This window comes from Flavobacterium humi, assembly GCF_004745595.1.
Taxonomy (GTDB): Bacteria; Bacteroidota; Bacteroidia; order Flavobacteriales; family Flavobacteriaceae; genus Flavobacterium; species Flavobacterium humi.
In genome coordinates, this window is sequence record NZ_SRLH01000009.1 from 57,672 (window position 1) to 173,014 (window position 115,343).

The following is a 115,343-nucleotide window of genomic DNA, read 5'->3' on the forward strand; positions in this document are numbered from 1 at the left end:
TTATTTTTTTGACCGCTCTTTTGCCATCGGTGGAAACTTCCAACAAATAGGTTCCGGGGTTTAGGTCCGAGACGATGATTTTTTGGTAATTCCCTTTGGGGAAACGCTTGACAATCCTTCCCGGCAAGTCGTACAGGATTAAGGCCGCTTCTTCTTCCATCTCCAGGAAAAGAATGTCTTTTGCAGGGTTGGGATACAGTGTAAAAAAGATTTTATCAAAACCATCCACGCCTAATGATCTCTCATGGATGACCCCTACCGCCTGCAAATCGAAACCTCCGGAATCAAAAGGCGTGGGGAACGAATCGTTAATGGCATTCCCCTGGCTGTCATAGGTTGCATATTGCGGATCGATACTGCCCACCACATCGATGATTTTGATATGGGTGATGCTATTTTTATTCAATAATGGGCTATCGGGTATTTCGCTTATATCAAAAGGAGTCCCGTATGTACCGTCATATTTCCCGCCCAGGTTATTAAGATAGGCCGCCTGCGGTGTCCCGAAAGTCCCTATCTGGCTGCTGCTTTGTGTTTGGCTGTACGTGGGGAAACCGAAATAATGGACGCCATCTGAACTTACTTGTACAATCCCCAATTCCAGGTATCCTGTATTCCCGTTTTCGAAAACTGCAAAATCAAACCCTGGCCCATCCGTTACCGGAAGAAGGAAAGTGGCCACTGCTTCTCCCCTGTCGCCCAGGCTGACAACAGCTCCCGTAGGAAAGCCTGCAGCATTGGCAGGCAATCCCGTGGAAGCATAGCCAAGCGACGGATCAGAGATTTTCTTATACCCCCTGGTTACCTCGATTCCCGTCGCCCAGCTTACAAAAGAAACATCTGTCTTATGGATTGCCGTAGTGCCCAATTGTCCCGCTGCCGGCGGAAATGACTGCGAATAACCTTCCATCAAAAGCAAGAAACTGGCTGCAAACAATACCTTTTTTTTCATTACAATAGTTATTTAACCACGAGTTTTGTGGTTTGTTTTTGGCCTTCAAAACTCAATTCCACTACATATATTCCTTTGGACAGATCGGAAACATCGATCCCCGAAGGCGAATACGCTTCATTTTTCACTGTTTTCCCAATAAGGTCATACATTTTTACGTGGATGTTTTTATCCGATTTGAGGTAAAAAACACTAGCTGCAGGATTTGGATACACCGAAATACCGATTGCCGCTGCAGGCTGGTTTGCGCCCAACGCACTCTTTTTCGACTCATAAAAATGATTCGGGATATCGCCTACGCCATGGGTTGCGATAAAAGTACCGCCAATGGTATACATATGGGCAAATCCGCTGCCGCCAAAACCATTGGCATCCGCCACATAAATGGTATTGTCAATAATGTTCCATCCGTAAATACCCAGGAATCCCTGGTCGGGTGTATTCAAAAAAACCGATGCAGGCAAACTGGTATCCTGGACACTCATTTTATAAATACCGGAGCCCAATGTGTAATACAAGTCATTATTGTGCATCAGTAAATGTTTCGGGTGCTGGTTATTGACAAAAGGCAACTGGCTGGCAATGCTATTGTTGGCCAGGTTTATTTTGACCAATGCACCGCTGGTTTCCGATCCGCTCCAATCCGGCATTCCGCCGCAAAGCACGTAGAGGTAGTCGTCTTTGATTACCATCGAATTCGGAATGTCCCCTACAGGGATTGTAGTGACATTTTCGGTAACGATATCTACTACAGACAGCGTAGTGCCGTAACCGTAACCGCCCTGGTTGGCCACATACAGCTTGCCTCCGGCTGCTTCAATATGTTCCACGCCTTCGGGCATCGGGATGGTATCTTCCACCTGATAGGTATCCAAATTGACCACCGCCAGGTAATCATCCGTAGTTACCGTCCCATCTCCCCAGCAGGTCACATACCCTTTATTCTGGTAAAAAGCGATATACCTCGGATTGATCAACCCCGTCGCAATAGACGCCACAGCGGTAAGCGTTTCCGTATTGACTACCTTTATGGCATTGGAATAGTTTAAAACGATAAAAGCGTTATTACCGTGAAAACCCATGCTCTGGGCCACATCACCCAGCGGGGCATTGTTATTGGCCGCAGCGAAAATATTATTGGCAACCTCATGGTCTTTGTCGATAAAACTGACGGAGGCAGAATTGCTTCCCATATTTCCTTCATTTAAAACAAAAACGCCATCCAGGTAAGATTGGGAAAAGCCAAGAGAGCAGATGCATGCGAATGCAATCGATAAAATGTAATTTTTTTTCATTGTGCAAATTGATTTATAAAAATGCCCCGGTAACCAAACAACCGGAGCGGTTAGTACGATTTAATTGTTGGAATAAAAGCCGTTAGGCCCTTTGTTTACAGTTATTGTCTTGAGTACGGTTCCTGATGTCGAATAGACCGTCACCACACCGTCCTGCGTGAAACCATTAGCATCCCCCGAGTAGATTTTCCCATCAATGACCCCGAAACCGTAAAAAGTGGAAAAACTGTTGTCCGTTACCGTGAACAGAGGCGTTTCCGTGAAAGCTGCTGCATTCAAGCCCATTGAATACACCCCGTTCCCTTTGGTATAATAAATGCTATTCCCTTCAATATCCATATTGCGGGCATCCTTGAGTGTTTCAGAGGTGATGGAAACAGCGGTATCGGTAGTGGCATTGATTTTAAACAATTTGCTTCTGTTTGCATTGCCACACAGCACATACACCGATCCGTTTTTCTCTTCTATCGAATTCACGCCTTCTTCCACGGTTATGGTAGCGGAAACCGTATTGGTGGCAGGATTGATTACCGTAATTTCGTTCCCGGAACCGTAAGCGCCGTTCATTACATATAATTTCCCGTTGGCTGCGATGATTTTTTCTACTGTTTTATGGATCGCGACAGAAGCAAGATATGCGTAGGTATTGGCATCATATACCGTAACAGCTTGGGAAACGGCATTGGTAACATATAATTTCCCGTTTAAGGGAACACTATATCGGGGCTGTTCCAGGTGAGCAGTTATCGTGACAAGATTTTTAAAAGAATGCCGGTCTACCACTTCGATTTCATTCGAATTATTCACTACAATAAAAGCATTGTCTCCTGAAAAACTCATCGATTGAGCCACATCGCCCAGCACTTTAGGAATGTTTACAAGCCCGAATATATTGTTCTGGAAAGTGGCCAGGTCGTTTGAAACAAAAGACACGGAAGCATTGGGCGTCCCGAAATTCCCTTCATTCAAAATAAACACGCCCTTATCGTAAGCACCTAACGGGGTTTCCTTTTCCGTGAGGTCGTCACTGCTACAGGACACTAAAAACAATACGCTTGTAAAAAGCCCTACACAAAGATTTTTCAATTTCATGGTTCTAATAGTTAAGATGTAAGTAAACGGTTATATTCCGGCCCGGCATGGTCCGCTGGTCGAGGCATTCGTATTTTTCATTCCAGAGGTTCAATACCTTAAAACCCAGGAGCCATATGTTCTTTTTGCTGAAATTATAGTCAGCCCCTATATTGGAAATGTTGTAATCGCCGATGTTGTATTTGGGATTATTATCTGAAGTGGTAAATACTTCCCCGGTAAACAAGAGCTGGTAATACGCCGATAGCCTTTTATACGAATACGAAGCGGCTCCGGTCATTTTATGGTACGGCACATAAAACAGCTGCTTATGGCTTTTTTCATCCAAAGAAACCGTGTAGGAATACGTTCCGTTGCAACGGAAAGAATGGTTGTTGATTTTCCGTTGCCATTGCAATAAGGCTTCTGCTCCATAAACCGATACTTTGTCTGTGTTTACCGGTGACCAGTTCCCGGAATTAGTAGGCAGCCAACGGATCATGTCCTTAATTTTCATACCGAATCCTGTTGCTGTCATTTGGATATTTTTATAGGAGAATTGATGGCTTATTTCGGCTTGATAAGCGCTTTCCGGTTTTAAGTCAGGGTTTCCGCTGCCCACCCAATACAGGTCGTTAAAAGTCGGGATCCTGTAATTCCGGGAGATATTCCATTGTAACTGGTACCATTTGACAAAAACCATACGGGAGCCGGCCGCAAACAGAAGCGGGCTTTTATAATCGCTAGATGCTTCTTCCCTGGCACTGATTTCGGCATCCCATCGATTGGTAATACGATATTGCAACAACAGGCTGGCTCCGGAAACTTCCCTCATTTTCTTTTGGATGCCGGAACCCAAACCGCTATTCCTGCTATAATCCAGGATGGCATTTATTTTTATTTTTGAGGTTGGAAGGTACAGCAAATCATATTTCCCGATATAACTCTTCACGCCACCCGAAGAAAATCCTTCCCTGTTTATATCTTCAAAATAACGGTAATGCTCTGTAATGTGAGCCAGTTTTACATTGGAAACAAACTTGCCCAAAAAGCTCGTCCAGGCCAATAGGTTCCTGGTATTGAAATCCTGGTATTTTGTTTTTGTGGCATTCGGGGAAGTCAGGGAAAAATGCCGCTCTCCATCAAAAACCTGACTGTAAAACTTAAGGGTGTTTTTGGCATTGATTTTATATCCTGCAGCAAGATCGACGGTATTGTTGTAGTATTGGCCGTTCGTATTCCTTTCTTCTTTCCCGATAAATTTATAATCATTATCGGAACTGTTTTTGGTAAAACCGCCATTTACGCTCCATTTATTGCTGGCTGCCGTAATTTTATATGTAGCACTCGACGTATTGAAATCCCCGTAATACAACTGCAGGTCATTGTTGAATGATTTTGTGAATTTCAGGTCGTTGTTCAGGTGTATGGTCCCGCCAATGGCACCGCTCCCGTAAACCACGCTCCCGCCTCCGGCTTTGATGGCTATGGAATTGAAGCTCCTGGCGGATACCGTATTGAAATCGGTTTGGCCCAAAAGCTGCGAATTGATGTTGATCCCATTCCAGATAACGGCCGTCTGGCTGCTGGTCGTCCCTCTGAAAGAAGGAGAAGAAACCATCCCCAACCCGTGTTCCTTCATGTAAATCCCGGTCGTATATTCCAGCAAAGCGGTTAACGAATGGGCATTGCGCCTGATGACGGAATCCTGCAGTTTCAAAAGGGTTTGGGAAATGGTAAAATCACGAAGCTGGGTATCGGAAACTACAACTTCTTCAAGTTGCCCGATAGCAGTATGTTGCGCCAAAACACATGGGCACAACCATAAGAAGCACAATAATAATAGCTTTTTTGCTGTCATAATTCCTGAACCTTTTTTCCCGAAAGTCCGATATTCGTTACGAAAAAAGGCAGGTCTCCTGGCTTGCGTCTTGTTGTTGGCCTTCCCATTCCTTTTCAGGACAGTGGCATTGTAGATAACAACAAGCTGAATAGCTTACAGTTGCGGGTACAGCTTAGGTTTTGAACCTAATTCCCTTTTAATGTGATTTTTAAAATTCAAATCACAACCTTAATTCGGGGGCAAATATAGCTTATTTTTTATTTTAAAACATACTAAATAAAAAAAACAGCCGAATATTCTTTCAAAAACAACACGAAGCATCGACCGTCTTAAAACTAAAATCCCGCCCTGATTTGCATCGGGACGGGATCTTCAATCAACTAAATTATTCTAGAACAAAAAATTAAATCCGATTTTAAAATTCCTGCCCCTACTGCTAAAACCTCTGGTTTCAACAAAATCCTTGTTCAGGATATTATCTGCAGCAGCAAAAATATTCAGCCTGTTTTTAATCAGGTCGTAACGGATATTGGCATTTACCAATTGGTAATCTTTTAGTGTTTCGCTCATCAGTACAGGATCGAATGTTGGCGGAAGGTATACGGTATATTCAAAAGCGCGGTCCGCTACGAACTGGTACGCCACATTGAATCCTAAACGCTCTGTCGCCTGTACATCTACCGAAGCATTTGCTTTGTGCTTAGGGTTTAAGATCCTGGATTGCCTTGCCAGTTCGGTAAAGGTATAATTGGCATTGAACCTGATATTCTTGTTCCATTGGTAAGAAAGAGTGGTTTCGACACCTTTGGCATTATTGATTCCGTTTACATTAAAGTATTTATAGGTCATCAAATCAAAACCGATCGCATCTTTCTCTTCCCTGTGGAAGGCAACTGCTGAAAGCGTCAATTTCCCGGACAATAAACCAGCTTCGAAACCTACTTCGGCAGTAGCGTCTTTTTCCGGCGAAAGCTCCAGGTCTCCGTATGGGGAATACAATTGGTACAAACTTGGGGAAACGAATGCCGTGCTGTAAGAAGCCAATACTTTTACCGGAAGGTTCTCCAATTTATAGGACGGGTTCACGTTGTACACCAAATTATTGCCATAACGGCTGTGCAGGTTATAGCGGGCACCTGCATTCAGGTTCAATCCGAAACGGGACGTAAAAACAGCCGTTACATAAGGATCGATCATATTGAATTTAGCCAATTCTTTTTCGATATTGCCATATTGGCTTTCGTTGGACATCTCGTGGAACTGGAACTGGGCACCTGTTACAATAAAAACATCCGGCGTAACCTGGAATTTATTGAAAGCATCGGTGTTGACGCTTCTTGATTTGTAATTGGTCATAGACCCGTAACTGAAGAAATCCCTGCTGATGACATTCGCCGCCGAATGCATTACAAATTCTCCTTTGTTGTATTTGTATTTTGGCGAAAACCCAACCCTGTATTGCTCTGAAAGCAGGTAATTTTCTAAATCATCGGAGAAAGAACCGGCATCGAAATCATTTTTGGTACGATCGTAATTTGCAGAAAAATCCAAAGCCAGTTTCTTGGTCGCCTGCACCCCGAATTTTACCATGGCATTGACCCTTGAGAAATTATCCGGCTCGAAATGGTCTCCCTTTGCTTCGGAAATACCCGTAGATTCGGTACTGTTTAAGGTAGCAAGGTAATTGAATTTGTCAATCGTTCCGTTTACCCCAAACCCCTGGTTGAATTCCTGAGGCTCGTAATTATTGGTTTTTTCGGTAGTTTCCATGCTGCCCATGTTCATGTAGGCATTTCCCGCGATGTTTTTCTTACCGGCTTTTTTAAGTGTGATGTTGATAACTCCTGTGGCTGCTCCTGTTCCGTATAAAGTACTGGAAGCGCCTTTCATCACTTCGATGCTTTCAATCTGGTCTGCAGGAAGCAAACGCAAATCATAGGAAAGGTTGATTCCGGAAGCATCGGTTACCGGAACCCCGTCAATAAGGATTAAAACCTGGTGGTTCCTTCCGCCCCTAAGATAAACCCCAAGGTCTTTCCCGTTACGGCTTTGGTTCCCGTTAATTTCCACTCCGGCCACTGTGCTCAAAATTGAAGCTACGGACTGGCCTTTTCTTTTTTGGAGTTCTTCCGCAGTAATCTTTACAATTACTTTCCCTGATTTTTCTTTTGGCAGGGCGAATTTCGAATCGGAAACCACTACCTGGTCAAGTTTGTTGATCGAATCGTTTTCCTGTGCCAATGCACCAATCGATGCCAAAATAAAAGCACCTACAACAGTAATTTTTCTGTTCATTTTAAATAAAAACATTTTTAATACTAAAAATGGGAGAAAAGCATAGAATTTACCCATACCCAAACCTTTTTTCCCGAAAGTTTGATACTCTGATTGCTTGGGCAGGTCTCCTGGCTTGCGTCTTGTTGTTCACCTTCCCATCCCGTCTTATAACGGGACAGTGGTTTGTAGATAACAACAAGCTTGATAGCTTACAGTTGCGGGTACAGCTTAGGTTTTGATCCTAATTCCCTTTTAATGTGTTTTTGCGAAAAGCAAAGTCACAACCTCAATGCGGTTGCAAATATACGTGCATAATTATTAATTATGCAAAATCCATGTTCATTTAGATTTTTATTTTAAAAAAAAGACAGCAGTTCATTACTTTACTTATATAAATCGTAAGTATTTTCTGCGAAATAGCAAAGAAAAAGAGCAAAGAGCAAAGAAAGCTTGATAGTGAAAAAGGCATTTCACTGATGTAATTCCTATCAATCTTTCCAAGTTATCCACTTCGCCCTTTTGTTTTTTACACAAAAAATCAAGGAAGTATTTTGCGCGTTGGCAGAAAGGGAGGGAACCAAAAAAATGAGGAGGCACGACGAATGGCCTGGTTCCCGATAGGAAAATCCTTCCGTAGATTTTAAGTAAAAAATAATCAGGCTTGATCTTTGGTACTTTGTATCAAGACAAAGTACAAGAAAAGAAAGACAAAAGAAAGATAAAACCAGGAGGTTCCTCCTAACGTCGGAATGACAAGATTATAAATAATTTGCTCCACCTCTCACATTACTTATTACACCGATGTAATTGCTTACTTCACTGATGTAATTAAATATTTCGTGATGTAATTGCTCATTTCACTGATGTAACTGTCTATTTCATTGATGTAATTGTTCATTTCATTGATGTAATCGAATATTTCGTGATGTAATTGCTCATTTCACTGATGTAATTACCTATTACGCTGATGTAAATGCCTACTTCGCTGATGTAATTGCTCATTTCACTGATGTAAGAGCCTGTTTTATTGATGTAATTGAATATTTTGTAATGTATTTACACTTTTCACTGATGTAAATGCCTACTTCGCTGATGTAATTGAATATTTCGTGATGTAATTGCTCATTTAACTGATGTAATTACCTATTACGCTGATGTAAATGCTTACTTCGCTGATGTAATTGTCTGTTTCATGATGTAATTACCTATTACGCTGATGTAAACGACTGGCTACTGCTCACTGTGACTGTCTACTGCCTTCTGGGACTTCTTGCCTCTCAATTAACCTCAACCCTAATTACCTGCCCGAAATCGACTTTATTGGTAAAGGCTTCTGCAAGGGGCAGATTGGTAATCTTGCACAATAGGCTGCGGATAACTCCGGCGTGGGTTACGATAACAATAGGTTGGGATCGATTTTGTAATTCGGTTTCGATAAAATCAAGCACCCTGGCATGCAAATCAACGAATGATTCGCCATTGGGAACAGGGACATTTACGAAATCTTCCATCCATGGATTCAATTCTTCGGGCGCAATAAGATCCCATTTTTGCAGTTCCCAGTCCCCGAAATGCATTTCCATCAAACGGGCATCGGTACTATAATTGGAACCAGACAAATAATCGGCTAATAAAGTACAACGTTGCAATGGGCTCGAATAGTAGACTGCATTGGAGGGAAGCTGCGCTTTTATATCGGCAAACAACTGGCGGTAGTCTTCGCGCAGCCCAACATCGGACTGGCCATAGCAGATGCCTTTTTCGCAAACGGTTTCGGTATGGCGTACTAGATAAATTTCCATAAAGCAATAACTGACAGGTAAAAAACCACTTCGCATACTTGTTGCACAGCCCCAAGGCAATCGCCTGTATACCCACCGATCCATTTCTGGAAATAACGGGCCAGGAAAAACCGGAAGCAGAAAACCGGAAGCAAAACCAGTAGCAATTGCCATTGAAAATAGGACAAAACCACCAAAGGCAACAAACCGAAGAAGCCTGCTCCCAATACTTCGGCCCTGGTGTGGCTTTGCGCAATGGGCTTGCTCTTGCTGGTAGCGTCTTCCCGGGCATATTCGTGTGTGAAAACTATTGAAATGGCGGCCATCCGGCTGATCGAATGCGCGGCAACCAATACTAAAAAAACTATAAGGTATTTGTCCAGGCCTGGGATTCCGGTGTGGTTTAAAAGTGTGCTAACCACTATCCATTTTACGGTTAGAAGCAATACTACTCCAATGGCTCCATAGGCTCCGATGGCACTGTCTTTCATAATTACTAAGATTTTTTCCTTCGTCCAGCCTCCGCCGAAACCATCGCAGACATCGGCAAAACCATCTTCATGAAAAGCTCCGGTAACCAGTATGGAAGCAATGATAGAAAACACAACGGCAATTTCCGGTGTCATCAGGTAATTGAAAATACAATAAGTTATAAATGCCACACTTCCTACAATCCAACCAATTAAGGGGAAATAGCGGGAAGCCTTATTGAGGTAATCCGGATCATGGTTGATATTTTTCGGGCATGGGATCCGTGTGTAAAACATCAGGGCGGTAAAAAATATGTGCAGTTCTTTTTTCATTTTCTTTTTATTTGTTGCTGACTCCGGCGCTTTCAAAACTTGCCATTTCATTTAAGAATACCAGTGCTGATTGTATGATAGGAAACACGACGGCACAGCCTGTACCTTCCCCCAAACGCAAATCCAGCTGCAGGATCGCTTTGGCACCAAGGTAATCCAATAGTTTTTGATGGGCTTGTTCTGCTGAACAATGACTGAATACCGCATTGTTTTTCAGGTCTGGGTTTTTCATGAATGCGATCAGATATGCCACGGTAGCGATAAATCCGTCAATAAGGATCAGCATTTGGTTGTGGTGTGCTTCAAGCATTCCGGCTGCCATCTGTATGATTTCAAATCCTCCGAAATACGCCAGTTTGCTGTCCAGGTCATCGCCTCCTTTATAATCGTTGATGGCTTTTCGTAAAATCTCCCTTTTGAATTGTAGTTTTTCATCGTTGACACCTGTGCCTTTTCCGACACAATCCTCAATCGGGAAACCGCACAAAACGCTCATCAGGACCGAAGCCGTTGATGTATTGCCGATGCCCATTTCTCCAAATCCGACACAATTGCTTCCGGTTTTGGCAATGCCTGCCACAATTTGAGTTCCTTTAGCAAAACAAAACCCGAGCTGGCTTTTGCTCATGGCCGGCCCGCTTAAAAACGATTGGGTACCTTTGTCGGTCTTGGCCGAAATCAGTTTGGCGTTGGGAGGGAAATCGTAATTCACCCCTGCATCCACAATAGAAAGGCGGATACCGTTTTGCTTGCAGAAAACATTAATGGCGGCACCTCCTTCAAGGAAATTAGTAACCATTTGCCGGGTCACATCTTGCGGATAGGCACTCACCCCGTGTTGCGCAATGCCATGGTCGGCGGCAAACACAACAATATTAGGTTGTGAGATATGCGGTTCTGTGGTTTGGAACAATACCCCGATCTGTTTTGCCAATGTTTCCAAAACACCTAAAGAACCGGTCGGTTTGGTTTTGTGGTCGATTTTATATTGGAGCGTTTCCTTTATTTTCGTTTCTTTTGAAGTAGTATCTTGCGATATCAGGTCCTGTTCCAAAGAATTGCTTTCCGAAATCCCGTCAATAACAGCCACTGATGGTTTGGCGGCTTTCTGTTTCCAATTCAGCTGCTGCAGCATGGGTTGGTTGTCATAATCGGAAGCCGGTTTCCCGATGCAGAAATACCCCAAAGGCTCTATATGTTCCGGTAAGCCCAGTAATTTTTTGAAGTCGAAATAATTCAAAATCGAAACCCATCCCATGGAATATCCTTGCTCGGTAAGGGACAACCAGATATTCTGGGCCGCGCAAACCGCACTGAATTTGATCGATTCATTGCTTCCTACGGTTCCGATGGTAAAATTATTCAGTACGGAACGGTCGTAACAAATGACCAGCCCTACAGGTGCTTCTTCGATGGCTTCGAGTTTCAGGTTTTGGTATTGCTCTTTTTGCTGCGGGTTGTCTGTCTGGCCGGCTGCTTTCCTGTCGTAATCGATGAATAATTCCTTGACTGCTTTTTTCACGGCATCCGACTGTATCAGGTAATACCTTGTAGCATCGGTGAGCCCTACCGACGGAGCCAAATGCCCTGCCTGAAGTGCTTTTTCGATAACGGCGTCCGGAACGGCATCTTTTGTAAAATGGCGTGTATCCCTGCGGGATTGTAATATGGTATCGAGGTAGCTCATGTGTTTTCTCTTAAAAGATTAATCGGTATCTTTCCAAACTATGAAACAATAATCGTTATATGTCTTGACGGTAAATTCCGGGATTTCAAGGGCCGATGAAAACAGCGGGCAATTGATGACCAACGTATGGAATTCACCATTCTCCCCGCAAGGGTCGATTTGCTTTTCTTCCAGTTCCAAAGCCAATGCTTTCGTCATTATCTTCCCCAGGTAGGATTCGCCCATTTGCGTATTACAGGACACAATCATGGTTTCGATCCCGCTTTCGATCATTTGGTTGACCAATGCGATGCGGTCCTGTTGCCATAAAGGCAAAACGGCCTCCAGCGAAGCGGCTGCACATACTTTATCTTCCCAATCTTTATGCGCTTGCAGGTCAATATCCCCAAAAACCGCGGCTTGCAGGCCGAAATTCGTTTTGAGTTTTTGTAAAGTGCTGATAAAATGCGTTTCATAATCCGTCCATGTGGCAGGAACGGCTTCCAGCGGCAATTGCATTTTTTGCGCCTGCTGCTCAAGGATGGCCAATGGCAAGCCGTGCGACCGGGATATTTTCCCGTTCTCGTTCATCATATTGAGCAGTACTTTTGGGCTGTGGCCTTGTTCAATGGCCTTCATCATGGCATAACAGGAATCTTTGCCTCCGCTCCAGGATGTTACAAAATCCATGTAGTTAACTTTTAATGGTTACTGGAATCCCGGAAACCATGAGCACGACCTTGTCTGCTTTTTTGGCCAGGTACTGGTTCATCCATCCCTGGAGTTCGGTAAATTTACGGCCGATATGTGTTTGCGCGTGGACGCCCATCCCTATTTCATTGGTAATGATGATAATGGTTGTGTTTTCCTGAAGGGCGACGGCCTCAAATTCAGCTTTGGCTTGTTCCAGGGATAATTCGACATCATTTGCGGTATCTACGAAAAAATTGGTCAGCCAAAGCGTCACACAATCAATAATGGCGGTTTTTCCTGAAAAATCAATTTCACTGATATGCTTCTCTTTTTCAATATTGATCCATCTGGCATCCCTTTCCTGCTGGTGCCGGTCAATCCTTTGCTGGAAATCTCCATCCCATTTCCGGGCTGTTGCCACATACATTGGAGTTTGCGAAAGCTCCATCGCTATATTTTGAGCATAACTGCTTTTGCCGGAGCGCTCTCCTCCTGTTACTAAATAAATCATTCTTTTTAAATATTAATAAGGGCAATGCCTGCATCCGTTTTGGCAGCAAAACCCTCTTTTTAAATGGTACCATGGTTTGAAAACATAGTTTCCGTTTTCTATATAATAATCAATCCCTTCGAGAAGATTTGTGGTTTCCGGAAGGTCTTTGGCTTTATTTCCAGGAGCCGTTTGGGGCGAAATCCCTGCCACATATTCGTCAATTTTAGCAGCACAGGCGCTTTTGAAACAAACCGGGCAAAGGCAATCAATCACATCTGAAGGACTGAAAATAGGCGGAAAACCATTGCACCAGCATTGTATCCCGGCCGGAGTATCGCCACAGTCAAATGCTATCCCGCATGTGGAGCAGTTTTTAACTTTTATAACATTCATTGGGTAAAGATAGTAGTATTTCTCCTTTTTAGGAAGCGATAAAATCAGGTAAGAAATTTTCTAAAAATTCTGCTACCTTTGTTCCTGTTGAAAATAATACACATGAAAACCTTCTTTTATAAAATTATCCTTTGCACTTTTTTTGTTGCTTTTGCCGGTTGCAGGAAAAACGAAAAAACAGGGCAGGCAGCCATTACAAAACAAAATACCATCGAATATGCCAGCGGATTATCCTTGTATGAGTACGATGGTTACACGGTTGTAAAAGTGAGCAATGCCTGGCCCAATGCGGAAAAGGATTTTACGTATGTCCTAAAAGAAAAAAACGGCATTGTCCCGGACAGCTTGTCAAAATACACTTCCATTGCGGTTCCTTTAGAATCTGTCGTGGTCACTTCAACTACAAACATCCCTTTTCTGGAAATGCTGGGCGTGGAAAACAAACTGACCGGATTTCCGCATACCGATTATATTTCTTCGGAAAAAACCCGCCGACTGATTGATAAAGGATTGGTTAAAAATGTGGGGCAGAACGAAAAACTCAACATGGAGCAATTGATTGATATTGCACCGGAACTGATCATCACTTTTGGGGTAGACAACAACAACCCGATGATTGACAATTTGCAGAAAAGCGGGCTAAAAGTAATGATCCAGGCCGATTGGATGGAACAATCTCCTCTTGGGAAGGCAGAATGGATCAAACTCTACGGAGCACTTTTCGGTAAGGAAAAAGAAGCCAAAACGCTTTTTGACGGCATTGTGAAAAATTATAAAGACGCTCTTTTATCGGTTAAGGATTCCAAAGCTGAAACGACCGTCCTTTACGGATCGATGTACCAGGACCAATGGTTCGTGGCCAAAGGAAACAGCTGGGTTGCCCAATTCCTGCGGGATGCCAAGTCCGATTATCTTTGGAAAGAAGTAGAAGGAACGGGCAGTTTAGGCTTGTCTTTTGAAGACATCCTGGACAAAGCCAAAAACGCCGGATGCTGGATAGCGGCCGGGACCTACCAATCATTGGCCGAATTGGAAAAAACCAATCCCCATTACAATCAGTTTGATGCTTTCAAAAATAAAAACGTCTATACTTTCGAATCAAAACTCGGAGCTACCGGAGGAACGGTTTATTATGAGTTGGGGCCGAGCCGTCCGGATTTGGTACTGAAAGACTACATCAAGATCTTCCACCCTGAATTATTGCCCGGTTACACCTTAACTTTTGCCCAAAAACTAAACTAAATTGCCCAATAACACTAGAAATAAGGCCCTTTTCCTGATGCTTTCTTTAGGCACCCTGCTGTTGTTTTTTACCAATATCAGCTTGGGTTCCGTAACCATTCCGTTTAAGGAGGTTTTCCACAGCCTGACGGGAGGCGAAGTATCCAAACAGGCTTGGGAATATATTATCGTCAATTACAGGCTGCCGAAAGCCATTACCGCGATTTTGGCCGGAATGGGGCTTTCCATCAGCGGATTACTGATGCAAACGTTGTTCCGTAACCCTTTGGCCGGTCCTTATGTCCTGGGGTTGAGTTCCGGGTCGAGTTTAGGGGTTGCCTTTGTCATTTTAGGTTCTTCGTTTTTACCTCCAATCCTGAATTCCGTATTATTGTCTTCTTACGGTATCGTGCTTGCCTCCACCCTGGGCAGTTTTTTTGTCCTGCTAATGGTCCTGATCGTTTCACAACGGCTAAAGGATACTATGGCCATCCTTATCGTAGGTTTGATGTTCGGAAGTTTTACCAGTGCCATCGTAGGAGTGTTGACCTATTTTAGTTCGGCTGAGCAATTACAGAAATTTACCTTTTGGTCGTTAGGGAATTTAGGCAACCTATCCTGGACATCCATTGTGGTATTAACCATTGCCGTAAGTTTGGGCTTAACCATGGGTATATTCAGCATCAAACCTTTAAATGCTTTGCTTTTAGGGGAAAATTATGCCAAAAGCCTGGGTATAAATTATAAGAAATCCCGTTTTGTCATCATTTTTGCCACCAGCATCCTGGCAGGAAGCATCACAGCCTTTGCAGGCCCTATCGCTTTTGTAGGACTGGCGGTTCCGCATATGGCAAAATTATTGTTCCAGACCAGCAACCATTTCATTTTATATTGGAGCACGCTCCTTATCGGGGCTTCCATCATGCTGCTTTGCGATGTTATTTCCCAAATGCCGGGAACCAGTGTTACGCTGCCCATAAATGCGATAACTTCGATTATTGGCGCTCCGGTGGTGATTTGGCTTTTAATCCGAAAACGAAATTACAGCTAATATGGCCCAACCGAAAAACATCGTATCCACTTCCGGCCTGTCCATTGGTTACAAAACCAAAAAAACGGCTGTGGCTATTGCCGAGAACCTTACGTTCCAGTTCGGGGAAAGCAAACTCATCACCTTAATTGGAGCCAACGGGATTGGTAAATCGACGCTTTTGCGGACATTGACCGGACTGCAGAAACCGCTTTCAGGAGACGTCTTCCTCAATGGGAAAAACATCCAGGAATATTCAGCATCGGATTTGGCCCAAAACCTTAGTATGGTTTTAACCGAAAAATTACCGCCAAGCAATTTATCTGTTTTTGAACTCGTCGCTTTGGGAAGGCAACCGTATACGAATTGGATAGGAAAATTGGCTCCTTTGGATATCGAAAAAATCATCCGTGCCATCCAACTTACCGAAATTGAACATCTCGCCGAAAAAAAACACCACGAAATAAGTGACGGGCAATTGCAAAAAGTCTTAATCGCAAGGGCTTTGGCACAAGACACACCACTTATCATACTTGACGAACCGACAACGCACCTGGATTTGCTGCATAAAGTCTCCTTGTTCAAATTACTTAAGAAGCTAACGGAAGAAACCGGGAAATGCATTCTTTTTTCCACGCATGATATTGACCTTGCCATCCAGTTAAGTGATGAAATGGTGGTCATGACCCAAGGAAAAGTTGTCCAGGGACAGCCTTGTAATTTGATTGAGCAGGGTGTTTTCAATTCTTTATTCCAGGATGAAAATATTGTTTTTGACAGCCAGAAAGGGAAATTCCTTTTTAAATAATTAGTATTTATTTTACATTTTTGTGGGATTAAAGCTTTATTTTTATACTTCAAAATCCTTTTTTATGAAACTACTCATCACCACAATACTACTGGCAGCGGGGCTTACCGCCCAGTCACAGCTAAAACCTGTCCTTTATTCGGATGGCAATCAAAAACTGGAAGGCTTATTGGCCACTCCCGCAAAGGCCAATGCTCAAAAAGCCGGTGTCCTGGTCCTGCCGGCCTGGATGGGAATTGAAAACAATGCCAGGGAAAATGCTGCCAATCTTGCCAAACTGGGTTACATTGCCTTTGTGGCCGATATTTACGGAGTGGATAAAAGGCCTGCCAATACTAAAGAAGCAGGGCAAATAGCCGGTTATTTCAAAACCAATTACGCCGAATATCAAAAAAGGATACAACTGGCGTTGGACCAATTGATCAAAGCTGGTGCCAATCCTGATAAAATTGCCATTATCGGTTATTGTTTCGGAGGTAGCGGAGCCATTGAAGCCGCCCGTGCCAACTTTAAGGTAAACGGGGTCGTATCCTTCCATGGTGGTTTGGGCCGCGATGCTTCCCGTGCCATTGAACCGATAAAACCAAAAGTACTGGTCCTTCACGGAGCTGATGATTTTTATATTTCAGAAGCAGAAATCAAGGCTTTCCAGGACGAAATGCGGACAGCAAAAGCAGATTGGCAAATGAATTATTATGCAGATGCTGTCCATGCTTTTACCCATAAAGATGCCGGAAACGATAAAAGCAAAGGAGCGGCCTATAACGAAAAAGCGGCCAAACGTTCCTGGCAGGCCATGCTGGATTTTTTTAACGAGATTTTCGGGTAATTACAAAAACCAGGGGAATTTGCGGTTTATTTTTTCAATAAGCCACCAGGAAACTAGTGCCAGGAGGCTAATCAGGACATATTTGAGCACTATATATTCAAATGTTTTTTGAGGCAGGAATTCGTACACGAGCCTGATGCAATACGGATGGCAAAGATAAACACCAAGAGACAGAGTAGTATTGAATTGCAGGGTTGTCATGGCTTTCGATTCATTGACGATGCTGAATAAAACCATGCAAAAAGGGATCAGCAGCAGTAAAAAATCCAATGCTTTCACGTGGATCGAATAATAAAAATACGTTTCCGCGAGCAATCCGATACAAAGCGGGAAAAACAGCCCATTCAACCTGGCGGCGGTAGTTTTCCATTGTTCGTATAAAACCCCGATCAGCATGCACGGGAAAGCAAAAAACAGGAAGTTCCGGGTGGTTCCCATATACTGATAGATATCAGTCCATATCTTGTACGGTTTCAATACTTCCGACTGGACCAGGATTTGGAAGCCATAACCGAAAAACAACAATCCTACAATCAGCAGCCCTTTCGTCCTTAGACTCCAATTCCGGGTAACATACAACAGCCCCACCGCTAAAACGGTAGCGAAAAGATACCACAAATGCCAGTATCCGAAAACAAGTTTCAAGACAGCGTCAGATAACGGAAACCTTCCCAAACGGTAAAAACGGATCAAGTCCGGCAGGTACAATAGCTGCCACACCAGATAAAGGAACAGAATCCGTTTGGCATATTTGGCCAGGTATATGGTATCATCGAGCTTATTCCGCAGGAAATACCCCGAAATGATAAAGAATGTGGGCACCGCAATACGGGTAATGCCGTTGGCGATTTCGTAGGAAAGGATACCGCGGATGCCTTCTAATTTAACAACGGGAAAGATATGCAATGCAATAACCAGAAAGGCCATCAGGATTTTCAAAACATCGATATTGCTGTTTCTGGCTGACATATAGTTGTAAAAGGTAAGGCAAGATAAGCAAAAGATTTATTTCAGCCCAATTTGCCTTCTTGCTTCCCCAACCACAAAAGCGACCGAGTTGGCGATATTGTAACTTCTGATCAGCGGGGACATGGGAATGGTCAGGTGGTTTTCGAACAAAGCCAATACCTCAGCTCCCAAACCTACACTTTCTTTTCCGAAAACCAGCCAGTCACCCTCTTCAAACTGCACATCATAATACGATTTGACAGCGTGGGAACTCATCAGGAAAACTCTTGATTTATCTGGGATTTGTTCCATCCATTGGGTTACATTCTGGTATTGATGCCAATCCAGGTGTACCCAATAATCCAATCCGGACCTCTTGAGGTTTTTGTCGTTGATTTCAAATCCAAACGGATGGATCAGATGGAGCCTGTTTCCGGTTCCTACGCACAAACGGCCGATATTTCCGGTATTATTAGGAATTTCCGGTTCTACTAAAACGATATTAAGCATATGATAATGTGGTAATGTTATTCGGGTATTTCAAAATGAGGCACTTCCAAAACTTCTCCGGCCTTCAAGTGGTGCAATGCTATGCTCCCTATACGGATCCTCACCAGCCGCAAAGTGGGAAATCCTACGGCAGCAGTCATCTTCCTGACCTGGCGGAATTTGCCTTCGGTTAGGGTAACGGACACCCAGCTCGTAGGCCCGTGGCGCTCGTCCCGGATCTTTCTTCCTTCCCCGATACTTGCCGGCAATTGGGTTATGATTTCAGATTCGCAGGGCTTGGTGGTGTAGCGGATGCCTTTGAAACCGATTTCGACTCCTTTTTTCAGGGTTTCAACAGCTTGTGGGGTGATGATCCCATCTACTTGGGCCAGGTATTCTTTTTCGATGGTTTTACTGCGGATGATCTCGCTCATCATGCCATCGGTGGTAAGGAGCAGCAATCCTTCCGAATCCTCATCGAGCCGCCCTATGGCCATGGTTCCTTCGGGAAAATCATACAGCTCTCCCAATTTCTTTTTAGGGCGCTTCTTTTCATAAACGAACTGGCTTAAATAGCCGTGAGGCTTGTGGAGGATAAAATGATGATGGGGTTTCATGGGGTAAAAATACGAATTCTTTCTTGTACTTTTTTCTTGCTTTTCTTTTTAAGGGCGAAGTGGGTGGCTTGGAAAGACTGTGCTTACAATCCTTGTCATTCCGACGTTAGGAGGAACCTCCGCAAGTATTTCTTTCTTGTACTTTTTTCTTACTTTTCTTTTGTCTTGACACAAACCGAAGCATGAGGTTCAGTGAACACCGATGAAAATAAATGTACGGTGAACTAAAAGAAACAAAAGGTCAAGCTTGATTTTCTTTTGTCTTGACACAAAAGAAACAAAAAGTCAAGCCTGCACATCATAATCCTGAAAACTACCGCGTCATTGCGCTCCACGTCCCGAACCGCTCGTCGTTCCTCCTCGACTATGCGGAACGCTGCCGCTTCATGACTTGTTGTTTTCTACGAATTATGCTGTGAGGGCGAAGTGGAGGGCGTGGTAAGATAGATATGGATAGATCACGAAATATTCGACTACATCAACCAAATAAAGAATTACATCAGCGAAGTAAGCATTTACATCAGTGAAATGAGCAATTACATCACGAAATATTCGATTACATCAACGAAATAAAGAATTACATCAGTGAAATGAGCAATTACATCAGTGAAATGAACAATTACATCACGAAAAATGCTCTTACATCAATGTAATAAGTAATGTGAGAGGTAACGTAAATTATTTATAATCTTGTCATTCCGACGAAGGAGGAATCTCAACTTACAAAGGTTCCTCCTTCGTCGGAATGACAAAGAGGACGTGGTAAGATTGGTTTTTAATTAGCGAATTAACTAATAATCAAATTCGCTAATCACACACCATCTTATTGTATTTATTGCGGTATTCGATTGGGGTCAGGCCGGTGATTTTTTTGAATGTGGTCCGGAAGGCTTTGGTATCGGTATATCCGACATCAAACATGACTTCGTTGATGTTCTTGCGGCTGGTTTCAAAACTGCGCTTGGCTGCTTCGACCTTGACCCGCTGGATGTATTCCAGGATGGAATTGTTGGTGGCCAGCTTGAACCTTCTCTCGAAACTACGGCGGCCTACGGCAGCTATTTCGGCTAATTCTTCGACGGTCATTTTCTCTTCTATGTTATTCTCAATATGCTCCTGGATTTTTTTGACGGCCTCATCCTGGTGCTCTTTTTGGCCTTTGAACATGGCAAAAGCGGACTGGCTGTTGCGGTCAATATCGATGGCAAAATATTTGGAGGCCAGGATTGCTGTTTCCCGGTCTGTGTATTTTTCGACAAGATGCAAGAGCAGGTTCCAATAGGAATTGGCACCACCGCTGGAATAAATACGGCTTTCTTCAGTAACGATGCTGCCATCCTGAACGATTACCTCGGGGAACATTTCCCGAAACTCGTTGGTAAAGCCCCAGTGTGTAGAGCATTTTTTGCCGTTGAGCAAACCGGTGGATGCCAGCAAAAAAGCCCCGACGCAAAGCGAAGCTACTTCTGTCCCTTTCTGGTATTGGTTAACGATCCAAGGCACAAAACCCGTATTGGCATTTACGGCCTGGGCCATATCCCCGAACAAGGCCGGGATAAAAATCAGGTCTGTCGCATCGGCCTGGTCCAAAAGCAAATCCGGGCGGACGGAATATTTGCCATCATTGAGACGGACTTCGTCTTTTAGCCCGACCAACTGTACGTTAAACAAGGGTTTCCTTCCCGAGACCGCCAGGAACTGATTGACGGCTGTGAAGCAATATTGTGGGTCGGCGATGGCTTGCATGACCGCATTTTCAGGAACAAGGATGGCTACGTTTTTCATCGGTTTGAACAAAATATAAGTGTAAAGTTACACTAAAAGAGATGGGGGCCAAAGGATAAATGCACATTTTCGGCATGACCCGGAACCTTTATAGGGCTGTTTTACAACCGGGCAACAATAAAAAGTCTATAAAAAAATACTTACACTTTAGAAAAAATACGTAATTTACATCGTAATTAATTGTTTCCAGACTAATTAGCAGATCCGATGACTGATCAAAAGACTATCGACAAACTAAAACTGCCCAACGTTTTTATTCTTTTGCTAATAATAATACTTTCCTGTGCCCTTCTGATTTTCATCAATTATTTTACCATTAAAATACTTTCGGCCAGCAGGGCTTATGTAAATGGAGAATCTTTCTATTCGAAAGGACAGAAAGACGGTGCCCGGCATTTGATTACGTATCTCTACACGCAGGACGAAAAACAATGGGAATCCTTTAAGGAAGAACTGAAAGTGCCACAGGGAGACGGGGCGGCACGGATGGCACTGCTGAACAATGAGGATACAGCCGTTATAAAAAAAGGGTTCCGGGCCGGAAGGAATAACGAAAAAGACCTGGATGAGCTGATCTGGCTGTTCCAGAATTTCAAATCTGTTCCGTTTTTGGCCAAAGCCATCAATGAATGGAAAATGGGCGATGATTTGATTAACCAATTATCGGTAATAGGCAACCAGGTCCACCAGACTGTCAGTACTTCCAACCTGAAACTGGAAGACCGGCTGAAAATCCACCTTCAAATTAGCGACCTGAGCGAGCGGCTGACCATAAACGAACGGAATTTCCTCAATACCCTTGGTGACGGCACCCGGAAAATAAAAGATTACCTGATTTATACCAATATTTTTTTCATCCTGATTATCATTAGCAGCGTCGGGACGTATTATTCCATGATGGTATACCGGCTGGTGAATTCGAAGATTGAAGTGGAAGTCAAAAACGAGAACCTTATTATCGCCAACCGGGAACTTGACAAATTCGTGTACAGTGCCTCGCATGATTTACGTTCTCCTATCACTTCTTTGAAAGGGCTTATAGAAATTGCCCAAATGGAAGAAGACCTTAACGAAATCAAGGTTTACCTGGCCCTGATGTACCAAAGCCTTAGCAAACAGGACCAGTTTATCAGCGACATTATAGATTATTCCAAAAACAAGCGGAAAGAGGTCGTAATAGAACCTGTAAGCCTGAAAAACCTCATCGAAGAATCGATCGAACAACTCCAGCACATTAAAAACGCTAACAAAATCAATATAGACAAGGAGATCTTGACCGACGCCATTTACAGCGATAACCTGAGGTTGAAAATCACGATCAACAACTTATTGTCAAATGCCATCAAATATGCCGATGAAGGCAAACAGGAAATGTGCATCCGCATCAAGACGTACAGTTCCGGGGGAAACCATATCATAGAAATAGCGGACAACGGCATCGGGATCAAAGACGAATTCCAGAGCCATGTTTTTGAAATGTTTTTCGTGACCAACAACAACAAAGGTTCCGGATTGGGGCTTTATATTGTAAAAGAAGCTATTGAGAACATCAATGGGACGATCGAAGTACATTCGGAAAGCAACATAGGAAGCACATTTACAGTAACTATACCCAAACGATATGAGACCTGATTATACTTTTTTACTTATTGATGACAACGCTATTGATCAGCTTGTAACGAAACAATTACTAAAAAAGGTATTGGACATACCTGAGGTAAATATTGCCAATAACGGCCGGGAAGCGATTGAATGGCTTATCGATCATGGAAAAGACCCGGATCATTCCCTGATTATCCTCCTGGATATCCAAATGCCGGAAATGAATGGGCTGGAATTCCTTCAAAAATACGAATCGCTGTCGGAGGAATTAAAAAACGGCAACCAGATTTTCATGCTTACTTCTTCCATGGATGCGGATGACATCAGGCGCGTCAAAAGCAACAAATATGTTACCGGCTTCCTGAACAAACCTTTCCCGGTAAATGACTTTGGGAAAATGATCTATTCCGAATAATAAACGTTTTTTTTTACGATTGTCGCAAATCACCTCCTGTTTGTCGTTTTGATGCATCATCGGTTTTGAAGGACTGCTGTACTTTTACACTATCAATTAAAACGAATAATAACGTATAATCAAAACACAATGACAACAACAGAAAAAACACCTATTACCGTAGTGGCGACCATAAACGCTACCGTAGAAAAAGTCTGGACTTTTTGGACAAGCCCGCAGCACATTACACAATGGAACAATGCTTCCGATGACTGGCACACGCCAAAAGCCGAAAACGATTTGCGCAAAGGCGGTAATTTCAGTACCCGGATGGAAGCCAAAGACGGTAGTTTCGGTTTTGATTTTGAAGGCGTATACACAGACATAAAACTCAATGAGCTGATCGCCTATACTATGGGTGATGGCCGGAAAGTGCACATCCTGTTTGAATCCGATGGTAATCGCACCACTGTTACCGAAACTTTTGAAGCAGAAGACACCAACCCGGTAGAAATGCAGCGTGGCGGATGGCAGGCGATTCTTGACAACTTCAAAAAATATACAGAAAACAATTAAAAACAACCTTTAAATTATACCTTATGAAATCACAGATTTTTATCAACCTTCCGGTACAAGACCTTCCTAAAGCGATGGATTTTTATACCAAAATAGGATTCAAAAACAATCCTCAGTTTACAGATGAAACCGCTGCCTGCATGGTCATCAGCGATGAGATTTTCGTCATGCTGCTCACCTACCCGAAATTTAAGGAATTCATCAAAAAAGAAATCCCTGACGCTACCAAAACTACTGAAGTCATCAATTCATTAGCGGTAGAAAGCGTTGCCAAAGTAAACGAAATAGCCGATATAGCCATTAATGCCGGCGGTTCGGAACCAAGTGAACCCAAAGATTACGGTTTTATGCAACAGCGAAGTTTCTCGGACCTTGACGGGCACCATTGGGAAATCTTTTTTATGGATATGAGCAAATTTCCGCAACAATAATCCTGTAAGCCATGAAAAATCCAATATATCCATGTCTTTGGTTTGATGGACAGGCCAAGGAAGCCGCCAGCTTTTACTGTTCGGTTTTTACCGATTCGAAAATTACCGACGAAAACCCTATGGTAACCACTTTTGAAGTAAAAGGGCAAAAATTCATGTGCCTTAACGGCGGGCCGATGTTCCGGTTTAACGAAGCTGTTTCTTTTGTGATCGATTGCGAAACACAGGAAGAAATAGATTACTACTGGAACAAACTGACCGAGGGTGGCGAAGAAAGCCAATGCGGCTGGCTGAAGGACAAATTTGGCGTTTCCTGGCAGGTAGTCCCTGTTGTTTTAGCGCAGCTGCTGAGCAATCCCGAAAAATCGCAACGGGTTGTGCAAGCCTTTATGAAAATGAAGAAATTTGATATCGAAACCTTATTGAATGCCTAGATTTTTTTTACACAAAAAATAACCCATGTCCGTGATTAATGCTTATTTGACCTTCAACGGTGACTGCCGCAAAGCCATGCTTTTTTACCAGAAATGCCTGGGAGGCGAGCTTTTTTTCCAGACTGTAGGGAAATCACCGCTATCGGAAAAGATGCCCCAAGAGATGAAAGAAGCCATTTTGCATGCCACACTTACCAAAGACGGTTTTGTTATTATGGCAACTGATATGGTTAGTTCCGGCGGACTCATAAAAGGCAATGCCATTTCCCTGGTGCTCAATTGCCGCAGCGAGGGAGAAATAAGGGAACAATATGCCAAACTTTCCCAAAACGGCCAGCAAACCCATCCGTTGGAAAAAACATTCTGGGGTGCTTTGTTTGGCGGCCTTACGGATCAGTTTGGGAATCAGTGGCTGCTGCAATACCAATTGCAGGAAGCATCATAAAAAAAATCCGCTGTAAAAAGCGGATTTTTTTATGGTTGTCATTGCCCTCCATAAACAGGCTTGCCTTTGTATTGCAGCACATACCCTTTCCAGGCCATAAGTTTGTACTCTTCAAAAGCCCAATTGCCTTCGCTTGTTTTGGATAAAAAGACGCTTTTGTCCTGATCCGGTAAAAAAAGTTCCGCTGTTTCCGTATCCTTCGAAAATAATACATATGCCTGTGGCCCGGCCGAAGCCATGCCGTCTTTCAGCGGATGCAAAACCGTAGCGATTGTTTTTACCGGCAGGCATTTTTTTTCCAGTGCCGAATACACAAACCCAAACCCAACCGGGCAGTCAGGCGTTCCTTTGCAATCTGTTTTGGTTAATGGCATAGCTTTGCTGAATTGTAACGTTTTGGTTTCCTTGAACCGTGTGCCGTCCGGAGTCATTTCGCCATATCCTTCCAATAATTGATTTTCCCCGGCCAAAAAAGCAACCTGGCGTGTACTTTCGGTTCCTTCCGATTGAAAAGTATAGTCGGCTATCAGGGTATCTCCTTTTAAAAAACCCTTAAAAGTCCCGGTATTGCTGTCCTTTTCATACAAATCATACTTCAGGAAGCCTTTTATACCATTGAGGGTATCTGTAACCCGCAAGAGGATTGTTCCGTAATCTCCTTCAAAAGCAAAACAACCAATGCTTAAGGCTGTACTTGTTTTTTCCTGTCCGGGTTGAGTTGGAAGCGGTTCTTCTTTCTTTTTACAACTCAAAACCCCCAATAATACAAAAGCGAGCAGCAGTGTTTTTTTCATAATGATGCGTATTAATTAATCAATTTTTTTAAAAACGAGCAACAACCCGGAAGGATTCGAAAGCCACAACCGATTGTTCTTTATTTCATAACCCGTGGCACTTTGAAGCGCTTTTAGGAACTCCCCTTCCTTATTCTTAGGTCCGCAGGCCATACGGGTAGTGGTAACATTGGTAAACCTTAACGTGTTTTTTTCATAAAACAAACGGCCATTCATCTGATTGCAGCCGGCGAAACCTATGAAAGTATTGGTCTGCGAATTGATTTCGATGATAGGTAGTTCCTTGCCAAAATCAGCAAGTGTTACTTTTTGCCCGTTTAATTGCTCCAGCGCCCAGATATCATACAGGCGGTAATCGGTAAGATAAGCACCGCATCCTTTGAGGATTGTAGCGTCTTTGTCTGTTTTGCGTTTTATTTCAATTGTTACGGCATAAGGAGATGCGGCTCCGGACATGGAATTTACGCATTCGGCCTGCTCAATCTGTATTTGGATATCGATATTCTCGGTATGCGCCCGGTACATTTTCACATTGGCATCCATTGCTTTGACCGGCGCAACAGAAGGTGCAGTAACGCTTTCAAACCCGGAAAGCAGCGATTCGAACCGTATGGCATCTTCCGAAATGCTGATATTCCAAAAAGGTTCGTTTCCGTTTCCTTTAAAATAAGGCATCCGCTCTTCCTGGATAGTTTCCGGCGGAGGCGGTGCCTGAACAGTTTTGCAGGCTGTAACGGCAAAAAGCCATGCTGTGAGGAAAATTATTTTTTTCATAAGCGGTATTTTATCAATAGCATGTCTTGCAAAACACATACCAATTGAACGTTTTTTATGGAAATGATAATTTGGAAGCCAGGATTATATACGGTTTATGGACATGATGGAGGAAAACATTTTTATCATTGGAAGGGAATTGCTTTTGGTACGCTTCATCCACAGGCAAAACAATCATGGCGCCGGTACGTACGTAATTCGCGGTAGGTGCATAATCCGGGACTTTCAGGTCTTTGAGGTATTTGGCCACGAGCTTGGAAGTCATCTTCCCGAGGAACTTTTCATAATTGCGCTGTGCTTTTCGGGAAGGATTGTCCATCCGGCTGAAAGCATAACCCAACGCTACATTCCTGGGGAATTTTTCTTTCCGAATGGCTTTTTTAGCGTCTTTGAACGGATTGGTAACGTTAAAATCATTTAGCGTCTGAACCGAAAAAGGGGTTTCCGGCACCCAATCTAAAGGATTCACCACATTATACGCCCAACCGTTTTGTGTCAGGGCTTCATATTCATAGGCAAAATAAAGGTTCCCAGGTTTAGGGCCTGCGCTGCAATAGGTCTTGAACCGGATATCTTCGGGCAGAAGGTGCTGGCGTTGCAATTGATACAAATAAGCCGTGAGCAAATAAGCAATCCCGCCACCCTGGCTGTGCCCCATGATCAGAAAGTCTTTGGTATTGTTTTGATACAGTTGTTCTATTTTCGGGACAATTTCCCTGGCAAGGAAAGCCATACCAACCAGCCAGCCCACGTGTACGGCGGCTTCGGGGTTTTCTGCCAACTGGTAGTTAAAAGTAGTATTTTTATCCAACTGCAGCGTGCCTTTTGCAGGAACCATGGCTGCATAAAAATTTTCCAGCCAGCTCTCTGCGCTCCGGGTTGTTCCCCGAAGGCTTATGACCGCTGTACCTTTATCATCCGTCCATAAATCCCAGGAATTCTCAAGGCCGATATTCCCTGACTGATAGAGCATCCGGTGGGTTTTGGGTTTTTCAAAATCACTGGCATATGCACTATCCCTGACACTGCAAATCGAAATACGCATCATTTCGAGGTATTCTTCTTTGTCAAACCCTGGCCGCAACTGGGCATAACCCGCAAAGGAAAAGACCAGGAACAGTATCAGGAACAGTCTTCTTGCCATACTGCTGTTATTTTATTTTTTTGAAACGCATCATCGGTACGTCATCCATCATAAGGTTTAATTTATGATCGCTATCGATGGTGAACTTGTTTATTTTTTCCATCGTTTTCAGGAAAACCTGCTCGCCGCCACCTTCACAATAGCGCATCGTCATGGCGCCGGGCTGTGCAATTTCTATGGCATTCCCATTGATGGTAAATGTAGTGCCGTACCCGTTGCAGCCGGTCGTACCGTTAATTGTCTTTCCGTTTTCCACGAAAGTGATCTGTGGCTTATTGTCGGGGAACAAGCCTTCAAAAGCGATTCTTGGCCCTGAAATATATTCGAGTTCCCAGGTTGCATATAAATCTTTAGTGACAGCCGTTTTCGAAGCCGTACAGCCATTAATCATACTGAATATAAAAACAGATAACAGCAACAGATACTTTTTCATAGAAATTTAGGTTTTAGAATGAGACAAACGAACTTGAATCCCAAAGTTACTCAAAATATACATTAAAAACTTTCGCTGCATACTATTTTTCTGACATCTATTTAACATCTTCGCCATAAGGAGTTACAAAAAAACAGTGTAATTTTACGGCAAAACAAAAACAATGAGCCGAATACATCTTTTCGAATTTGAAGACATGAACTGGTTTCCTGCCTTTTTACGAAACTATATTACCGATTTCCTTCAATTCCTGTCCAACAAGACCAATATGTTCCAAAAAGGCATCCCTATTATTGAAAAAGGCCTTGACAAAACCGGCACCAGCCTTATTGTAGACCTGGCTTCGGGCGGCGGCGGCGGCATGCTCCGGATTAATGAGGAACTCAGTAAAACCAACAGGATTTTCAAAATACTGCTTACCGATTATTATCCGAACCTGGCGGCTTTTGAGTATACCAAAAAAAAGTCTTCCAATTTCTATTCTATCGATACGCCGGTCGATGCCAGGAATGTCCCGGAAAACCTAAAAGGATTACGGACGCAATTTTTATCTTTCCACCATTTTAACCCAACCGATGCACAGCAAATCTTGCAGAATGCGGTAAACGCCAAAAGCGGGATCGCTATTTTTGAAGCACAGGAAAGAAGTGCCGCCAGTATCGTGTCAATGCTTTTTTCTCCCATAACTGTTTTTATTATGACACCGTTTATCAGGCCGTTCCGTTTGGGGAGGATCGTTTTCACCTACCTCATCCCTATTGTACCGCTCGTGGTGTTATGGGATGGATTGGTTTCTTCATTACGCACTTATTCTGTTGCGGAAATGAAAGCCTTGGTAGCCAAACTGGACAATGCAGATGGCTTTGAATGGGAAATCGAAAGGGTAAAATCCGGGCCGGCATACATTTTATACCTTTTGGGTTATCCGAAGCCTGTCAATTAAATATCTTTTTCCCGGAACTTATTTCTTTCAAAACAACGCTTGATTTTATTTTTTTTGCCCTAAATTCACATCGTAAAAAACGGCACAACGGCAAACAAAACCTATGGATCAAACCCTTTGGATAAAAATACAGGAATTCGATTTTGACCATCCTATAAGCGAATATGGATTTACAACACGGCTTGCAAAAGAAAATTATTGGACAGATGATTTTACCCTGAAAGCCATCCTCGAATACAAGAAATTCATGTACTTGGCAGGGACATCGGATTTTATGGTATCTCCTTCGGAAATCATTGACATTGTATGGCATCAGCATTTGATCTTTACGCAATCTTATGCTGATTTTTGCAAGTTGATTGGCAAAAACATCCAACATATCCCATCCACACACAACAAGGAAGATTTTGAAAAATTCAAGCAGGCAAAAGAACGTACCAAATCCCTTTACATTGTGGCCTTTGGACAGCAACCGATAGCTTTTTGGGAATATTCGGGCATGTATGAATCATTGCATCTGGAAAAATCAAAATTTAAAATCCGATCCTTTATCCTTTTTGGTGTTTTGGTTTTTTCCATCCTGACCTGGCCTTTTTATTTGCTGCTCAAACCTGTGTATATCCAAATTGGCAATCCAGATTTCATACGAAGTTATCTTTTTGGTGGCGCCTTACTACTTTTAGGATTGGAATGGTACAACCGATTTTACTTCAGGAGCATTATGGAAGGTTTTGAGCCTTTTAGTTTTATCCATCATTTGGAACCAATGGAACTGGTTTACCTGAAAACACAAAACCCTTCCGCTATCATCCACGGAAATGTAAACCAGCTTTTGGAGGAAAAGGCTATAATCCTAAACGATAAAAAAGCCCTGCAACCAAACCTGGCAAACAATAGTACAAGCAAGGAACGTTTTGCTATCATGGAAGTCCTGCAGGACATGGGCGGTTCTTTTTATCCTACCCTGCTAAAAAGAGTAATTTCCAAACCGGTTTTCAGTAATATCCCCAATGCTATGGATGCCTTCAAAAAATATTGGATAAAGTCGAGAGCCTTCGGAAAATTGTTTTACCTGAATTTTTCAGTTCTTTCACTATTGTTATTATTTGGCTTGACCCGGTTGGCAACGGGCATCATAAGAAGCAAACCGGTTACGGAATTGATTGTTTTGTTGGTCATGCTGTTTGTTTTTATACTTTTTTTCCTCTGGCGGCTATGCAAACAAATCTGTACCGATACCATTCCAAAGTTTTATAAGACTAAAATAGCCTCTGTTTCCAGCCCTGTGAAACCATTGGATTGGCAATGGAATTATTTCCTTATGGGAACCGCCATCTTCTCCGAATCTTTCATACCCTTGGTACGCTATACAGACGGGAATAGCAGTTCATCGGGCAGTTGCGGAACCTCTTGTGGATCCTCATGCAGTTCAGGTTGTGGAAGTTCTTGCAGCAGTTGCGGAGGCTGTGGAGGAGATTAAAAGCCAGCCAACAAGATCCTTAAAAACCAGTTTTTCTTTTTATCTTAGCCTAAACAATAAACAAATCGGCACGTTGGATAGTAAAAACCCGAATACTTGGTGGGGCCCACCCAAAAAGTTTTCTACCGAATACGAAGAAAGGAAAATAAGCTGGCTCGAGCTTTTTTATGACCTGGTGTATGTGATTGCCATTTCAAAGATAACGCACCTGCTTGCCTCCCATCTTACTCCTTCCGGATTGCTTGATTATATTTACTTTTTCTCCATGATTTTCTGGGGATGGGTCAATGGCAGCCTGCACCACGACTTGCATGGTTCTTCCGGTTTACGGACTATGCTCATGACGCTTTGGCAAATGATGATAGTCGCGGCCCTGATTGTCACGATAAGCAGCAACCCCGGGCATTTGCTCTTCAACGCTACCATAGCGGTCATGGCCTTGCAGCTGTACATCACCTATTTGTGGTGGAGCGTCGGGATTTATGACAAGGAGCACCGGAAATTAAACAAACCGTATACTTTTTTTTACCTGGCTTCGCTGGCGCTGATGTTCCTGACGCTTTTCCTGGAGCAGCCTTACATACGGATTGTTTTTTATATCACACTAATCCTCAACTTCATACCGCCATTCATTGTGTATAGGGTCCTTAGGAGGCGATCTGTGGATTTCAGCCTTTCCGGCAGTATGACCGAAAGATTGGGCTTGTTTACCATTATCATTTTCGGCGAAGTCGTTTTAGGGGTTATCAATGGTATCGGCGAACTCAATCAATTGGATTTCAATATCATCCTTCATTTTGCCCTTTCCATCCTGATTGTTTTCTCTTTATGGTGGATTTTCTTTACACTTATCTCTGACAAACCCTGCAAAAAAGGATTCCAAAACAGCAGCCTGATGCAGATTTTCTATATTCCTACTTTAATGGCTTTAGGTGGTATCGGAGTGGCATTTGGTGGTTTATTCAAAAGCGCTTTGCATGAAGGGGAAGAACCTGCGCACCTGATGAAAATCATCTTCAGCCTGGCCATCGGCATTTTCCTGCTGGGCATTAACATCCTGCTGCATTATTTGGAATATCCGCCGCATTACAAGGCCTTCAAAAAAAGGATCCGGCAAATCATTTTCATAACCATATTGCTCCTTTTTTCTGCTGTGGCAGCCACAAACCTCAGTCTTTTGGCTTTTTTGAGCACCATATGGATGCTGTTGATTTTCCTGATTATCGCCATTAATTACAGATGGTATACCATAGAAGGAAATCCGGGATCAAAACAACAGCAATCTTAATTTTACCATTCAACATAACAAAAAACATATGGCACGAAACATATCGACACTACACATCAAGGCATCTGCAGAAAACGTTTGGGAAGCTTTAACAAAACCCGAATGGGTCAGGCAATGGCAGTACGGCAGCGATTTGATTACAGATTGGAAAGCCGGCAGCGAGATCCGGTTCAGGAATCAGTGGGAAGACAAAATCTTCGAACAATGGGGCAGGATAATTGAGGTACAACCCTATTCCCTACTCCGGTACAGCCTGTTTTTCCCAAGGCCAGGCCTGGAAGACAAACCGGAGAATTATTTCACTATGAGTTATGTCCTCACGGAAGAAAACAAAGGAACCCTATTGGAAATCATTAAGGAAGACCATCGCCCTGAAGCTGTTCAGGAAGAACCGCAGGGTGAGGAAAATCCAGTCCTGAAAGGCTTGAAGGATCTGATCGAATCTCAATTATCTTAAAAACCAACTGACATAGGGTTGTCACTCCCGCTATTTTTCTTTGTAATCAAAAAAACATGGAAAAACTAGATTTGACAAAAGTGCACAAAACCTATTATAGCGCTAAAAGCAAACCCGAATTGATGTATAGTAAAGAAGCCCGGTTTTTATCGATAACAGGCAAAGGCGATCCTTCCCAACCTGAATATGCCGCTAAAATCCAGGCTTTGTATGCTGTTGCGTATGCCGTAAAGTTCCAAAACAAAGCTATAGGGCAGGATTTTGTAGTGCCCAAACTAGAAGGGTTATGGAGTTTTGACCTAAACAAGTATACTTCCTTCCCCATAGCAGAAATCCCTCTGCAGGTACCGCGGAGCGAATGGTCTTACCGGATGCTCATCATGATGCCGGATTATGTCACGGCACAACAGATTACCCAGGCCGTAGAAAGTGTCCTGGAGAAAAAACAGTTGCTACTGGCAAAGGAAACAGGACTTTTTACCATGGCCGAAGGAAAATCTGTCCAGGTACTGCATACGGGGCCTTTCGCCAACGAACCGGAAACATTGCAAAAAATCCTGGAATTCACAAAAGCCCATAACTTACAGCAAAACGGGCCGCACCACGAAATTTACCTTTCGGATTTTAGGAAAACGCCCCCGGAGAAACTCAGGACCATACTCCGGGAACCGGTCAAATAAGCCTTAACGTAAAACCAGTCAAACCTGATTCCTGCAAATCAGGTTTTCTTTTTATATTAGCAGCTTCAAAACATACTTGTAGTACCGAGTCAAATCAATATGAAGAACAAATCCCCTTTCCCGGCTTTTTTGGAACAGCCTTATCCTTATTATTATGAAGGGAAAAAACTAGTTCAGATCATGGGGATGATTTTTTCCATTGCATTGCTTTTCAACTACTTGCTACAGCCTTTTGATGTCAATGTATCGGAACAGAAAATGGATTATTTCTGGGTATGCTTCATACACTCGGTGAATCCGTTGCTGGTATTGCTGTGCCTTTCTTTCTTGTATAATTTATTCCCGAAAATAACAGACCATTGGAAAATCCGAAAAGAAGTTGTTTTTATTCTGCTGCTGGTGGTTTTTACAGGGATTTCACAGTTCCTGATTCGGGAGATCATCTATAAAAACCCTTTAAACTGGTCTTGGCACTATTTTAGGGAAGAAGTCCTGAACGCCTTCATTGCCGGCCTTTTCCTGGGCCCCATAGTCATATTGATCAATGGAAACAGGCAGCAAGCCAAAAACCAGCTCAAGGCAAGCCATATTTCAGAGTTGCTGGCCGATACAAAAGAAACGCATCCCAATACTACCCTGTTGATTGAAACCGAAGTAAAGTCTGAAAAATTCACTTTCGACAGCAATACTTTTGTGTATGCCAAAGCAGAAGGCAACTATACCGATATTTACCTTAAAAAAGAGCAAGGCGTCCAAAAACTCACCAAACGGATCTCGCTTAAGAACCTCGAAGCCCAATTGCAGCAGTTCCCGTATATCATCAAAACACACCGGTCCATTTTAATCAATAAGGATTACATCGAAAATGTATCCGGAAATGCCCAGGGCTATAAAGTAACCTTACAGGATTGCCCCGATACAATCCCTGTTTCCCGGAATTACATTCAATCTTTCGATTCGGAAACAGCCTCGCGGTAAAAAAACGCTTTGTCATTCGTCCCAAAACCTTGTCGTTCCTACCAAAACCTTGTTATCCGTACCATAATCCCGCCATTCGAAACAAGTAGTTGCAGGCTTGCTTTTTTGCCCCCACATTTGCAAAAAAAATTTAGAAACTATGCGTAGATATGATTTAGACTGGCTTAGGGTAATCGTTTTCGGGTTACTTATTTTTTACCACGTGGGAATGTTTTTTGTGGCTCCGGACTGGGAGTGGCATATCAAGAATAACATTACATATGAATGGATCAAGTATCCGATGAAATTCTTAAACCAATGGCGTTTGCCTATCCTTTTTGTGATCTCGGGAATGGGGACTTCGTATGCGCTTGCCAAAAGAAGCGGGGCACAATTCGCGTTTGAGAGAACGAAACGGCTCCTTATCCCGCTTGTTTTTGGGATGCTGGTCATCGTACCGCCTCAAGTGTACATCGAAAAACTCTCCAAAGGGCTCATCAAAGGAAGCTATTTCGATTTCTGGCCTTCCCAGGCATTTATCGGCAAATACCCCCAAGGGAACCTCAGCTGGCACCACTTATGGTTCTTACCATACCTGCTCCTGTTTTCTTTGGTCCTAATCCCTGTTTTCCTTTACCTTCGGAAACATCCTAACCATTGGCTTTTGAAAGCCACTGCCAGAATGTGCCAAACCAGGCTGGGCCTTTATTGGTTTGTATTGCCGCTATACTTAATCGAGGCTTTTATCGAACCTTTTTTCGAAGTGACACATGCCCTTGTCGGGGACTGGTTTGCCATTATCAATTACATTACATTGTTTTTTATCGGGTTTTTGCTTATTTCGGTTAAAGATGTTTTCTGGAGCGCGGTAGAAAAAAACAGGAGCTTGTATTTAAAATCCGGAATCGTTGGGTTTACTCTTTTCCTACTCATTACCAGCTTATACGAAGACGGTTATGTAAGGCATTTTACCGAAGCCCTGATTACCGTTGCTACTTTCTGGTCCTGGATCCTGACGCTTTTCGGGTATGCTTCCAAACACCTCAACAAACCAAGCCGTACCCTGGCCTACTGCAACCGGGCTGTGTACCCTTTTTACATCCTGCACCAAACCGTTACGGTAGTACTGGCCTATTTTATAAAAAACATGCCTTGGTCGTTTTTCTGCAAATTCTCCTTGTTGTCTTTGGGCACATTCTTCATTTCCTGGTTTATATATGAATTCCTGATCAGGCGATGGAAGGCAGTACGGCCGTTTTTTGGGTTGCAGTAGGGGAAAGAGAAAAGAGTCAAGAAGAAAGAAATATGTTTGCAGAGGTTCCTCCTGCGTCGGAATGACAAACGTTGTAGTAAAAGATTGTGCATAAACTAAGGCTATCCGCAATCTTGTCATTCCGACGCAGGAGGAATCTTTATAATCTTTCAGAGCTATTTAATTTATTGTAGGAAAAATCTTTACTATATATTGGATTTTAATGGCACTTATTATGTACTTTAGCATAAGTATGGCATACTACATCCATACTAGATCCATACTACATCCTGCACTCTAAGCCGGAGTAAGGCAGAAGGAAGCAAGGAGCAAATAGGGATTTAAGAAGAATACGAACCAAAAGGACAAACTATGGCAAAACTGAAAGGGATGCTGCAATTTACGGGTAATCTCGATGGGATTTCCTTTTATGAAATGGACGGTAAAATCATTGTCCGTAAAACGAGTGGGTTTACCGGAAGTGCAATCAAAACGCAGGATAATTATGTACGGACAAGAGAAAATGCTACTGAATTTGGCCACTGCACTATTGTAGGAAAACAATTGCGCCAGGCACTTGCGCTTTATATAAAGAAATGCAAAACACCCGATGTGCACAGCCGGCTGGTTGGGGTATTATCAAAAATCATGAAATGCGACAAGGTTTCAGAGCGTGGCAAACGGACTGTGGCTTTAGGCCTTGGTACTCCCGAAGGGAAACAGCTATTGAACGGGTTTGAATGCAATCCGGGCGTACCACTGCATCATATGGTTGCTACGCCTTACCATGTCCTGATGGCGGAAGGCAAGATTGTTTTTGACCCTTTTGCTCCTGAAGCAGTAATTTTTCCTGTTGCTGCCACGCACCTCTGCTTACAGTTTTTGATATTGCGCTGTGATTTTGAAAACGGAATCTTTACGCTGGGCGAAGGGGAAAAAGTTGTTGTTTCAAAAGGAAACACTTTACCTGGTTTAGAGCTCGTAGCCTCTAATCCTGAAGGAAACGGGATGGTGATAGGATTGGTATTTGGTGAGTTCCGGCAACAGATAAATGGGGAAATTTATGCGTTGGAAGGGTGTGGGTTGAAAGTCGTTGGTGTGGGGTGATTATGCTGCGTGATCTTGTCATTCCGACGAAAGAGGAACCTTTATAATCAACCCTAATTATTCCAAAGAAAATAGCAACAAAGAGTATCGATATGTTTGTGGAGATTCCTCCTGCGTCGGAATGACAAGATTATGGATAACTTTAGTTTTTGCACAATCTTTTACCACAACGTTTGTCATTCCGACGAAAGAGGGCACGAGCATATCGAACTGACGAAGTAATCGCTTTAATTTTTCTACGTAATCCTAAATTATTCAGAAGAAAATAAAAGGAAGAAATGATTTGCGGAGGTTCCTCCTACGTCGGAATGACAAGATTATGGATAACTTTAGTTTTTGCACAATCTTTTACCACAACGTTTGTCATTCAGACCTAGGAGAAATTTCTAAACCCTAACCTTTTTATTTAGAAGCAAAGGCAAAAAAATTTGCGGAAATCCCTCCTGCGTCAGGATGACAAGACTGCGTAATGTTTGTCATTCCAACGAAATACATCCCAATCTTTCCAAGTCATTCATTCCGCCCTTTTGTTTTTTACGCAAAAAATCAAGGAAGCATTTGCGCGCCGGCAGAAGGGAGGGAACCAAAAAAGCGAGGAAGCATGACGAGCGGCCTGGTTCCCGATAGGCAAATCCTTCCGTAGATTTTAAGTAAAAAACAAACAGGCTTGATTTTTTGTTACTTTTTTATCAAGAAAAAAGTAAGTAGAAAATAGAGGAAAAACACAAAACAAAACACAAAACATTTTTCCCTACATTTACACTATATAACAAATACCAGCACGATGTCACAAATCATTATCGTATTAGCCGCATTTATCATTGCCTTATTCCTCGGGATTTATTTGGGGAAACTTCTTTTTTCGGCGCAATCCAAATCAGCGCAATCAGGACTTGAGGAGCGCATCAACGGCCTTTTGGAACAAATAGGGCAATACAAGGAGCAAGCGCTTTCGGAACGCCAGAACTTCGAAAAGCAGTTACAGCAATCCAATACCGAGAAGGAAAACATCCGTAGCGAAAAAGAAGCCCTGGCCATCCAGCTGTCCAAAAGGGAGACTGACTTTGAGAACCTTTGGGAACGCAACAAAGAACAAAAAGAAGAGGTAAACCAGCTGCAGGAGAAATTCACCAAGGAATTCGAAAACCTGGCCAACAAGATACTGGAGGAAAAGACCAGCAAATTTACAGAACAGAACAGGGAAAACCTGAAAAACATCCTCTCGCCCCTGCAGGATAAAATCCAGTTATTCGAAAAGAAAGTGGAAGATACCCATAAGGAAAGCATTGATTACCATGCCGCCCTGCGCCAGCAGATCCTTGGTTTACGCGAGATGAACGAACAGATGAGCAAGGAAACCCTGAACCTGACCAAAGCCCTTAAAGGCGACAGCAAAATGCAAGGCAATTGGGGAGAACTCATCCTGGAGCGTGTATTGGAGAAATCCGGCCTGGAAAAAGGACGCGAATATGAAGTACAGCAAAGTTTCGTTACCGAAGAAGGGTCACGGGTCATGCCCGATGTGGTAATCAACCTCCCGGACGGAAAGAAAATGGTGGTCGATTCGAAAGTATCGCTAACCGCTTACGAGCGCTTTATCAATGAAGAGGATGAGGATGTGAAAACTTCTTTCCTAAAGGAACATGTCAACTCCATCAAGCGCCACGTAGAACAACTGGGCAACAAGAACTACCATGACCTGTACCAGATAGAAAGCCCGGATTTCGTACTGTTGTTCATTCCTATGGAACCCGCTTTTGCCCTGGCCTTAAATGAGGACAACACCCTGTATAACAAAGCTTTTGAAAAGAATATCGTCATTGTGACCCCTTCTACCCTTCTGGCAACGCTGCGCACCATTGACAGCATGTGGGCCAACCAGAAGCAGCAGGAAAATGCCTTTGAAATTGCCCGCCAGGCCGGAGCTTTATACGATAAGTTTGAAGGTTTTGTTTCCGATTTAGTGAAGATCGGCAAGAAGATGGATGAAGCCAAAGTAGAATACCAGGGCGCCATGAACAAGCTTGTAGACGGAAAAGGAAACCTGATAACGAGCGTGGAAAAACTGAAGAAGATGGGTGCCAAAGCCAAAAAATCATTGCCGGACAATATCATTAACAGGGCGGAAACCAGTGAAACAGAAACACTAAACTAAGGGACATATGCTACGAAAGATCCTCTTCATTACCATTATTACCTTTATCCTGGCCGTTGCAGGCTATTTTACCGTATTGTATTATGCTACATACAGCGAAGGCGACCGGACCGGCGAACTCATCAAGTTCAGCAGTAAGGGCTATGTGTTCAAAACATTTGAAGGAGAAATTTCCCAGGGTATTTCGGGAGCGCAGATCTTCCGTTTTTCGGTATTGGATAGTGATGCTGAAGTTATTTCGGACCTAAAAAAATACCAGGGGCAATATGTCAAGATCACCTATATCGAGCGCTACAGGACTTTCCCGTGGTGGGGCGATACGCGGTATTATGTGACGCATGTACAACAGGAAAAATCACCTCATTTTGCCCGATAACTATGGAAACAACATTCAAAACCGTACAATCTTCCAAAGTCACGATTTCCGAACTGATGCTGCCTTCGCATTCGAACTTCAGCGGAAAGATCCATGGTGGCTATATCCTGTCCCTGATGGACCAGATCGCTTTTGCAAGTGCTTCCAAATTCTCGGGGAATTATTGCGTGACCGCTTCAGTGGATACTGTTGATTTCCTGAATCCGATAGAAGTTGGGGAACTGGTTACCATGAAGGCTTCCGTGAATTATGTGGGGAGAAGCTCCATGATTGTTGGCATCCGGGTAGAATCCGAACACATCCAGACCGGAAAGGTAAAACATTGCAATTCGAGTTATTTTACGATGGTAGCCAAAGACAGTGACGGAAAAAATGCTTCGGTACCCGGCCTTATCCTGTCTCATTATGATGAGGTACGTCGTTTTTACAACTGCCTTAAGATGATTGCCGTGCGAAAAGACAAAAAAGACCATGAGGAAGCTTTTGATTATAAATCGGAAGAAGCGCTGTCAAACCTCTCCAATTATAATGTCCGGGTGGAGATTTGTTAAATATTTAACCTTAAATTTAAATATAGTTAACTAAATACACTCTATTATAGTTTTTTTCTTATTTTTGAGTTCCCCAATTTAAAAATATGAAAAAAAATTACGCATTATTAGTTACATTTCTGCTTGCAGCCCTTATTTTTCAATCCTGTTCAAAAGACAGTGAATATGAGGAAGTTGAAACATCGCCTGTCTCCGTAGATTTAACAAAGGTCCCTTACCAGAAATTATCCGATTACCATTTTTTTACTGGTCCGATGAAAGACCAGAAACCCGCTATGGACGTAGTCCCTTTTGAGCCTGCCAGTTCCTTATTTGCCGATTATGCCCATAAGAAGCGTTTTGTATGGATGCCCAAAGGAACCAAGGCCACTTATGTGAGCGACGACAATATTTTCAATTTCCCGGTAGGTTCCGCACTGATTAAGACCTTCTATTACAATAACGTACAACCCGGAAATGTCACAAAAATCATTGAGACACGTCTTTTGGTACGAAAATCAACTGGATGGAAAGCCTTCAGCTACATCTGGAACAACGAACAAACAGAAGCTACCCTGGAAACTACCGACAATGGGGTTTTTGTCCCTGTTACCTGGGTGGAAAACGGCGTTACAAAGAGCATCAATTACAAAACCCCTTCCCAGACAGAGTGCCTTACCTGCCATAAAATCAACCCGACCCATACAGCTGGTGGAGAAATTACCATTCCAATTGGTGTGAAACCCCAGAACCTGAATACCATGTATAACTATAGCGGTACGTCTAAAAACCAGATCTCCATGTGGAAAACAGCCGGTTACCTGGGTGATGATGTGCCTGCTACGATACACTCTACAGTCAATTGGGAAGACACCAGCAAATCATTGGAACTCAGAGCCCGCTCCTATATAGACATCAACTGCGCCCATTGCCACCGGGAAGGCGGCCACTGCGATTATGTGGCGATGCGCTTTAACTTCAGCAATACCGACCTTAGTACCTTTGGGGTGTGCATGACCCCTTTATTTGCTATAGACAACGGGCCTTTCGTCATTAATGGAGGCGATGCCAACCGATCTGAAATGGTCATCAGGGTAAGTTCGACAGAAGGTGCCGTCATGATGCCTATTATAGGAAGAAGCATTGCACATGATGAAGGTGTGCAACTTATTAAAGACTGGATTAACTCATTACCCGCAAATTGTCATTAACCGAAACAACTAACAAAAAACAGACTATGAAAAAAATTACTTTATTGGTTATTTTATGCTTTGGAGCCCATGTGTCCAACGCACAAAATACATGTGCTACGGCACTTCCTGTTTCCGTCGGTACTTTTACCGTAGGAACAATTGACGGCTCCCCGCCTCCTACTTTATGTGCCGGGACAGGGAATGCAACGATGGGAGAATGGTATACCTATACTCCTTCACAAAACTATACCGTAACGGTTACTACGGATTTGGTCATCAATACCGGGAAAGATACCCGTTTTCATGTATATACCGGAAACTGTGGTGCATTGACCTGTTTTACAGGGGATGACGACAGCGGTATCATTGGTACCAATAGTTACCTATCTGTAGCGACCTTTAATGTTACGGCAGGAACAACCTATTATATTGCCTTTGACAACAGATGGAGCGCCAGCGGTTTTGACTGCCAGCTGATTGAACAACCTTTTGTAGCACCGCTGATCAGTTTTACAAGCCAGTCTATTGCATCGAGTTCAACTATTTGCAACGTTGCGGATATGAACGGGGATTTCCTGGATGATATCGTAACGGTACAAGCCAATCAAATGACCGTATTGACCCAACAGGCAGCCGGAGGTTTTACCTCAACCGTTTATCCTTTGCCGGGATTGACCACCACTCCAAGCTGGAGTATTGCCGCGGGTGATTTCGACAAGAACGGTTATAACGACCTGGTTTTCGGGGGCGGCAGCAGGTTAACTATGGTAAAAGCAAATGCTACCGGAACCGGTTATACGGAAGTGCCGTATCCGCAAGGTATTTTTACGCAAAGAACTAACTTCATCGACATCAACAATGACGGGCACCTGGATTTATTTGCCTGCCATGATGTGGCGCAAAGTTATTCTTATAAAAATGACGGTGCAGGGAATTTAGTCTTTGACACTACCTTTTTCCCAACATTAGCCGTTGGAGGAAACTACGCTTCTATCTGGTCTGATTATGACAACGACGGAGATATGGACATGTATTTGGCCAAATGCCGCGGAGGAGCACCGGTGGGAGATCCGCAAAGAATCAATCTTCTGTACCGAAACAACAGAATAGGGACTTTGCCATCCAACACCTATACGGAAGTAGGAGCGTCTGCCGGAGTAAACGACGGTGCGCAATCCTGGTCTACCGCTATTGAGGATTTTGACAATGACGGCGATATGGATTTTCTACTTTCCAACATTTCAGACACAAATAAGTTATATAAAAATAACGGAGACGGTACCTTTACCGACATTTATGCTTCTACCGGCATTGATCCTCAGGTAGGTTCCTGGGAATTGCAGTCCGGGGATTTCAACAATGACGGCTGGATTGATTTCCTTTGGCAAAACAGCAAACAAATGTACCTTAATAACGGTAACATGACTTTTACAGGAGTTGCCCTGCCGTTCAGCGAAGGCGGAATTGGTGATTTGAACCATGACGGATTCCTGGATGTGCAATATAACAATATGGTATATTACAATGTCCCAAATGCCAACCATTGGTTAACCGTTAACCTCCAGGGCGTGCAAAGTAACAGAAACGGGATTGGAACCAGAATCGAAATTTATGGCGCCTGGGGAAAACAGATCAGGGAAATACGCAGCGGTAACGGTTTCAGCCACCAAAGCAGCTTAAGTGCTCATTTTGGTATTGGTGCGGAAACGGCTATTACGAAAGTCGTGATCAAATGGCCTTCCGGAATTGTGGATACGATTAACAACCCGACTTCTAACCAGGCTTTATTGGTATTGGAAGGGGCAACATTAGGCGTAGGTGAGTTTGCTAATTCGGATTTCAAGGTATATCCTAACCCGGTAAAAGACCTTCTTAATATCCAGGTGAAAGAAGGCAATTCCATCCAAATGGTGCAATTGTTCGACCTGAATGGTAAAATGGTCCTGAATACGAATGTAAAAGACAATACTGTTTCCGTACAATCATTAAGCACCGGAACATACCTTCTTTTATTGAGAGATGCAAACGGCAAGGATTATTCACAAAAAATAATCAAAGAATAATTATTTCTTTTATATGAAAAAGCCCGTTTGTACAACGGGCTTTCTTTATGGTAAATAGTTCGGTTTTTAAAAGACACGCACTAAATTGAATCCGAAGAAAATATCCCCTTCACCCCAATCTCCGGTAGTATTCCCCAGGAAACCGGCTTCATGTATGCCTTGCGAATTGGTGAAATGCATTTGGAACACGTGCCCTCCTGTTTCGATATCAACACCAACCGATAACGGGTTATGATAAGGAGAAGTCGAGGACCTGTTCATATGGGCCGCATAATCAAGGTTGATGGAAACCCTTTTGGAGATCTTGTATCTTCCACCCAGCCCCAAGGCAACCTGGCTGTTGTCCTGGTTATTATCGACAACAAAGTTTTCGTGGAAAAAGGTAGGCGCGAATTCCAACGATAATTTTTCCGAGAACTTTCGGGAAATCAGCAATTGGTTAACATAGATCAGCCTGTTTTGGAACTTCATCTTGGGATAGTTGGATTCTTTCAATAAATTATTGAACGCTATACTGTTGAATCCTGCAAATGTAAAAGGAAAACCATCCTTTTTTTGAGATGTAATGAGGTATTTTGCGGCAAAATCATAGGCCTGTTCGCTTCTTCCGGCTGACAAGGAGAACGTATTGGTAACCCCGTAGGCAAATTTGATTTGTGTAACCGCATTATCAAGCCCGAAGAAACCTTCAAAACCTTCTTTAACAGAAGCAAAACGGTGAGCCACAACAAAATACAATTCCTTTTTACCCAGCATTTTGGTAGACTCAAGGTTCACAATTTTCATGGCTTTGAAAGCGGAGACCACTTCTTTATTGGTGTCGGTGGTGTCAATTTGTGATAATAAATCGTCCTGGGAAAAAACGAATTGGGATAGCAGTACCGCTGCAAGTGAGTAAATTATTCGCATATGCTTGGTTTTAAAGTTTAATTATTCAATGATACAATTGTCCATTTTACATTCTTCGAGCAAATCGTCATAACCGATAAAACGCCCTTTTACAAGGACTTCTTCATCCATTTTTATGCCCTTGAAATCCTCTTTCTGAAAGGCGGAAAACAGTTTTCCATCAATCGTGGCCGTATTTTGCGCCTGGTCAACCTGGGTCACTTTCCCTTTAACCTGAATCACTTTGTCCAGGTACATTTTGTTGGCATTGGCTTCGTCTTTCTTGAAGGCTTCGGTTAATTCATCTACGGAAGTAACGTCAATTGGGTTTTCGCCGGCAAAATCCCTATGGCTCTTGTAAATGTAAGAATAGCCCCAAAAGCCCAAAACAGCGATAAGGACAATGATAATGATTGCTTTCTTTTTCATTTTATACGGTTTCTTACAAATTTAACTAAAAAACAATCTTAAATTCTGCGTTTTTCGTAAATTTAACCATAAAATATATAAAAAATCATGAAAGGAAATATTTCAATGCTTGCTTTTGCTTTTTTACTCATCGCCTCTTCCTGTACCAGTGACAGCGAAGCAGATTTGGTAGTGCCCGCTCCCCTTCTGGTGAAATATACTACCGATGTCCGGCCTATTATCCAGGGAAACTGCATTCCTTGCCATACCGATCCGCCGGTCAATGGAGCGCCTATGAAACTGACCACTTACGATGATGTAAAATATGCCGTAAACAACCGTGGTTTGCTTGACCGTATTTCCAGGCCTCAGGGAGCACCGGGAATGATGCCCAATGGCGGGACCCGTTTGCCGCAAACCAAGATCGATATCATCAAAAAATGGAAAGACGACGGACTACTGGAATAGTTTTTGCAGGTATCACAACCAACCCTTTTAAACCATGACACCATGAAAAATACAGCCTTTTTAATGCTCAGTTTGTTAAGCCTGGCAACAGCCTTTGCGCAAGACAAAGTTTTAACCAAAACCGGCAAAGTCACTTTTGAAGCTTCAGTGCCTTCATTTGAAGAGGTCAAAGCCAACCACAAAGCCGTAACCTGCATCCTGAATACCAAAACCGGTGAAATCGCTTCCCTGATTTTAGTGAAAGGATTCCAGTTTAAAGTAGCCCTGATGGAGGAACATTTTAATGAAAATTATATCGAAAGCGATAAATTCCCGAAAGCTACCTTTAAGGGGAAAATAGAGAATTTCGATTGGGATAAAATTACCGCCCAGCCACAGGACTATACAATTAAAGGCAAAATAGAATTGCACGGGAAATCCAAAGATGTTGTGCTGGCTTCCAAAATCAAAAAATCAGGCAACGGTATTGAAATTACGTCCAATTTTACGTTAAACCCGGAAGATTTTGACATACAGATCCCGAGTTTGGTCAGAGCGAAAGTAGCCAAAAACGTAGCCGTACGACTGGATTTTATTCTTCTGTAAGGACTTCCTCAAAAACGATTTCCGAAAAAGCATTCAGTTTGTTGACATGCAGGACAGTCCTTGAATTGTCTTTGCTGTTTTCGTACATCTGGACAAATTTAACGCCGTACACCACTTCTTCAAACGTATAAGAAGAACGGATGGCCACGGTATTGCTGTACATTTCATCGAAGGCTTTTAAGTAAATGATAATCTCTCCTTTATTGTTTTTGAAATCATCTTTGGAAAAACCGTAAAGCGGGCTGTCTTCGGTAATGGGATGCACCAAAGTCCAGCTTAACGTGAGCGCATTGATCTTGTCGTATTCCAGGTCGAGGGAGAAAAAACGGTTGACTTCTGTTCCTTTTTCCTTCACCCGCATCCCCAAGGTCACTTTGGCTTCCGCATCGGTGAGGTTTGTATTTTTATAAGGGGAAATCCGGATCATCAATGCCTTGCCGTCCTGAAAAGGGGCAATAACCGCATTTTCGGAAAACCGGATATGGGCTTTAGGCTTACTGAACCTTCCATAAAACAAACCGGTAGCAATGGCAAAACTCAACAACCCGAACAATGCTTCCACCGAAGCCACAAAACTGGCCCAAAAACCTGTAGGGCTGATATGGCCGTAACCAACGGTGGTAAAGGTTTGCGCACTGAAGAAAAAGGCCTGCCCGAATTTATCGGTAAATGAATTGGCGATGATCCCGTTTAGGTGTTCGACCCCAATAAGGCAATATATAGTGGCGAAAATGAAATTGACTATGCCGTAAAAAACAAAAATAATCGCCATGAATTTCCAGCTCGGGATATTGAGCATCGTATGGTACCAGCTGATGCTTTCAATAAATCCAATCCCGGTTTTCTTGATATTGGCCGAACCATCCTTGTTGATAAACCTTCCTCCGTAATTGGATGCGTTTGCCCCAAATCCCGTATTGGTGTCCGTTTTCAATTTTTTACCTTTTTTCTTTATGACACTCATAGCGCTTTTTTAAATAATATGTAAATTTAGAAATTATTATGCATACTATTTACCCGTAATATTGTATTGATGAAAGCAACTCGTTTATTCACCTCTTTTTTTGAAAGCGAAAAAGCAGGCGGCATTGTCCTTTTGTGCTGTACGCTTATCTCGATAGGCATTGCCAACTCTTATTGGCAGGAAGATTATGTCGCGCTTTGGCATTACACCATCGGCGGGCAATCCTTGGAACACCTTATCAATGATGGGCTGATGACTGTTTTTTTCCTGATGATAGGCCTTGAGTTGGAAAGAGAAATCTATATTGGTGAATTATCGGACATAAAAAACGCATTGCTGCCCATTTCGGGTGCTATTGGCGGAATCATGCTGCCGGCAATCCTCTATTATGTTTTCAACAACCATACTGATTTTGAAAATGGCGTAGGCATCCCAATGGCGACCGATATTGCCTTTGCCATAGGGATCTTGTCATTGCTAGGCAGCAAAGTCCCGACTTCGCTCAAGGTTTTCCTAACGGCTTTGGCGGTAATTGATGATCTGGGCGCCATCATTATCATTGCTCTTTTTTATTCCCAAACAATCCATTGGGGCTACCTCGGATTAGCCTTTGGTATTTTTGCCGTATTACTGGCGATGAATAAATTTAAAATCTATATTTTGTGGCCGTACCTTATTGGCGGTGTCTTTATGTGGTATTTTATGGAGCATTCGGGGGTACACGCTACTATAACCGGTGTCTTGCTGGCCTTTGCCATTCCGTTCCAGAAAGGGGCCGACAACTCTATTTCGCAACAATTGCTCCATTGGCTCCACAAACCCGTTTCCTTTGTGATATTGCCCATTTTTGCTTTAGCCAATACGGCAATCATTTTGGATTTTAGCGCAAATGAAACCTTATTGCCCACGTATGCGTTGGGAATTCTTTTAGGGCTGGTCGTAGGCAAACCCCTTGGTATTACCCTGTTCTCCTACTTATCTGTACAAGCCAAAGCAGCACAATTGCCGGCAGACCTAAATTGGAAACAGATCCTTGGTGCAGGGATATTGGGTGGCATAGGGTTTACGATGTCGATTTTTATCACTTTACTGGCTTTTGAGGACGAAACCATCATCAACAATGCAAAACTGTACATTATACTGGCCTCCTTACTGGCAGGAATCATAGGGCTGTTCTATCTAAAAAGGGTCTTGAAGGATTACAAATCTCCTGAAGCAGACAATTGATTATCAGGCATCATCATACTATTCAAACAAAAACAAATGAAAAAACACATCTTGCTCCTATTCCTCTTTTTGAACTTTTCGGTTTATAGCCAAAGTATTGCTTTTTTTGAAAAAAAGTTGAACGCCTTGATTAGCAAACGCAATTCAATCAGCGAAAGCGACGATGAAAAAGCATACGAAAACCTGGCCAAATACAATGCAGAACTTGAAAAATTAGTCCTGCAATTCACTTCCTCCAATCCCGAAACACTGACCTATTCCTTTAAAGAGATGCCAAACGGCCTGAATATAGTAACATCGGCAGACGGGCAATTCAGGATCTATACCTGGAATACCCTAGAAGGAGGTACTATGCAGTTTTATAAAAATGTGTATCAGTATAAGGCAAATGGGAAAGTGTATTCCAGACTAAGCAAAGCGGAAACCGATGAGGGAGACAGCGGTGTGAACTTTTACAATTTGAATGAGGTGAAATCAAACGGTAAAACCTATTATATCACCAACAGCATAGCCGTGGGCAGCAGTGCTGCATATCATTATGAAGCCAAGGTATTTTGTATCGAAAACGGGCAATTGAATGACAATGCCAAACTGATAAAAACCAAAAGCGGGCTAAAAAACACCCTCGGATACGACATTGACCTTTCCAGCTCCTCCAATCGGGACAGGACCGATGGGATTGAAGGCCGGGATTATATGACTATGGTATACGACAAAAAGACAAAAACCATTATCATCCCTTTACTGAACGAGGATGGGAAAATCACCAAAAAGAAAATCAGGTACCAATTTACCGGGAAGTATTTTGAAAAAATATAAGATGGTAATTTTACAATATTTTCCGGAAAACATATACAGCTAATCCAACAGCAAAAATGCAACTTTACCATCGCATAAATTTAAAAAATCAAATAACCCCTAAAACCTAAAAAGATGAGTAACAGAGTCGTGCATTTTGAAATCCCATGCGATAATCCCCAAAAAACCATGGATTTCTTTACAGAAGTATTTGGCTGGAGTTTCCAGCAGTTTGGTACCGAAGAGTATTGGTCCGTAATCACAGGCGATGAAGCTTCCCACGGAATAAACGGAGGCCTTATGAAAAAGAAAGACCCGGCCCAGCCTGTGGTCAATTCCATTGAAGTAGCCAGTGTTGATAAGGCCATAACCGATATTGAAAAAGGCGGCGGCAAAATTGTCGTTCCTAAAATGCCCATCCCAACCATAGGCTGGTTGGCTTATTTTACCGATCCCGATGGAAACGTCCACGGCATCTACCAAAAGGATGCCTCAGCAACTATGTAACTAAAAAAGCCCTCTTGACGAGGGCTTTCCTTTATTTGGTAAGGTACATTTTCCTTCTGGAATACAATTCGTAGAACTGATCGTCCTTTAAATCATCTATAAAAAGAATGCTTTCTCCGGTACTTTTCATTTCAGGCCCCAAAGCTTTGTTCACATTCGGGAATTTGCTGAAAGAGAAAACCGGCTGTTTGATCGCATAACCTTTCAATTGTGGGTTGAAGGTAAAATCAGTTACCTTATTCTCGCCCAGCATTACTTTGGTCGCATAGTTCACATAAGGTTCCCCATAGGCTTTTGCAATAAACGGTACTGTCCTGGACGCCCTAGGATTGGCCTCGATGATGTAAACCGTATCGTCTTTGATCGCGAACTGGATATTGATCAGACCCACCGTTTGCAATGCCAGGGCAATTTTCTTGGTATGGTCCTTAATTTGCTGCATGACAAATTCCCCTAAATTGAACGGAGGCAATGTCGCGTTACTGTCCCCGGAGTGCACCCCACAAGGCTCGATATGTTCCATGATACCGATAATATATACATTTTCGCCATCGCATATGGCATCGGCTTCTGCTTCGATTGCACCATCCAGGTAATGGTCAAGAAGGAGTTTGTTCCCCGGGATATTTTTCAATAAATCGATCACATGTTCTTCCAGCTCCTGTTTGTTGATGACAATTTTCATCCCCTGGCCACCTAATACATACGAAGGTCGTACCAACAGCGGGAAATCAAGGGAATCTGCCAGTTTAGAAGCCTCATCGGCACTTTCCGCAATCCCGAATTTTGGGAAAGGGATATTTAAATCTGTCAGCAATTCGGAGAAACGTCCCCTGTCTTCTGCCAGATCCAGCGCATTGAAGCTTGTCCCTAAAATCTTGATACCGTATTTTGAAAGTTTTTCAGCCAGTTTCAAAGCCGTTTGGCCTCCCAGCTGCACGATTACACCTTCCGGTTTTTCGTGGCGGATAATATCATATATATGTTCCCAGAATACCGGTTCGAAATATAATTTATCGGCCGTATCGAAATCTGTGGAAACGGTTTCAGGATTACAATTGATCATGATGGTTTCGTATCCGCATTCTTTAGCGGCTAAAACACCATGGACACAAGAATAATCAAATTCTATCCCCTGCCCAATCCTGTTTGGCCCGGAACCTAGTACCACGACTTTCTTTTTCGGTGTAACGATACTTTCATTAGCCACATAACGCTCTCCGTTTGCCTTTTCGATTTCTGCTTCAAAAGTAGAATAATAATAAGGCGTAAGGGCTTTGAATTCGGCGGCGCAAGTATCTACCAGCTTATAAACACGGTTGATCTTTTTCTCATCGCGCAATTTATACACCTGGCTTTCCAGGCAACTTATCATGTGTGCAATCTGCCTGTCGGCGAAACCTTTTTGCTTGGCTTCCAAGAGCAGGTCTTTTGGCAACGTATCAATAGAATATTTGGAGATTTCTTTTTCCAGGGCGTACAATTCCTCATATTGTTTCAGGAACCACATGTCAATTTTAGTGATTTCATGTATCCTTGACAACGGGATCCCCATCGCAATAGCATCGTAAATCACGAAAACCCTGTCCCAGCTTGCATGGGTTAGTTTGTCGATAATCTGCTCATAATTTTTGTATCCTTTTCCATCTGCTCCCAATCCGTTTCGTTTGATCTCAAGGGATTGCGTGGCTTTGTGCAGGGCTTCCTGGAAAGAACGCCCAATTCCCATTACTTCCCCAACCGATTTCATCTGAAGTCCTAAAGTCCTGTCCGATCCTTCGAATTTATCGAAATTCCAGCGTGGGATTTTTACGATTACATAATCCAGGGTTGGTTCAAATAAGGCTGAAGTAGATTTTGTGATTTGGTTCTGAAGTTCGTCCAGATGATAACCCAAGGCCAATTTCGTAGCGATTTTCGCGATTGGATAACCTGTCGCTTTCGATGCCAAGGCCGAAGAACGCGATACACGAGGATTGATCTCGATGGCCACGATATCTTCCTGGTCATCCGGAGAAACCGCAAACTGCACATTACAGCCTCCGGCAAAATTTCCGATGCTGCGCATCATCAAAATGGCCATATCACGCATTTTCTGGAACGTGGTGTCCGATAAAGTCATGGCCGGCGCTACCGTAATGGAATCCCCGGTATGGATTCCCATCGGGTCCATATTCTCGATGGTACAGATAATCACTACATTATCGTTTTTATCGCGGAGCAATTCCAGTTCGTATTCTTTCCAACCCAATAAAGCCTTGTCAATCAACACTTCATGTATAGGCGAAGCTTCTAATCCGCGAGTTAGCAAATCATCAAAATCTTCTTTTTTGTGTACGAAAGCCGCTCCGGTCCCTCCTAAAGTAAACGAAGGACGGATTACCAACGGGAACCCGAATTTCTGGGCTATTTCTTTTCCTTTCAAGAAAGATGTCGCCGTTTCCGCCGGTGCTGTCGGAACTTCTATTTTCTGAAGCAATTGCTTGAACTGCTCCCTGTCTTCGGTAATATTGATGGCATTGATATCGACGCCAATTAATTTCACGCCAAAATCCTGCCAAATCCCTTTCTCATCTGCTTCCAGGCAAAGGTTCAATGCCGTCTGCCCTCCCATAGTTGGCAAAACCGCATCAATCTGCGGATGCGCTTTCAGGATTTCGATAATTGATTTTGTAGTAAGCGGTTTCAGGTATACATGGTCAGCCATGGAAGGATCGGTCATGATGGTCGCCGGATTTGAATTGATCAAAATCACTTCGATACCTTCTTCCCTTAATGAACGTGCTGATTGTGAACCTGCATAATCAAATTCGCAGGCCTGCCCGATTACGATTGGACCTGAACCTATGATTAAAACCGATTTAATTGAATTGTCTTTTGGCATTGTGTGTAGTTATTGTTGTTTATTAATTTTAGTATGTTTTCATTTAAATATCCAGCGTCATTTCATATTGGCTGATAAATATGTCGAAACCGCTTGTTTTTAGAAATGCTTCCGCCCCAACGGCTTTTTTATCAACATTTATGACCGTCACGGGAACGCTTTCTTCTGTAAGGACATAATTCAGGAGTTGTTTCCCAAGGCCTTCCTTTCTTCTTTTTCGGTCCACGGCCAGCTGATGGATCCTTTTTGTGACCGGATTGAAAATAAGATACCCCATTAAATCCTCACCGTCGTAAATCCCGATAGATATGTTAGCCCCGAACAGGTTTTCAACCGCTGTTACCGAATTTTGCCAGGACGGTTCGCAATCCCAAAAAGACTGCAGCAGATCCCAATCATATCCTTTCAAAGGCTTTATAACCGCGCTATCCTTCACTTTCTTGCTTACATTTCCTTTATAACAGTCCAGTTCGCGGTTGGTCCTAAACCCTAATTTGTGATAGGTATGCTTTGCAACATGGTTTTCGGTAAGCACTTCCAGCTGGATTTGGCTTATGCCTTTATTTTTTAATTGAGGAATGATAAAATCATACAGTTTCCCCGTTATATTATTCCCTCTGCGGTTCGGGATTACTCCGGTTCCCGCGTTATAGGCTTTATTTTCCCCGTTAACGGTATCTTTTCCGTGGAGGATAAAACCGATCAAATCATTACCTTCAAAAGCACCTGCCGAAAGGGACAAGTCGATACTATCGCTTTTGATCTTATTTACAAATTGTTCTTCAGAAAGCCGAACCGGCACCAAATAGTCTGAAAAAGACAGGTTAAAAGCATCCAGGATCTGATCAGTACTTGTATTTTCTAATGTTCTTATGATCATTTCAACGTATTTATTTTTTTCCTGCTTCCTGAAATATCCTGTATAAAGATAAAAACTCTGTTGTTAAAATTTGAGGTTGTTTTTTTTAAAACCCGGCCTTTTTTAAACACGGTATAAAAAAAAGGCGATACTAATAGTAACGCCTTTAATATGTTTAACAGTCAAACATTATTTTTTGTGTCTTGGTTCGCAAGAAACAGTTAATTTATGTCTTCCTTTTGCTCTTCTACGAGCAAGCACTTTTCTTCCATTCGCAGAAGCCATTCTGTCCATAAAACCGTGCTTATTTCTTCTTTTTCTTTTCGATGGTTGAAACGTTCTCTTACTCATAACTGTGTATCTTTAAAAATCGTATATAATATCTTATTTTGGGTTGCTTAAAAACCGAGTGCAAATATACAACCATTTTTTTTTCTTGCAAGTGGTTTTATAAAAATAATTTTAAATCGTTTTACTATATTTGCAATTCATTATAAAAAAACAACTATGTTTCATAGAAATATTAAACTCGCAATAGCCGCATTATTAGTAATTGCTGGTATTTGGCAATTTACCGAAAGTAATATCGGCAATGGAATCTTCTTGATTTTACTGACTGTAATTCCAATTTTTCTTTATTTTAAGAATGAATATATCCTTTTGGCCTTCTTAAAATTACGGAAACAGGACTTTGAAGGAGCCAAAAACTGGCTGGATAAAATCAAAAACCCGGAAACGGCTTTGGTTCAAAAACAGCAAGGTTACTACAACTACCTGCACGGGTTGATGCTTTCACAGACAAACCTGACCCAGGCGGAAAAATATTTTAAAAAAGCCATCAGCCTAGGATTGAGCATGGACCAGGACCTGGCATTGGCCAAATTGAACCTCGCCGGCATTGCCATGAGCAGAAGAAGGAAGATAGAAGCGACCAACCTGCTCAATGAAGCTAAAAAACTCGACAAACAGAACATGCTCAAAGACCAGATCAAGATGATGAAAGACCAGATGAAAAAAATATAAGTTAACACAATATTCTTACAGGAGCCACGTTTTTAACGTGGCTTTTTTTGTCTGTTTTAAGTAAGTCATCGGGAATAATATACTTTTTATCGAATTAAAAAACAGACTTGATTATCAATACGATAGATTTATATCTTTGCATTGTAAACGTACTGGTTATGAGGAAAATTTACTTATTGTCTACCTTTTTTGCCTTCTGTTTTTTTGGTTACGGCCAAGAGGACGGGTCGAGTTTTGCCGGCGCCATAAAGTTACATTTGAAAAAATACAATGCGCAGTCTGACCTGGCATTTGAAAATAAGGACTGGGAAAAAGGACAGGTACTTTTTGATTCCCTGGTTTCCAATTACCTCATCGGGACAACTTTTGAAGATTATACTTTAAAGAGTTTTGAAAAAAGGAAAATAAAACTCAGCAGTTTTAAAAAACCCGTTTTCATCCTGACCTATGCTTCCTGGTGCATTCCCAGCAAAGGCGAAGTGCCGGCGCTCAACAAATTAGCACAGAAATACAGCAAAGATGTAAAATTTGTAATCCTGTTCTGGGACAAAAAACACAACGTAAAAAAAATCGCCCGTAAATTCAACCATAACATTACGATATGTTATGCCCATGAAACCTATAAAAACGATGCGAATATTGTAGCAAACCTAAAACACACTTTAGGATTCCCGACTTCTTATTTCCTGGACCAGGATTTAAAAGTAGTCAACATAAAACGTGGCGGTGCCCAGCCGGACAACAAAAGCACTTACGTGAAAGCCTATACCATGAACTATAATGCTTTCAGGGAAGGACTAGGCAGCTTGCTCATTGAAAAAAACATTACAGACGAGCAATTGACCACAAATTAACCGTTTTTATTTCTCCAGCAACATCTTTCCGGCCATAATAATAAGGACAATGCTAAAAATCTTCTTGAGCATTTTCTGATCGAGGTTTACCGCCAGTTTACTGCCGAAATAGCTGCCTACAACAAAGAAAACGGCAATGACTATGGCAAATTTCCAATTGATGTACCCTTCCTTATAATAGTTGAAAACCGCAATTGCCGTTACGGGTGCCAATAATACGGCCAAACTGGTCCCTTGCGCCTGATGCTGTTCAAAACCGACCAGCAAAACCAGGAGTGGCACCATGATTATCCCTCCGCCAACACCAACCAATCCACTTAGTATTCCAGCCAATAAGCCGATTATTATTAACGATGCAATAGTTGCTGTAGTCATATTTTTCATTTTAGTTATATCCTTTTAAAGGAATTTCTATGGCATATTTCTTTTTGGCCGGATTGTCTAATTTTTTATCACGCAGCCACGGATTGTGGTATTTCAGTATCTTATAGTTGATGCCTTGTGTTTTGGCAAACTGTGCCAGGTCTGTAATAGTGCTGTCTACCTCTATCTTTTTGGTAGGCAGGTTTTCATACAATTCAGATTTCGGGACATTGAACCCATATTTTACAGGATTTTTCATAATTTCCTTCAGAGCCAAAATCCTAAACACGTAACGCGAGGTTTCTTCCGTCAGCAACAAATCGTAATAATCATTTACCTGTTGGAATTCTATTTGCTTGGCAATCCCGTTCATCCCACCATTATAAGATGCAGCGGCAAGTGTCCAGGACCCGAATTTTTCCTTGGCAGAAAGAAAGTACTTGCAGGCCGCTTCCGTCGATTTTTCAAGATGGTAGCGTTCGTCAATGGTTTCCGTCACTTCCAGTTTTTTCTCTTTTGCCGTATCAGGCATAAACTGCCAAACACCGCGGGCACCGGATCCGGACACCGCATTCAGCAAAGAACTTTCTATAACGGCCAGGTATTTGAAATCATCCGGGACATTGTATTTTGCCAGGATAGGTTCGATGACAGGAAAAGCCTTGTTCGCCCTTTTTATGATTAGTATAGTAGAAGAATGCAGGTTTTCATTCACCAAAAGCTCCCTGTCCATCCTTTCCCGGACATCATAAATATGCAATGGTGTTTTTTCCCCGGCAAAATCAATAGAATCCGGAAGGACAGCCGAAACAACCTTATCCGGGTTTGTACTGAATGTGGTTGCGTTAATCAATATTCCGCTTATCCCGATCAACGAAACAAGCAATGCCGCTTTTTTTATCATTTCCATGTGCTTCTCTTTAAAATGTAAAAGTAATAAATGCCGGCCTTATTTCAGGATGATTTCGGGCAAATTGCTGTTAAACCACCGAAACCGGTTCAGGATCATCATATGTGTCCCGCCGTCAATCCTGATATAATCCTTGATGTTTTTAGCAGGGAAAACCTCATCCGCATCACCATGGATGTGGATGATTTCGCCGTCGGCTTGCTTCCGGTCCCAGTTCAGGACATTTTCAATCGCCCAGTCCAGGTATTTTTTATCGTTGACCGAAAGATAGGTTTTGTAAAGCTCCAACCGTTTTTTTATCAATTCGCCCTGTCCGTATTTGAGCAAAAACTCAACGTGCGAGATCAGGCTGGTCGGGATGAGTTTATAGGCTTTTGTATTTTTGGCCAGTTTCATCCGCATGGGGAATTCGGTATTGCATTTCACGCTCGAAATGATGATTGTTTTCCTGAACTTTTTTATCCTTGCCATTTCCTGCACCAGGATACCGCCAAAAGAAACGCCAATCAGGACGGCATCTTCATGCTTTATTTCGGCTGTCATCCTTTGGGCATAATGCGCAAGCGTCTCTTTGTTCTCGGGCAGGAACCATTCCAGCAAATGCATTTCAAAGTGTTCTTCAGGTAATTTTATCCGTTCAAAAATCTTGGAACTTGCAGCCATTCCCGGCATAAAATAGACGTGGGTCTTACTCATTATTTAACTCTTTTATAGCAAAGCCGGTTAATTATTCTTAATTTTGTATAAAAATAATCCATTTGACTGACTTGTCTCTATGGTCAATATTATTTTTTCGAAAAATATGGAAATTAAAGACAATACTTTCTCGAGGCAGTTTGAAGCCTTATCTGACGGCAAACTCGTTACCGTTGAATATTCTTTCCAGGAAAAGAAGATCTTTCTAACCAAAATGAGCGTTCCTGAAAATTTCGACAACGAAGAATTCATCACCGATTTCTTAAAAGACATCATGGCCATTGCTGTGGAAAGGAAATTAAAAGTAGTGCCTATTTTACCAAAAATAGCCGCTTTTTTCAAGAAAAACCCCGTCTACAAAGAATTGCTTCCTCCGGGGATCAGGATATAAATAAGCAAAGCCGTTCTGTTTTTGGAACGGCTTTTTTGTTTTTTGGAAAAAACATATATCTTTAGTCCATGAGTTCAGAAGAGACAAATCATAAAATCATCGAATTTTTCGAAAACATCGAAAAGTATTATGGCTGCAAAACCGAAATAACGGAAGGCCTGACTACCGAGGTCAATACCATTGACGCCGACCACACTACCTGGAACCTGTCGGAATTTACGCTGATCCGTTCCGCATACCGCAACAACGGCGGGAAATTCATGCTCGAAGGTGACACGACCTATTACGAAATAGATGCCACATCAATCATTGTGCTGAACGAACCGGGCCGCAACAAATTTGAGTTTATCGAACAATATGGGGACAATGTATTCCGGGTAACCAAAATCAGGTTCCACTATAAATATTAAGCTTCGACGTTCAGGAATTCCATCCTGACCATTCCGTCATCATCAATCCTGGTTAGGGTTATATCGTGCAAAGTATTGACCAGTTCAGGGTTCCAAGGTGTTTTTACCTTGACATAATTCTCAGTGAATCCGTGGATATAGCCTTCTTTATTTTCTCCTTCAAATAAAACCGTCCTGTCTGTTCCGATTTGGCTTTCATAAAAAGCACGTCTTTTTTTAACCGACAGCCCGCGTAGCATTTTGCTTCTTTTGGCACGGACATTCCCGGGCACAACCCCTTCCATGGCAGCGGCTTCTGTATTGTCCCTTTCGGAATAGGTAAAAACATGCAGGTAGGAAATAGGCAACTCGTTCAGGAAATTATAGGTTTCCAAAAACAACTCGTCTGTTTCGCCGGGAAAACCTACGATAACATCCACACCAATGCAGGCGTGGGGCATCACTTCCCGGATTTTTGCCACACGGTCAAAATACAGCTCGCGCAGGTAACGGCGTTTCATTTTCTTGAGGATCGTATTGCTTCCGGACTGTAGCGGAATATGGAAATGCGGCACAAAAGTCCTGCTTTTGGACACAAAATCTATGGTTTCGTTTTTCAATAAGTTTGGTTCGATGGAAGATATCCGCAAGCGCTCAATCCCTTCCACTTCATCCAGGTTCTGGACCAATTCGTAAAAAGTATGCTCGTGTTTTTTGTTCCCGAATTCCCCTTTTCCGTAATCCCCGATATTCACACCGGTAAGTACGATTTCCTTAATGCCCTGTTGTGAAATCTCTTTGGCATTTTTCAGGACATTTTCCATCGTATCGCTTCGTGAAATACCACGGGCCAAAGGAATCGTGCAATAGGTGCATTTATAGTCGCATCCGTCCTGAACTTTCAAAAAGGCACGTGTCCGGTCCCCGATGGAATAACTCCCAACGTAGAAATCCGCCTCCTCGATTTCGCAGGAATGCACTTCTCCCATATCGTTTTTGGACAAATCATTGATATAATCGGTGATTTTAAACTTCTCCGTAGCGCCCAGGACTAAATCCACTCCGTCAACATCGGCCAATTCTTCAGGCTTGAGCTGTGCATAACAGCCCACAGCGGCCACAAATGCCTTCTCATTGAGCTTCATGGCTTTTTTGACAATCTGCTTGAACTGCTTATCAGCATTTTCGGTAACGGAACAGGTATTGATGACATAGATATCTGCCACCTCTTCAAAATCGACACGTTCGAAACCTTCTTCCTGAAAGTTTCTCGCAATGGTTGATGTTTCTGAAAAATTCAGTTTACAACCCAAGGTATAAAAAGCAACTTTTTTCTTGTTTTCCATAAAAATCCTTAACCAATGAAATCGTTGTCAAAAAATTAAGTGCGCAAATTTAAGTACAAAAATCGGTTTGAAAAAATTAATAAAAAACTATATATCAATAATTTACATTATAAAAATCATCCAACAGCCATTTATTACGCCCCAAAACGCCAATTACCACGTTACCCGACGTGGTGTTTGGCGTTGGATAACGTGGTATTTGACGTTCCGGACGTGGTCTACCACGTTATAGGACGTGGTCTTTGGCGTTCCGAACGTCATTTTTGACGGTAGACAACGTGGTACTTGACGTTCCGGACGTGGTCTACCACGTTATATGACGTGGTAAATGGACCTATTTGAGTTCTTTGGGAGCCAGCATGTTTTCCGGGTTTAGGATATCGTCCAGCTGTTCTTTGGAAAGGATCTGGTGTTCCAACACCAAATTGTAAACGCTTTTCCCGGTTTCCAAAGCTTCTTTGGCAATTTTTGTACTGTTCTTGTACCCGATATGAGGATTTAAAGCCGTCACGATACCGATACTATGCAAGACCATTTCACGGCAGTGTGCTTCGTTTGCGGTAATACCATCGATACACCTGGTGCGCAGGGTATCCATTCCGTTGGCCAGTAAAGCCATCGATTCCATAATGGCATACGTCAGGACCGGCTCCATTACATTGAGCTGCAACTGTCCTGCTTCGGCCGCCATGGTTACGGTCAAATCGTTTCCTATAACACGGTAACAAACCTGGTTCATTACTTCGGGGATAACCGGATTTACTTTTCCCGGCATAATGGAAGAGCCCGGTTGCATTGGCGGCAGGTTGATTTCATTCAGTCCGCATCTTGGCCCGGAAGAAAGCAAACGCAAATCATTGCATATTTTGGAAATCTTGATGGCCATTCTTTTAAGTGCCGAAGAATAAATCACGTAAGAACCTGTATCCGGTGTGGCTTCGATTAAATTGGGTGCCGAAACAATAGCCAGCCCGGTTACTTTGGCCAAATTTTCGGCACATAACTTCGCATAGCCCGGAGCGGCGTTCAATCCTGTCCCAATGGCCGTAGCGCCCATATTGGTTTCCAGGAACAAATTGGAATTTTGTGTCAGCCGGTCGATTTCCTCTTCGAGCGTAGCAGCAAAAGCCTCAAATTCCTGGCCCAATGTCATCGGAACCGCATCCTACAGCTGTGTCCGCCCCATTTTAAGCACATGCTTGAATTCTTCTCCCTTGTTACGGAAAGACTGGATCAATTCCTTAAGGTGCCCGATCAGTTTCATATTCGAATGGATGCCAGCCACACGGATGGAAGTCGGGTAAGCATCATTTGTAGACTGTGATAAATTGACATGGTCGTTCGGCGAGCAATACTGGTATTCCCCTTTTTGATATCCCATGAGTTCCAAAGCCCTGTTGGCCAAGACTTCATTGATGTTCATATTGGTAGATGTCCCGGCGCCGCCCTGAATCATATCGATAGGGAACTCCTTGTCGAATTTGCCGGTAATGACTTCTTTGGCGGCATCTACAATGGCATTTTTCAGTTTTTCTTCCAGCAATCCCAGTTGGAAATTGGTTTCGGCAGCGGCCCATTTTACATACGCCAGCCCTTTTATAAATTCCGGGTATTGGTATAATTTAACTCCCGAAATATGGAAATTGTCCATAGCCCGTTGGGTCTGAATACCATAGTAAGCATTGGCAGGAACCTGCATATCACCCAGTAAGTCGTTTTCTGTTCTGTACATGATTTTCAAAAATTAAGAGAATAAATTTACAAAAAAAACCACGACTGCCCGGGCAATCGTGGTGTTATAATTTGCTTAAAGTTTCGCTTATTCTTTTCGCCATTTTTTGGTTTCCTCGAAAACATGCTCCAGGATCCGGGCATCTTCTTCCGAGAATTCTACATGGCGGCGTGACATGACAACCTTGGCTACTTCAAATGCTTTTTTAGTCAGGTAGGTGGTAAACCCCGAAGCGCCTCCCCAGGAAAAGCTAGGCACGAAATTGCGCGGAAAGCCACTGCCGAAAATATTGGCACTCACTCCTACCACAGTCCCGGTATTAAACATCGTGTTGATGCCGCATTTGCTATGGTCTCCCATCATCAGGCCGCAAAATTGCAGTCCTGTCCTGGCGAAATTCTCGGTTTCGTAACTCCATAACTTCACTTCCTCATAATTGTTTTTCAGGTTGGAATTATTACTGTCTGCACCAATATTGCACCATTCGCCCAGTACGGAATTCCCTAAAAACCCATCGTGGCCTTTATTGGAATACCCAAAAAGCACCGAATTGTTAACTTCTCCGCCAATTCTCGAATGTGGGCCAACCGTTGTGGCGCCATATACTTTGGTTGCCAGTTTTACCTGAGCTTCTTCGCAGAGTGCAAACGGCCCACGGATTACGGAACCTTCCATTATTTCGGCATTTTTACCGATATAAATAGGTCCGGTGGAAGCATTTAATGTTACGAATTCCAGCTTGGCGCCTTCTTCGATAAAAATATTTTCCGGCGAAAGCACATTTACTGATTTAGGGATCGGTTGCGAGTTCCTTCCTTCTGTAATCAATTCGAAATCCTCGCGCAAAGCCGCATCGTTTTTGGCAAAAATATCCCAGGTATGCTCAATTTTGATGCAGTCCTCATTGAATTCTATGATTTCATAAGTGTCAAAATCGACTTCTTCCTGAGTATCATGGGTATAAAAAGCCACGACTTCGTCCCCACGGAAAATGGCCTGGTTCGCTTCCAGGCTCCTCACCATTTCCGACAAGACATCATTAGGCAGGAAAGAAGCATTGATCATGACATTTTCCTCCATTTCAACCATAGGGAATTTCTCCATCAGGTATTCTTCAGTCAGTGTGGTTGTGGTATAGCCGAGGTATTTTTCCCATTTCTCACGGATGGTAAGGATCCCGATACGGATATCGGCAACCGGGCGTGTAAATGTAAAAGGGAGCAGCGCGTTACGGACAGTGCCGTCAAAAAGTATATAGTTCATTTTTAGCGTGTTTGATAATTGGATTGTTTTGCCAACCGAAAACCAAAGTTACAAAGTTTTCCCACAGGTACAACTAAAAAAGCCTCTCGTAAAGGAGAGGCTTCTGTATAATGTGGAAACAGCGATTATTTGCTGAATTTCGCGTATTTGTTTTTGAATTTATCAATACGTCCTGCAGTATCGATAAGTTTAGATTTACCTGTGTAGAAAGGGTGTGAAGTTCTTGAGATCTCCATTTTGTACACTGGGTATTCAACACCTTCGTGAGTGATAGTTTCTTTAGTTTCTACTGTAGATTTAGTGATAAAAACATCTTCATTCGACATGTCTTTGAAAGCAACTAATCTGTAATTTTCCGGGTGAATTCCTTTTTTCATGATAAATCTTTTATTAATGGTTACTTTCGGTTTTGATGCTTTTTGTTTCAAAAAAGGTATCGACTTACAGTAACTTTTTGGTTTACTTTTTATTATTTCAGGGTGCAAATGTACAACTATTTTTTTAAAATCAAATCATTAAGTAACTTTTTTTGAAACACAGAGACTAATCGTAGATAGAGTAGAATTCTTATATTTGCAAATTAAACAAACCTAAACATGGAAAATCAAAAACCGACTTCGAAACCGCATATTGAATTTGGGCTTTTTTACGGATTGGCAATGATCATATCATTTGTGATCGTGTATACTTTACATATGGATCCGGTCGAAAACCCTTTAATTGGGACACTGACCAGTGTTTTTAGTTATTTTGTATTCCCGGTCGCCTTCATATATTTTGGGATTGCGGCTTTCAAGAAAAACAACCAGGGCTTCGCTTCTTTGGGTGAATGCCTGAAAACAGGAGTAGCCATCGCTTTCCTTGGTGCTTTGGTATTTTCTGTGTTTACCGTAATTTTCAACTATGTTTTTCCGGATTACATGGACGAAATCATAAACCAGACCAGAAGGATCATGCTAAAACAAAACCCGAATATGACAAGCGACCAGCTGGAAACTGCCATTGGAATGGTAAAAAAATTCTCTTCGCCGTTATTTGCAGTTCCGATCAGTTTGCTGATGCTGTCTTTCCTAGGGTTGATTTATTCGACAATTATTGGTCTTATTTTGAGAAAAGACCGACCACAATTTTTACAATAGATGAATATTTCCATAATTATTCCTTTACTCAACGAGCAAGAATCGTTGCCAGAACTGACTTCGTGGATCACTAAAGTCATGGATGCCCATAACTTCTCGTATGAAGTTATTTTTATCGATGACGGAAGCACCGACGGGTCCTGGCAGACTATCCAACAGCTATCGGATGAGAATCAAAACATAAAAGGCATACGTTTTTTGAGAAATTACGGGAAATCGCAGGCGTTGCATGCCGGTTTTGCCAAAGCTCAGGGAGACGTAATCATTACCATGGATGCTGACTTGCAGGACAGCCCTGATGAGATCCCGGAATTGTTTGCCATGGTTACCGAGGAAAATTATGACCTGGTTTCCGGCTGGAAAAAGAAACGCTATGATTCGGTCGTAGCCAAAAACCTGCCGTCAAAATTATTCAATTGGGCAGCCAGGAAGACTTCGGGCGTAGAACTGAACGATTTCAACTGCGGATTGAAAGCCTACAAAAAAACCGTCATCAAAAACATCGAAGTTTCGGGCGAAATGCACCGTTACATCCCTGTTTTGGCTAAAAATGCCGGGTTTTCGAAAATAGGGGAAAAAGTGGTACTCCACCAGGCAAGGAAATACGGCGAATCAAAATTTGGAATGAGCCGCTTTATCAATGGTTTCCTGGATTTGATAACCATTTGGTTTTTATCGAAATACGGCAAAAGGCCCATGCACTTATTTGGCGCTTTTGGCGTTTTAATGTTTATCATTGGTTTCTTATCGACCTTTTTGATTATTGGAGTAAAATTATTCCGGTTGTCTTTCGGTTACGAAACCATATTGGTAACGAGCAATCCTTTATTTTACATTGCGCTCACAGCAATGATCATAGGGACACAATTGTTTTTGGCCGGTTTCCTGGGAGAAATCATTTTAAGGACGAAAAACAATGAAGAAAGATATAAGATTGCCACGGAAATCAATCTTTAGAATAGCTTATCTGTACTTTTAAATTAAGAAAATGCACATCGAACAACATATTTTAGATCAGGTAAATATTTGGCTGACACCAACTTTTGACGAAAAGACGCACGAAGCCATCAAGGAAATGATGACTTCTTCGCCAAAAGAGCTGGAAGACAGTTTTTATAAAAACCTGGAATTCGGAACCGGAGGAATGAGGGGCGTTATGGGCGTAGGGACCAATCGCATCAACAAATATACATTAGGAAAAAATACGCAGGGATTATCCGATTACCTGAAAAAATCATTCCCAAACGAAACACTTAAAGTCGCGATTGCCTATGATTGCCGCCACAACAGCAATACGCTGGCCAAAACGGTAGCCAATGTGTTTTCAGCCAACGGGATCAAAGTATACCTATTTTCGGATATGCGGCCGACACCGGAACTTTCCTTTGCCGTAAAACACCTAAAATGCCACGCCGGGATTGTTTTGACAGCTTCGCACAATCCACCCGAATACAACGGATACAAGGTATACTGGCAAGATGGCGGCCAGCTTGTCCCGCCTCAGGACAATGAAATCATCCAGGTTATTGAAGCCTTAAGTTATGAACAGGTTAAGTTTGAAGCCGATGACAGCCTGATTGAATATATTGATGTGGAAATCGATGACGCTTTTGCAAAATCCACTATCGAAAATGCAAGCTTCAATACTTCGGCGGCAGCCAAAGAAAATTTAAAGATCGTATACACTTCCCTGCACGGGACTTCCATAAAGGCCATCCCGGGCGTATTGGCCAAAGCAGGTTATACCAACGTAAATATCGTTGCCGAGCAAGCCGAACCTAATGGTGATTTCCCAACTGTAAAATCCCCTAATCCGGAAGAGCCTGAAGCTTTGACCATGGCATTGGCACTGGCGGAGAAAACCAATGGGGATATTGTTATCGGTACCGATCCCGATTCAGATCGTTTAGGGGTTGCAGTCCGTAACACCGATGGAAAAATGATGCTGCTCAATGGGAACCAGACCATGGTTGTCATGACGCATTTCCTGCTTCAGCAATGGAAAAAACAAGGGAAGCTTACCGGTAAGGAATTTATCGGATCTACAATCGTTTCCACACCTATGATGCTGGAACTGGCTTCCGCTTATGCTATAGAATGCAAAGTTGGCCTGACCGGCTTTAAATGGATCGCTAAAATGATCAAGGATTTCCCTAACCAGAAGTTTATCGGTGGCGGAGAAGAAAGTTTCGGATTTATGGTAGGCGATGCCGTACGGGATAAAGATGCGGTGGCCGCGACCCTTCTGGTTTGCGAAATGGCAGCTTTGGCCAAAGAAAAAGGCAGCTCCCTTTACCAGGAATTGCTTCAGATGTATGTAGACTACGGTTTTTACAAGGAACATTTGATCTCCATCACCAAAAAAGGGATTGAAGGCGCCAACGAAATCAAACAGATGATGGTAGACCTTCGCGAGAAACCTTTACAGGAAATCAATGGCGAAAGGGTTGTCATGATTGAAGATTACCAGCAGTCAACTGCCCGGAACCTGTTTACCGGCGAGGTAAGCACTTTGGACATCCCAAAATCGAACGTATTGATCTATTACCTGGAAGACGGAAGTAAAATTTGCGCCAGGCCAAGTGGTACGGAACCTAAAATCAAGTTCTATTTCAGTGTAAATTGTGCCATTGAAAGCGCAAATGACGTTCCAGAAGCTGAAATTTACTTAGACACTAAAATAAAAAACATTATTGCTGGAATGCAATTGAACTAAATGAACAGTACCTTTTTTAAAATATTACGTTACGCGCTGCCGTATAAAAAGTATGCCTTTTTGAATGTTTTTTTCAACATTCTGTATGCGCTATTCAACACTTTGTCGTTTGTGATGCTGATCCCTATGCTGAATGTGATGTTCGACAAAACCAAAAGGGTTACCATCGAGCCGGTATACAACGGGCTGGCGAGCCTTCCGGGGTATTCGAAGGATTACCTGGATTATATCGTAACGACAACTTCCGATCAAAAAGGCCCGCAGCTTTCGCTTTTGCTGATGATTTCGTTGGTAATCAGTATGTTTTTGCTGAAAAACGTCTTCAATTACCTGGCCATGTATTATGTCACTTTCCTGCGTAACGGGACATTAAAGGATTTGCGCCTTGCCCTGTACGACAAAGTGATCCACCTGCCGCTTTCCTTCTATTCCGAAAAAAGGAAGGGAGATGTTATGGTCCGCCTCACGAATGATGTCGGGGAAGTACAGTTTTCCTTTTTATCCATCCTGGAAATCATCATCAAAGAACCCTTGACGATTATTTTTACGATCGTTTCGATGTTCTACATCAGTACCAAACTGACGCTTTTCGTGTTTTTCTTCATTCCCTTGTCCGGATTTTTAATATCCCTGATCGGGAAAAGCCTAAAACGGAAATCCAGTAAAGTACAGCAGGAATCGGGTGTTTTCCTATCGATCCTGGACGAAACCTTAAGCGGTTTGAAAGTCATCAAGAGTTACAACGCGGAACCGAATTTTCAGGGGAAATTTACACAATCTGCCCAAAACCTATACAAATTCTCGAACAGTTTGGTCAACCGAAACAACCTGTCCACACCTATAAGCGAATTCCTGGGAATTGTCGTGATTGCCATCCTGTTGTGGTTTGGTGGGAATATGGTCCTGATCGAAAAGACCTTGCAAGGAACCGAATTCATTGCTTATATGGGGCTTGCCTATGGTATCCTTACTCCTGCCAAAGCCATTTCAAAAGCCTCTTATACACTAAAAGGCGCCATGGCCGCCGCCGATAGGGTTTTGGAAATCTTAGGACAGAAAAATGATATTACTTCCAAAGAAGGTGCCATTATAAAAAATACTTTTGAAGACAAAGTCGAGCTCAAAAACATTAATTTCCGTTATGAGCAGGAAAATGTACTGAAGAATTTTTCCATAGAAGTGCCAAAAGGGAAAACAGTGGCTTTGGTCGGGCAATCGGGCAGCGGGAAAAGTACCATTGCCAACCTACTGACTCGTTTTTATGACGTACAGGAAGGAACCATAACCATAGACAATGTTGACATCAAGGACATGAACCTGCAGTCTCTTAGAGGTTTGATGGGATTAGTGACGCAAGATTCGATCCTTTTTAACGATACGATCAAAAACAATATCCTTTTAGGAAAAGAAGATGCAAGCGATGAAGAAATTATCGAAGCCTTGAAGATCGCCAACGCCTATGAATTTGTAAAAACCCTGCCTTTAGGCATTGAAACCAATATTGGGGATTCCGGGAATAAACTCTCCGGAGGGCAAAAACAACGTTTGTCCATTGCCCGTGCGGTGCTAAAAAACCCACCTATCATGATTTTGGACGAAGCCACTTCCGCATTGGACACCGAAAGCGAGAAATTTGTCCAGGTAGCCTTGGAAAACATGATGCAGAACAGGACTTCCATTGTGATTGCCCACCGTCTTTCGACGATCCAGAAAGCAGACAAGATCATTGTGATGCAAAGAGGTGAAATTGTAGAACAAGGAACGCACGAAGAACTTTTGGCCTTAAGGGGAACCTACCATAAATTGGTCATGATGCAATCTTTCGAATAAACTTCGGACCACATAAACCTAAAAAATGCCCTTGTTTCTATCATTAAAACAAGGGCATTTTTTTATTTAAGGTAGTAAAGAGAATGAGATTTTTTGGATTGGACAATTCCAAAGGAAAACAATTCAAACTATTAAATAGGAGCGTAATCTTCCACCAGCCAATCTTTTGAAAGAAGGTTCACATAGTGGTAATGTACTTTGTCGTTTTTGTCGAAGGCCCCATTTTTATTGATATCTTCAATGGTCCTGAAGTACAGCCTGTTTTGGGCTTCCACGATATTCCAATCAATCAGTTCCTGGAGTTCACCGGAAAGCTTGGTGAATTTCGCACCGCTAAACTCACTGATATATAATGATTTTATATCGTTTACGTCAATTTTTCCGTCCTTATTGGTATCGGAATCCACCAAGGAATACACCAGAATCTGTCTTTTGGTTTTGGCTGCGATGGTGTTTAAAAAAGTAGCCGTCTGAATCTGTATGTTCTTATCGGTTAGCGGCCGTAAGGCGGTAGAATCTATATGCTGGAATTTGATGTTCTCAAAATACCCGGTAAGTTCAAACCGGTTGTAATTGGACAAGGCATAACTTACCGAATTGGTTTTACTCGAGCCGTAACTTCCGTTTACTTCCGAAACTCGGACATCGCCAATGGCATGGAGCAAATATTTAGTCCCTTCCATGTGGATTGGCAAATCGGCGATTTCTATTTCTTCCGCAGCTTTCTTGATGGGTTCGGCCACTGTTTTGGAATCTTCATAAATTACCTTTGGTTTCTCCTGGTTCTGGCAACCGGCCGCCAAGATCAACAACGAAGAAGCAATATATAGCTGGATTTTTTTCATGAGTCAGAATTTATATCAAATATAGGACTTTTTGATTTACAACTTCATATTCAGTTTTAAACTAAAAACACGGGTCGTCAAATAATTAGGCACCCCGTACTGGGATTTTGTATACACATCCCGAACCCATGTATTGGTAATGGCGTTCTGATTGTTGAACAGGTTGAATATTTCCAGCCCTAACGACAGTTCCTTGAATTTTTTCAGCCAGCTTCCTTCTTCCTTGGCCCTTGCCCTATCGGTGAAAACATATGAAAAACCGGCATCCGCACGACGGTAATCCCGCAAACGCATCTGGTAATCATACGGATCGGCATAGGAAGGAGATCCTCCGGGCAATCCTGTGTTGTACACCAGGTTCAGGTACATTTTACAAGCCGGGATGTTTGGAATGTAGTCCTGGAACAATATCCCGAATTTCAGCCTCTGATCGGTCGGACGGGCTATATAGCCTTTGTTTTCGATGTTTTCTTCTGTTTTGAGGTAGCCGAAACTCAGCCAGGATTCTGTTCCCGGGACAAATTCGCCGTTAAGCCTTACATCCAAACCTTGTGCATAAGCCTTGGCATTGTTGTCTGCTTCGTACCGGATCCGGACATTGTCCAGTGTATAGGGGTTGACATCGGTTAATGACTTATAATAAATTTCGGAAACCAATTTGAACGGCCTCTCCCACATCTTGAAACTGTAATCGTTCCCCAAAACAATATGCACGGATTGCTGCGCTTTTACGTTCGGCCTGACTTTTCCTTGGGCATCCCTTAATTCCCTGTAAAAAGGAGGCTGATGGTACAATCCGCCCGAAATCCTGAACAGCATGTCCTTTTCCCAATCCGGCTTTATGGCAAACTGCGCCCTAGGGCTAAAGGTCGTCTGGCTCTTGCCATCGATATTATCACCGCTTACTTGCCATTGATGTGCCCTTACGCCGATATTGGTAAAAATATCATTATTCCCCCATCGTAAACGTTTGTTCCATTGGGCATATCCGGAAATCCGGTCTATGGTCGCATAATTGACCGCTCTTAAATTGCTGTAAGGCACCAATGGTCCAACGTACGGATTATAAGGTTGTTCGTTGATAGGAATATTGATAATGGGCGGATTCAATGAAAAACCGGCCGAATCAATCACTTCCCATTCCCGCATCCTGTCCCGGATGTCCTCACGGGTATATTTTATACCCCATTCGATCTGGTTGTCGTCTTTTTTATGCGATCCTTTCACTTCCGCATTGACAATCAAAGCATCCAAATCATTCCGGGCATGGCTCAACTGTGAACCGATAGCCTGGGAGAAATTGACATTCCCAAAAGTCTCGGAACCTAAATTGGAATCTACCTCGCCTAAGCGGTATTGGGCCAAAATATCGAAATATTCCTGCTCCGTGGTGTGGTAAGCCGAACCTATAAATTTTAAATTGAAATTATCATTAACCGTAAATATTGATTTGAAAGCCCCGAAAAAAGTGGTATACCTGTCTTTTTCCTGTCCTTCGTACAACACCAAAAGAGCAATCGGCTCACTGATTGTCCCAAAGTTCGTCTGGCGGCTCAACGGCCTGTAATCGTATTTGTTCTGGGAGATATTCCCCAGGAAACTGAATTGCCATTTCGTGTTTGGCGTAAAAGTGATATACGATTGCACATCTGCAAAACGAGGCCTGAAATTGGTTTCCGTTTGCTGGCTGTTTACCAATAAACTGTTGTCGCGGTACCTCACGCCTGTGATTGTGGTCCATTTCTGGTTGTTTGAAGCCGTTTCAACAGCAAGGCTCCCGCCAAGGAAACTCGCTTCGAGCGAAGCCCCGAATTTAACCGGGCGGCGATAGGTGATATCCAGCACAGACGATAATTTATCGCCATATTTCGCCTGGAACCCTCCGGCGGAAAAATCTATATTCTGGACCAGGTCGGTATTGGTAAAACTCAATCCTTCCTGCTGGCCGGAACGGATCAGGAAAGGCCGGTACACTTCAATTTCGTTCACATACACCAGGTTTTCGTCATAATTCCCCCCACGGACTGCATATTGTGTACTCAGCTCATTGTTGAAATTGACGCCGGGCAGCGTTTTAAGGATGTTTTCCACACCGGCATTGGCACCGGGAATCAGCCGGACGGTTTTAGGGGAAATCGTTGTCACGCCCTCTACCCTTTTGTTCCTGTTGTTTGTAATGACCACTTCGCCTATCTGCTCTACATTGCTTTTCAGGACAATATTGAATTCGTAATCTTCATTGGGCTTTAATTCCAGGGTGACCACGGCGGCCTTAAGCGAAACGTGGGAAAATTTCAGGTTCGATTTTACCTTGGCCGGAATGTTGAGCAGGTAAAAACCATTGGCGTTCGTAGTGGTTTTATTGTCTTGGAAGGAAACATTGGCGTTTTCGACCGGCTGGTTGTTCTCATCCAGGACAATTCCTTTGACCCTTGCCGTCTGGGCAAATGAAAAGAACGAAAAAACGAAAAATAATAAGGTGAATTTGGTTTTCAAGATAGTTATTTTGTTTTAAAAAAATATGATTCAAATGTAGTAGAATTTCCTAAATTATCTGTAACAATAATTTTAAAATCATTCCGGCCGTCATCAAAAACAGCATCGGAAAAATTATGGGTTAGCCTATGGGTCTTGGTTTCATACTCCATCAGGATCCATTTTCCGTTGAGATACGCATTGTATTCCTTAATCCCCGAGAGATCGTCATAAATGGAAACCTTAAGCGTTTTCTGCTTATCGAGCGTATCGCCTTCCTTAAAACTGGCCTGGTATATTTTGGGCGCCACCGTATCTTTCATCAAAAAGAATTTCCCCAGGCTTTTGGTCTTAATGGAAAACAGGCTGTCTTTTTTATACGTTGTCCGGTAGGTTGCTTTTCCGTCATCAAGGTTGGCTATAAACATTTTTGCCCTTTCCGCTTCCGGTATTTTGGAAACGTCAAAAGTAATGGTCATGTTTTCCAGCACGGCTACGGAATCATCATGCAGGAACAGTTCGTTATCCTTTACGTCGAAATCCAGGAAAAAATCCTCTTCAAAAGTATAAGCCGGGATAAACACCGAAATACCGTCTTTGGCATAACTGTTGTCAATCCTTGATTTTAGGAAATACCCGGGTTTCATGGTTTTTTCTTTTTGGATTACCGGCAATTTCGCATACGAGATTGGCACATTGATAACCGTACTGTTTCCGTTGAAATCCCGCACGACAATTTTATACGTTAGGGAAAAATTGGAAAAAACACTGATAATCCCGTCGTTTTTAGTCTCTTTCATGATGCTGTTAGCATAATGCGCGCCTACAAACAATTTCTGGTACCGCTGCTTTTGGGCCTGGTACCGCGGATAATCGATAAAAGTATTGACGTATTTGGTTTCATCGAAAGAAAAAGTCTCAAACTCAAACCCGAAATACGGCAATCCGTTCAGGAACGTATCGATTTCGAATATCCCGTTTTTACCATAATTGAAATCCGAAGTATCGTAAGCATTGATCCCAAAAGCCAGTTTGCCGCAAGCCGCCACCTGCTCCGCCAGGTAACTTCCGTCGCTTTGCAGCGAAAGGCTGATAAAAACAGGCCTGGAAGAATTATTCACCTGCGAGGAATCGCCTATCGGATAGGCCAAAAGCCCTGTAACCTGTGGCGCTTTGGTATCTTTTATTTTAGCATCGAAACCAAAAAAAAGCGGGTTGATTATTTTTTCCGTTTTGGTGTCCCGGAATTCAAAATGCAGGTGCGGGCCTCCGGAACTTCCTGTATTCCCGGAATAGGCAATGAGTTCGCCTTTTTTGATCGGGAATTCATCCGGTTTGGGGTATAATTCAATCTCAAAACTCTTCCTGGCATATTGCTGCTCGTTCATCATTTTCTGGAGGGAAGGGCTGTACGACTGCAAATGGGCATATACGGTCGTGAATCCGTTCGGGTGGTCAATATAAATGGATTTGCCGTAACCTCCGGTTGCTATCTTAATCCTCGAAACAAACCCGTCTGCGCTGGCATATATCGGAATGCCTTCTCTTTTTTCCGTCCGGAAATCAAGGCCGGAATGGAAGTGATTGGGCCTCAATTCCCCAAAAGAACCCGCCAGCGAAAGCGGAATGTCCATAGGCGAACGAAAGTAATCTTTAGGGTATTTGTCTTGAGCTAAAACGGAGTGGATACATAATAAGGCGGCGACTAAAAATCTCATACAATACATTTTGCGCTAATATAGCGAAAAATTCTACAAAAGCGGTTTCGAAAAAAGATTGATAACAGTAACATTTTAAATCAATTGAGGACTAAAATTGATAAAATTTATTTTTTTTTTCAAAGTTATTGTTATAATTGAATAGGAATATTAACTTTGTGAAGTTATGTAATGAATTTTTATTGGAATGAGCGAGATTGGTGGAATAGTTGATTCTCTTGAAGTTAGATTTCAAAGGCTTTTCAAAAAAATGGAGAGTTTACAACAGGCAAACCACGAATTGGCGGTGAAGTTGGAGGAATCTGATGCGGTTATAGAAAATCAGAACCAGGAAATTAAAAATTTAAGGTCCAATTTCGACTCTATAAAAATTACAAATTCATTACTTGGTAGTGACGAATATAAACGAGATACGAAACAAAAAATAAATTCATTAATTCGGGAAATAGATTATTGTATTGCACAACTTTCTGATTAGAAAGCATAATGAGTGAAAAACTAAAAATAAAAATATCAATTGCAGACCGGGTTTACCCGTTAACAGTCGATCCGAGCCAGGAAGAAGGCCTTCGAAGCGCTTCCAAGAAGATCGATGCAATGATCAAACAGTTTGAACAGAATTATGCCGTCCGTGACAAACAGGACGTTTTGGCGATGTGTGCGCTGCAGTTTGCTTCCCAGGTGGAACAAAAACAGATCGATAAGTCGACCATTGAGGAAACGGCGCGGTTGAAGCTTGAAAAACTGAATGAATTATTAGGGGAATATCTGGATCAATAACAACGTTCTTAACATACACTAAAATACTACCTACATTAGTACTTATTTGATAAACTCAACACTAACAAATTAAAATGAGCGAATCATCACAACTATAGCAGGCCTTTCAGTAGGAAGCTTGAACTGTGAGTTAGCTCAAAACTTGTCGATACGAGTTTATGCAATTCTCCTAATGTAGGTTTTTTTATACTTTAAACATAGAAAACAAACATGGACATTTTAACAATAATTATTGGAATAGCAATAGGAATGGCAGGCGGTTTTGGAATTGCAAAATTCCTGGAAAAAAGCAATGTTTCCAATTTAATTAAAAACGCAAAAAAAGAAGCCTCTTCCATTTTAAAAGACGCCAATCTTGAAGCGGAAAACATCAAGAAAGATAAAATCCTGCAAGCCAAGGAAAAATTTATCGAACTGAAATCGGAACACGAGCAGGTAATCCTTTCCCGCGACCGCAAAGTAGCGGAAGTGGAAAAAAGGGTGCGCGACAAAGAATCACAGGTTTCCAACGAATTGGCCAAAGCCAAAAAAGTAAACGATGATTTTGAGGCGAAAACCAACGAATACCAGGCAAAAATCGAATCGCTGGAAAAGAAAAGCGCAGAGATTGACAAAATGCACAAAAGCCAGGTGGAACAGCTGGAGGTTATTTCAGGCCTTTCAGCGGAAGATGCTAAAAACCAATTGGTAGAAAGCCTAAAAGCCGAAGCCAAAACCAATGCTATGGGCTACATCCAGGAAACTCTGGAGGAAGCCAAACTTACGGCACAGCAGGAAGCCAAAAAAATCATCATCAACACGATCCAGCGTGTGGGAACGGAAGAAGCGGTAGAAAACTGCGTTTCTGTTTTCAACATTGAATCCGATGACGTAAAAGGACGTATCATTGGCCGCGAAGGCCGTAACATCCGTGCCATTGAAGCCGCTACCGGTGTTGAAATCATTGTAGACGATACGCCTGAGGCGATTATCCTTTCCTGTTTTGACCCTGTGAGAAGGGAAATTGCACGATTGGCTCTGCACAAATTAGTAACGGACGGACGTATCCACCCGGCACGAATTGAAGAAGTAGTGGCCAAAACAACCAAACAGATTGACGATGAAATCATCGAAGTCGGAAAACGTACCGTAATTGATTTGGGAATCCACGGATTGCACCCGGAATTGATTAAAGTAGTAGGACGTATGAAATACCGTTCTTCTTACGGACAAAACCTGTTGCAGCACTCGCGTGAAGTATCCAAACTGTGCGGAATTATGGCAGCAGAACTGGGATTGAACGTAAAATTGGCCAAAAGAGCCGGTTTATTGCACGATATCGGTAAAGTTCCGGACACGGAAAGCGATTTGCCACACGCACTATTAGGAATGCAGTGGGCTGAAAAATACGGTGAAAAAGAAGAGGTTTGCAACGCCATCGGAGCACACCACGATGAGATTGAGATGAAATCATTGCTCTCTCCTATCGTTCAGGTTTGTGATGCCATTTCAGGAGCAAGACCGGGCGCAAGACGCCAGGTATTGGATTCTTACATCCAGCGTCTGAAAGACTTGGAAGATATCGCTTACGGATTCAACGGTGTGAAAAGCGCGTACGCCATCCAGGCCGGAAGGGAATTGCGTGTTATTGTAGAAAGCGAAAAAGTAAGCGACGACAATGCGTCTAACCTTTCTTTCGAGATCTCGCAAAAAATACAAACAGAAATGACCTACCCTGGCCAGGTGAAAATTACGGTTATCCGAGAGACGAGAGCTGTAAACATTGCCAAATAATATACATTTCAGATACTAAAAAAGACCGCAGTTGCGGTCTTTTTTTATTTAGTTTCCTTTGCTTTTTCTCTGATTCAACCATTCAACACTACTTCCCTATCCCGGGTGTTGTACAGGTTTTCGGGTATTTCCGCAAGTGTAGAAGCATGGACTTTGCTGCCCACCGTATAAAACTCCTGGAAACTCATGATCAGCGGTTTCCATTTGTCCGGATCCACCCGGTTCGGATTGTCCTCAAAAACAATGGACTCGTCCAGGTACACCCTTGTTATTCGCAATTCGACGGTTATGATTTTGCCGTGTTGGCTTGCATCATCTTCCGCCAATCCGTGGATGGCTTCCACTATGGCTTCCATTTGGACGGCGCATTCCTGCACCCTAAAAGGTTTTACGGTTTCGGAGGGTACTTTTCCAAATCCGGCCGTTTCAAATTTATGTTCCTCAAAACGATAGCCTTTCATTTTTTTGCCTTCCGGCACAGGATTGGAACCGGTGGTTTTGGCCAGCCGATTTACTGCTTCGGCCTGGTGTACCGAAGGAAGGTTGACAACGCATTCTTTGGTGCGTATCAGGTTTTGTGCGGTTTGCGATGCCGTACCTAGGCCTATGATACATCGCCAGCCTAACCAAAAGACGGAGGATATGGGCGCCAGGTTGCATGTCCCCACAGGGTTTTTAGTGCTTATTAGCGCGACTGGTGTCCCGAAATACAAAATGGACGGATAACTTTTAGTATGCATGATTGAGTGTTTTAAGTGACAAAAATCCTGCTTTTTGGTGTGTTGGGAAATCCGGAAGTTGCGGTGTTGTGGCAAAATTGTTTGGGATTATTTTTTTGCCACAGCAGAAAACAAGCAGCACAACTTTAGATATTATGACTGTAACCGATTTTGTATTTAATTACCTTAAAGAAACTGATTCGAGTGTATATATTTTTTGCATTCCTTTTATCATATCCGAATACTCCACAATCTCCAAAGGGTAATATTGTAGGATGATTTCCCGGTCGTTGATTACAGGATGGAAATCCGACTTGATTTTATCTGTAACCCACATTTCACGGGTAATTGTATAAGAACTCATGAAACTACTATAATCTGATAATTCCGGTTCGGAGAATGTGTAGGTAACTTTAAAACAACTATAACCATTGATATCCTTGGCCTGGTTTTTGAATTCATTTACTTCTTTTATGTTGTTTTCAGAATACTTAAAAACCTCATCTGCATCATCCACCAATCCTTTGGTTTTGACGTTAATCTCTAAAGCCATTTCTTCTAAATCATTACGGATTTTATATTTTTTCACTATTTTACCCTGGTATTCGAGGCAAAATTTCACATTATCATCTTCAACTGCTACATAGTCCAGTAATTGGGCAAAGGAAAATTCATTTGTTTTTATAGCTTGATTTATTTTAACTGTATCTACGGGGATTCCGGCAAATCTGCGTTCAATTATAGCGGATTCTTTCATGTCCTTTATAAATTCTTTTTGATACTCTTTCTTGGACTGATGGAATAATTCCGAATCTGTAATATCTATTTTACAGTGAAAGACAATTGCTCCTTTTTGAGGGACAATTGTTTTGGTTTGTGCTGTTCCCGAAAAGGCAACCAACAATAGTGCTATTACGATATTAAATTTTGTCAAAATGTCTTTGTAGTTTATAATGCTCATTTCTTTATAGGTTGATCCAAATTTTCTAATATCACGTATCAGTATAATAACGAACAGTAAAATGGGGAAAAATTTCATATTCAAATCAATTACTACTTTTCTTTTTACTCATTTCTTTGGCCATCAACAAAGCATTATAAACATTTACAACTTTTCCAGTTTTGGACAATTCTTTAAAAGGTTTCAAAATACCTTCCTTGTTGTCTGGTAATAATACTTGTAAATTATCAAATGAAATACCTGAATCTAATATGATTTTCTTTACTTCAGAAGCTTTTAATTTGGGGTAATAAGAGCGAACTAATGCAGCTACTCCGGAAACAACAGGTCCAGAGATTGAAGTGCCGTCGCGATAAGAATAGCCCATGATTGGGTCGGTAGTTTTTAGAAAATACCCTGGAGCAAAAATATCAACTGTTTGTTTTCCATAATTGGTAAAATAAGCTAGGAAGTATTTATCTCCATCAAGTGTAATAGCTCCTACTTTTATGAAATTATTACAGAATTCTTCTCCTGTTCTTTCATCATAATCAATCGGATAAAAGGGTTTAACATCATTATCTCGGGAATTATTTCCTGCTCCGGCAATTAATAAAACATCATGTTTTTCTGCATATAGAAAAGCTTCCTTCATCCAATCAGAATGATCTCCTACAGAGTTTCCAAAACTCATATTGATAATTTTCGCCCCGTTATCGACAGCATAATGAATTGCTAAATTTATATCTTTCTCATTTTCATAGCCTCCATAAGGAACTGCTAATATTGGCATAATCTTTATTTGATCACTAAACCCTTCAATTCCTATTTTATTTGCTCTGTTGGCACCAATAACTCCACTAACAATTGTACCGTGATACGTCCATTTTGCGTTGCCTGAAACATTATTGTTGCCATAATTTCTGTCTGCTAAATCCAAATCGTTATCACCTATAAGCTCCCTGTCATTATAATCTTCATTGTAACTTGTCCTGGCTTTATCCAATACTTTAATGCTATCATTTAGCAGTTCTTTATAATCTTTACCTAATCTTAAATAATTTCTAAGAGTTAAAACATCCTCGGTTACTGGTGATTTTTCTTTTTGACATTTTATATAAAGGTTGATGAGTTCATCTATAGTAAAATTACTTTTATGGAATTGGGCCTCTACTTTTTTTGAACTTTCTCTATATAATTTTAGATTCTCACTGGCATATCTTTTTAAATCATTTAAGTCTTCTAAATCATTTTGGAATTGTTTTTTTACCTTTATGTATAAAAGAGAATCTTCAATATTCCCATTAAAGACAGGAGAATGTGAGTATTTCTTTTTTAAATTCCTTAAAATCCTGATTGGCGTTGTATTAGCATAGGATATAGATTCTCCTTTACGATTTCCTAAAAAATTCCATCCATGAATATCATCAATATAGCCATTGTGGTCATCGTCAATACCGTTATTAGGGATTTCCTTTTTATTAATCCATATATTCGGTTTTAAGTCTTCATGATTGATGTCAATATCAGTGTCAATCACTGCTACAATAATCTCTTTCCCTTTTTTGTTTTTAATTATTTCTTTGTATGCCCGGTTTAAGCTTGTTCCCGCCAGCGTATCTTTTTCAATATCTAAATGATGCCATTCAGACCTAACATTGAGAGGCAATTCATTTCTATAAATAGTCAAAGGAGTTTTAATATAATTGAGTGTTGACTGTCCGTAATTCTTGGCACAAAAAAGAAGTAAAACTATGTAGGTATATTTTATCATAAAAGAAATTTAAAGTAAATAAGAATGAGACTTTCATTTTTTTGAAAGCCTCATTAAAAATTTAACGTCCACCGCCAGTTGGTCTAGTAGGAGGATCAATAATACCTCCATCACTCCCATCACCAGTTCCTCCTGTACCTCCCGTGCCACCTGTACCATCCCCCAGACCATTATTTCCTGTATTAGTACCTCCGTCACCTCCAACGATTACTTTACTATTTTCTATTCTAAATAATTCGAAACTAGAAAGATTCTTAATTTGGTTTTTTAATTTTCTCATTTGAATTGAATTTTTAAAAATTACGTTTCAAAACTACCGGTCTTTACATTAGTAAGCAAATACTTGTTATATCAATTCGCGAATTGATAGTTTATTTTATTGCAAATTATTGTTTCTTAATTCTTTAATAAAATCAGAAGGATTCATTTTTGTATGATTAGCGAAAGCTCTAGTAAAAGTTTGCACACTATTAAATCCACACATTTCTGACAAAGCTTGAATAGTATAGTTCAAATACTTTTTATCAGTTTCCAATTTCTCCAAGACATATTTAATACGAAGTGTATTTATGTATTGTATAAAATTAGTGTTTTTTGTTTCGTTGATTACTTTCGACAAATAGTTTGAATTCGTTTTAAATTCTAAAGAAAGTGAATCAATGGTATATTCATTATTGAGATATGATTTTTTAATTTCAAACTTTTTTAAAGAGTCAATAATGTGTTTTACGACATTTTCATCAATATTGGAAAGAGAACTTTTTCTTGTGGGTAACTTTAAGCTTTTGTCTTTCTCCTTATTTGAGATTTCTTTTTCTTTGATGTAGGAGTCAAATAGCTCCTTTTGCTTTTGAAGTTCTTTGTTCTTTTTGGTTTTATTTATAAATAACAGATAAAATAGCGTAACGATTCCCGAGAACAAAATAGAAACGATTATAATAAATTCAATCTTCTCTTCTTTTAGAGCTGAAATTGTATCCTGTTTCGATTTTATAACTTGTTGGATATCATAATTTTTGCTTATTTTATCAGTTATGTATTTGTAATTCTCATCAAGGACTTTGTCTGCCTTAATAAACTGCTCTGAATAGTACAATACTTTTTTATAATCACCTTGATTTTTATAATAGTCTATTAAACGATTATAAGCGGTAATTGTAAGCTGGTAAATATTTTTTCTAGCATTAAAAATTGAATCTACTTTACTATAATAAGAAATAGATGCACTATTTTGATGAAGTTTTTGATAGCACTCTCCTAAATAGAAACAGTTTTCAGCATAATTAGAAAAATCATCATTTCTTTTAATGACTTTTAGCGGACTTTCTAAATCAGTTATTGCTCTCTGGTATTGCCCTCGTTTAAAATAATTTTTACCTCTGTTTGAAATAAAATAAAAATTGTAGAAATTACCATCATTGTAATTTTTACAGGCATCCATACCTTTTTTTACATATTCTTCAGACAAACTAATATTATCAGTCCTATGGTATAGTTCACTTAAACCAAGAACATATCTTAAATAATTTGGAGAGTTATTGGTTTTAGCATTTCTCTCGCATTTTTTATAAATTGCAATGGCTTCATCGTATTTTCCCTGAGTACTTTTTATTGCGCCAATTTTAAAATTAATTCTATCTTCTAATTCTTCAGATACTTTCGGATATTCATTGGCAATTAAAAAGCAATTTAAAGCCTCTTTTGCATTTCTTGCATCATCATATATACATCCTCTTATCCAATATAGAAGCGAAAGGTCTTCTGGCCTGTATCGTTTAGCAATTGATATGGCAGAGTCGGAATATTTTAAATTTAAAACCAGATTATTAGTCGCCCTCCCTACAAAAAAATAACCATCAATTATTTCTTTTTTGTTATTCTCCTTTTTTGCCTTTATAAGATAGGCTTGGCTACGTAAACTGGTGTTTTTCTGATTACTGTTATCTTTTTCTATGATTTTCTTCAATTTATCATAACCATTTTTTTCTAACGAATCAATTGTTTGTGCGAAAGAAAAAGTGCCTTTCAAAAAAAACAAAGTGACTATTAATATAACAGGATATTTCATACAAATTACCGAATGTAACGGCAAAAATAATGTTTTTATACTAATGACCTAGTTATTAGAATACTTTATCATATCAATTCCCGAATTAGAAGATATCAATTCCTGAATTGATAAAAACAACATTTGGATTATGACAATTCTTACATTTAATTTGCCTGACAAACAATCAAAACATTCATTTTGAAAGACTTATAAATTCCAGTAGCTACGAATTTTGCAGGATTTGTCTTTTATCCTAAAGAAAATAAGAAGAGACATGCCGTTTACTTTTAAGTTGGATTATGTAAATGGCATTATGAGTAAATCTGAGAAAAAACAGTCATACTCTTATAATTGTTTGGACAACGAAAAATATGACTGCTAGTATTAAATAAGTTAAAACAAAACGATTTATGAAAAAAGCTATATTATTAAAGATATCAATGTGTTTTGCATTACTCACTCTTATGAGCTGTGAAAAAGATGCTGACATACAATTAGAAAACGATCAGAATTTAAGGGTTACCGAAAAAAGTTTTGATGAATTAACACAAGATTTGAAATTTAAAAGTGCTATTGCAAAAGTTCTTAAAAAAGCAAATATAAACAGTCGCACAGCTATGGAAAATCAATATGGTTTTTCAATTGCTGACTTACCGGCAAAAGTTATCACATCCGAATCAACTACTTCATATACGTTATTGATTGAAAGGGACAATCAAAGTGAATCGTATTTTGAAAATTTAGTAATTAAAGTAAATTCTCAAAATTCTATTTCGGCGAGTATCTTAAAATATACGCCAACAAAAATAACTGCATATCCCCAGCACAATTCTTTTACTTTTGAGGGAACAAGAAGTCTTACTTCAATAGAAGTTAATTCCCATTCTTTTGAGTCAAAACCTGAGAATAATTATGTCACTCAAGGTTGTTTAGAAATTACTACCATAATGTGTAATTGGGGAGGTACTGAGCATCCTGCAGGTCATAATTGTACGCAGACTTATCCAGTAACAATGTCGTTTTGTTGGGATGACCCGGAAAGCGATTCAGGTGGTGGTGATTATTCCGGTGGTGATACAAGTGGTAACGGAAGTGGTGGTGACTATTCAGGAGGAGGTGGAGCTGGAGACACTTCAGGTGGTAATGGAACAAACGATCCTATTGAAGGTGACACTTCTGAAATTAATGACCCAATGATGACTTCACCTATTAGTCCAAATCTTGGCTCGCCTCAAGCCATTCTCACTTCACAGACTAATGCTTATATTAATACACTTCCTAATAATTTAACATCGTTAGTTCAAGTGAACAATTTTATCTTTCCAGCCATTTTAAATTTGGTTACACAGGATGGATTGAACACCCAAACTAAAGAAATTATTAGAAATGCATTGCTGAAATTTAAGAAATTAGAACAATTCCAATCATCTACAATGACAACTGATGAACTAATTAAATTTAAAAAGAGTATCTTTCAATTTCTAATTTCGCATCCTGATTATGACTTTGAGATAGATAACAGTTTAACTGCACAGAACTCATTAAATCTTGATAGTATGAACGAATTTGAAAGTTTTTTAGATTCGTGTGAAGAAGAAAGTACTAATTTTGAATATATACAAAATCAATCTCAAAAAACAGCTAAAGTAAAATTAGCGATGGTAGGGCCTCTCGGAGGAATAAATTTTAATATCATTCAGAATATTTCACCAAGCTATTCAGTAGAGAATGTAACTTCAACATGTTATGGTTTTACGCTTGCATTTAGTTGGGCACAGACAGGTTTTGATAAAGCAATAGTTAATAATAATGCCATTATTAATGTTTATGGAGATATTAATTATAACGTTTTTATGGAAGGATTAGGAACAGTTTGGACGCAGCCCAAACAAATTAGAGTTAAAACAAATACAACAAACGGCCAAATAATTTCAGCAACAACAATAAAATAAAAAAATATGGAAAAACAGATAAATGATTTTAATTTACCATTACTTATATGGCAGATTATAGTAGTGGTAATAATAGTTGGCATTGTGCTTTTTGTTGCTAAGCTTGTCAGAAAAAAAAGGAATAACCTATAGTAAACCAAAATAATAATGGGGCTGAGCCCCATTATTATTTAATTTATCGCGTGATTTATGAAACTCATTATTTGTGGCAATTTTTTTTCTCTTAACCATTTTTACCACAGTTTTTGTGGCAAAATCTTTCGGGATTGTTTTTTGCCACAACTAAAGGAATCAATCACACCTGCTCATAAAAAAAGCTACTCTTTCGAGTAGCTCTCTTTTAATTTTATTTGTATTTAATGTTGAGACTTATAATATTGGAAACCATATTAGTTGTTTTTGTATAATGCCCATATCTCAGTTCGAGGGTATTGAAATGCCTAATGCCAAAGACCCCTTTTAGTGGTGTAAATTTCATGCCCATACCCAAAAAGCTGCTGTTGAATTTCGATAAATCATAATTGCTGGTATAGAATTCATCTGCTGCCGTATGTTCTGCGTAAGGTTTAAAATATTTAGTTCCCGTTTGGGTATAATACCTGTAAAACGGACTCACTGAAAATACTGCCGATAGTTTCACAGGGACTTCGACATCTGCCGTATGTGCCCTTAAGCTCCAATCATCAGAATAGTACCTGTAATAAGCCCGTATTATAACATTATCACCCATAAAATAACTGGCTCTTACTGCCAAAGGTATTTTTAGCCTTGAATCCGGCAGTTTTTCCTGATGTACAGAATTGTCAGCAAAATATACCCTGTGAAAAGGAAGGCTTAAGTAACCGCTCTGGGTTATTACATCTGCCAGGAACATGAGCTGAAAGTTTTGGTTTACGATCTGGGCATAACTCAGGGATCCTGCAAAAGTATTGCGCGAAGCTGTATCATACCCTTCTTTTGTCCGCAACTCGATTGGCGCAATTAATTTTACCTGGTCCAGGAAGGCCTGGAATTTTGCGGAAAATTCACCGCTGCGGTCTTTTGTTTTTTTGGAATAACTAATGTTTCCGCCGAAAGACTGGTAATCGAATTCTGTCGATGAAGATATACCGGCTCCAAAAGTATTTCCTTTGGCCTCATTTTCCATAGTATAGCTTACCGAAGGATAAAAACGGATATCGCTTGAGGATGCTGAGGAATTGGCACTAAGATCGATCATATCAGAAGAAGCAGAGGTATAATGGTCTATACCCGCTTCAACATCCCAGGTATGTTTTTTACCCGATTTACCGTATTTTACCAATTTGACATCAATAGTATTGGCAATATCCGTAAGCTTTTCAGAACCAATACCTCCCGTAACAACTGCATTATTGCCATTTTGCGAGTAATAGCTGGAGATGAGATTGACTTCCTCAACTTTTAATTTTGTGCTTTTGTACCCTGTAGAATCTGTTGGCGTATCCTGTGCACTCAAACGGAATATTCCGAGTAATGCAAATCCTGTAATGACTATTCTTTTCATCTTTACTTTTGTGGGAATTAATTACAGCCACAGCCTCCGCCGCTTTTTCCTGCATTAGCCCCGGAAGCTCCTTCTCGGTAGGATTGAAAGCTCAATTCTGTCTTTTCGATTTTCCTGTTGGAAAGGACCATTTCAGAATCGTTTATCTTTCCTTTTTGATATTCTTTTACCGAAGTGCAGGAGGTTAGCAAAACACTTGTCATGGCAAGGCTACAAAGCAGTGCTGGAATTTTTGAAACTCTTTTTTTCATTTCAGGTTAATGTTTTTTGAAGTGTAAATCGTATTGTTGTCGTCAATGATAATGCAATATATATCCGGGATTTGATCTATTAAATACAAACCTGCCTTGATCCCCATAACGGCTATTGGGGTTGCCATTGCATCTGCAAACTCGGCATTGGCTGCAATGACAGTGACACTTTTTATTCCGGTTATTGGCAATCCTGTTTTAGGATTAATCGTATGCGAATATTTTGTACCCTTAATAGTTACGAATTTTTCATAATTCCCGGAAGTAGCGACTGCTTTATCGGATACCTCCATATACGAAAAAGGAGCAGCCGGTGCATCAGGATCGGCTACACCAATGGTCCATTTTTTGCCATTAGGCTGGAATCCCCATGCGCTCAAATCTCCACTGGCATTAATAATTCCGCTTTGGACATTGTGCTTAAGCAACACTAGTTTGGCCATTTCAGCTGCATATCCTTTTCCTATTCCCCCAAAACCAATCCGCATTCCTTTTTCTTTTAAAAATACAGTTGTGTTTTCTTTGTCAAGGATAATATTCCGGTAATCAATAAGATGCACCATTTTTAAAGCTGTAGCAGCATCTGGCAGTTTGGTCATTGATTTGTCAAAATTCCAAAGACTCTTATCAATGCTTCCGTAAGAAATATCAAATGCACCTTGTGTTATTTTAGAAATCCCAATACATCTTTCAATGAGATTGAAAACTTCAAGACTTACTGTAACTGGTCGGATTCCTGCGTTTTCATTAATCAGATTGGTTTGGCTGTCATTCTTATAAGTAGTCAAAAGCTGTTCAATCCTCCTGATTTCTGCAACAGCAAGACAAATACTTTCATTTCCTTCCTTCTCATTTTCAGCCACAACTGTAATAGTAAACTGGTTTCCCATGAGCTTCAGGGATTGCGAGTATTGCTGCAATTGCACTATGTTATTTTTTGCTGTCACAAATTGCTTTTATTTCGGCAGTCCATTGTTCAGGAGTAGTTTCCGGTTTACCACTCCAGGTTTTTAGTACTTTGCCATCAGCGTTTAGAAGCAGGGTTAGAGGGAAACTCCCTTCTTTATTATATATTTCGGCTAAAGCCTCATTACGTCTGACCTGTTCAGGGGTTCCTATGTTTTTCTTTTTTCTTGGAAAATCAGCATTAACAAGCACCAGGTTTTCATTTGCCATATCAGTAAAAACCTGACTTTCAATGTATTCTTTGCGTAGTAGAATGCATGGCCCACACCAATCAGAACCGGAGAAGTTCAACAAAATCAATTCATTTTTTTCTTTTGCAATTTTTTTAGCATTATTAAAATCTGGCTCCCATTGTACCGGAAGTGCTAGTAGTAAAAGGAATAGTGCAATTAGTTTCATTTTTTAATTTTATTTTTAGATACTTACTAAATAACGGATTATACTCTATTTTGTTTTTTGCCTTTCTTAAGATTACATTAATTTTTTAAGAAGTGGAAACACCTAAAAAACGGTCTGCCAAAACAGATAAAGGCTCCACATTAAGCATTTCACTCTAATAATAACTTTTCGATTCCCATTGTATTTAATTGCTTACACTTATTCGGGATCATTGTTAATTTTCTTTACACCGCCGAAATTTGTTTTTAATAATTCCTTTATTTGAAACTGGGTTTTGTTACGGCAGGCATTCTTCCAATCTTTATAATCATAAATATGAATCTGTTGTGCATAAATATTGGTTGTAAATGCAATTCTGGAGATTAAAAACTTATATTGTTTTACCATATGGGAAATATGCCGGTCCGGAACCACAATAAGTATTGTTTCCCAAGTAAGATAATCTTTCGGAATATCCTCTCTTTGATTGAGTCCTAGGTATTCAAAAAAAGCAATTATTTTTTGATCATTCAGCTTATCAATCTTTGCATCTATATTTTTAATAACCTGTAAAACCTTTTCATCTGCAATACTATCCATTGCTGTAATTTCTACTTTTAGAATTTCCAAATAAAATTACCATAAAATAATATCCGTTATAAAAAAAACCGGTTAGAATGATTCTAAATTTTATACTGCTTTGTAGATTAGAATTGCTGAAGAAGTTATCTTCCATTTGTGGCAAAATTTTTTGAAATTATTTTTTTGCCACAACTTTTGTGGCAATTTTTTTCTGTTACACTTTTTTGCCACAGTTTTTGTGGCAAAATTGTTTGATTTATTTTTTTTGCCACAACTCAAAGAAAACAATCATTATCAAAAACAAAAAAACCCTAACTAATCAAATAGTTAGGGTTTTTCTTGTAGCGAAGACGGGAGTTGAACCCGTGACCTCAGGGTTATGAACTAATATTAGACGCGGTAATTGTTTGTATCGTGTTTAGTATTAGGATTTTTAAAAGCTAATACTGTTTTGATACGTTTTTAGCTTTTTTCATCACTCCATTTTGCAACTCCTTATTTTTCTATTATTATGGTAAAATTTACCCCTAGAATTATTGTTGTATACTCTATTTAAAAATAGCAGTTTCAAAGTCTTCTTCATTAATAACTTTGTTATTTTCAATCATGGAAACAACTAATTCAGCAAGTAAACTAAAAGAGCCAATTAATGCTTTTTCAATTTCAGATTCTTTTATGTTAGAGCCATGGACAACTTTTGAGCGCAAGCCGTATAGGCTTTTGATTTCTTTAAATTTTATAACTCTTTTCTCACCTCGTTCGCATAGTAATGATGATATACTTAATGATAACCGGTAAGTAATTTCTGTTGAAACATCAACTATACTTTCAATTGCTGCCCAAATAATTGCAATAGCACTTTTGATATCCACGCAATATCTCCAAGAATTTATTACTTCTATTGCATATCTAAATTTTTCATACTTAAATGCTAAAACATTGCATATCTCAAAATGCTTTCTAATCCAATCTATATCTACGTTGTGAATTTCGGTTTCTTGCAGGTTTTTTGCTTGAATCATACTAACGTGATAATCGCAAAGACCTGCTTGGATATCTTTAGGGTCTTTCAAATTGTTCCAAGAACGATTTAATAAAGCAACTGAATTGATTCCTGTTTTATTTCTTAAGACAAATAAAGTATTTAGTAGCCAAGCTCTATTTAAAATATCATAACCAAAAGTGGATTCATTTTCTGAGCTGACGATTTCAAATGTATTTTGTAGATAGCAGAAAGGTTCAACTAATGACCATTCTTTAAAACCTTTGGCTCCCAATCCTGCTAATTCAAATACTGATAATTTGCTAATCTTTCTGATGGTTAGATATGGTAATATTTCTATTTCATTTTCTTTGAAATAGATTCCATTCGCTAAGATAAACCATGTTTCTTTTATTGTCATTAGAAAAAGTGATTGATAGAGAAAATTATGTTAAAGGTTCACAGTATTCTTTATTTACTACCTTGTCTCTCAAAACTGCTTTGTTGCTAAAATTTCTTGTAATGTTTCTTACTATTTCACTGTAGTTGTCATTAGTTGCTCTTTTGTGATAGAAAGGCTTTATTGAAACGCAATTTTTATGTTCAAAAAGGGTACTTAAAAGTGTTCTGTCTGAATTTCCGCAGGAATGTCCAAAAATGAATATTTGGTAGTCGCCACTATTTAAAAACTCTAACAATTTTTTGTAATTATCTGTTTCTAAATACTTAATTGATTTGATATTTTCAAGATAAGTATTGTCGTTTAGATTTTCAATCGATTTATAATCTTCATCTATTTCATCTCCAAAGCCAAAAATGACATTATTATTATCTCTTTGGTTAGTAGTCCCATGAATATGAATTACATTTTTTTCTACATTTCTGTTAAAATTTCCCGAAAGGTCAAGCCAAGAAACGTTATAATATAAATTTTCTGTAAATGTATAATTGAAATTCAAAAATAAAATTTCAGTTGGTTGTAAGTTGAAATAATTAATAGCAGAATCAGAAAGTAATCTTTTTCTTATAGTGTTTATTGGGTCACTTTTTCCTATTGTAGATATTAGAGAACGTTTTTTTTCATTTATATCCTCCATCGTTATGTTTCCAGAATTAATAGCCTTAAGGTCATCCCTAATATTTTGATATTCAAACTCAACTTTTTTGTTAATGGATGCTTCTGTAAAATCTTTTAATTTAAAATCAGAATATACCTTTTTTGTAATAGCTTTTTTTAGATGGTTATTAGCACTGTCTCTGCTAAAGCTTTCATTGAAGGTATGTTCTATTTTTTGTAAATATATTTCTAATAGTTTTTGTATTTCGGTAAAATCATAGTTTAATTGAGCTATCTTATATTTGCATTTTTCATCTTTAAACGACTCTTTTAGTAATAAGTAATACTCATTTTCAATGTCAACCCAATTTTGAATTTGTTTTTTCTGATTTATTTTTTCAAGAAATCTATTTTTAAAAGTTATTAAACTTCCATGTGATTTTAATATTTGAACCAATTCCTCAAAATTAGTAATTGATGACAAATAAATACCTGGCGGTTTTCGGGTTATTTTAAGTTCTGAATTTTCAAAAGTTATTTCTGTAGATGAGCTAATATTCGATATTACATTTGTCCAATAATCGTTAATAAAATCATTATAGCTCGTTCTCATTCCATGAGCTAAATCAAATCCGTTTCCGATAAGTATTATTCTATTCATTTTTTCCTTATTAACCGAACTATTGTATTATCTTTTGTGAAAGTATGAAAATAAAATTGTAAAACAAACGCTAATAAATTTATGCCTATTCTTTTGTTTGGAGCAAGAATAAGGGCCGGGAAACTTATTAATTAATCCCCGATAGCGCGGATTTGCAATCCGTGCCAAGCGTCTAGAAAGGAAATATTTCAAAAAAGGAACTTCTATTAGGCAAATGATTTGTTTTAGAAATTAAGGTCTTGGAATAGTCCTCATTCCAATTCCTCACTTTAAAGCTGTATAGTTTGATGGGTTCAGAATCTAAAAACAACAAAAAAACCCTAACTAATCAAATAGTTAGGGTTTTTTCTTGTAGCGAAGACGGGAGTTGAACCCGTGACCTCAGGGTTATGAATCCTGCGCTCTAACCGACTGAGCTACCTCGCCATGTATTCGGTTATTGCATCTCTCAATGCGGGTGCAAATATAACACTATATTTAAAGGTTGCAAATATATTTTTAAAAAATATTAATGTTAAAAATATTTTTTTTTCAAATCATAATTGTATATATTTCGTAAAAATAAATTTTAAATGGAAACCAAAATACGCTACGAACTCGAATTCCCCATAAACTCCTCACCTCAACTTTTATACCAATACATTTCGACTCCTTCCGGCCTACAGGAATGGTTTGCGGACAATGTCAACTCCCGTGGCGAATTTTTTACCTTTATCTGGAACGATTCCCAGGAAAAAGCCAGGCTGTACTCCAAGAAAACCGGGGAAAAGATCAAATTTAAATGGATTGACGAAGACAACCACGATACGGACTACTTTTTTGAAATGCGCATCCTGGTGGATGAAATCACCAAGGACGTGTCCTTAATGGTTGTGGATTATGCCGAGGAAAACGATATCGAAGAATCAAAGCTACTCTGGGAAAACCAGGTGTCGGACCTGAAACATGTAATTGGTTCTGTCTAGCTTTTAACGTTTATAACCCGTATATTTGCCCTGTAATTTTTTTCAGGGCTTTTTTATGCAACATTCTTTCCTTCAAAACAACCGCGCGTTCCTGTATGGCGATGCCGTTTTTGAAACCGTAAAAATCATAGATGGTAAAATCCTTTTTTTGGAAGATCATTATTTCAGGCTGATGGCTTCGATGCGGATTTTGCGAATGGAAATCCCCATGAATTTCACTATGGAACATTTTGAGAGTGAAATTTTAAGGGCCGTGCAATCCGAAAGTGCCGAAGCTTCAGCCCGGGCAAGGATTACCGTATATCGCAACGATGGTGGGTTTTACCTACCTGTTGACAATACTATTTCCTACCAAATTTCGGTTTCAAAGATTGAAAAACCATTGTATGAATTTGAAAGACAGGCATACGAAGTGGATATCTACAAGGATTTTCATGTCTCGAAGCAACTCATTTCGACACTAAAGACCACTAATAAGCTCATCCATATCACGGGCAGTATTTATGCCGATGAAAACGGTTTGGACAATTGCCTTTTGCTTAACGAAGAAAAAAACGTGGCCGAGGCCCTGCAAGGCAACATTTTTATGCTCAAGGACGGCATTTTAAGCACGCCTCCGCTTTCCGAAGGATGTTTGAACGGCATTATGCGCAAACAAATTTTGACGCTGGCCAGGACCTTTGAAAACATTGAAGTGGCCGAAGCGCCGATTTCTCCTTTTGATTTGCAGAAAGCCGACGAATTATTCCTTACAAACGTGATAAAAGGCATCCAGCCGATAACCAAATACCGCAAAAAGGAATTTGAAACCGTTTTTGCCGGTCAGCTTATGGCGAAATTGAATGCGAAAGTAAGGCTAGGCTAATTGAAAATCGGGTTTTCGGGGGCATTGGACCAAATCAGGTAATCGCCGCCCTGCTCCATAATTTTCTCTTTCCAGAAATCGGTTGAGGATTTTCCAATAATTTTATTGCGGAGGCCGTTTTCGGAAATAATCCAGGAATTCGAATCGAGTTCGTTTTGCAGCTGTTCGGCATCCCATCCCGAATATCCCAGGAAGAAACGGATGTTGTTCCTGCTGATCTTGCCTTCGTTAATCAGGTCTTTGGTCGATTCAAAATCGCCACCCCAAAATATGCCGGAGGAAATCTCGATGCTGTTGGGGATTAATTGAGGGATATTGTGGATAAAATACAAGTTGTCCTGTTCTATGGGACCTCCGTTGTAAATTTTGAAAGTAGCTGTTATTTCCGGTATTAAATCCTGTATGGTGTAACCAAGAGGCTTGTTTAAGATAAATCCTACTGAACCTTCCTCGTTATGGTCAGCTAGTAAAACCACCGATCTATTGAAAGATAAATCCCCTGTAATAGAAGGTTCTGCCACTAGCAAATTTCCTTTTTTTGGCTTTACAGAAATCATGATATTAAGATTTAGACTTAAATTTAACAAAAATTTTAATTATCCACCAAATTAAATCGTTGAAAAGCAAAAAAAAGCCACGCAATGCGTGGCTCTATTCTTTTATAACAAACTATTATTTGTTAACTGATCCTTCTAATTCAGCACCAGCTTTGAATTTCACTACATTTTTAGCAGCAATTTTGATAGTTTTTCCTGTTTGTGGGTTTCTTCCATCTCTTGCAGCTCTAGAAGATACTGACCAAGATCCAAATCCAACAAGAGATACTCTTCCACCTTTTTTCAAAGTACCTTCAACATTTCCTAAAAATGACTCTAAAGCTAGTTTAGCTGCAGCTTTCGTAATTCCTGCATCAGCAGCAATAGCATCGATTAAATCTGATTTGTTCATAATAATTGTTATTAATTGATTGGTTAATATTAATACTTACACCTACAAATTTAATAGGATTTACTTACCATACAACACCTAAGCTATTTTTTTGCTGTTTTTGTTAATAACTTAAGTTCTTTGTTGATAAATTGAACTTGTTTTATATCAAATCGGCGTCAACCCTACCATTTGTTGGGTTTAAAATGCATGCGCATCGGTTGAGAAAGCCATTCCGTTAAGCAATTCGTGTATGGCCATTTTCTTTTTCCCCGGGAACTGCAATGACTTAATGTGGATATACCCGTCCGGAACAGCGATTTTCATCTCTTTTTTGGTGGTAATCACACTTCCGGCGGCATCAGTATGCGCAATAATCTCTTTTCCGGCGGCATAAATCTTGACATTCCACTCGTCGTTTCCATCCTTAAAATTGCAATAGGCGGTTGGGTACGGGCTCAAACCCCTGATCAGGTTGTACACCTCGGCGGCATTTTTAGTAAAATCGATTTTACAATTGTCCCTGTCTAATTTATAAGCTGTTTTAATACCTGACATATCTTCTTGTATTGTGGTCACCGCTTTTCCTTCCGAAATTAGCTGCAAGGTTTCCAAAACCGTTTCGCTTCCCAAATGCATTAATCGGTCGTGGAGCTCGCCCGCATTTTCCGATTCCAGGATTTCAGTGATTTTACTTAGAATCATGGCTCCGGTGTCGATCTTTTCATCAATAAAAAAGGTAGTCACCCCGGTTTTGGTTTCTCCATTAATAATAGCCCAATTAATAGGTGCTGCTCCGCGGTAATCCGGCAAAAGGGACGCATGCAGGTTGAAAGTGCCCAGTTCCGGCATGGCCCAAACCACTTTTGGCAACATCCTAAACGCCACGACGATATGAAGGTTGGCCTGGAGCGACTTCAATTCGGCCAGGAAAGATTCATCCTTTAAGTTTGTCGGCTGCAACAAAGGCAATTGTTGCCCGAGCGCGTATTCCTTTACGGCTGAAAATTTCACTTTTTGGCCCCGGCCGGCCGGTTTGTCCGGTGCCGTGATCACTCCTACTATTTCATGCTTTTTTTGTTTTACAATGGCATCCAGTATCCCAACCGCGAAATCCGGCGTTCCCATAAAAACAATTCGTAATGCTTTCATTTCTTATGTAATGTATATTGATTTTTTGTATTGAAACTGATTATTCCGTGTTCCAGCAATTGCTTCAGGGCTTCGAGCATTTCCGCTTCTTCCGTGGGAAGTACTGCCGCCAAATCCCTGGAGGTCATGTCTTTTCCTGCCAGCAGCCTTACTATTTCCGTCCGTATGGCTTCTATAGTAAAAGAGGAGGGCTTCTTTTGGGTGCAATAGGAGCAAATGCCGCAATCGGCTGTGTTTTTTTCCCCGAAATACCCCAGCAGCAGCCTGCTTTTGCAGCTCCCTTCATCCGAAACATACCGGATAACGGCGTCCAACTGCTTTTGCTTGACCTGGTTCTGTTTTTCCAGGTGTTTGGAAACCCTGTTGATGGTCCTGTCATCTTCCCTGACTTCCAGGAAAGTGATTTTGGATTCGTTTTGCTGTGAAAAATAGGCTACAATATTGAGGTTCTTCAGTTTCTCCAGCAAATGTAAAACTTTCGCTTCGGTTGTATTGGCTTTTTTAGCAATAAAAACAGTGTTGATATTGGTCTGAAGGTCGAAAATGCCGGGATACGATCGTAAAATGACCGAAATAACCGTGGCATCGTCCGGATTCAGGCTGCTGTAACGGATGACTTCCCTGGATTCGATTAAAAACTGGATCTGGACTTTCTCTGAAAATTCCTGCGAAAGCGAAAGGATGCCCTGCCGGTCCAAAAACTGCAAGGCATTGAAGGTTTTTACCGCCGGGAACTTATATTGGCCGCAAAACTGGTTCAGGCTGAAAGGAAATTCTTCGTTGATGCCTTCCCCATAACCAATGCGGAAATAATTGCAGAGCTTGACAAATACTTCCTTAAGGAAAGCCGTATCGGGCAAAACCGAAAGAAACTGGCTCTCCGCCCGGACCACATCCGACGGGGACGAAATCAGGACGGCAAACGCTTTTTCCCCATTCCGCCCTGCCCTGCCCGCTTCCTGGTAATAGCTTTCTAGGTTTTCGGGCAAATTGATATGGATGACCGTTTTTACGTCCGGCTTGTCAATACCCATTCCAAAGGCACTGGTAGCCACCATTACCGGCGTTTCGTCCTGCATCCAGGAAACCATATTCTTTTCCTTCTCCTTAACGGGCAGCCCTCCGTGGTAAAACGTTGTTTTGTGCCCCAAAGCCTTGAGCTGTGCGGCATATTCATGGCAGTTTTTACGGTTTCGGACATAAATGATGGCCGATTGCGGGTTTTTCGTCAGGATCTGGTTGAGTTTATACAGTTTGTCTTCGGCCTTGATGATAAAATACCCCAAATTATGCCGTGCAAAAGATTGCTGGAAAACCTTCGGGGCTTCCAAACCCAAAAGCCCGATGATATCTTCCTGGACAGGCGGTGTCGCCGAAGCCGTAAGGGCAATAAAAGGGATTTTGGTAAAATGCTGTTTTAAATTTTTTATTTTCAGGTAAGAAGGCCTAAAGTCGTGCCCCCATTGCGACACGCAATGCGCTTCATCAATGGCGATCAATGAAATAGGCAGGGCTTTGATTCTTTCGAGCACCCAATCCTGTTCTAAACGTTCGGGGGAAAGGTACAGGAATTTGTAATTGCCGAACTGGCAGTTGTCCAATAAGGCTATCAATTCGTCCGGTTTTATCGAACCTGTCAGGGCAATGGCTTTGATATCCCTGGCCTGCAGCTGGTTTACCTGGTCTTTCATCAGGGCTACCAAAGGAGAAATGACCAGGCACAGGCCTTCGTTAACCATAGCAGGAACCTGGAAACACAAGGATTTCCCGCCACCTGTCGGCATGAGCCCAAAAGTATCGTTCCCTTCCAGTACCGACCGGATAATGTCTTCCTGAACAGGCCTGAAAGCATCGTAATGCCAATATTTCTGAAGAATCTGTAATGCTTCCTGCATTTTCTTGATTTAGGGGTTTAAAGCTTGAAGAAACTTTAAAACATATAATTCATCCGTTAAAGATGCCCCAAGATAAAAAGAATTCTGTTATCAACCGTATCTTTTGGCACTTCAATAAGAGTATAGCCGTATTTCTCATAGGTTTCAACCAGGTGGTTGTAGATCAGTTTTGCCTGTTCGTAATTTTCATAACGCTCGTTATCGGCAATATAGATATCTTCCCAGGGCGGCAAGATGAATATTTTGGTGTATTTGTTTTCACGGCAGGCTGCATCGAAAAAAGCGGGATAACTGTCTCCTATATAATGCATGTAAGCCAGTACGTCCGGGATACCACGGTCCAGGAAAACAACGTCGTGCGGTTCTTTTTGAGCGTTGTTGAACTGTTTTTTCCTTCCTTCGAGCAATAATTCGCTAAAAAGCAACGGATTTTCAAGAAACAGCTGTTCGATGCCCTGTTTTTTGGCCTCAAGGATCACTTCACGCGAGATTTCAGGATAACAGCAATGTCCTTTGGCTACCAATTGGTCAATGATAGTGGTTTTGCCTGTCCCGGGCCCTCCGATGATAACAACAATTTCTTTCTGCACTTTGTAAAAAATAAAGGCGCAAAAATACTTAAACTTATTGGATTTGAAAAGTTTTTTTAAACAAGCCGCAACAAGGCATTGATTTCAATCGGCAAGGCCAAAAAAAGACCGGTTCCCTAGGCCTCGGAAAGCCAAAAAACGGCCCGTCGGCACATCCCTTATAAAAATATAGGCCGCTGCTCTTATTTCTTGATTTCCATAGCGTAATTCCTAAATCTAAAATTGTATATTTGCTTTTATTTTAATTTGAATATGGATAAGAAAACCACAGAGTTTTATGCGCGATTAAAAGAAGAACTCGACAACGCAAACGTTTGGCCGGCAAAATACTTGTTTAAGTTTATCGTCCCTACCGAAACAGAGAAGATCAAAGCCGTTGAGAATGCGTTCGACCGTATGGGTGCCGTTATTGACACGCGTCAGTCAAAAGGCGGGAAATTCACAAGTGTTTCTGTAGATGTACAAATGCCAAGTGCGGACAGCATTATTAAAAAATACCAGGAAGTTTCGACTGTTGAAGGTATAATTTCCCTATAAATGGATACAAAATACATAAAAGAAATCGCTGCGGATGTAGTGCAGAACCTAGAGTACAATTCTGAAAGAAAAGCACTTATCATTCCTGAATACGGCCGTTACCTGCACAAACTGATTGACCAGGCCACGGCTATCGAAGACCGTACCGAACGCAACAAGGCCGCAAAATACATCATATCGGTAATGGGGAATTTAAATCCTCATTTGCGTGATGTCCCTGATTTCCAGCACAAGCTTTGGGACCAGATTTTCATTATGTCCGATTTTAAACTGGATGTGGATTCCCCATACCCGATCCCGTCCCGGGAAGTGTTGAGGATGAAGCCGGATCCGCTGAAATACCCTCAGAATTTCCCTAAATACAGGTTTTACGGCAACAACATCAAATATATGATCGATGTGGCCAACAAATGGGAAGACGGCGAACTGAAAAACGCCTTGTGCAAGGTCATTGCCACCCACATGAAAAAATCGTACCTGAGCTGGAATAAAGACACGGTGACTGATGCAGTGATCTTCGAGCATTTATTGGAACTTTCAGGCGGAAAAATCAACCTGACCCAAAGCTCTGAAGAACTCCTGAATTCTACTGACCTGATGCGTACCAACAAACGCATGTCAAACAAAATCCAGAACAACAACAACGGTAATAACAACAATGGCGGAAAGCAAAAAATTATAAAAAACGGGAAACCGAAACCTTTTATAAAAAACAATAACAATCCGAAATAATATACATTACATGGGTTTTGGATTATGAATCGATGCCTGGCTAAACAGCATCATTCCTAATTCAGGCTTATATTCACTCATAAATCATACCTCAAAAAAATGGGAACTTTTAAAATTGAAGGCGGTATCCGATTAAAAGGAGAAATCACACCACAAGGAGCTAAAAATGAAGCATTACAGATTTTATGTGCTGTCCTTCTGACTCCGGAAAAAGTAACAATAAACAATATCCCTGATATTATCGACGTCAACAAACTGATTACCTTATTGGGCAATCTTGGCGTAAAAATCCAGAAAAACGGGCCGGGTTCGGTCACTTTCCAGGCAGACGAGGTCAATGTTGGCTATCTTGAAACGGAAGCTTTCAAAAAAGAAGGCGGTTCCTTGCGTGGTTCCATTATGATTGTGGGCCCGCTTTTGGCACGTTTCGGAAAAGGATACATCCCAAAACCCGGAGGAGATAAAATCGGAAGGAGAAGGCTCGACACCCACTTTGAAGGATTTATCAACCTGGGCGCTAAATTCAGGTACGAAAGAGAAGACCATTTTTACGGCGTGGAAATAAACGGGCGCCTGCAAGGTGCTTATATGTTGCTGGACGAAGCTTCGGTTACCGGGACCGCAAACATTGTGATGGCTGCCGTACTTGCCGAGGGCAAAACCACCATTTACAACGCCGCCTGCGAACCTTACCTGCAACAATTGTGCAACATGCTTAACTCGATGGGGGCCAAAATCACCGGAGTGGGCTCCAACCTGATCACTATTGAAGGCGTGGAAAGCCTTGGAGGATGCGAGCACAGGATTTTACCGGATATGATTGAAATCGGTTCCTGGATTGGCCTTGCAGCCATGACCAGAAGCGAGATTACCATTAAAGATGTAAGCTGGGACAACCTGGGAGTCATTCCGAACGTATTCCGCAAATTAGGGATCACACTTGAAAAACGCGGGGATGATATCTACATTCCGTCCCACGAAAACGGGTATGAGGTAAAAACGGATATCGACGGTTCTATTTTGACTATAGCCGATGCGCCTTGGCCGGGATTTACACCTGATTTGCTAAGTATTGTACTGGTTGTCGCCACACAAGCAAAAGGAGACGTATTGATCCATCAGAAAATGTTTGAGAGCCGTTTGTTCTTCGTGGATAAATTAATCGATATGGGCGCCAAGATCATGCTATGCGATCCGCACAGGGCCGTGGTTATGGGTCATGATTTCCAATCACAGCTTAAAGCGACCACCATGTCTTCTCCTGATATCAGGGCGGGGATTTCCTTGTTAATCGCAGCGCTTTCCGCCAAAGGAACCAGTACGATCCAAAACATCGAACAGATTGACCGCGGATACGAAAGAATTGACGAAAGATTAAGAGCAATCGGTGCCAATATTGTCCGTGCTTAATTATAATTTCAAATAGCATCACCTTACTAATCCCATCGCGAATGCCTTGGGATTTCTTTTTTAGACTATGGAAACCAGTATACTTCTTTTTCTTTGCATCGCCTCTTTTTCAGCCGGATTTGTAGATGCCATTGTTGGCGGCGGCGGGCTCATCCAAACCCCGGTAGCTTTAATATTATTACCCAACCAGGCGGTCTCGTCCATTATCGGGACCCTTAAAATACCGGCCTTCAGCGGTACGAGTTTTGCCGCTTCGCAATACCTGAAAAAAGTAGACATGAACTGGAAACTGCTCATCCTCATGTCGGTAATCGCATTTGCTTCGGCTTTTACGGGTTCGACCCTTTTGACCTATGTGAGCAACGATTTTATGAAACCATTGCTCCTGGTTGTCCTCTCGCTTTTGGCGGTTTACACTTTCGTGAAAAAGAATTTCGGGCAACATCAGGAAAAAGCCTTATCCTTAAAACAACAAATTACATATGCCGTAATCATCAGCCTTGCCGTTGGTTTTTACGACGGGTTTATCGGTCCGGGAACAGGCAGCTTTTTTGTTGTGGCTTTTATTTCCCTGCTTGGGTTCGATTTCCTCCATGCTTCCGCAAACGCCAAAATGGTCAACCTGGCCACTAATTTTGGTTCCATATGCCTTTTCATCCTAAAAGGGAAAATCATCTGGGCTATTGCTATTCCAATGGCGGTATGTAATGCACTAGGCGGTTTTATCGGGGCTAAATTAGCTATTGCCAAAGGAAACGGCTTTATCCGCATTTTCTTCCTGATTGTGGTCATCGGGACATTGATCCGTTTCGGCTACGATGTTTTTACCGGCAAATAAGCCCGTCAACAGCAAGAAGAATTGTTTTTCGTTACTCTAGGACATTGAGGAATTTCAGCCCAAAGACAAGCCCGTCTTTTTGAAACCCGCCTTGGTACGAGCGTACATAATCCAACCGGAAGATTTTGAATTTCCCAAACCCTAAATTATTCAATCCTACGGAGAACTCATGGTAAGGCCTTCTCTCCGGAACGGAAAGATTGTGGTACCCTACTATCAGGTTGGCTTTCAGCTTATCGAGCAACGGGATTTTGTTCATGATAAAACCTTTGTCATCATATTCCGAATGCGCTTCAAAAAAAGCATCATTGGTGCTGCTGCTGTAATACGGAAGCAGATTGAAAACGGCAAGATAATTGTCGGTTTGCCCGATATGGGTCTGGTTTCCTGCAAAATGTTTGTAATCCACAAATGAAATCCCGGAAGGGTTGTAGAATTTTCCAGCCGTAATATTCACTCCCAGGCCACCTTTATTGCCCAGGCTGAAGTCCTGTTCAACTTTTCCCGCCACAAAATCGAAATTATACCGATCCAGGTTTCCGCCTAATCCTTTTTCATAAGTAAAATACAGCGTCGGGTATTTGTCATTGGTGATATTGAACTTGCCGTCCGGCCGCGTCCAGTATTCCTGCCCGAAATTAATCCTTCCCGTAATCCTCGCCTTGACCAGGTTATGCTTTACAATAGCCGGTGTCATTTCATCAAAAGGCAACAAAGGATTATTGGACGTATACAGGTCATCGCTTTTAACAATACTAAAATCAGTAGTATTGAACAATGGCTTTCGCTGGGAATATTCAACATTCGCAAAAACCGAAAACCCGTTGATGACTTCCTGGCTGTAGCCAATCCTGGCAAAGCTTTTATCGAACATTTTCATGAAATTATTCTTGAAGAAAAGCGTGCTGACCGTATTGACAATGCTGGAAATCGGGTTTCTTTCATTAAACTGCGCAATGCTCCTTCCCCCGGAAACACTCAAGGTAGCATCGGTCTGGTTGCTGAATTTTTTAGAGAATTCTCCCGTGATCCTTAACTTCTTTTCTTCCAGTCCATAATTGAATGTTGTCCTGGCCTGCAGGTACGTCCTGTCTTCTTCCTTGGTTTTCAAAAATGAAAAACCGGAACTGAACGCATAACCCTGCACTGTATTGAACCTGGCGGAAAGCAAAGGCCCATTGTAGTTTAACGACCAGTTTTCATAGGAATTCCTATAATTATAGCCCATTAAAACATCAGCCAGTCCGAATTTATTGTTTTTCCTGTCGATAGAATCGAGGTATACTTTTGATTTCCTCAAGACCTGGATACTGTCTTTCCTGTGGTAATCACTGCTTTCCTCAAGTGTTAAAGGAATGGGCCTGATGGCATTCCAGAAATTGTCTTCTTTTTTGTTGGCTTCCTTTTCGAAGGTTAGCACTTCCCGCGTGAATGTCTTTTTATCGAATTTCGGCTCAAACTCAAAATTGCTGTATACATAGGTAAACCTTCCCGAAACATTGATTCCCATCATTCCGGCAATAAAATCGAGGCTTTGCGTGTTTTTGGTCCAGATTTTATCATTGGGGTTATAACTGAAGCTCTGTTTTAAGATCAGGTTATCCATAAACGGCATTTGTACCCTTGCTCCTTTTATAACAGCATCGAGGGCGTAAATGGCCCAGGAATCCTCTACAATGTAAATATAGCCTTCAATGACCGGTTCGGTGTCCCGTCTTGGGATTACCTTTATTTTATTGACCTGCTGTTTGTCTTCGGTATAAAAACTTCCTTCTATCTTAAATTTGTAATAGGCGAAGGCGTTATCGCTCAGGGGCGAAATAAGGTTCACCTGGAAAGGGATGTAATTTTCATAAAAATCAAAATCGACGGAAGCGGCATTATTGAAACTGAAGCCGTTGTCTTTCCCGCTTACTTTTGAAGCCACGATGGTTTCTTTCATTTTATCGGGCTTTTGGAAATTCAATTTTGAAACCGTTTCCGACAAATACAAAATTCCGGTCCTGGTAGAGTCCAGGGCTCCGTCAAAATCACCCAATTCCTGCCCCAGGATTTTTTTGGGCGCGTCCTTGATCCGGATAAGCCCCCGGGAATAAAAATCAGCATTGTACTTGGCTGTTTTTTCGGAGTTTTCCTTTTTGGCGGCTATGGCGTTGCGGATTATCTGCCTGGCAGGATCTTCCTGATTGCTCACCGTTACTTCATTCAAGGTAATATTTTCCTCTGCCAATTCAACGTTTAACTGGTACGGGAAAGCTTTTATTTCAACCGGGATCTTTTTGGTTTTAAAGCCCAGGTACTGGACCACGACCGTATAATTACCCGTTTTCTTAAGATTGAGTTCAAACAGGCCGCTTTCATTGGTGGAAGTTCCGTTATAAGTATTTTCAATGAGTATCGTAACTCCCGGAAGGCGGTTGTTTTTAGTATCGGTAATTAACCCTTTTATTTGTGAAAATGAAGCAGTTGCGCATAGCAAAAACAGGACCGGCAGTATTTTTTTCATTGGGAATTTTTTAGCATAAGACTATTATATCCGCAAAAAGTTACGTCCGTTTACAAAAAAGACTGCAATGCCAGTTCATAACTTTTTAGGCCAAAGCCGATTATCACCCCTTGTGCATTAGGGGAAATATAGGATTGATGTCGAAAATCTTCCCTGGAAAATGTATTGGAAATATGCACTTCCACAACCGGTGTGCGGATGGCTTTTATGCAATCGCCAATCCCGATCGAAGTATGCGTATACGCCCCGGCATTGAGAATGATACCGTCATGGTCAAAACCCGTTTCCTGCAGTTTGCTGATGATTTCTCCTTCCACATTGCTTTGGTAATAACTCATTTCAACTTTTTGGTACTTAGACTGCAACGTCTTGTAATAGGTTTCAAAATCCTGGTTCCCGTAAATTTCCGGCTCTCTTTTCCCGAGGAGGTTTAAGTTTGGCCCGTTGATAATGATGATTTTCATTTTGACATTTTAACTTTCGTAAAAGTAATTATTTTAAAATAAGCCGGAATTAAAATCTTTTATTAATTCTCTTTCCAAATAAAATGAAGCTTTCCAAGCATAAATGTTAAATATTTATAAAATTGTTAGTAAAATTGTTAATAACTAAAGGTAAAACCATGCGTGTCAACTATTTATAAGCTTTAAATTCACTATAGTAATTTTAAAACTAAACAAATGAAAAAAGTATTATTAACTGCAGCAGCATTATTCCTGTTTGGATTTGCTAACGCACAAGAGACAAAATTCGGGGTAAAGGCGGGGCTTAACTTAGCGAATTTGACTGGAGATTTAGATGACACTTCCATGAAAGCCAGTTTCCATGTGGGTGGTTTTGCCGAAATCAAGATTTCCGACAAGTTTGCCGTTCAGCCAGAGGTACTTTATTCTGTACAGGGAGCTGATGTAGATGGCGGAACGTATGAGTTCAGCTATATCAATGTGCCGATCATGGCCAAATTTTTCCCTATTCCGCAATTAAGCCTGGAAGCAGGTCCTCAGGTAGGATTCCTGACATCTGCTAAAGGAAAGCCGGATGACGGCCCGGATATTGATGTAAAAGACTTCTTGAAATCTACGGATTTTGGGATTAACCTGGGAGCAGGCTACAATTTCACAGACCATTTTTCTGCCGGGCTGAGATACAACTTCGGTTTATCTAACATCTCCGATGAAGATGGCGGTGATATAAAAAACAGCGTTCTGTCATTGTCTGTAGGATACAGCTTCTAAACCAGAACTAAGAAAATTCCTAAAAACCTCCTCTTATGGAGGTTTTTTTTTGCGAAATTGTAAAAAAAACAACAACAATTGTTAAAATAAAATTAACAAAAAAATACAAACCGTTAATAGCCAATTATTTACAAAAAAGTTACGGAATTAAGGGGTTTTTCCCCCTTTTTTAAAAGAAATTTTGTTTTAGATTTGCCTCCTAATTAAAAATTAAATAAAACAATGAAAAAAGTATTATTGACAGCAGCAGCTGTATTCGCCTTTGGATTTGCTAACGCACAAGAGGAAGCTAAATCTTTCGGATTTTCAAAAGGAAACATTATTGTTGAAGGAAATTTGGGTTTTTCAAGTGATAAAGACAATGAAAGTTTCAATGGAACTGACGTTGAAGAAACTAAAACCAACACATTCAACTTCAATCCTAAAGCTGGTTACTTCGTAACTGACAAAATCGCTGTAGGAGTTGAGCTTGGACTTGGTTCAAGTAAAGAAGAAAACACTGTTTTCGGTACACCAAACGTTACTAATGAAATCAAATCTAACTCTTTCGGAGCTGGAGTTTTCGCAAGATATTATTTCTTGGAATTAGGACAAAGATTCAAAACGTATACTGAAGCTGGTCTTGGTTTTGGTTCAACAAAAAACAAAACTAACGGTACTGAAACTTCAAAAGTTAACTCTTTGAACTTAGGAATCGATTTAGGTATCAACTATTTCGTAACTGATAAATTTGCGATCAACTTCGGTTTAGCTAACGTATTGGGTTACTCTTCTTCTAAAACTGAATTCCCAGGTGGTGGAGAAGACAAATCAAATGAACTTAACGGAAACTTCAATGTTTTCAATAACTTCTTCAATACTGCTCAATTCGGTTTGACTTACAAATTCTAATTTGTAAAGAACATAGCATTAAAAACCACGCCAATGGCGTGGTTTTTTTAGCTTTATAAACAACGGATTCCTACATTTTGAAACCGATACCTGCCTGGAAAACCATATTCTTCGAATCGCTGTCTTTTACCACTTCGTTCAAACTTTGCGTAAAACGGCCGGTCAGGAAAACCCCTCCGGGAAAATTAAACGAAAGCCCGGCGGCAATGGCCGTATCAAAGTTATTCACATTGTTTTCATCTGAAGAATTGTTATCGGATTCGGTTTTTTCAGAAACCTTCAACCCAAATTGCGGTCCTGCCTCGATACTGATAAACCTTCCCAAATACAATTTTGCCATCACGGGCACATTCACATAATCAATCTGGTAGGTTACTTTGTAATTGGAGCCAACAATCGGTTTGACAAGCGTTTCGAAACCTTGTCTTGAATAAACGATTTCCGGCTGGATGGCAAATACTTTCGGGACTATCGGGATTTCGCCTAAAAAACCAATATGGAAACTGGTCCTTGGGTCCGGCCCTTCTTCAAACTTGCCTTTAGATACGGTAGAATAATTCAATCCACCCTTAATCCCAAAATCCTGTGCGGAAACATTGCCTGCAAATGCAAATAAAAATGCACCTAATGTCAATTTTTTAATTAATTTCATATCGTTTATATTTTATACTTATTGAACGTAAAAATAGCAAGAAAATTATCCCTTACATGAAAAGCAGCTGGCAATCGTATATCAAAAACTTTCAATCGTACCTGAAAATAGAAAGAGGATTGTCTAAGAATTCCATTGAAAATTACACGCTAGACATCGAAAAACTCTGCAAATACCTGGAGGAACAAAGCATTGAAATTTCGCCGTTGAAAATCAAGGAAGAAACGGTCCAGCAATTTATTTATGAGATTTCAAAAGATGTCAATCCCCGTTCCCAGGCAAGGGTAATTTCCGGGCTGAAGAGTTTTTTCAACTATCTTATTTTTGAAGATTACCGGACAGACAACCCGATGGAACTCATTGAAACTCCCCGGTTAGGGCGAAAATTGCCTGATACGCTTTCTTTGGAAGATATTGACAAGCTTATTGCCGCCATTGACCTGTCTTCCAACGAAGGGGAACGCAATCGCGCCATGCTCGAAACGCTGTACGGCTGCGGGCTGCGTGTTTCTGAATTGGTAACGCTTAAGATTTCCGATTTGTTTTTTGCCGAAGGTTTTGTCAAGATCACCGGGAAAGGCAACAAGCAGCGTTTTGTGCCCATTAGCGGCCTTACGCAGAAATATATCGAAATGTACCGGAAAGAAAGCCGGGTGCACCTTCCTATCCAGAAAGGGCATGAGGACACTTTATTCCTCAACCGCCGCGGAAAGCAATTGACCCGCGCCATGATTTTTACCATTATCAGGAACCTTGCTGCGGCTATACAGTTAAAAAAAACGATCAGCCCGCATACTTTCAGGCATTCTTTTGCCACGCATTTGCTGGAAAACGGTGCCGATTTGCGATCCATTCAGCTGATGCTGGGCCACGAATCGATCACTACTACCGAAATTTACATGCATGTAGACCGGAAACACCTCAACCAGGTCATGAAGGCTTACCATCCGAGGAATAATTAAAAACCCTACGCAAGCATCGCCTTCAATTCCTCAAAGGATAGTTTGTGCTGTTCGCCTGAAACCAGGTTTTTCACGGAATAATTGTTGTTTGCTATTTCATCGCCACCTACAATTACGGCAAACGGAATGCTTCTTTTATCAGCATATTGGAATTGTTTCCCCATCTTAACATTATCCGGGTACATTTCCACTTTAATCCCTGCCCTTCTCAGGTCAGTAATGGCTTTCATGGCATATTGGGTTTCTTCCTGCCCTAAATTGAAAAAGAGGGCTTTTGAGGTTGAAGTAACCGTTTCCGGGAACAAACCAAGCTCTTCTATGACTAAGTAAATCCTGTCCAGTCCAAAGGAAATCCCTACGCCGCTCATGTTCTTGAGGCCAAAAATGCCGGTCAGGTCATCATAACGCCCGCCGCCGCCGATAGATCCCATGGAAACGCCGCTTGGCGGAGCAATTTCAAAAATAGCACCGGTATAATAATTCAGTCCTCTTGCGAGTGTGACATCCAGGTCTAAAATAGCTGAAGAAAGGCCCAAATCCATCACGTTTGAGCAGATGAACTGCAGTTCTTCCACACCTTTCATACCTTCTGCGGAAGAAGAAAGCAACGCTGATAATTTTTGTATTTTCTCGGTAATGGTCCCTGTAAAATGGAACAACGGCTGTACTTTTTCGATGGCTGTTTCCGAAATGCCTTTGGCGATCATTTCCTTTTTAACGCCGTCCTCTCCTATTTTATCGAGCTTATCCAAAGCGACCGTAAAATCGATCAATTTGTCCGAAGCCCCGATTACCTCTGCAATCCCTGACAATATTTTCCTGTTGTTGATTTTGATGGTTACTCCTTTGAGGCCCAAATCTGTAAAAACCGCATCATACAACTGCACCAATTCGACTTCCTGCCATAACGAAGTAGAACCTACCACATCGGCATCGCACTGGTAAAACTCCCTGAAACGCCCTTTCTGGGGTTTGTCTGCACGCCAGACCGGCTGGATCTGGTAGCGTTTGAACGGGAATTCTATGTCGTTTTGATGTTGTACCACATAACGGGCAAAAGGAACAGTTAAATCGTAGCGTAAGGCTTTTTCAGAGATGCTTGAAGTCAGTTTGTTGCTGTCTTTTTCTGACAAATAACGTTCATTTGCCTTGGCTAAATAATCCCCGGAATTTAAAATCTTGAAAATCAAACGGTCGCCTTCTTCTCCGTATTTCCCCATCAGGGTTTCGGAATTTTCGAAAGTAGGCGTTTCAATAGGCTGGTAACCGAAGTTCTCAAAATGCGTCCGGATTTTCTGGATGATGTATTGACGTTTTGCTACTTCTGAAGGTGAAAAATCACGGGTTCCTTTTGGTATGCTCGGTTTTGATGCCATAGTATTTAGACTGTTTTCTCTTTTGAGGATTAAATGTTCAGGTGCCGAAGCGATACAGGCCATGGTGTAGCCCTGATGGAAGCGGCATCCTTTTTCCCTTGGGCAAACTTGCTTATTACGCCAATGCGGCGTGGGGAAAAGATACAGCGTACAGCAGGAACAACAGCCTTCTGGAAATCCGGGCGATTCGCTCCTAAAACTTTGCAAATATCTTACTTTTTACCCTATTTATAAAAATTAACCTTCAAAACTTGTAACAAAAAAAGCACTTTGCTGTCCAATTTGTATGTTTGGATTATTCAGAGAAAATGTCAGAATCGCGCTGGGTTCTATAAAAACGCAGCTGCTCCGCACCATATTAACGGTGCTTATTATCGCTATTGGAATTACTGCTTTGGTAGGTATCCTGACAGTGGTTTCGGCCCTGGAGAACACGCTTTCCAAAGATTTTGCATCGATGGGTTCCAATACTTTTACGATAAACCAATACGACAATCTAAGCCGTACCGATGGCGATGGGGAACGGAAAATAGTCAATCCTATAATTTCGTATCCTGAAGCGAAGGCTTTTAAGGAGAATTTCAATTTCCCTTTCACGAATACTTCCATTTCCTTTACCGCAACCTCAACTGCGGAGGTCAAATATGAAAACGAAAAGACAGATCCTGAAGTTGCCGTTTTGGGTGTAGATGAATATTACATGCCCAATTCGGGTTTGGAAGTCGTGGATGGCCGTAATTTTACTGCTTTCGATATTGCCAACAACAGTTATGTATGCGTGTTGGGTTCCGATTTTGCGAAAGGGCTGCTGAAAGACGTAAACCCGATAGACAAAATTATTTCCGTAAGAGGCGCCAAATTTAAAGTCATTGGCATTTTAAAAGAAAAAGGATCAACTTTTGGAAACAGCCAGGATTTAAGGGTAATGATCCCTATCCAGGTGGCCAGGACCTTGTTTACAGCCCCAAACATCAATTATACCACCACGGTGATGGTCCAGAATAAGGAAATGGTAAGCCAGGCTGTTGACAATGCCACAATCAGCATGCGGAAAATACGCAAATTGAATCCTGTGGAAGATACTAATTTTGGTGTTTCCCGCAGTGACGATTTGATCAATAAAATACTCGGGATAACGGATTATCTGGGCATTGCAGCCATTATCATCAGTGTGATCACGATTTTGGGATCCTCTATAGCCCTTATGAACATCATGATTGTTTCCGTAACGGAAAGGACCCGGGAAATCGGGGTCAGGAAAGCACTCGGGGCCAAAAAATCGACCATTGCGATCCAGTTTTTCATGGAAACCATTGTGATTGGCCAAATGGGAGGACTAGTAGGCATTTTCCTTGGCCTTATCATAGGATTTGGTATTTCCGCCGCTATTGAATTTAATTTTGTGATTCCCTGGATGGCGATTTTCAGTGCTTTCCTTGTGAGTTTTTTGGTAGCGATTGTTTCCGGGCTGTATCCTGCCATTAAAGCATCGCAATTAGACCCTATTGAGGCTTTGCGTTACGAATAATTACGGTTTCACGGCCAAAGTCATCCGGTCGTTCCCGTACATGTCCTTTCGTAATTCTATGTTTTTAAAATTATGGTGCTCCAGCAATCCGACCATCTCTTTTCCAAGATATTGATTGATTTCGAAGTATAGTTGCCCATTTTCAGAAAGGTTCCTGGAAGCTAGTTCGGTGATTTTCCTGTAAAAAAGCAAAGCATCGGTATCTTCTACAAACAAAGCCAGGTGCGGCTCATATTCGAGTACGTTCCTGCGGATTTCCGCTTTTTCCAAATGCCGGACATAAGGCGGGTTTGAAACGATAATGTCAAACTGCTGCCCCAAGTCTTCGGTTTCCAATATGTTTTTTTGAAGGAAAGTAACCTCAGCCTGGTTTCTATCGGCATTCTTTTGGGCCGTAGCCAATGCTTTTTCAGAAACATCAATGGCATACACTTTAGCATCCGGGCAATTTTTAGCCAGGGAAACGGCAATACAGCCGCTGCCTGTTCCTATATCCAGTATTTTTAAGGGCAATCCAGATTTAGAAGCGGTTGCATTTGAAAGAATCCAGGCGACCAATTCCTCTGTTTCAGGCCTTGGGATCAGGGTGTTTTCATTTACGTAAAACGGTAATCCGTAAAACTCCGTTTCTCCTAAAATATACTGAATGGGCTTATGCTCCCTGAGTTGTGCCAAAACTGTTTCCCATTGGTAGAGCTGGATGGCATCCATTTCGATCATCGGGTCCAAAGCCAGGTCGATGCGTTTCATCTGATGGAAAGCTTCTAAAATAATATAGAAAAAACTCTCGATTTCTTTTTCGTCAAAATCAGAGGCCAATTCCTGGGCAAATTGCGACCGGTAGTTTTTCAGCAACATATTACAACTTTTTTATCATCCAGACCGGGCAGGAAGAATGGCCTGTGCAACCCATAGGCGTTTCAAGGTATTCAAAGCCGGTTTTTACATATAGTTTTTGGGCCGCTTCCATATACGGCATGGTTTCCAGGTAGCATTGCCTGAATCCGAGGCTTTTGGCTTTGCCAAGGCAAATATCCATCATTTTGGAACCCAATCCCAAACCGCGCGTTTGCGGCAGGAAATACATTTTTTGCAATTCGCATACATCGGCAGGGCCGTTCTCCAAAGGCGCTATTCCTGCTCCGCCAATGATTTTACCATCTTTCTCCACTATAAAATACATCGTTTGTGGCCCGGAATAGGCTTCAAACATATAATCCAACTGCGGATCGGCATAAGCAGTCCCTACTTTGGGCACATTGTATTCCGTTAAAACAGCACGGATTACCTGTGCAATTTCAAGATTATCAGTCTTTTGGATTTCTCTAATGACGGGCTCGCTCATTTTAGTCAGAAATGGTTATTTTTGTGATGTGAAGATACGAAACGCCAATGAAAAAACAGCCTTATTCCAAAATAGTTGAAGGCAATCCTGACAATCCTATGCAAAAAAACAATTCCTTAGATGAATTTTATATCCGCAGGTGTATTGAACTGGCTAAAAACGGTTTGGGAACCACTTATCCTAACCCTTTGGTTGGCAGTGTTATTGTCCATAACGGAAAAATCATCGGGGAAGGCTGGCACCAAAAAGCTGGCGAAGCCCATGCAGAAGTACATGCCGTACATTCGGTAAAAGACAAAACCTTATTACCGGAAGCTACCATTTATGTAAGCCTGGAGCCTTGCAGCCATTTCGGGAAAACCCCGCCTTGCTGTGATTTGATCCTTGCCCACAAAATCCCGAATGTTGTCATTGGAACACCGGACCCTTTTGCCAAAGTTTCAGGAAACGGCATCCGGAAACTACAGGAAGCCGGGACGAATGTCACCGTCGGTGTCCTGGAAAACGAATGCAATGAACTCAACAAGCGTTTTTTCACTTTCCATACTAAAAAAAGGCCCTACATCATTTTGAAATGGGCCCAGACATCGGACGGCTATATTGCCCCTGCTGTCCGGGAAGCTCAAAAACCGGTCTGGATCACGAATACTTATTCGCGCCAGCTGGTCCATAAATGGCGAAGCGAAGAACAGGCCATCCTTGTCGGCACGCAAACAGTCGTGGACGACAATCCAACTTTAAACGTAAGGGACTGGACAGGAAACAATCCTGTAAGGATAGTTTTAGACAAAAATAATCGAATTTCAAAAGAAAGTTTTATATTTGATAGTTCGTCCAAAACAGTACTCATTGATAACCAGGTTATTGATTTCGATAAAAATCCGGCCACACAAATAGCCGGTTATTTATATAAAGAAGGCATACAATCAGTAATCATTGAAGGCGGAAGGCAGACCCTGCAGACTTTTATAGATGCCGGTTTGTGGGACGAAGCAAGGGTGTTTTTCGGGGAAGCTTCTTTTTCCGAAGGAACCAAAGCGCCCGTAATTACAGGGCAGGCAGTGCAAAAAAGCAAAATAGGAAGTGACGAACTAGTAATCTATTCAAATTTATGATTAACACTATTATTTTCGATTTTGGCGATGTTTTTATCAATCTGGATAAAGGAGCTTCGCTTCATGCATTAAAAAAACTAGGGCTGGATTCCTGGAATGGGGAACTTGAACACCTCAACCATGAATTTGAGAGAGGGAAACTAACCGAAACCCAATTCATCATTGGCCTGAAAAAGCTGATCCCAAATGCTTCCATCGATGACTTGAGAATGGCCTGGAGTTCTGTTTTGCTGGATTTCCCTTTGCACAGGCTGGAATTTTTGCAGCGGCTTTCTATGAAATACCGGTTATTCCTATTGAGCAATACCGACGAAATACACATTTCAAAATTCGAGCATCAGGTGGGTGCCACTTTTGCCAGGGAATTTTACCAATGTTTTGAAAAGGTCTATTTTTCATGCGAAATCGGGTTACGAAAACCAGATCCCGAGATCTTCAATTATATCATCAAAAAACACGATTTGTCCATGAAACGTACTTTGTTTATTGATGACATGAAAGAAAACACCGATATTGCGCATTCACTCGGCATGCACGTCTGGAACCTTCAGGTGGGCCATGAAGATGTTGCCGACCTCATCGATAAAAAATTCATAAGCCGATAAATTCATTCTTTTTTGGAAATACAAGACACTTATCTCACCATTGCCAAAGCCTCTCCTGAAATTTTATTCAAAGAAAAAAACAGCAAATTTTTTGGCTATGCCTTTCCCATTGATTCAGAAGAAGAAGTAAAACCGCTCATAGACCAGCTCAAAAAGCAGCATTTTTCCGCCCGACATTGGTGTTATGCCTACCAGACAGGCACAATCAAAACCCATTACCGGGCAAATGATGACGGCGAACCGAACAATTCGGCAGGAATGCCTATTTACGGCCAGATCCAGTCTTTTGGGGTAACCAACACATTAATTGTAGTGGTTCGGTATTTCGGCGGTGTCAAATTAGGAGTGGGCGGGCTAATAAGTGCTTACAAAACCGCTGCGCAAATGGCCCTGGAAGAAGCCGAAATCATTGAAAAAACCATTGACGTCCATTTCCTGGTCCGGTTCGACTATAAAAACATGAATAAAGTGATGCGGGTCATCAAGGAAAAAAACATTGCCATCATTTCGCAAAAAATGGAAGAAAACTGTTTAATCGAAATTGCCACCCGTGCCAAAAACGCCAAAATGGTTTTTGAGACCTTTGAAGGCTTGTTTGAAATCGAAATTGAATACAAGGAATAAACCAGTCCAAAAAAAGTTACCGGCGTTTAAAAAAAATGCCAAAATAAATTTGACATTTTTAACGCTTTTTTTGATGAAAAAATTACAGAAATAGAACCCGAATTACAGATTCTTTAATTTTTCAATAACATACTCCGGCGGGAGTGTTGGGCGGCCGGTTTTCATGTCTACAAAAACCAAAACCGAGTACCCGGTTGTTAACAACTCATTGTTGATATTATAAATCTCATAATCAAAATCTATCTTCACCGAACTCTGGCTTTTGAAAATCGTTTTTACCGTCAATTCATCATCATAACGGGCCGGTTTTTTATAGTCCATTGTAAGGGAAACCACAGGAAGCATAATTCCGGTTTCTTCCATCCATTTATAGGAAAGCCCAAGGTTTCTAAGCCATTCCACGCGCCCCATCTCAAAATACTGCGCATAATTCCCATGATAGACAACACCCATCTGGTCTGTTTCCGCATATCTGACACGCACCTTAAATTCGTATTCTCTCATTCGTTTTACAACATAAAAATTAATAATTCTTTAACACTTACAAAATACCGTTACAACATTTTTTTTATAAAATCAATATCAAAAAAATTTTTTTTTAAAGATTTTATAACCCATATTTGCTATCCCAAATTACTCTAACAGAAACCAGTTTTTTTTATCAGAAAAAACCTTAATAATTTAACTATAAGAATGCAAACAATGAATAAAACTGCGGAATCGGTCTGGGATAACTGTCTATCATTCATAAAGGATAATATTCAGGAGCAAGCTTACAAAACTTGGTTTGAACCAATCAAGTCAGTAGAGCTTACAGACAACGCACTTTATATTCAGGTACCCAGTAAATTCTTTTACGAATGGTTGGAAGAACATTACGTTAAACTGTTAAAAGTAGCTTTAACCAAAGAACTTGGAAAAAACGCGAAGTTACTTTATAAAATCAAGATGGAAAACACTTATGGCAATAAACTTCCGTTTACGGAACAATTGCCGAGTGCACATCGTTCTCCTGTAAAAACACAGGAAATCGATGTTCCTGTACAGCAGAAAAACCCGGAATTAAAAAACCCGTTTATCATTCCAGGGATCCGGAACCTTAAAATCGAATCCCAGCTGAATGCCAATTACAGTTTTGACAATTTCCTGGAAGGGGATTCCAACAGGCTGGCCCGTTCTGCGGGTATGGCTGTCGCGAACAAACCCGGAGGGACTTCCTTTAACCCGCTATTGATTTTTGGAGGTGTCGGGCTTGGAAAAACGCATTTGGCCCATGCCATCGGTGTGGAGATCAAGGACAAATACCCGGACAAAACCGTACTGTACATTTCTGCCGAAATTTTCACACAACAATATATCGATTCGGTTAAAAAAAATACCCGGAACGACTTTATCCATTTTTATCAGTTAATCGATGTCCTAATCATTGATGACGTGCAATTCCTTTCCGGGAAAACCGGGACCCAGGATGTCTTTTTCCATATTTTCAATTACCTGCACCAAAATGGCAAACAGGTTATTTTAACTTCGGATAAGGCACCTGTTGACATGCAGGATATAGAGCAGCGCTTGCTGTCCCGTTTCAAATGGGGGCTTTCTGCCGAACTGCACCAGCCGGATTACGAAACCAGGATTTCAATCCTGAAAAACATCCTGTACCGTGACGGTGTTGAAATGCCGGAAGACATCATCGAATATGTTGCCCGCAACATCAAAAGCAACGTACGGGAACTGGAAGGCGCCATCATTTCGCTAATCGCCCAATCTTCTTTCAACAAAAAAGAAGTGACTATCGAATTGGCAAAGCAGGTGGTCGAGAAATTCGTTAAAAATGTAAAACGTGAAATATCCATTGATTACATCCAAAAAGTAGTCTCCGATTATTTCCAGCTGGACATTGACACGCTGCAGTCCAAAACCAGGAAACGACATGTTGTTCAGGCAAGGCAGTTGGCGATGTTTTTTGCCAAAAGGTTTACCAAAGCGTCCCTGGCCAACATCGGATCCCAAATTGGGGACCGTGACCATGCCACTGTGTTGCATGCCTGCAAAACGGTAGACAACCTGGTATCCACCGACAAACAATTCAAGAAATTTGTTGACGATATCAACAAAAAACTATCCCTGTAACTATGCCTACCCGGATTTTAATGGTCTGCTTGGGAAACATTTGCCGTTCTCCATTAGCCGAAGGTATTTTGCGTTCCAAACTTCCGGCAACAGCTTATATCGTAGATTCAGCCGGAACAGGGCATTGGCACGTAGGCAATCCGCCGGATGCCAGATCGGTTAAAATAGCCCGGGAAAGAGGCCTTGACATCTCCAATTTGCGCGGACGTCAATTCTCTAAAAAAGACTTTGCCGATTTTGACCACATTTATGTAATGGACAGCCAAAACTACCGTGATGTCATTGACCTGGCTTCGGATGAAACAGAAAGAGCAAAAGTACAACTGATACTCAACGAAATTTTCCCCAACGAAAACGTAGACGTCCCGGATCCTTATTACGGATTGCAGGATGGTTTTGAGAAAGTATTCGATATGCTTGATACGGCTTCGCAAACAATCGCTGAAAAACTCCTGAAAAACAGTCCCAAATGAAACCAATTACTTTTTTAGGCAAATTGTACCTCATCCCGACAACTTTGGGAGAAATGAATCCTGAAGATGTTTTACCGGCAACTATTAAAAGGAGCATTGAATTTATTGATGATTATATTGTCGAAAACGAAAAAACGGCCCGTCGGTTTATAAAAAGCGTCTGTCCCGAAAAAAAACAGCCGGAACTGAAGATTTCTGTGTTGAACAAACATACGCAAACCCAAGAGCATCTTGAATTCATCAAACCTTTATTGGAAGGTAAAAATGTAGGATTAATGAGTGAAGCGGGTTGTCCCGGAGTTGCTGATCCGGGAGCGGTAATTGTAAAATTGGCCCATGAAAAAGGCATCCAGGTGGTTCCGTTGGTAGGGCCGTCCTCAATTTTACTAGCTGTGATGGCTTCCGGCATGAATGGCCAGAGTTTTGCCTTTAACGGCTACCTTCCTATTGATAAATCAGAGAAAAAACAGGCTTTGAAAGGGCTTGAGAAATTATCATTCGACAAAAACCAGTCACAGCTGTTTATCGAAACACCCTATCGCAACAACAAACTCCTGGAAGACATGCTGCAGATATTGCAACCGAACACCAGCCTGTGCATTGCCTGTGACATTACCCTGCCTACAGAATACATCAAGACCATGACGGTTAGTTTATGGAAGAAACAAAAGGTCGATTTACACAACCGGCCAACTCTTTTCATCCTTCATAAAATGCATTAGTACTGCCTCGCTTTGGCCTTTTCGTTGGCAACGATAAAATAAGTGTCGTAACCGGCAAAATCCTTTAAATATTCTATTATGGATGTGCCGTAGCCATCTTTGAATTTTCGCCTTCCGTTTGTCCTTAAAAACCTTTTTACCGATCCGGCGCCGCCAAGATGAGCCGCCGCCAATATTCCTGATTCCGTAATCTCGATACCCCTGATTGTTTTTCCTGAATATTTTTCGATTTCTTTCCGCAGTTCCCATTTGTTCCTGGACAAATTAGCCAAAAAAGCCCTTTCCTGCATCTTTTTATTCCTTAAAAATGCCAAAGTATCCCGAATGCCTAAAATTTTAAGTGTGGCAGATCCGAATTGGTATTTCCCAAGATAACCAAAGGAATTTACTTTGTGGTACCTTCCCTGAGATTCACGGACGGCTAGGCTCTGCTGGAAGCCAATGAAGGTTTTTCCTGTAAAGGGGAAGTCAAAAATTGTTTGGTTAAGTTCAATTTCGGTAGGAACTGTACAAATCATTTCCTGTTTTTCGGGTATCCGGAACCAGGGATATAATTTTAAATAAAAAGGTGTAAAACCAGAACTTAGTATTATGATTGAGGCAAATAATCCGATATTAACTATCTTTTTCTTTGTCATAATAGTATATTTTCTTTCAATCCGGGCAGATTAAAAAATTTCTACACTACTAAAGTACTCATAATTTATAACATACTGACATTCAAATCATTGAAATTTATCAACAGGTTTATCAACCTTTATTTCGAGTTAAAAAAAAATCCCGGCCCTTTTTGAGAAAAGCCGGAATCTATTGTAAAAGATATTCTTTCTGTTTTGAAATTATTTTTCTATGCCCAATTTAGTAACCCATTCTGCATATTTTCTGGCATTCACCTGATGTTCCTCATAGGTTGTTGCAAAATCATGGTACCCAAAACGTTCCACACTGGCACAGAAGTAAATGTAATCGTGTTTTTCAGCATTCAGTACGGCATCTACGGCTGATATGTCCGGCATGGCAATAGGCCCGGGAGGCAAACCGATATTCACATACGTATTGTACGGCGAATTGATCCGCAGCATTTCCCCACGTACCCTT

The 115,343-nt window shown here is 41.2% G+C and carries 116 protein-coding genes, 1 tRNA gene, 1 pseudogene and 2 riboswitches (2 of these 120 cut by a window edge); of the genes and pseudogenes, 56 read left to right on the top strand and 62 right to left on the bottom strand.

Annotated elements, in window-relative coordinates; all coding sequences use genetic code 11:
* From E4635_RS14685 to E4635_RS14735, 11 genes are all read right to left on the bottom strand, one after another.
* Positions 1–952 carry the 5' portion of a T9SS type A sorting domain-containing protein gene (locus tag E4635_RS14685; RefSeq protein ID WP_135527459.1) on the bottom strand. 11 nt of this gene lie to the left of the window's left edge, so 952 of the gene's 963 nt are visible here — the first part of the coding sequence; the start codon lies at positions 950–952; the stop codon falls past the left edge of the window.
* A gap of 8 nt (positions 953–960) precedes the next feature.
* Complete coding sequence (locus tag E4635_RS14690) at positions 961–2,247, bottom strand: DUF5074 domain-containing protein (RefSeq protein WP_135527460.1); 1,287 nt, start codon at positions 2,245–2,247, stop codon at positions 961–963.
* Positions 2,248–2,307: 60 nt separating this feature from the next.
* The gene (locus tag E4635_RS14695) at positions 2,308–3,339 is read right to left on the bottom strand and encodes a DUF5074 domain-containing protein (RefSeq protein WP_135527461.1); all 1,032 of its coding nucleotides are present in this window, start codon (positions 3,337–3,339) and stop codon (positions 2,308–2,310) included.
* A 4-nt stretch (positions 3,340–3,343) separates the two neighbouring features.
* Positions 3,344–5,179 carry a TonB-dependent receptor gene (locus E4635_RS14700; RefSeq protein WP_135527462.1) on the bottom strand — a complete coding sequence of 612 codons (1,836 nt, stop codon included), beginning with the start codon at positions 5,177–5,179 and terminating at the stop codon, positions 3,344–3,346.
* 31 nt (positions 5,180–5,210) lie between these two features.
* A riboswitch (cobalamin riboswitch) is annotated at positions 5,211–5,407 on the bottom strand.
* Positions 5,408–5,551: 144 nt separating this feature from the next.
* On the bottom strand, positions 5,552–7,456 hold the full coding sequence (locus E4635_RS14705; protein ID WP_135527463.1) for a TonB-dependent receptor plug domain-containing protein: 1,905 nt from the start codon (positions 7,454–7,456) through the stop codon (positions 5,552–5,554).
* Positions 7,457–7,539: 83 nt separating this feature from the next.
* Positions 7,540–7,742, bottom strand: a riboswitch (cobalamin riboswitch).
* Positions 7,743–8,715: 973 nt separating this feature from the next.
* The gene (cobC, locus tag E4635_RS14710; RefSeq protein WP_135527464.1) at positions 8,716–9,240 is read right to left on the bottom strand and encodes an alpha-ribazole phosphatase; all 525 of its coding nucleotides are present in this window, start codon (positions 9,238–9,240) and stop codon (positions 8,716–8,718) included.
* Positions 9,225–10,022: an adenosylcobinamide-GDP ribazoletransferase gene (locus tag E4635_RS14715; RefSeq protein ID WP_135527465.1), complete on the bottom strand. Its 798-nt coding sequence runs from the start codon at positions 10,020–10,022 to the stop codon at positions 9,225–9,227. Before E4635_RS14715 ends, cobC begins: the two co-directional genes overlap by 16 nt.
* Before the next feature lie 7 nt (positions 10,023–10,029).
* Complete coding sequence (gene cobT / locus E4635_RS14720; RefSeq protein ID WP_135527466.1) at positions 10,030–11,709, bottom strand: nicotinate-nucleotide--dimethylbenzimidazole phosphoribosyltransferase; 1,680 nt, start codon at positions 11,707–11,709, stop codon at positions 10,030–10,032.
* Positions 11,710–11,727: 18 nt separating this feature from the next.
* Positions 11,728–12,378: a Dph6-related ATP pyrophosphatase gene (locus E4635_RS14725; protein ID WP_135527467.1), complete on the bottom strand. Its 651-nt coding sequence runs from the start codon at positions 12,376–12,378 to the stop codon at positions 11,728–11,730.
* 4 nt (positions 12,379–12,382) lie between these two features.
* Positions 12,383–12,892 carry a bifunctional adenosylcobinamide kinase/adenosylcobinamide-phosphate guanylyltransferase gene (locus E4635_RS14730; protein WP_135527468.1) on the bottom strand — a complete coding sequence of 170 codons (510 nt, stop codon included), beginning with the start codon at positions 12,890–12,892 and terminating at the stop codon, positions 12,383–12,385.
* Between the two features lie 12 nt (positions 12,893–12,904).
* Positions 12,905–13,267 carry a DUF5522 domain-containing protein gene (locus E4635_RS14735; RefSeq protein ID WP_135527469.1) on the bottom strand — a complete coding sequence of 121 codons (363 nt, stop codon included), beginning with the start codon at positions 13,265–13,267 and terminating at the stop codon, positions 12,905–12,907.
* Positions 13,268–13,369: 102 nt separating this feature from the next.
* Between E4635_RS14735 and E4635_RS14740 the strand changes: the two genes are divergently transcribed.
* The 4 genes from E4635_RS14740 to E4635_RS14755 all read left to right on the top strand — a co-directional run bounded on the left by E4635_RS14740 (position 13,370) and on the right by E4635_RS14755 (position 17,155).
* Entirely contained in the window at positions 13,370–14,509 is a 1,140-nt protein-coding gene (locus E4635_RS14740) for an ABC transporter substrate-binding protein (protein WP_135527470.1), read from the top strand.
* Between the two features lies 1 nt (position 14,510).
* Positions 14,511–15,539: an iron chelate uptake ABC transporter family permease subunit gene (locus tag E4635_RS14745; protein ID WP_394345980.1), complete on the top strand. Its 1,029-nt coding sequence runs from the start codon at positions 14,511–14,513 to the stop codon at positions 15,537–15,539.
* 1 nt (position 15,540) lies between these two features.
* Positions 15,541–16,326, top strand: a complete 786-nt coding sequence (locus tag E4635_RS14750; RefSeq protein ID WP_135527471.1) for an ABC transporter ATP-binding protein — start codon at positions 15,541–15,543, stop codon at positions 16,324–16,326.
* 64 nt (positions 16,327–16,390) lie between these two features.
* Positions 16,391–17,155, top strand: coding sequence for a dienelactone hydrolase family protein (locus tag E4635_RS14755; protein ID WP_135527472.1), 765 nt, complete (start codon positions 16,391–16,393; stop codon positions 17,153–17,155).
* Here E4635_RS14755 and E4635_RS14760 read toward each other — a convergent pair whose 3' ends face one another.
* The 4 genes from E4635_RS14760 to E4635_RS14775 form a co-directional block, all read right to left on the bottom strand.
* Positions 17,156–18,124, bottom strand: coding sequence for an acyltransferase family protein (locus E4635_RS14760; protein ID WP_135527473.1), 969 nt, complete (start codon positions 18,122–18,124; stop codon positions 17,156–17,158).
* Between the two features lie 36 nt (positions 18,125–18,160).
* The gene (locus E4635_RS14765) at positions 18,161–18,613 is read right to left on the bottom strand and encodes a tRNA (cytidine(34)-2'-O)-methyltransferase (RefSeq protein ID WP_135527474.1); all 453 of its coding nucleotides are present in this window, start codon (positions 18,611–18,613) and stop codon (positions 18,161–18,163) included.
* A 17-nt stretch (positions 18,614–18,630) separates the two neighbouring features.
* Positions 18,631–19,209, bottom strand: coding sequence for a pseudouridine synthase (locus E4635_RS14770; protein ID WP_135527475.1), 579 nt, complete (start codon positions 19,207–19,209; stop codon positions 18,631–18,633).
* A gap of 807 nt (positions 19,210–20,016) precedes the next feature.
* Complete coding sequence (locus E4635_RS14775) at positions 20,017–20,994, bottom strand: GlxA family transcriptional regulator (RefSeq protein ID WP_135527476.1); 978 nt, start codon at positions 20,992–20,994, stop codon at positions 20,017–20,019.
* A gap of 207 nt (positions 20,995–21,201) precedes the next feature.
* Between E4635_RS14775 and E4635_RS14780 the strand changes: the two genes are divergently transcribed.
* The 6 genes from E4635_RS14780 to E4635_RS14805 all read left to right on the top strand — a co-directional run bounded on the left by E4635_RS14780 (position 21,202) and on the right by E4635_RS14805 (position 24,876).
* Entirely contained in the window at positions 21,202–22,626 is a 1,425-nt protein-coding gene (locus E4635_RS14780; RefSeq protein WP_135527477.1) for a sensor histidine kinase, read from the top strand.
* The gene (locus E4635_RS14785) at positions 22,616–23,011 is read left to right on the top strand and encodes a response regulator (RefSeq protein ID WP_135527478.1); all 396 of its coding nucleotides are present in this window, start codon (positions 22,616–22,618) and stop codon (positions 23,009–23,011) included. The genes E4635_RS14780 and E4635_RS14785 overlap by 11 nt, the downstream gene beginning before the upstream one ends.
* Positions 23,012–23,140: 129 nt before the next feature.
* Positions 23,141–23,566, top strand: coding sequence for an SRPBCC family protein (locus E4635_RS14790; protein WP_135527479.1), 426 nt, complete (start codon positions 23,141–23,143; stop codon positions 23,564–23,566).
* Between the two features lie 23 nt (positions 23,567–23,589).
* Positions 23,590–23,997 carry a VOC family protein gene (locus tag E4635_RS14795; protein WP_135527480.1) on the top strand — a complete coding sequence of 136 codons (408 nt, stop codon included), beginning with the start codon at positions 23,590–23,592 and terminating at the stop codon, positions 23,995–23,997.
* 11 nt (positions 23,998–24,008) lie between these two features.
* A complete protein-coding gene (locus E4635_RS14800) occupies positions 24,009–24,431 on the top strand; it encodes a VOC family protein (protein ID WP_135527481.1) in 423 nt (140 codons plus the stop codon).
* 25 nt (positions 24,432–24,456) lie between these two features.
* Positions 24,457–24,876 carry a VOC family protein gene (locus E4635_RS14805; protein WP_135527482.1) on the top strand — a complete coding sequence of 140 codons (420 nt, stop codon included), beginning with the start codon at positions 24,457–24,459 and terminating at the stop codon, positions 24,874–24,876.
* 38 nt (positions 24,877–24,914) lie between these two features.
* Here the strand turns inward: E4635_RS14805 and E4635_RS14810 are convergent, their stop codons facing one another.
* From E4635_RS14810 to E4635_RS14825, 4 genes are read right to left on the bottom strand one after another with little or no spacing between them, the layout of a single operon-like run.
* A complete protein-coding gene (locus tag E4635_RS14810; RefSeq protein WP_135527483.1) occupies positions 24,915–25,670 on the bottom strand; it encodes a hypothetical protein in 756 nt (251 codons plus the stop codon).
* Between the two features lie 15 nt (positions 25,671–25,685).
* Positions 25,686–26,444 (bottom strand): META domain-containing protein, encoded by a 759-nt coding sequence (locus E4635_RS14815; RefSeq protein WP_169630280.1) that lies wholly within the window; start codon positions 26,442–26,444, stop codon positions 25,686–25,688.
* A gap of 55 nt (positions 26,445–26,499) precedes the next feature.
* Positions 26,500–27,588, bottom strand: coding sequence for a lipase family protein (locus tag E4635_RS14820; protein ID WP_135527485.1), 1,089 nt, complete (start codon positions 27,586–27,588; stop codon positions 26,500–26,502).
* Between the two features lie 7 nt (positions 27,589–27,595).
* Positions 27,596–28,021 carry an META domain-containing protein gene (locus tag E4635_RS14825; protein ID WP_135527486.1) on the bottom strand — a complete coding sequence of 142 codons (426 nt, stop codon included), beginning with the start codon at positions 28,019–28,021 and terminating at the stop codon, positions 27,596–27,598.
* 163 nt (positions 28,022–28,184) lie between these two features.
* Between E4635_RS14825 and E4635_RS14830 the strand changes: the two genes are divergently transcribed.
* From E4635_RS14830 to E4635_RS14885, 13 genes are all read left to right on the top strand, one after another.
* Entirely contained in the window at positions 28,185–28,964 is a 780-nt protein-coding gene (locus E4635_RS14830; RefSeq protein WP_135527487.1) for a hypothetical protein, read from the top strand.
* Between the two features lie 103 nt (positions 28,965–29,067).
* The gene (locus tag E4635_RS15775; protein WP_169630281.1) at positions 29,068–30,444 is read left to right on the top strand and encodes a glycine-rich domain-containing protein; all 1,377 of its coding nucleotides are present in this window, start codon (positions 29,068–29,070) and stop codon (positions 30,442–30,444) included.
* 73 nt (positions 30,445–30,517) lie between these two features.
* Positions 30,518–31,732, top strand: coding sequence for a low temperature requirement protein A (locus E4635_RS14835; RefSeq protein WP_169630282.1), 1,215 nt, complete (start codon positions 30,518–30,520; stop codon positions 31,730–31,732).
* A gap of 28 nt (positions 31,733–31,760) precedes the next feature.
* Positions 31,761–32,189 carry an SRPBCC family protein gene (locus E4635_RS14840; RefSeq protein ID WP_135527489.1) on the top strand — a complete coding sequence of 143 codons (429 nt, stop codon included), beginning with the start codon at positions 31,761–31,763 and terminating at the stop codon, positions 32,187–32,189.
* A 56-nt stretch (positions 32,190–32,245) separates the two neighbouring features.
* Positions 32,246–32,869 (top strand): GyrI-like domain-containing protein, encoded by a 624-nt coding sequence (locus E4635_RS14845; protein ID WP_135527490.1) that lies wholly within the window; start codon positions 32,246–32,248, stop codon positions 32,867–32,869.
* A 99-nt stretch (positions 32,870–32,968) separates the two neighbouring features.
* Positions 32,969–33,847, top strand: a complete 879-nt coding sequence (locus E4635_RS14850) for a LytR/AlgR family response regulator transcription factor (RefSeq protein WP_135527491.1) — start codon at positions 32,969–32,971, stop codon at positions 33,845–33,847.
* A gap of 139 nt (positions 33,848–33,986) precedes the next feature.
* The gene (locus tag E4635_RS14855) at positions 33,987–35,099 is read left to right on the top strand and encodes an acyltransferase family protein (RefSeq protein ID WP_135527492.1); all 1,113 of its coding nucleotides are present in this window, start codon (positions 33,987–33,989) and stop codon (positions 35,097–35,099) included.
* A 351-nt stretch (positions 35,100–35,450) separates the two neighbouring features.
* Positions 35,451–36,185: a hypothetical protein gene (locus E4635_RS14860; RefSeq protein ID WP_135527493.1), complete on the top strand. Its 735-nt coding sequence runs from the start codon at positions 35,451–35,453 to the stop codon at positions 36,183–36,185.
* Positions 36,186–36,969: 784 nt separating this feature from the next.
* A complete protein-coding gene (gene rmuC, locus E4635_RS14865) occupies positions 36,970–38,340 on the top strand; it encodes a DNA recombination protein RmuC (RefSeq protein ID WP_135527494.1) in 1,371 nt (456 codons plus the stop codon).
* Positions 38,341–38,347: 7 nt separating this feature from the next.
* Positions 38,348–38,716: a 6-phosphogluconate dehydrogenase gene (locus tag E4635_RS14870; protein WP_135527495.1), complete on the top strand. Its 369-nt coding sequence runs from the start codon at positions 38,348–38,350 to the stop codon at positions 38,714–38,716.
* A 2-nt stretch (positions 38,717–38,718) separates the two neighbouring features.
* Positions 38,719–39,267, top strand: a complete 549-nt coding sequence (locus E4635_RS14875; RefSeq protein ID WP_135527496.1) for an acyl-CoA thioesterase — start codon at positions 38,719–38,721, stop codon at positions 39,265–39,267.
* Between the two features lie 86 nt (positions 39,268–39,353).
* Positions 39,354–40,457 (top strand): hypothetical protein, encoded by a 1,104-nt coding sequence (locus tag E4635_RS14880; RefSeq protein ID WP_135527497.1) that lies wholly within the window; start codon positions 39,354–39,356, stop codon positions 40,455–40,457.
* Between the two features lie 26 nt (positions 40,458–40,483).
* Positions 40,484–42,502: an FG-GAP-like repeat-containing protein gene (locus E4635_RS14885; RefSeq protein ID WP_135527498.1), complete on the top strand. Its 2,019-nt coding sequence runs from the start codon at positions 40,484–40,486 to the stop codon at positions 42,500–42,502.
* Between the two features lie 66 nt (positions 42,503–42,568).
* Here E4635_RS14885 and E4635_RS14890 read toward each other — a convergent pair whose 3' ends face one another.
* Positions 42,569–43,411, bottom strand: a complete 843-nt coding sequence (locus E4635_RS14890) for a DUF5777 family beta-barrel protein (RefSeq protein WP_135527499.1) — start codon at positions 43,409–43,411, stop codon at positions 42,569–42,571.
* A 21-nt stretch (positions 43,412–43,432) separates the two neighbouring features.
* Complete coding sequence (locus tag E4635_RS14895) at positions 43,433–43,819, bottom strand: OB-fold protein (protein ID WP_135527500.1); 387 nt, start codon at positions 43,817–43,819, stop codon at positions 43,433–43,435.
* A gap of 87 nt (positions 43,820–43,906) precedes the next feature.
* On the opposite strand from E4635_RS14895, the gene E4635_RS14900 reads away from it, so the two are divergent.
* Both E4635_RS14900 and E4635_RS14905 read left to right on the top strand, forming a co-directional pair.
* Positions 43,907–44,266 (top strand): hypothetical protein, encoded by a 360-nt coding sequence (locus E4635_RS14900; RefSeq protein WP_135527501.1) that lies wholly within the window; start codon positions 43,907–43,909, stop codon positions 44,264–44,266.
* 42 nt (positions 44,267–44,308) lie between these two features.
* A complete protein-coding gene (locus E4635_RS14905) occupies positions 44,309–44,851 on the top strand; it encodes a YceI family protein (RefSeq protein WP_135527502.1) in 543 nt (180 codons plus the stop codon).
* On the opposite strand, the gene E4635_RS14910 is transcribed toward E4635_RS14905, so the two are convergent.
* A complete protein-coding gene (locus E4635_RS14910) occupies positions 44,838–45,815 on the bottom strand; it encodes an ion channel (protein ID WP_135527503.1) in 978 nt (325 codons plus the stop codon). The two genes, E4635_RS14905 and E4635_RS14910, sit on opposite strands and share 14 nt — an antisense overlap.
* 69 nt (positions 45,816–45,884) lie before the next feature.
* Between E4635_RS14910 and nhaA the strand changes: the two genes are divergently transcribed.
* The 3 genes from nhaA to E4635_RS14925 all read left to right on the top strand — a co-directional run bounded on the left by nhaA (position 45,885) and on the right by E4635_RS14925 (position 48,347).
* Positions 45,885–47,042, top strand: a complete 1,158-nt coding sequence (gene nhaA, locus E4635_RS14915) for a Na+/H+ antiporter NhaA (protein ID WP_135527504.1) — start codon at positions 45,885–45,887, stop codon at positions 47,040–47,042.
* Positions 47,043–47,078: 36 nt separating this feature from the next.
* Positions 47,079–47,861 (top strand): hypothetical protein, encoded by a 783-nt coding sequence (locus tag E4635_RS14920; protein ID WP_135527505.1) that lies wholly within the window; start codon positions 47,079–47,081, stop codon positions 47,859–47,861.
* Positions 47,862–47,975: 114 nt separating this feature from the next.
* Complete coding sequence (locus E4635_RS14925; RefSeq protein ID WP_135527506.1) at positions 47,976–48,347, top strand: VOC family protein; 372 nt, start codon at positions 47,976–47,978, stop codon at positions 48,345–48,347.
* A 31-nt stretch (positions 48,348–48,378) separates the two neighbouring features.
* On the opposite strand, the gene carB is transcribed toward E4635_RS14925, so the two are convergent.
* The 3 genes from carB to rpmH all read right to left on the bottom strand — a co-directional run bounded on the left by carB (position 48,379) and on the right by rpmH (position 52,441).
* Positions 48,379–51,231 (bottom strand): carbamoyl-phosphate synthase large subunit, encoded by a 2,853-nt coding sequence (gene carB, locus E4635_RS14930; protein WP_135527507.1) that lies wholly within the window; start codon positions 51,229–51,231, stop codon positions 48,379–48,381.
* A 43-nt stretch (positions 51,232–51,274) separates the two neighbouring features.
* Positions 51,275–52,111: a GNAT family N-acetyltransferase gene (locus E4635_RS14935; protein WP_135527508.1), complete on the bottom strand. Its 837-nt coding sequence runs from the start codon at positions 52,109–52,111 to the stop codon at positions 51,275–51,277.
* A 168-nt stretch (positions 52,112–52,279) separates the two neighbouring features.
* Positions 52,280–52,441, bottom strand: coding sequence for a 50S ribosomal protein L34 (gene rpmH, locus E4635_RS14940; protein ID WP_007136275.1), 162 nt, complete (start codon positions 52,439–52,441; stop codon positions 52,280–52,282).
* Positions 52,442–52,597: 156 nt separating this feature from the next.
* Between rpmH and E4635_RS14945 the strand changes: the two genes are divergently transcribed.
* A complete protein-coding gene (locus E4635_RS14945) occupies positions 52,598–53,113 on the top strand; it encodes a DUF2892 domain-containing protein (protein WP_135527509.1) in 516 nt (171 codons plus the stop codon).
* A 158-nt stretch (positions 53,114–53,271) separates the two neighbouring features.
* On the top strand, positions 53,272–53,967 hold the full coding sequence (locus E4635_RS14950; protein ID WP_135527510.1) for a TlpA family protein disulfide reductase: 696 nt from the start codon (positions 53,272–53,274) through the stop codon (positions 53,965–53,967).
* A gap of 6 nt (positions 53,968–53,973) precedes the next feature.
* Here the strand turns inward: E4635_RS14950 and E4635_RS14955 are convergent, their stop codons facing one another.
* Genes E4635_RS14955 through E4635_RS14965 form a run of 3 tightly spaced genes read right to left on the bottom strand, consistent with a single transcriptional unit; the run spans position 53,974 to position 55,936 of the window.
* Entirely contained in the window at positions 53,974–54,342 is a 369-nt protein-coding gene (locus E4635_RS14955) for a sulfite exporter TauE/SafE family protein (protein WP_135527511.1), read from the bottom strand.
* 10 nt (positions 54,343–54,352) lie between these two features.
* The gene (locus tag E4635_RS14960) at positions 54,353–55,240 is read right to left on the bottom strand and encodes a lytic transglycosylase domain-containing protein (RefSeq protein WP_135527512.1); all 888 of its coding nucleotides are present in this window, start codon (positions 55,238–55,240) and stop codon (positions 54,353–54,355) included.
* Positions 55,241–55,279: 39 nt separating this feature from the next.
* The gene (locus E4635_RS14965; protein WP_135527513.1) at positions 55,280–55,936 is read right to left on the bottom strand and encodes an alpha/beta fold hydrolase; all 657 of its coding nucleotides are present in this window, start codon (positions 55,934–55,936) and stop codon (positions 55,280–55,282) included.
* A 106-nt stretch (positions 55,937–56,042) separates the two neighbouring features.
* On the opposite strand from E4635_RS14965, the gene E4635_RS14970 reads away from it, so the two are divergent.
* Together E4635_RS14970 and E4635_RS14975 are read left to right on the top strand one after the other, a co-directional pair.
* Entirely contained in the window at positions 56,043–56,327 is a 285-nt protein-coding gene (locus tag E4635_RS14970; RefSeq protein ID WP_135527514.1) for a GNAT family N-acetyltransferase, read from the top strand.
* 68 nt (positions 56,328–56,395) lie between these two features.
* Positions 56,396–56,737: a hypothetical protein gene (locus E4635_RS14975; RefSeq protein ID WP_135527515.1), complete on the top strand. Its 342-nt coding sequence runs from the start codon at positions 56,396–56,398 to the stop codon at positions 56,735–56,737.
* Here E4635_RS14975 and mtaB read toward each other — a convergent pair.
* The 4 genes and pseudogenes from mtaB to E4635_RS14995 form a co-directional block, all read right to left on the bottom strand.
* Entirely contained in the window at positions 56,734–58,062 is a 1,329-nt protein-coding gene (mtaB, locus tag E4635_RS14980) for a tRNA (N(6)-L-threonylcarbamoyladenosine(37)-C(2))-methylthiotransferase MtaB (protein ID WP_135527516.1), read from the bottom strand. The two genes, E4635_RS14975 and mtaB, sit on opposite strands and share 4 nt — an antisense overlap.
* 334 nt (positions 58,063–58,396) lie before the next feature.
* Positions 58,397–59,794, bottom strand: a pseudogene (aspA, locus tag E4635_RS14985) (aspartate ammonia-lyase).
* Between the two features lie 87 nt (positions 59,795–59,881).
* Complete coding sequence (locus E4635_RS14990) at positions 59,882–61,057, bottom strand: GlmU family protein (RefSeq protein ID WP_135527517.1); 1,176 nt, start codon at positions 61,055–61,057, stop codon at positions 59,882–59,884.
* A gap of 125 nt (positions 61,058–61,182) precedes the next feature.
* On the bottom strand, positions 61,183–61,434 hold the full coding sequence (locus E4635_RS14995; protein ID WP_135527518.1) for a type B 50S ribosomal protein L31: 252 nt from the start codon (positions 61,432–61,434) through the stop codon (positions 61,183–61,185).
* 219 nt (positions 61,435–61,653) lie between these two features.
* On the opposite strand from E4635_RS14995, the gene E4635_RS15000 reads away from it, so the two are divergent.
* From E4635_RS15000 to E4635_RS15015, 4 genes are read left to right on the top strand one after another with little or no spacing between them, the layout of a single operon-like run.
* Positions 61,654–62,196, top strand: a complete 543-nt coding sequence (locus E4635_RS15000; protein ID WP_135527519.1) for a DUF4199 domain-containing protein — start codon at positions 61,654–61,656, stop codon at positions 62,194–62,196.
* Positions 62,197–63,153, top strand: coding sequence for a glycosyltransferase family 2 protein (locus tag E4635_RS15005; protein WP_135527520.1), 957 nt, complete (start codon positions 62,197–62,199; stop codon positions 63,151–63,153).
* Positions 63,154–63,184: 31 nt separating this feature from the next.
* The gene (locus E4635_RS15010) at positions 63,185–64,912 is read left to right on the top strand and encodes a phospho-sugar mutase (protein WP_135527521.1); all 1,728 of its coding nucleotides are present in this window, start codon (positions 63,185–63,187) and stop codon (positions 64,910–64,912) included.
* Positions 64,913–66,742, top strand: a complete 1,830-nt coding sequence (locus E4635_RS15015) for an ABC transporter ATP-binding protein (protein WP_135527522.1) — start codon at positions 64,913–64,915, stop codon at positions 66,740–66,742.
* Between the two features lie 131 nt (positions 66,743–66,873).
* Here the strand turns inward: E4635_RS15015 and E4635_RS15020 are convergent, their stop codons facing one another.
* The 3 genes from E4635_RS15020 to E4635_RS15030 are packed head-to-tail and all read right to left on the bottom strand — an operon-like array spanning position 66,874 to position 71,780.
* The gene (locus tag E4635_RS15020; RefSeq protein ID WP_135527523.1) at positions 66,874–67,587 is read right to left on the bottom strand and encodes a CREC-EF hand family protein; all 714 of its coding nucleotides are present in this window, start codon (positions 67,585–67,587) and stop codon (positions 66,874–66,876) included.
* 36 nt (positions 67,588–67,623) lie between these two features.
* Entirely contained in the window at positions 67,624–70,083 is a 2,460-nt protein-coding gene (locus E4635_RS15025) for a TonB-dependent receptor (protein ID WP_135527524.1), read from the bottom strand.
* Positions 70,084–70,088: 5 nt separating this feature from the next.
* Positions 70,089–71,780, bottom strand: coding sequence for a M23 family metallopeptidase (locus E4635_RS15030; RefSeq protein ID WP_135527525.1), 1,692 nt, complete (start codon positions 71,778–71,780; stop codon positions 70,089–70,091).
* Positions 71,781–71,967: 187 nt separating this feature from the next.
* On the opposite strand from E4635_RS15030, the gene E4635_RS15035 reads away from it, so the two are divergent.
* From E4635_RS15035 to rny, 3 genes are all read left to right on the top strand, one after another.
* Positions 71,968–72,258 carry a hypothetical protein gene (locus tag E4635_RS15035; protein WP_135527526.1) on the top strand — a complete coding sequence of 97 codons (291 nt, stop codon included), beginning with the start codon at positions 71,968–71,970 and terminating at the stop codon, positions 72,256–72,258.
* A gap of 8 nt (positions 72,259–72,266) precedes the next feature.
* Positions 72,267–72,560, top strand: coding sequence for a cell division protein ZapA (locus tag E4635_RS15040; protein WP_135527527.1), 294 nt, complete (start codon positions 72,267–72,269; stop codon positions 72,558–72,560).
* A 210-nt stretch (positions 72,561–72,770) separates the two neighbouring features.
* Positions 72,771–74,333 carry a ribonuclease Y gene (rny, locus tag E4635_RS15045; protein WP_135527528.1) on the top strand — a complete coding sequence of 521 codons (1,563 nt, stop codon included), beginning with the start codon at positions 72,771–72,773 and terminating at the stop codon, positions 74,331–74,333.
* 74 nt (positions 74,334–74,407) lie between these two features.
* Here the strand turns inward: rny and E4635_RS15050 are convergent, their stop codons facing one another.
* The 5 genes from E4635_RS15050 to E4635_RS15070 all read right to left on the bottom strand — a co-directional run bounded on the left by E4635_RS15050 (position 74,408) and on the right by E4635_RS15070 (position 79,834).
* Positions 74,408–75,073, bottom strand: a complete 666-nt coding sequence (locus E4635_RS15050; RefSeq protein WP_135527529.1) for a flavin reductase family protein — start codon at positions 75,071–75,073, stop codon at positions 74,408–74,410.
* A gap of 160 nt (positions 75,074–75,233) precedes the next feature.
* Positions 75,234–76,013: a hypothetical protein gene (locus E4635_RS15055; RefSeq protein ID WP_135527530.1), complete on the bottom strand. Its 780-nt coding sequence runs from the start codon at positions 76,011–76,013 to the stop codon at positions 75,234–75,236.
* Between the two features lie 85 nt (positions 76,014–76,098).
* Positions 76,099–77,766: a S8 family serine peptidase gene (locus E4635_RS15060; RefSeq protein ID WP_135527531.1), complete on the bottom strand. Its 1,668-nt coding sequence runs from the start codon at positions 77,764–77,766 to the stop codon at positions 76,099–76,101.
* A gap of 61 nt (positions 77,767–77,827) precedes the next feature.
* A complete protein-coding gene (locus E4635_RS15065) occupies positions 77,828–78,046 on the bottom strand; it encodes a hypothetical protein (protein ID WP_135527532.1) in 219 nt (72 codons plus the stop codon).
* A gap of 96 nt (positions 78,047–78,142) precedes the next feature.
* Positions 78,143–79,834 carry a helix-turn-helix domain-containing protein gene (locus E4635_RS15070; protein WP_135527533.1) on the bottom strand — a complete coding sequence of 564 codons (1,692 nt, stop codon included), beginning with the start codon at positions 79,832–79,834 and terminating at the stop codon, positions 78,143–78,145.
* A 392-nt stretch (positions 79,835–80,226) separates the two neighbouring features.
* On the opposite strand from E4635_RS15070, the gene E4635_RS15075 reads away from it, so the two are divergent.
* Complete coding sequence (locus E4635_RS15075) at positions 80,227–81,768, top strand: hypothetical protein (protein WP_135527534.1); 1,542 nt, start codon at positions 80,227–80,229, stop codon at positions 81,766–81,768.
* Positions 81,769–82,114: 346 nt separating this feature from the next.
* Here the strand turns inward: E4635_RS15075 and E4635_RS15080 are convergent, their stop codons facing one another.
* The 8 genes from E4635_RS15080 to E4635_RS15115 form a co-directional block, all read right to left on the bottom strand.
* Positions 82,115–83,293, bottom strand: coding sequence for a DUF3570 domain-containing protein (locus E4635_RS15080; protein WP_135527535.1), 1,179 nt, complete (start codon positions 83,291–83,293; stop codon positions 82,115–82,117).
* Positions 83,294–83,310: 17 nt separating this feature from the next.
* On the bottom strand, positions 83,311–83,496 hold the full coding sequence (locus tag E4635_RS15085) for a DUF4266 domain-containing protein (RefSeq protein ID WP_394345981.1): 186 nt from the start codon (positions 83,494–83,496) through the stop codon (positions 83,311–83,313).
* Positions 83,497–83,540: 44 nt separating this feature from the next.
* The gene (locus E4635_RS15090; protein WP_246020815.1) at positions 83,541–84,491 is read right to left on the bottom strand and encodes an FAD:protein FMN transferase; all 951 of its coding nucleotides are present in this window, start codon (positions 84,489–84,491) and stop codon (positions 83,541–83,543) included.
* Positions 84,475–84,909, bottom strand: coding sequence for a thioredoxin family protein (locus E4635_RS15095; RefSeq protein ID WP_135527537.1), 435 nt, complete (start codon positions 84,907–84,909; stop codon positions 84,475–84,477). The genes E4635_RS15090 and E4635_RS15095 overlap by 17 nt, the downstream gene beginning before the upstream one ends.
* 198 nt (positions 84,910–85,107) lie before the next feature.
* The gene (locus E4635_RS15100; protein ID WP_135527538.1) at positions 85,108–85,488 is read right to left on the bottom strand and encodes a hypothetical protein; all 381 of its coding nucleotides are present in this window, start codon (positions 85,486–85,488) and stop codon (positions 85,108–85,110) included.
* A 530-nt stretch (positions 85,489–86,018) separates the two neighbouring features.
* Positions 86,019–86,873, bottom strand: a complete 855-nt coding sequence (locus E4635_RS15105; protein WP_135527539.1) for a HEPN domain-containing protein — start codon at positions 86,871–86,873, stop codon at positions 86,019–86,021.
* Positions 86,874–86,898: 25 nt separating this feature from the next.
* Positions 86,899–88,170, bottom strand: coding sequence for an AbiH family protein (locus E4635_RS15110; RefSeq protein WP_135527540.1), 1,272 nt, complete (start codon positions 88,168–88,170; stop codon positions 86,899–86,901).
* A 352-nt stretch (positions 88,171–88,522) separates the two neighbouring features.
* Positions 88,523–88,596: transfer RNA gene (locus E4635_RS15115), tRNA-Met, on the bottom strand.
* Positions 88,597–88,742: 146 nt separating this feature from the next.
* On the opposite strand from E4635_RS15115, the gene E4635_RS15120 reads away from it, so the two are divergent.
* On the top strand, positions 88,743–89,135 hold the full coding sequence (locus E4635_RS15120) for an START-like domain-containing protein (protein WP_135527541.1): 393 nt from the start codon (positions 88,743–88,745) through the stop codon (positions 89,133–89,135).
* Positions 89,136–89,190: 55 nt separating this feature from the next.
* Entirely contained in the window at positions 89,191–90,000 is an 810-nt protein-coding gene (locus tag E4635_RS15125; RefSeq protein ID WP_135527542.1) for an aminotransferase class IV, read from the top strand.
* Here the strand turns inward: E4635_RS15125 and E4635_RS15130 are convergent.
* The 5 genes from E4635_RS15130 to E4635_RS15150 all read right to left on the bottom strand — a co-directional run bounded on the left by E4635_RS15130 (position 89,997) and on the right by E4635_RS15150 (position 94,564).
* On the bottom strand, positions 89,997–90,557 hold the full coding sequence (locus E4635_RS15130; RefSeq protein ID WP_135527543.1) for a YqgE/AlgH family protein: 561 nt from the start codon (positions 90,555–90,557) through the stop codon (positions 89,997–89,999). The two genes, E4635_RS15125 and E4635_RS15130, sit on opposite strands and share 4 nt — an antisense overlap.
* A 115-nt stretch (positions 90,558–90,672) precedes the next feature.
* Positions 90,673–90,948: an HU family DNA-binding protein gene (locus E4635_RS15135; protein ID WP_135527544.1), complete on the bottom strand. Its 276-nt coding sequence runs from the start codon at positions 90,946–90,948 to the stop codon at positions 90,673–90,675.
* Between the two features lie 180 nt (positions 90,949–91,128).
* Positions 91,129–92,079, bottom strand: coding sequence for a methionyl-tRNA formyltransferase (fmt, locus tag E4635_RS15140; protein WP_135527545.1), 951 nt, complete (start codon positions 92,077–92,079; stop codon positions 91,129–91,131).
* The gene (locus tag E4635_RS15145) at positions 92,076–93,974 is read right to left on the bottom strand and encodes a RecQ family ATP-dependent DNA helicase (protein ID WP_135527546.1); all 1,899 of its coding nucleotides are present in this window, start codon (positions 93,972–93,974) and stop codon (positions 92,076–92,078) included. Before E4635_RS15145 ends, fmt begins: the two co-directional genes overlap by 4 nt.
* Positions 93,975–94,030: 56 nt before the next feature.
* Positions 94,031–94,564, bottom strand: coding sequence for an AAA family ATPase (locus tag E4635_RS15150; RefSeq protein ID WP_135527547.1), 534 nt, complete (start codon positions 94,562–94,564; stop codon positions 94,031–94,033).
* A 252-nt stretch (positions 94,565–94,816) separates the two neighbouring features.
* Between E4635_RS15150 and E4635_RS15155 the strand changes: the two genes are divergently transcribed.
* The 4 genes from E4635_RS15155 (at position 94,817) to E4635_RS15170 (ending at position 98,081) form a co-directional block, all read left to right on the top strand.
* Positions 94,817–95,101: a DUF493 family protein gene (locus E4635_RS15155; protein ID WP_135527548.1), complete on the top strand. Its 285-nt coding sequence runs from the start codon at positions 94,817–94,819 to the stop codon at positions 95,099–95,101.
* On the top strand, positions 95,102–95,833 hold the full coding sequence (locus E4635_RS15160) for a DUF4290 domain-containing protein (RefSeq protein ID WP_135527549.1): 732 nt from the start codon (positions 95,102–95,104) through the stop codon (positions 95,831–95,833).
* Positions 95,834–95,932: 99 nt separating this feature from the next.
* The gene (gene murA / locus E4635_RS15165; RefSeq protein ID WP_135527550.1) at positions 95,933–97,243 is read left to right on the top strand and encodes a UDP-N-acetylglucosamine 1-carboxyvinyltransferase; all 1,311 of its coding nucleotides are present in this window, start codon (positions 95,933–95,935) and stop codon (positions 97,241–97,243) included.
* Positions 97,244–97,310: 67 nt separating this feature from the next.
* Positions 97,311–98,081 carry a sulfite exporter TauE/SafE family protein gene (locus E4635_RS15170; RefSeq protein ID WP_135527551.1) on the top strand — a complete coding sequence of 257 codons (771 nt, stop codon included), beginning with the start codon at positions 97,311–97,313 and terminating at the stop codon, positions 98,079–98,081.
* A 31-nt stretch (positions 98,082–98,112) separates the two neighbouring features.
* Here E4635_RS15170 and E4635_RS15175 read toward each other — a convergent pair whose 3' ends face one another.
* Positions 98,113–100,587 (bottom strand): DUF5686 and carboxypeptidase regulatory-like domain-containing protein, encoded by a 2,475-nt coding sequence (locus E4635_RS15175; RefSeq protein ID WP_135527552.1) that lies wholly within the window; start codon positions 100,585–100,587, stop codon positions 98,113–98,115.
* Between the two features lie 50 nt (positions 100,588–100,637).
* The gene (aroQ, locus tag E4635_RS15180) at positions 100,638–101,051 is read right to left on the bottom strand and encodes a type II 3-dehydroquinate dehydratase (RefSeq protein WP_135527553.1); all 414 of its coding nucleotides are present in this window, start codon (positions 101,049–101,051) and stop codon (positions 100,638–100,640) included.
* Between the two features lie 216 nt (positions 101,052–101,267).
* On the opposite strand from aroQ, the gene E4635_RS15185 reads away from it, so the two are divergent.
* Together E4635_RS15185 and E4635_RS15190 are read left to right on the top strand one after the other, a co-directional pair.
* Positions 101,268–101,822, top strand: a complete 555-nt coding sequence (locus E4635_RS15185) for a porin family protein (RefSeq protein WP_135527554.1) — start codon at positions 101,268–101,270, stop codon at positions 101,820–101,822.
* Positions 101,823–102,044: 222 nt separating this feature from the next.
* The gene (locus tag E4635_RS15190; RefSeq protein ID WP_135527555.1) at positions 102,045–102,713 is read left to right on the top strand and encodes an outer membrane beta-barrel protein; all 669 of its coding nucleotides are present in this window, start codon (positions 102,045–102,047) and stop codon (positions 102,711–102,713) included.
* 70 nt (positions 102,714–102,783) lie between these two features.
* Here the strand turns inward: E4635_RS15190 and E4635_RS15195 are convergent, their stop codons facing one another.
* A complete protein-coding gene (locus tag E4635_RS15195) occupies positions 102,784–103,365 on the bottom strand; it encodes a porin family protein (RefSeq protein ID WP_135527556.1) in 582 nt (193 codons plus the stop codon).
* A 56-nt stretch (positions 103,366–103,421) separates the two neighbouring features.
* Here E4635_RS15195 and xerD point away from each other — a divergent pair, with 56 nt between their 5' ends.
* Positions 103,422–104,327 carry a site-specific tyrosine recombinase XerD gene (gene xerD, locus E4635_RS15200; protein WP_135527557.1) on the top strand — a complete coding sequence of 302 codons (906 nt, stop codon included), beginning with the start codon at positions 103,422–103,424 and terminating at the stop codon, positions 104,325–104,327.
* Between the two features lie 5 nt (positions 104,328–104,332).
* Here xerD and hisS read toward each other — a convergent pair whose 3' ends face one another.
* Positions 104,333–105,703, bottom strand: coding sequence for a histidine--tRNA ligase (gene hisS / locus E4635_RS15205; RefSeq protein ID WP_135527583.1), 1,371 nt, complete (start codon positions 105,701–105,703; stop codon positions 104,333–104,335).
* Positions 105,704–105,989: 286 nt separating this feature from the next.
* Between hisS and E4635_RS15210 the strand changes: the two genes are divergently transcribed.
* Positions 105,990–107,231, top strand: coding sequence for an ABC transporter permease (locus E4635_RS15210; RefSeq protein ID WP_135527558.1), 1,242 nt, complete (start codon positions 105,990–105,992; stop codon positions 107,229–107,231).
* Here E4635_RS15210 and prmC read toward each other — a convergent pair whose 3' ends face one another.
* Both prmC and E4635_RS15220 read right to left on the bottom strand, forming a co-directional pair.
* Complete coding sequence (prmC, locus tag E4635_RS15215) at positions 107,232–108,089, bottom strand: peptide chain release factor N(5)-glutamine methyltransferase (protein ID WP_135527559.1); 858 nt, start codon at positions 108,087–108,089, stop codon at positions 107,232–107,234.
* Position 108,090: 1 nt separating this feature from the next.
* Complete coding sequence (locus E4635_RS15220; protein WP_135527560.1) at positions 108,091–108,576, bottom strand: GNAT family N-acetyltransferase; 486 nt, start codon at positions 108,574–108,576, stop codon at positions 108,091–108,093.
* 98 nt (positions 108,577–108,674) lie between these two features.
* Between E4635_RS15220 and ribD the strand changes: the two genes are divergently transcribed.
* Genes ribD through E4635_RS15235 form a run of 3 tightly spaced genes read left to right on the top strand, consistent with a single transcriptional unit; the run spans position 108,675 to position 110,920 of the window.
* Complete coding sequence (ribD, locus tag E4635_RS15225) at positions 108,675–109,691, top strand: bifunctional diaminohydroxyphosphoribosylaminopyrimidine deaminase/5-amino-6-(5-phosphoribosylamino)uracil reductase RibD (protein WP_135527584.1); 1,017 nt, start codon at positions 108,675–108,677, stop codon at positions 109,689–109,691.
* Positions 109,688–110,296, top strand: a complete 609-nt coding sequence (locus E4635_RS15230; RefSeq protein ID WP_135527561.1) for an HAD family hydrolase — start codon at positions 109,688–109,690, stop codon at positions 110,294–110,296. The genes ribD and E4635_RS15230 overlap by 4 nt, the downstream gene beginning before the upstream one ends.
* Positions 110,297–110,308: 12 nt before the next feature.
* Complete coding sequence (locus tag E4635_RS15235) at positions 110,309–110,920, top strand: IMPACT family protein (RefSeq protein WP_135527562.1); 612 nt, start codon at positions 110,309–110,311, stop codon at positions 110,918–110,920.
* Between the two features lie 102 nt (positions 110,921–111,022).
* On the opposite strand, the gene E4635_RS15240 is transcribed toward E4635_RS15235, so the two are convergent.
* Positions 111,023–111,424 carry an acyl-CoA thioesterase gene (locus E4635_RS15240; RefSeq protein WP_135527563.1) on the bottom strand — a complete coding sequence of 134 codons (402 nt, stop codon included), beginning with the start codon at positions 111,422–111,424 and terminating at the stop codon, positions 111,023–111,025.
* 198 nt (positions 111,425–111,622) lie between these two features.
* On the opposite strand from E4635_RS15240, the gene dnaA reads away from it, so the two are divergent.
* From dnaA to E4635_RS15255, 3 genes are read left to right on the top strand one after another with little or no spacing between them, the layout of a single operon-like run.
* The gene (gene dnaA, locus E4635_RS15245; RefSeq protein WP_169630283.1) at positions 111,623–113,050 is read left to right on the top strand and encodes a chromosomal replication initiator protein DnaA; all 1,428 of its coding nucleotides are present in this window, start codon (positions 111,623–111,625) and stop codon (positions 113,048–113,050) included.
* 2 nt (positions 113,051–113,052) lie between these two features.
* Positions 113,053–113,523 carry a low molecular weight protein-tyrosine-phosphatase gene (locus tag E4635_RS15250; protein ID WP_169630284.1) on the top strand — a complete coding sequence of 157 codons (471 nt, stop codon included), beginning with the start codon at positions 113,053–113,055 and terminating at the stop codon, positions 113,521–113,523.
* Positions 113,520–114,245: an SAM-dependent methyltransferase gene (locus E4635_RS15255; protein ID WP_169630285.1), complete on the top strand. Its 726-nt coding sequence runs from the start codon at positions 113,520–113,522 to the stop codon at positions 114,243–114,245. Before E4635_RS15250 ends, E4635_RS15255 begins: the two co-directional genes overlap by 4 nt.
* On the opposite strand, the gene E4635_RS15260 is transcribed toward E4635_RS15255, so the two are convergent.
* Positions 114,242–114,763: a peptidoglycan-binding protein LysM gene (locus E4635_RS15260; RefSeq protein ID WP_317133532.1), complete on the bottom strand. Its 522-nt coding sequence runs from the start codon at positions 114,761–114,763 to the stop codon at positions 114,242–114,244. The genes E4635_RS15255 and E4635_RS15260 overlap by 4 nt on opposite strands.
* Before the next feature lie 321 nt (positions 114,764–115,084).
* Positions 115,085–115,343: the 3' end of an endolytic transglycosylase MltG gene (mltG, locus tag E4635_RS15265; RefSeq protein WP_135527566.1), read on the bottom strand. The gene runs 773 nt beyond the window's last position; the window shows 259 of its 1,032 coding nt (coding positions 774–1,032); its start codon lies off the right edge, out of view; its stop codon occupies positions 115,085–115,087.

What these genes read in the sequence shown, in the direction of transcription:
- E4635_RS14895 (WP_135527500.1), bottom strand. Translation starts at nt 43,819, where the DNA reads ATGAAAAAGAAAGCAATCATTATCATTGTCCTTATCGCTGTTTTGGGC.
- hisS (WP_135527583.1), bottom strand. Translation starts at nt 105,703, where the DNA reads ATGGCATCAAAACCGAGCATACCAAAAGGAACCCGTGATTTTTCACCT.
- E4635_RS14925 (WP_135527506.1), top strand. Translation starts at nt 47,976, where the DNA reads ATGAGTAACAGAGTCGTGCATTTTGAAATCCCATGCGATAATCCCCAA.
- E4635_RS14910 (WP_135527503.1), bottom strand. Translation starts at nt 45,815, where the DNA reads ATGAGTGTCATAAAGAAAAAAGGTAAAAAATTGAAAACGGACACCAAT.
- E4635_RS14935 (WP_135527508.1), bottom strand. Translation starts at nt 52,111, where the DNA reads ATGATCATAAGAACATTAGAAAATACAAGTACTGATCAGATCCTGGAT.
- E4635_RS15010 (WP_135527521.1), top strand. Translation starts at nt 63,185, where the DNA reads ATGCACATCGAACAACATATTTTAGATCAGGTAAATATTTGGCTGACA.
- E4635_RS14730 (WP_135527468.1), bottom strand. Translation starts at nt 12,892, where the DNA reads ATGATTTATTTAGTAACAGGAGGAGAGCGCTCCGGCAAAAGCAGTTAT.
- E4635_RS14945 (WP_135527509.1), top strand. Translation starts at nt 52,598, where the DNA reads ATGTTTCATAGAAATATTAAACTCGCAATAGCCGCATTATTAGTAATT.
- E4635_RS15065 (WP_135527532.1), bottom strand. Translation starts at nt 78,046, where the DNA reads ATGAGAAAATTAAAAAACCAAATTAAGAATCTTTCTAGTTTCGAATTA.
- E4635_RS14700 (WP_135527462.1), bottom strand. Translation starts at nt 5,179, where the DNA reads ATGACAGCAAAAAAGCTATTATTATTGTGCTTCTTATGGTTGTGCCCA.
- E4635_RS15030 (WP_135527525.1), bottom strand. Translation starts at nt 71,780, where the DNA reads ATGAGATTTTTAGTCGCCGCCTTATTATGTATCCACTCCGTTTTAGCT.
- xerD (WP_135527557.1), top strand. Translation starts at nt 103,422, where the DNA reads ATGAAAAGCAGCTGGCAATCGTATATCAAAAACTTTCAATCGTACCTG.
- E4635_RS15240 (WP_135527563.1), bottom strand. Translation starts at nt 111,424, where the DNA reads ATGAGAGAATACGAATTTAAGGTGCGTGTCAGATATGCGGAAACAGAC.
- E4635_RS15175 (WP_135527552.1), bottom strand. Translation starts at nt 100,587, where the DNA reads ATGAAAAAAATACTGCCGGTCCTGTTTTTGCTATGCGCAACTGCTTCA.
- E4635_RS15020 (WP_135527523.1), bottom strand. Translation starts at nt 67,587, where the DNA reads ATGAAAAAAATCCAGCTATATATTGCTTCTTCGTTGTTGATCTTGGCG.
- E4635_RS15130 (WP_135527543.1), bottom strand. Translation starts at nt 90,557, where the DNA reads ATGATTTCTGTAAAGCCAAAAAAAGGAAATTTGCTAGTGGCAGAACCT.
- E4635_RS15170 (WP_135527551.1), top strand. Translation starts at nt 97,311, where the DNA reads ATGGAAACCAGTATACTTCTTTTTCTTTGCATCGCCTCTTTTTCAGCC.
- E4635_RS15005 (WP_135527520.1), top strand. Translation starts at nt 62,197, where the DNA reads ATGAATATTTCCATAATTATTCCTTTACTCAACGAGCAAGAATCGTTG.
- E4635_RS14970 (WP_135527514.1), top strand. Translation starts at nt 56,043, where the DNA reads ATGGAAATTAAAGACAATACTTTCTCGAGGCAGTTTGAAGCCTTATCT.
- E4635_RS14805 (WP_135527482.1), top strand. Translation starts at nt 24,457, where the DNA reads ATGTCCGTGATTAATGCTTATTTGACCTTCAACGGTGACTGCCGCAAA.
- E4635_RS15185 (WP_135527554.1), top strand. Translation starts at nt 101,268, where the DNA reads ATGAAAAAAGTATTATTAACTGCAGCAGCATTATTCCTGTTTGGATTT.
- E4635_RS14955 (WP_135527511.1), bottom strand. Translation starts at nt 54,342, where the DNA reads ATGACTACAGCAACTATTGCATCGTTAATAATAATCGGCTTATTGGCT.
- E4635_RS14885 (WP_135527498.1), top strand. Translation starts at nt 40,484, where the DNA reads ATGAAAAAAATTACTTTATTGGTTATTTTATGCTTTGGAGCCCATGTG.
- aroQ (WP_135527553.1), bottom strand. Translation starts at nt 101,051, where the DNA reads ATGAAAATCATCATTATCAACGGGCCAAACTTAAACCTCCTCGGGAAA.
- E4635_RS15055 (WP_135527530.1), bottom strand. Translation starts at nt 76,013, where the DNA reads ATGAGCATTATAAACTACAAAGACATTTTGACAAAATTTAATATCGTA.
- E4635_RS15035 (WP_135527526.1), top strand. Translation starts at nt 71,968, where the DNA reads ATGAGCGAGATTGGTGGAATAGTTGATTCTCTTGAAGTTAGATTTCAA.
- E4635_RS14880 (WP_135527497.1), top strand. Translation starts at nt 39,354, where the DNA reads ATGAAAAAAAATTACGCATTATTAGTTACATTTCTGCTTGCAGCCCTT.
- E4635_RS14765 (WP_135527474.1), bottom strand. Translation starts at nt 18,613, where the DNA reads ATGCTTAATATCGTTTTAGTAGAACCGGAAATTCCTAATAATACCGGA.
- E4635_RS14790 (WP_135527479.1), top strand. Translation starts at nt 23,141, where the DNA reads ATGACAACAACAGAAAAAACACCTATTACCGTAGTGGCGACCATAAAC.
- E4635_RS15125 (WP_135527542.1), top strand. Translation starts at nt 89,191, where the DNA reads ATGCAACATTCTTTCCTTCAAAACAACCGCGCGTTCCTGTATGGCGAT.
- E4635_RS14800 (WP_135527481.1), top strand. Translation starts at nt 24,009, where the DNA reads ATGAAAAATCCAATATATCCATGTCTTTGGTTTGATGGACAGGCCAAG.
- dnaA (WP_169630283.1), top strand. Translation starts at nt 111,623, where the DNA reads ATGAATAAAACTGCGGAATCGGTCTGGGATAACTGTCTATCATTCATA.
- E4635_RS14850 (WP_135527491.1), top strand. Translation starts at nt 32,969, where the DNA reads ATGAAGAACAAATCCCCTTTCCCGGCTTTTTTGGAACAGCCTTATCCT.
- E4635_RS15015 (WP_135527522.1), top strand. Translation starts at nt 64,913, where the DNA reads ATGAACAGTACCTTTTTTAAAATATTACGTTACGCGCTGCCGTATAAA.
- prmC (WP_135527559.1), bottom strand. Translation starts at nt 108,089, where the DNA reads ATGTTGCTGAAAAACTACCGGTCGCAATTTGCCCAGGAATTGGCCTCT.
- E4635_RS14875 (WP_135527496.1), top strand. Translation starts at nt 38,719, where the DNA reads ATGGAAACAACATTCAAAACCGTACAATCTTCCAAAGTCACGATTTCC.
- E4635_RS14870 (WP_135527495.1), top strand. Translation starts at nt 38,348, where the DNA reads ATGCTACGAAAGATCCTCTTCATTACCATTATTACCTTTATCCTGGCC.
- E4635_RS15250 (WP_169630284.1), top strand. Translation starts at nt 113,053, where the DNA reads ATGCCTACCCGGATTTTAATGGTCTGCTTGGGAAACATTTGCCGTTCT.
- E4635_RS14750 (WP_135527471.1), top strand. Translation starts at nt 15,541, where the DNA reads ATGGCCCAACCGAAAAACATCGTATCCACTTCCGGCCTGTCCATTGGT.
- E4635_RS14840 (WP_135527489.1), top strand. Translation starts at nt 31,761, where the DNA reads ATGGCACGAAACATATCGACACTACACATCAAGGCATCTGCAGAAAAC.
- E4635_RS15135 (WP_135527544.1), bottom strand. Translation starts at nt 90,948, where the DNA reads ATGAACAAATCAGATTTAATCGATGCTATTGCTGCTGATGCAGGAATT.
- E4635_RS14995 (WP_135527518.1), bottom strand. Translation starts at nt 61,434, where the DNA reads ATGAAAAAAGGAATTCACCCGGAAAATTACAGATTAGTTGCTTTCAAA.
- cobT (WP_135527466.1), bottom strand. Translation starts at nt 11,709, where the DNA reads ATGAGCTACCTCGATACCATATTACAATCCCGCAGGGATACACGCCAT.
- E4635_RS15220 (WP_135527560.1), bottom strand. Translation starts at nt 108,576, where the DNA reads ATGAGCGAGCCCGTCATTAGAGAAATCCAAAAGACTGATAATCTTGAA.
- nhaA (WP_135527504.1), top strand. Translation starts at nt 45,885, where the DNA reads ATGAAAGCAACTCGTTTATTCACCTCTTTTTTTGAAAGCGAAAAAGCA.
- E4635_RS14695 (WP_135527461.1), bottom strand. Translation starts at nt 3,339, where the DNA reads ATGAAATTGAAAAATCTTTGTGTAGGGCTTTTTACAAGCGTATTGTTT.
- E4635_RS14825 (WP_135527486.1), bottom strand. Translation starts at nt 28,021, where the DNA reads ATGAAAAAGTATCTGTTGCTGTTATCTGTTTTTATATTCAGTATGATT.
- E4635_RS14735 (WP_135527469.1), bottom strand. Translation starts at nt 13,267, where the DNA reads ATGAATGTTATAAAAGTTAAAAACTGCTCCACATGCGGGATAGCATTT.
- E4635_RS14965 (WP_135527513.1), bottom strand. Translation starts at nt 55,936, where the DNA reads ATGAGTAAGACCCACGTCTATTTTATGCCGGGAATGGCTGCAAGTTCC.
- E4635_RS14830 (WP_135527487.1), top strand. Translation starts at nt 28,185, where the DNA reads ATGAGCCGAATACATCTTTTCGAATTTGAAGACATGAACTGGTTTCCT.
- E4635_RS15100 (WP_135527538.1), bottom strand. Translation starts at nt 85,488, where the DNA reads ATGGATAGTATTGCAGATGAAAAGGTTTTACAGGTTATTAAAAATATA.
- E4635_RS15230 (WP_135527561.1), top strand. Translation starts at nt 109,688, where the DNA reads ATGATTAACACTATTATTTTCGATTTTGGCGATGTTTTTATCAATCTG.
- E4635_RS14715 (WP_135527465.1), bottom strand. Translation starts at nt 10,022, where the DNA reads ATGAAAAAAGAACTGCACATATTTTTTACCGCCCTGATGTTTTACACA.
- E4635_RS15120 (WP_135527541.1), top strand. Translation starts at nt 88,743, where the DNA reads ATGGAAACCAAAATACGCTACGAACTCGAATTCCCCATAAACTCCTCA.
- E4635_RS15050 (WP_135527529.1), bottom strand. Translation starts at nt 75,073, where the DNA reads ATGCATACTAAAAGTTATCCGTCCATTTTGTATTTCGGGACACCAGTC.
- ribD (WP_135527584.1), top strand. Translation starts at nt 108,675, where the DNA reads ATGCAAAAAAACAATTCCTTAGATGAATTTTATATCCGCAGGTGTATT.
- E4635_RS15160 (WP_135527549.1), top strand. Translation starts at nt 95,102, where the DNA reads ATGGATACAAAATACATAAAAGAAATCGCTGCGGATGTAGTGCAGAAC.
- E4635_RS14890 (WP_135527499.1), bottom strand. Translation starts at nt 43,411, where the DNA reads ATGCGAATAATTTACTCACTTGCAGCGGTACTGCTATCCCAATTCGTT.
- E4635_RS15210 (WP_135527558.1), top strand. Translation starts at nt 105,990, where the DNA reads ATGTTTGGATTATTCAGAGAAAATGTCAGAATCGCGCTGGGTTCTATA.
- E4635_RS14900 (WP_135527501.1), top strand. Translation starts at nt 43,907, where the DNA reads ATGAAAGGAAATATTTCAATGCTTGCTTTTGCTTTTTTACTCATCGCC.
- E4635_RS14815 (WP_169630280.1), bottom strand. Translation starts at nt 26,444, where the DNA reads ATGAAAAAAATAATTTTCCTCACAGCATGGCTTTTTGCCGTTACAGCC.
- E4635_RS14770 (WP_135527475.1), bottom strand. Translation starts at nt 19,209, where the DNA reads ATGAAACCCCATCATCATTTTATCCTCCACAAGCCTCACGGCTATTTA.
- E4635_RS14760 (WP_135527473.1), bottom strand. Translation starts at nt 18,124, where the DNA reads ATGTCAGCCAGAAACAGCAATATCGATGTTTTGAAAATCCTGATGGCC.
- E4635_RS15040 (WP_135527527.1), top strand. Translation starts at nt 72,267, where the DNA reads ATGAGTGAAAAACTAAAAATAAAAATATCAATTGCAGACCGGGTTTAC.
- E4635_RS14775 (WP_135527476.1), bottom strand. Translation starts at nt 20,994, where the DNA reads ATGAAAAACGTAGCCATCCTTGTTCCTGAAAATGCGGTCATGCAAGCC.
- E4635_RS15260 (WP_317133532.1), bottom strand. Translation starts at nt 114,763, where the DNA reads ATGATTTGTACAGTTCCTACCGAAATTGAACTTAACCAAACAATTTTT.
- E4635_RS15145 (WP_135527546.1), bottom strand. Translation starts at nt 93,974, where the DNA reads ATGCAGGAAGCATTACAGATTCTTCAGAAATATTGGCATTACGATGCT.
- E4635_RS14855 (WP_135527492.1), top strand. Translation starts at nt 33,987, where the DNA reads ATGCGTAGATATGATTTAGACTGGCTTAGGGTAATCGTTTTCGGGTTA.
- E4635_RS15255 (WP_169630285.1), top strand. Translation starts at nt 113,520, where the DNA reads ATGAAACCAATTACTTTTTTAGGCAAATTGTACCTCATCCCGACAACT.
- E4635_RS15110 (WP_135527540.1), bottom strand. Translation starts at nt 88,170, where the DNA reads ATGAATAGAATAATACTTATCGGAAACGGATTTGATTTAGCTCATGGA.
- rpmH (WP_007136275.1), bottom strand. Translation starts at nt 52,441, where the DNA reads ATGAGTAAGAGAACGTTTCAACCATCGAAAAGAAAAAGAAGAAATAAG.
- E4635_RS15775 (WP_169630281.1), top strand. Translation starts at nt 29,068, where the DNA reads ATGGATCAAACCCTTTGGATAAAAATACAGGAATTCGATTTTGACCAT.
- E4635_RS15155 (WP_135527548.1), top strand. Translation starts at nt 94,817, where the DNA reads ATGGATAAGAAAACCACAGAGTTTTATGCGCGATTAAAAGAAGAACTC.
- fmt (WP_135527545.1), bottom strand. Translation starts at nt 92,079, where the DNA reads ATGAAAGCATTACGAATTGTTTTTATGGGAACGCCGGATTTCGCGGTT.
- E4635_RS15060 (WP_135527531.1), bottom strand. Translation starts at nt 77,766, where the DNA reads ATGATAAAATATACCTACATAGTTTTACTTCTTTTTTGTGCCAAGAAT.
- E4635_RS15070 (WP_135527533.1), bottom strand. Translation starts at nt 79,834, where the DNA reads ATGAAATATCCTGTTATATTAATAGTCACTTTGTTTTTTTTGAAAGGC.
- E4635_RS14975 (WP_135527515.1), top strand. Translation starts at nt 56,396, where the DNA reads ATGAGTTCAGAAGAGACAAATCATAAAATCATCGAATTTTTCGAAAAC.
- E4635_RS14990 (WP_135527517.1), bottom strand. Translation starts at nt 61,057, where the DNA reads ATGAACTATATACTTTTTGACGGCACTGTCCGTAACGCGCTGCTCCCT.
- mtaB (WP_135527516.1), bottom strand. Translation starts at nt 58,062, where the DNA reads ATGGAAAACAAGAAAAAAGTTGCTTTTTATACCTTGGGTTGTAAACTG.
- E4635_RS14705 (WP_135527463.1), bottom strand. Translation starts at nt 7,456, where the DNA reads ATGAACAGAAAAATTACTGTTGTAGGTGCTTTTATTTTGGCATCGATT.
- cobC (WP_135527464.1), bottom strand. Translation starts at nt 9,240, where the DNA reads ATGGAAATTTATCTAGTACGCCATACCGAAACCGTTTGCGAAAAAGGC.
- E4635_RS14780 (WP_135527477.1), top strand. Translation starts at nt 21,202, where the DNA reads ATGACTGATCAAAAGACTATCGACAAACTAAAACTGCCCAACGTTTTT.
- E4635_RS14905 (WP_135527502.1), top strand. Translation starts at nt 44,309, where the DNA reads ATGAAAAATACAGCCTTTTTAATGCTCAGTTTGTTAAGCCTGGCAACA.
- carB (WP_135527507.1), bottom strand. Translation starts at nt 51,231, where the DNA reads ATGCCAAAAGACAATTCAATTAAATCGGTTTTAATCATAGGTTCAGGT.
- E4635_RS14690 (WP_135527460.1), bottom strand. Translation starts at nt 2,247, where the DNA reads ATGAAAAAAAATTACATTTTATCGATTGCATTCGCATGCATCTGCTCT.
- E4635_RS14960 (WP_135527512.1), bottom strand. Translation starts at nt 55,240, where the DNA reads ATGGAAATGATAAAAAAAGCGGCATTGCTTGTTTCGTTGATCGGGATA.
- E4635_RS14920 (WP_135527505.1), top strand. Translation starts at nt 47,079, where the DNA reads ATGAAAAAACACATCTTGCTCCTATTCCTCTTTTTGAACTTTTCGGTT.
- E4635_RS14860 (WP_135527493.1), top strand. Translation starts at nt 35,451, where the DNA reads ATGGCAAAACTGAAAGGGATGCTGCAATTTACGGGTAATCTCGATGGG.
- E4635_RS15195 (WP_135527556.1), bottom strand. Translation starts at nt 103,365, where the DNA reads ATGAAATTAATTAAAAAATTGACATTAGGTGCATTTTTATTTGCATTT.
- E4635_RS15105 (WP_135527539.1), bottom strand. Translation starts at nt 86,873, where the DNA reads ATGACAATAAAAGAAACATGGTTTATCTTAGCGAATGGAATCTATTTC.
- E4635_RS14820 (WP_135527485.1), bottom strand. Translation starts at nt 27,588, where the DNA reads ATGGCAAGAAGACTGTTCCTGATACTGTTCCTGGTCTTTTCCTTTGCG.
- E4635_RS14845 (WP_135527490.1), top strand. Translation starts at nt 32,246, where the DNA reads ATGGAAAAACTAGATTTGACAAAAGTGCACAAAACCTATTATAGCGCT.
- E4635_RS14810 (WP_135527483.1), bottom strand. Translation starts at nt 25,670, where the DNA reads ATGAAAAAAACACTGCTGCTCGCTTTTGTATTATTGGGGGTTTTGAGT.
- E4635_RS15000 (WP_135527519.1), top strand. Translation starts at nt 61,654, where the DNA reads ATGGAAAATCAAAAACCGACTTCGAAACCGCATATTGAATTTGGGCTT.
- rny (WP_135527528.1), top strand. Translation starts at nt 72,771, where the DNA reads ATGGACATTTTAACAATAATTATTGGAATAGCAATAGGAATGGCAGGC.
- rmuC (WP_135527494.1), top strand. Translation starts at nt 36,970, where the DNA reads ATGTCACAAATCATTATCGTATTAGCCGCATTTATCATTGCCTTATTC.
- E4635_RS14755 (WP_135527472.1), top strand. Translation starts at nt 16,391, where the DNA reads ATGAAACTACTCATCACCACAATACTACTGGCAGCGGGGCTTACCGCC.
- E4635_RS15095 (WP_135527537.1), bottom strand. Translation starts at nt 84,909, where the DNA reads ATGAAACTAATTGCACTATTCCTTTTACTACTAGCACTTCCGGTACAA.
- E4635_RS14785 (WP_135527478.1), top strand. Translation starts at nt 22,616, where the DNA reads ATGAGACCTGATTATACTTTTTTACTTATTGATGACAACGCTATTGAT.
- E4635_RS14725 (WP_135527467.1), bottom strand. Translation starts at nt 12,378, where the DNA reads ATGGATTTTGTAACATCCTGGAGCGGAGGCAAAGATTCCTGTTATGCC.
- E4635_RS15190 (WP_135527555.1), top strand. Translation starts at nt 102,045, where the DNA reads ATGAAAAAAGTATTATTGACAGCAGCAGCTGTATTCGCCTTTGGATTT.
- E4635_RS15085 (WP_394345981.1), bottom strand. Translation starts at nt 83,496, where the DNA reads ATGACAAGTGTTTTGCTAACCTCCTGCACTTCGGTAAAAGAATATCAA.
- E4635_RS14950 (WP_135527510.1), top strand. Translation starts at nt 53,272, where the DNA reads ATGAGGAAAATTTACTTATTGTCTACCTTTTTTGCCTTCTGTTTTTTT.
- E4635_RS14795 (WP_135527480.1), top strand. Translation starts at nt 23,590, where the DNA reads ATGAAATCACAGATTTTTATCAACCTTCCGGTACAAGACCTTCCTAAA.
- E4635_RS14740 (WP_135527470.1), top strand. Translation starts at nt 13,370, where the DNA reads ATGAAAACCTTCTTTTATAAAATTATCCTTTGCACTTTTTTTGTTGCT.
- E4635_RS15080 (WP_135527535.1), bottom strand. Translation starts at nt 83,293, where the DNA reads ATGAAAAGAATAGTCATTACAGGATTTGCATTACTCGGAATATTCCGT.
- murA (WP_135527550.1), top strand. Translation starts at nt 95,933, where the DNA reads ATGGGAACTTTTAAAATTGAAGGCGGTATCCGATTAAAAGGAGAAATC.
- E4635_RS15075 (WP_135527534.1), top strand. Translation starts at nt 80,227, where the DNA reads ATGAAAAAAGCTATATTATTAAAGATATCAATGTGTTTTGCATTACTC.